This window comes from Winogradskyella eckloniae, assembly GCF_013249045.1.
GTDB classification, from domain to species: Bacteria; Bacteroidota; Bacteroidia; order Flavobacteriales; family Flavobacteriaceae; genus Winogradskyella; species Winogradskyella eckloniae.
Window position 1 is genome coordinate 288,358 of the sequence record NZ_JABRWP010000001.1, and the last position, 115,343, is coordinate 403,700.

A 115,343-nucleotide genomic window follows, 5' to 3' on the forward strand; every position below is an offset into this window, starting at 1 on the left:
AATGGGTGACAAGGCAAATGCAAAAGCTACAATGAAAGCGGCAGGTGTTCCTTGTGTTCCGGGCAGTGATGGCGTAATAGAAACTTTTGAAGACTGTGTGAAAATTGCAAAGGAAACAGGTTACCCTGTTATGCTTAAAGCATCTGCTGGTGGTGGTGGAAAAGGAATGCGCGCAGTTTGGAAACCAGAAGATTTACAGAATGCATGGGAATCTGCAAGATCAGAGTCAAAAGCTGCATTTGGTAACGATGATATGTATATGGAAAAGCTCATAGAAGAGCCTAGACATATAGAAATACAGATTGTAGGTGATTCAAGTGGTAAAGCTTGTCATTTATCTGAGCGAGATTGTTCTATACAAAGACGTCATCAAAAACTAACAGAAGAAGTACCATCTCCGTTTATGACGGATAAGTTGAGAAGTAAAATGGGTAAAGCCGCTGTGAAAGCTGCTGAATTTATTAAATATGAAGGTGCAGGTACCGTTGAGTTTTTGGTAGACAAGCATAGAAATTTCTATTTTATGGAAATGAATACGCGTATCCAAGTAGAGCACCCTATTACCGAGCAAGTCATTGATTTTGATTTAATACGCGAACAAATACTTGTTGCCGCTGGTGTGCCAATTTCTGGAAAAAATTATTTACCACAATTACATTCTATTGAGTGTAGAATAAACGCAGAAGATCCGTTTAATGATTTTAGGCCTTCGCCAGGTAGAATTACTACTTTACATGCACCTGGTGGACATGGTGTAAGATTAGATACGCATGTCTATGCTGGTTATAGTATTCCGCCAAATTATGATTCTATGATTGCTAAGTTAATTACTACAGCTCAAACTAGAGAAGAAGCTATTAACAAAATGAAGCGTGCATTAGATGAATTTGTAATAGAAGGAATAAAAACCACTATTCCTTTTCATAGACAATTAATGGATCATCCAGATTATTTAGCAGGTAATTATACCACTAAATTTATGGAAGACTTTAAGCTGAAAGTTGCGGCTGAAGATTAATATAAATAACCCAAACTTAGTAGTTTGGGTTTTTTTATATCTCATTTTAGAGGGTTTGTAGATTTTTGTCTTAAAATGAAAGTAACGCAATTTTTGATAATCGAATAAATACAACTAACTTTAAGGATTGTAAAAAAAATGTAATTATGAAAAAAATTTACTTCATTAAAACGGCAATTATATTTGTTTTGTTTCTTTCAATGGCAGCTAGCGCTCAGAGTTCAGATGGCTTATGGTCTAAGGTTAGCGACACTAAAGCGCAACAAGCCGAAAAAGTATTTAGAAAAATTTCGTTAAAAAATGAGGTGTTTTTTAAACTTAGTTTAGAAGACCTAACGAACACTCTCCAAAACGTTGGTAATAGAGAAAATCCAGGGAATACAATTGTTTCTTTTCCAAATTCAGAAGGGGAATTAAATAATTTTAGAGTTTTTGAAGCAAGCATGATGGAACCTGCACTTCAAGCTGAATATCCTAACTTAAGGACATATGCAGGACAAGGGATAGACAACCCTTCAGAGATTATTAGATTTAGCATAACTCAAAAAGGGTTACATGCAATGGTAATAAATACAGCAAAAGGGACTCAGTTTATCGATCCTTTTTCCGTTGATGGTACCATATATACAGTATATTCTAGAAGTAATTTAAATGTTTTAGATGTTGATTTTGAATGTGGTGTTATTGATGACCCTAATTTAGATCGTATGTATAGCGACGCGACTTCATTAGCTAAAAACGCAAATGATGGCATGCTTAGGAATTATAGATTAGCTGTGGCTTGTACAGGTGAATATGCAACCTTCCATGGCGGAACTGTTACTGGAGCAATGTCTGCTATTGTTGCTACAATTAACAGAGTCAATGGAGTTTATGAAAGGGACTTATCTATAACGTTAACACTTGTTGCTAATAATTCAAGTTTAGTCTATACAGACGATGCTACGGATCCTTTTGATAACGATAGTACAAATTTATTAATTAATCAAAGTCAAAGTGTTATTAATAGTACAATTGGTTCGGCAAATTATGATATAGGTCATACCTTTAGTACTGGCGCTGGTGGGCTAGCTGGTTTAGGTGTAACCTGTAGCAACAATAATAAAGCCAGAGGAGTAACGGGAATTTCACAACCTACAGGAGATGCTTTTGATATCGATTATGTCGCTCATGAGTTAGGCCATCAATTTGGTGCACCTCATACGTTTAATGGATCAGTTGGTAGTTGTTCTGGAGGTAACAGATCAGCATCAAATGCTTATGAGCCAGGAAGTGGTTCTACAATTATGGCATATGCTGGTATTTGTGGATCTCATAATGTACAAATTGGTAGTGATGATTATTTTCATCGAAATAGTATTTTTAGAATCTGGAACCATGTCACGAGTACAGGTGCTTGCCCTGTAAATAGAACGGCAACTGGAAATTCAGAACCTATAGCAAATGCAGGATCAAATTACACAATTCCACAAGGAACACCTTATAAATTAGACGGAAGTGCCTCAACAGATGTTGATGGAACAGCATCTTTAACCTATACGTGGGAACAATATGATTTAGGAACAGCAGGTATACCAACGGAAACTACAACTACAGGACCACTGGTTAGAAGTTATGCTGGAACCTCAAATCCTATTCGTTATATACCAAGGCTTTCAAATATTATTGAAACTGGAGGAGTTTCAACGGATTGGGAAAAATTAGCAATGGTTAATAGAGCCTTAAACTTTACGTTAACCGTTAGAGATAATGACGCGGTTGGTGGCCAAACAGATTCTGATAATATGACAGCAACAGTTACAACATCAGCAGGTCCTTTTACCGTAACATCACAAAATTCTAGTGGAATTTCTTGGGATGTTGGAACGTCACAGACCGTAACTTGGGATGTTGCCGGAACAACGGCTAACGGAGTTAATGAAGCTAATGTAAATATTTTACTATCTACAGATGGTGGATTAAATTTTGACACGGTTTTAGCTAGTAATACACCAAACGATGGCTCTCAAAGTATAACAGTGCCTAATGTAGCATCTTCCAATTGTAGAATTATGGTAGAAGCTGCTAATGGAATATTTTTTAATGTAAACAGTAATAGCATTGCAATTGGTGTAGATGTCGTTTGTACAACCTATGATTCCGGAGCATTAACTTTGTCTATTCCAGATGGTGCAGGAGCCAATTCAGCAGGTACAGCCGTTGGTAATACAATCAATGTATCTGACACTGGTACCATTTCAGATTTAAGAGTGTCTGTAGATATTACGCACTCTTATATAGGAGATTTATTATTGCAATTACAACATCCAGACGGCGTAAATTTTGTTAATATTTGGAATAGAAATTGTAATACAACGGGTTATGAAGGTATTGATATAACATTTAAAGATGGCGAGGCTGCAATTGTGTGTGCAACGCCTACAGTTGGTTTAGCCGCTCCTGAAAATGCTTTGAGTACATTTAATGGTTTAGAAATGAGTGGAGACTGGACTCTTGTTTTGGTGGATTTCTATACTGGAGACACAGGGACTTTAAACAATTGGTCATTAGAGTTTTGTCAAGATGTGCTAAGTGTTTCTGAAAATGAATTAGATAATTTAAGTGTATATCCTAATCCAAATAATGGAGAATTTAATATTGGCTTTAATCCAACATCTGGCGACGCCATTTCAATAGATGTTTATGATATAAGAGGCCGTTCAATTTACAATAAGATTTATAGTAATACAGGTCGTTTTGATGAAACCATTCAGCTTAATAACGCGCAAGCAGGTGTTTATATGCTTATGATTTCTGATGGTTCACACAAAGTGACTAAGAAAATTATAGTAGAATAAAATTATTATGTATATTTTAAAAGCTCCTTATTATAGGAGCTTTTTTTATGGAATAAAATGGCATTATGAATTTATCGTATTGGGAAACAAAAACATGGTTAACACACATTGATTTTACAATTGTAGGTAGTGGCATTGTAGGTCTAAATTGTGCTTTACAATTAAAGCGACGTTTTCCAAATGCAAAGATTTTAATTCTTGAAAAAGGCATTCTGCCACAAGGGGCAAGCACCAAAAATGCTGGTTTTGCTTGTTTTGGTAGTATAAGTGAGATTATTGATGATTTACAAACGCATTCTAAAGAACAGGTTATTCAACTGATTAAAAAACGAATTGAAGGCTTACAAATTCTTCGAGACAACTTAGGAGATAAGACTATTGGTTACCAGAATTTAGGAGGTTATGAATTGTTTTTAGAATCTGATAATACACTTTATGACACATGTAAAAGTCAACTGAAAGAAATTAATGAATTGTTGTTTCCCATTTTTAATGCGAATGTGTTTTCGTTTAAAGACAATGATTTTGGCTTTAAAAATGTAAAATCAGACTATTGTTTTAATCCATTTGAAGGGCAGATTGATACCGGAAAAATGATGAGTGCTTTATTAAATAAGGTGCAGTCTTTGGGCATAAAAATTCTGAATAACATAACGTTGGAATCCTATTCTGAAGATATAAACGCAGTAACACTCAAAACCAACCAATTTGAATTCAAAAGCAAGAATTTATGTATTGCAACCAATGGATTTGCAAAGCACCTTAATATAGAAAAAGTGCAACCAGCAAGAGCACAAATACTAATAACAAAATCTATTGATAATTTACATATTAAAGGCACCTTTCATTTAGATGAAGGCTATTATTACTTTAGAAACATTGATAATAGAATATTACTTGGTGGTGGACGACACCTTGATTTTAAAACAGAAGAAACCACAGCATTTGCGCAAACAGAAATTATACAAAATAAGCTTGAAGACTTATTAAAAACAACGATTCTGCCAACCACAAATTTTGAAATTGACCATCGTTGGTCTGGAATTATGGGTGTTGGAAAACACAAAAACCCAATTGTTCAACAACTATCTAACCACGTGTTTTGTGGCGTACGATTAGGAGGTATGGGCATTGCTGTTGGAAGTATAATAGGAAAAGAAATAGCAGATTTAATCGAATAGATATGTTATGCCTGCATGGACATACATCTACTTTTTAAACCACCATGAATATAAAACAACAATTACATAGCCAATGCCAAGACTTCTTAAACAACCGTTTAGAAGTGATACAAAATACCATTTCAGATATTCAAGTATCTCTAACGTCCGAAACCAAAAGTAGTGCTGGTGATAAGCATGAAACCGGAAGAGCCATGCTGCAATTAGAACGCGAAAAAGCAGGCCATCAATTAGCAGAAATTGAAAAGCAAAAACAAATCCTTCAAAAAATAAATGTCGAAGCTAAACACCAAAAAGTGGCATTAGGTTCTGTGATAAAAACAACACAAGCCAATTATTTTATTGCTGTAAGTGCTGGTAAATTAGTTGTGGATAATACAAGGTTTTTTGCCATTTCTGCGGCAACACCAATTGCACAATTGTTATTGTCTAAAGGTGATGATGATACCATTATTTTTAGAGGGAATGAATTTAAGATAGTTGAGGTTTTTTAAAATAAAAAAGCAGACCAACCGAAGTCAGCCCACTTTTTCCCTTTCTAAGGTTAAATTTTAGACCTAGACCTAGCAGGTTTTTAAAACCTAGCAGGTCTTATTTAAAAATTAATTTCTATTTCTCTTTTTAGAGTTTCTACGTTTCTCTCGTCTAATCTTCCAAGGTGCATTTTTCTGCCAATCGCCAGCCATAATACAACCATAAGGCATGACTTCGTCAATGACTTTACCTAGATTAAACTCATCCATTTGTTGTCTAACCGCTTTGGCGTTTTTGTAAGCCGATGGCAACTCAGTAATATCAATTTCTTTTGAAAAAAACCGAATATCTAATCCACGCGTTTCTTCTTTAAAGATTTGCATAGTTGTACCTGTTTTGCTTTTTCTATGTTGTGTTCTACTCACATTTCTACCTGCGCCATGCGGTGCAAAACCTAAATTAGTGCTTGTGGTAGGTCCTTCAACAATTAATACAGGTTCAGACATGTTTAAAGGAATCAATCTTGGTCCTGTAATATCTGGCATAAACTTAGCATCTAATGGTGTGGCACCTTTAGCATGATAAAATAAATCGCCATCTTTAAAGACAAAGTTATGTTCGTTCCAGTATCTGTTTTCAATTTTAATTTCTAAAGTTTCAGCTATTGAATTATGCAATACTTCATGATTGGTTTTTGTCCAATTTCTTATAATCTGCAAGGCATCCCAATAGGCTTGTCCTTCTTCAGTTTCAAACGGAATCCAAGCATTTTGTTTCTTCGTGTCTGGCGATAATTCTTTTCTGAAACGTTCCGCTATTTTCATGCCTTTTGTGTACAAACGTGCTCCAGGGCCTCTTGAACCATGATGTGTAACCAACATGGTATTTCCTGTTTTTTTAGAGGTTCCAACAAACAAGAAATGGTTACCATCGCCTTGGGTTCCTAAATGAGACCTTGCGATTTGAATCATATTACCATCGTTTAACAAATAATTAGATTCAAAAGCGTCTAAAAGTGCCTTAGGAAATCTAAACTGTGAATCTCTATCGCGACCACCAGGTCCGAAATGAGTAATGGTATGTGCTGCATCTAAAATATCTTTTGGTGCTACTTTACCAAAATCGGTTAGCATTACAGAACAACAAATATCTGCGCTATGCATGCCAGGATGAATGGCGTTTTTGGCCACTGCAACACCTCCAACCGGAATGGTTCCATCTGGACCAGCAGGACAAGCATCTGGCATAATAGCACCATCTACTAATGTTGGTGTTTTCATTAAGGTTTGCATGGAGTTAATGACGTGATCAACATTGACTTTTTCTAAGTCGTTTTCTGCTTTAATGTTAATTGAAAATTCAATAGGTGTTTTATGTAATGCTATTGGGTCTGGCGATTTAAATTGCTCTAAATATGTGTTTAAGGCGTCGCCTTTTAATTCATTTTTGTTGATATAAGTTAAGGCGTCTTTCATCCATTTGCCTTGTTTGTAACCTAAGGCTAATAAATCGTGACCAGTTAATTTTGTATTTGTTTTCATATTCATTTCCCGTGAAAGTGGGATTTTTTTTAATTAATAGTTTTTTATAGATTCCGCATTAAGTGCGGAATGACAATAAATTGTCAATAACACTACAAATATTATAGTGTGTTACGCATTGTTTTTGCGTAGTTGGTTTTTTATCCTGCAAGGCATGTGCTGAACTTGATTCAGTATCTATTCTTGTAGGTATTATTGTTTTTTACCTTTCGTTCATTTTTTTCTTTACGTTCATTTTGTCTTGATACAAACTGCGAAGCACATCACGAGTTCCATAAAATGAAAATTCACGAGTAAACGAACCAAAAAATCACGGTCAAGCCAAGGAATTTTCAGTTTTTCAAACTGAAACCGATTTGAAAACTTCGCGTCGAACTGCGTTCTCCTGATTTCGAAGCTTTTCTTCATCTATTATGCGCCTTGACGTTCAATTCTATGAATTGATATGGGACTTGAATATTTACTTATTTAAGTTTTTAAATCCTTCTTTTTGTTCTTTTACTTGTGTTTATATATTTCCTTGCTCTGCTTTAGCGATTACTCAAGCATCCTTTTTTATTTTTTATCCTGCAAGGTCTTTTTTGACCTTGTAGGTATGAATTGTAATTTGAAAATAAACCTACAAGGTTTTTGAAACCTTGCAGGATTTAGAATTTACTTATTCACAGAGAAAATGTCCTTTAATTGTTCAATAACGTTTCCGTTTCCGGCTACTGTGATTTCGCCAATTTTGTCGGCAATTTTCTCAACATATTCCATCTCTTTTAACTTGAACAACATGCTGTTGTCTTCCATTAATTTCGCGGTATTTAACAAGCTTCTTGTAGAGGCTGTTTCTTCTCGTCTTGTGACCACATTAGCCTGCGCTTTTTTGTGAGCAATCAATACTTGATTCATAATCTCTTTCATGTCGCCTGGTAAAATAACGTCTCGTAAACCAGCATGCAACACATTTACACCTAACTTGTTGGCCTGTGTTTTTACATCTTCTAAAACGGCTTTGGCAATCGTTTCCTTTTGCTCTAACAATTCGTCTAAAGTGTAAGCACCAACAAAGGCGCGCAATGCTAATTGCAAAATAATGTACAATTGCTTTTCGTAATCTTTGCTATGCATTAACGCAGTTTCTACATTGGTTACTTTGTATTGTGCATAGAAGTTAATACGAACGGTTGCTTTGTCTTTAGTCAATAATTCCTGACCTGCAACTTCTAATTGCAACTGACGCATATCTGCTTTAGAGATTTTAATGGTTTGTTCGTTTCTCCAGAAATGATATGTACCATGTTCTAAGGTTTTAACAAACGCGTCGTTAACAATCATAATGGCGCGTTCATATGCAGCAACTTCAAAGGTTCTAATGTATGGACGCAATTGCATAGTGCTAAACAAGACGTTTTTAATGTCTTCTGTGATTTCGATTTTACTTAAATCTGCTGTGACAAATTTGTAGTTTATTAAACCCTTCCAGAAGGTGTAACGACCAGCTTTTAATACGCATTTAAAGTTGTTGTTTTCGTAAAGCAAGACAATTTCGTTATCCTTTACTTCTACAACGTGCAACATGTTGGCTAAAGCCTCATCTTTAAGCAAGATTTCTAATGCTTTTGGTGCACTGAAAGCTTGTGATAAGTCGTATTTTAAGACTTGCTCTCTAAAATTTATCCAATGTTTTCCTGCTGTAATAACGCGAGCGTAATTACCGTTTTTAAACACTAAACCTACTGTACCTGCATGAATTCTTACTCTATACATGATTTCTAATTTTTTGTTCTGAAGTTTTTATTTTTTATTTCAGAACGGTTAAACATTTATAATAGAATTCTCTTTGTGAGAATGACTATTCAATAAAATCCCGCTTTTCAGCGGGATTAGTTCAACCATCAATTTTGAATTCGTCCAAAGACTTTTCAAAAATGGGTTTCACTAACAAAGTGAAAGAAAACCATCTTTCTAACTACGGAAATACTTGCGATTTAAAGGGTTTTTAAGCTTTGTTCTTCAGACGATTTATCAATTTTGAAGCAACCATTGTTGAGTCGTTTATTGAAAAATGAATCTTTAAAAGAAAACCTAAAACAACTTTTAATACATCAGTATTTCAAGGTGTTTCTAGACTGCATTTGCAACGTATTGCACTCGCGAGTTTTAGTTCACTTTGTTTTGCCATTTAAAGTGTGGCACACTTGGTGGTTAGTTTTGTGAGATAACCAGCTCTGCGATATGGATTAAAAGTCCATTTTAAACTGTAACCGAAATACAGCGCGTCTACCAATTCCGCCACAAACCGAAACTCGGTTTGGTAGGATTCGAACCTACATGTTGAATCTACTGCTATAACCGCTTTAGCTACTTCCCGTTAGAGAAGACAGGATTCGAACCTGTGTACATAGATGGTGGTTATTATTTACCAAATAACCCGTTGGTATCAAGTCAAGTTGAATATAAAAACCTCATACCATTTGGTAAGGATTTATACAATAGTGCTATACTGAAACACTTAACAAGACTTGCTTGATGTGGAAGCAGTAGGGCTCGAACCTACAAGCTTAATAAAAGACCTGATTTACAGTCAGGCGAGCCAACCAATTGCTCAATGCTTCCTAATAATTTTAAAGAACTTTTATGAAGCTCTGCCAGATGCCTCGTTCTGGCAGAGCACTACTTTAAAGTCTGATTCCAAAAAGACTTTTTATTAATTACTCTGCAAATATTGTACACTGTTGCGCAATGTTTTTGCGTAGTAAAATATTTTTTAAATTTTATTGCGTTCATACATTTTATCTCTACTATCTATTACGCCTAAGGGACTTCCTTTGAAGGTTAAAATGTTTGTAAACCCATTGCTTTCAGTGATTAAAGAGTCTTGTTCTTTTACAGCTCCAATAGTTTTGTTTCCATAATCTCCAGTGAGTTTATTTGTTGCTGGGTCAACGTCTCCCCAAAGTTTATCTGGTTTTCCGTTGTCTATGGGTTCTATAAAATAGGTAATACCTGTAATTTTTGAACTTACTATAAAGCGTCCTGTTTTGTCTGTTCCTGTTAGGAATCGTTTTAGTAATTCTTGTCGTTTCATAATTCTAATTTTTTAATTGTGGATGCCTGCCTGCGCAGTAATGACAATCAATTGTTTTTCTTTTTTTTCTTCTTTTTGTTTTCAGACTTTTTAGTCTTTTTCGGTTTCATTTTGTTTTTGATTCTTTTAATTTCAGAATCGATGAAACTGGTAAAATTGTTATTGTACACGTGCTTTTTTGATAGCTTTAAAGCTTTTAATGCTTTCTTATATTTTTGATGAATCTCATAAAGTTGCCCTTGAAACAAGTAAACTTCGCCTTTGTTTAATCCTTTTACGGTTAATGCATAGTCAATTAGTTTTTGAGCTTCTTGGTAATCTTCGTTCCACATTAACACCAGAATGTATTTTGAATACACCTTGTGAAAATCTAGTTTATTAGCCAAAGCTTCTGCATAATACTGCTTGGCTTTTTCATAATCGCCAAATTGTTCGGCTTGTAAACGACCCATTAAATACAAAGCATAAGCATTATCGGCTTCGTAGGATAAGGCGTAGTTTAGATTTTCTACAGTTTCTTCTAGTTCGTATGGATAAGCATCTATAGCTTTTAGCACGTAATTGTTTAATAAATTAGTGTCCATGGTTTTAATTATTTAATTGATTACGCAATTCGTTTTTTAGTGCGTATCGTTGTTTTTTAAAATCTTTTACAACTACATTTCTTTTAAAATCTGAACCTTTAAAAACCTGAATAGGATTTCCTCTTTCTATTGATAAGTGGTTTTTCCATTGGTTTTTTATGCCTGATTTTAAAGCGTCTAATTGTAGTTCTGTTACTTTTTCTTGCAAGCGTGTTTTTGCTATTTTTCTGTTTTGATGTTGAGAGCGACTATCCATAACCAGCACTTGTGTTTTGGTTGGTTGATGAATGGCTCTAATAGCAGAACTCACTTTGTTTACATGTTGTCCGCCTGGTCCAGAACTTTTAGTGGCTTGATAGGTAATATCTTTTTCAAGAATTTCAAATTGTTCGCTTTTGCTTACTTCGTACAAACCAACAAACCAGTTTTTACGTTTGTGATTTGGTCTAAATTTTGAAATTCCAATCCATTGAATTGTGCCTATCCATTGACTTAAAAATGCATTTAGGCTTTTGCCCTTGAGCTGAATTGTAACAGATTGCAACGTCATGTTTTCAATGCCTTTTTCGCGTTGTAATATTTTGTAATCAATGCCATTGTCTTTTACAGCTTCTAAAAATTGTTTTAGAATCTGAGCGACAACCCAACAGCATTCTGCTGGACCTCGACCAGAGGTTATTTGTATTATTTTAGTTTTTGTTAATGGTTTTCCCATGATATGTTTTCTCTAGTAATAGCTTTAAGTGTCTAATTATAGACCTTTTAAGATATTTTGATTAGTGACAACATGAAGTAATAATTGAAAATTTTGACTGTAATAAATACAGAAAACATCAATGTAACATGTGTCTTGTTTTTGTAATAACTGTTTGTGGAAATGTGCTTAGCAGGTTTGCTAATGACTGAAAACAAAAAATCCGAAACAGTTTTTAATTGGCTTCGGATTTTTCATTTATAAATTTGAAAAGTTTATCTAACGATAATCACGAAGCATCACAAAAGGCGGTATTCCTTCTGGACAGTTTTGATATGTTATAAATAAACTCATAGTTTCTAATTTTTAATTCAACTTATGTTTTGGTTGAAATGCGATGCAAATATTTAGCTTTTTTTTCGACTTTACAAAATTTAATTTTTCAGTTTCAGAAAATTCATGCCCTTAATACGAAGTATTAACTTTTTTTGAAAAAAGCAAATAATTTTTTTGACAGCGCTTTTTTTTTAGATTTAGGTTCATTTATTTCGACGTTTTGAATTGTTTTAGATACTGTTTTTCCAGATTTTAAAATTGCCTTTTTCTGATTCATATTTTGGCAAGTTTTTAATAAAGAATATGTTTCTAAAGCTAATTGTTTTACATCTGAATAGTAAGTGCTTTCTGAGTAGTGTTGCAGCTTAATTAAGTCGAATTGATCCCACAAACTAAAGAAATTCCACATAGTTTTAGTTTCTGATTCATAATCAAAATGCATCATTATTTTACTTAGACTAGTGTATATTTTATCATAGTTTTCAGTGTGGATTATACGGTTACATTCTTTTTCAATAATTAGTACAATTAATTCATCTTTATCGAATTTTGAGAATGTGAGTTCTTCAAGTTGAATACGCCATTTTTCACTTTTATAATTAATAGTTATTATCTGGTAAATAAAAGTGTTCGTTTTAATTTTTGAAATTATTTCTTCAGAATGATATAACCATGTTTCAAATTCTTCAATGCTTATATCATTAACTAATACTTCGAATATTTTCAGCTTTAAAGTTTCCATTTTATTAATTTTAATCAAATGTCTTTAGATGTTGCGCAATCTTTTTGCGTAGTATGTTTTTTGTTTTAAATTAGACCAGGCGTTATAATAAAATATAAGTTGTTTTACTCAGGCATTAAAGTTGTGGTGTGTTTAGTGATTTAAGTTTTAAACCCTCTCAATCTTATGAAATACATTTTATGTTTTAGCCTTTTATTTTTATGTAGTTTTCAATGTGTAAATGCACAATTAAAAGCTTCAGATAAAGAAAAATTATCAGAACTTTTAACGGAAAAAATTAATGTATTAAGAAAGGCAAAAGGGAAACATCCACTTAAAAGACATCCTGATTTAGTCAAAGCAGCACAATTGCATACGGATTATATGGTTAGTCGTAATTCGCTTAATCATGTAGAGTATAATACTGATTTTCCCAATCCAAAAGAGCGCGTTTTTCATTACAATAAGTCATTTACTAATATTGGAGAGAACATTCTGTATACAAGACCTAAAAAACTACCATTAAGTAAATCTGAATTAGAAAGATTGGCTTACGAGATGTTTAAGTCTTGGCGTAATTCGCCAGGTCATTATGCCAATATGATTTCGGATTCATTTTATTATGCCGATTTTGGATTTGGTTACCATACAACAACCAAACGTGTTTTTGCAACACATGTTTTTGGTAAAAAAGGTCATATAATTGATGGTCAACTTTCTGATAACGCATTTGCTGTTCAGTCTTCGGATGCCACTTGCGACGACCTTGTAGGACCTAATAGTAATATTATTATAAACATTGGTAATGGATTAACAATTATTGATAATGAAGTGATATTGGGTTATCATAGTGTTGAAAATCTTCATGAAATTATTGAAAATAAAAATGATGGATTTGCTATAGATTTAATAGATAGAAATCAATTAATGTGTGGCCAGGAAAATAGACTAGATGCTTCTGATATTTACGAAGGTGTAATGCTAAAACCCGTTTTTAGAGATGAATTATTTGCCTATAATACGGCAGAAAACCCTAAAAGGATAATTGTATCTCTAGGAGAAATTCCGGAACAGCTTAGAGGTAAAAAACTAAGTGCAAATATCATTTTAATTAAAGACGGAAAAAAATGTAGTTACAACGTTCCTTGTTATATACCAAGCCGAAGGTATGCGTTAAGAGATATTAAACCTGAAATTTATACACCAAAAATTGTTTTAAAAACGAAGGGTGTAAATGGTATTTATGAAGTGAGTTTTGATTTTAAAAGCGGAAAAAGCATTCCGGTTACAAATCCAATGCTTGAGGTTGAACCTGAGCAAATTCATTCCATAGACATAAAAAGTTATACCTCTGTAGATGGTAATTCAAAAACGAACAAAATGCTTCACAGTAAACGTGCAGATTATATAAAGAATTATTTAAAAGACCAACTAAATATTAAACCTGAAGCCTTTAAGATTGATGCCAAAGAAAATTGGGAATTATGCTATTACCAAACCGAATTATTGGGATTAGAAAATACTTTAGGTAACAATAAACCTAAGATAAAACGATATTTAGCGGATAATAAAAATGAATTCTGGAAAGAAGCACTCAGCTTACAACGACGTTCTAAGGCAATTATTTACCTCAATGGAAATTGGAAATTAGACGACCCATTAGTACTACATTATAACTTAGTAGACGCCATATTAAATGAAAACTATGATTTAGTAAATAAAGTTTTGGCAGAGATGTATTTAAAAGAGGAAAGCAATCTTTTTTTGTATGAAGAATTTGTGTTAGATTATTTATTTGATGAACCAGAATTGGTGCAAAATGTATCTGCATTACTACTAAAGAACGTTTCCTTTTATTCCTTAGATAACATTGTATTTTTTGTTAGAAATTGGTTATCTAAACCTGAGTTACTGTCCGAAGCTGCTCAAAAAAACCTACTTAATCTTTACGCAATTACCTCAAGACGATTACTAAGTGATTGGGATACAAGTTTAGATGATTTTTCTAAAGTTATGCATCCTGAAAAAGTAGAACCTTTATTTGAAAGTTATAAAAATGAAGATAAAGTAAATCCGTTGTTTTTAAACTACCATATGGCTAGTATTCAGTATTATGCTCAAATAAACTTCAGTTCTAAAATTGACGAATCCTTTGATTTTATAGCAGATTATTTTAAGAGTCAGTCACAAAGTATACAAGATGATACAGATTTAAGTTTATTTTTTAACCGTTGGAGTATGTATCACATGACCATTGAAAAGCTTTATGGGCGTTACGAGTATGATGAATTAGATGAAAATGCTGCATTTGTCTTATTACAAACCTTTGTGCCTTACAGTAAAGAAGGTCAAGAAAGTATATTGTTAGATTTTCATCATTTGGCTATAAAATTCAATAAAGAAAGATGGTGCAAATGGATAGATAAAGATTTTCAGAATTTAAGACAAGATGGTGTGAAAAATCTGTTTTGTAACACATGTAATCAATAATTATGGCAGTAAATAAAAACGCATTAATAAGATATAAAACCATTGATAAATGTCTTCAAAATCAGTTTAGACAATGGACACTGAATGATTTAATAGAAGCCGTTTCTGATGCACTTTATGAATACGAAGGCAAAGATGTTGATGTAAGCAAACGTACTGTGCAATTAGATTTACAAATGATGCGTAGCGATAAGTTAGGTTACAATGCACCAATTGTAGTTTACGACCGAAAGTTTTACAAATACGATGATGCAGATTATAGCATTACAAACAGTCCAATATCTAATCAAGATTTAACCAAACTATCAGAGGCTGTTTCGTTTTTAAAACAATTTCAAGGATTTTCTCATTTTTCGGAATTAGGAAGTATGGTTCAAAAATTAGAAGACCATGTTTACACACAAAAAACACATGAAAAATCGCTAATAGATTTTGAAAAGAACGATAATTTAAAAGGCTTAGAATTTTTAGATGCGCTTTACCAATTTATATTAAAAAAAGAAACGATAGAAATAACTTACCAATCGTTTAAAGCAAGGAAAGAGAACACTTTTTTATTTCATGCTTATCTATTAAAAGAGTACAGAAATCGCTGGTTTTTAATTGGTAAACGCAATAAAAATGAAGGCATTATGAATTTGGCTTTAGATAGAATTATTGCCATTAAAAAAAGTGATAAGCCCTATGTAATTGACCATAATTTTGATATTGAAAACTATTATAACAATGCTATTGGTGTTTCTGTGAGTCCTAATTTAGAGCCAGAACACGTTTTACTTTATGTGACACACAAACAAGCACCATATGTACTAACAAAGCCGTTTCATCACTCGCAAAAAGAAGTGAGTAGAGATTATTATGGTGTAACCATTTCTTTAGATGTGCAGTTAAATTTTGAATTAGAAAAAGAGATTTTAGGTTTAGGCGAAGGCATCAAAGTAATTGCGCCAGAGCGTTTAAAACGAAACATTAAAGAACGTTTATATGATGCTATTGATGCTTATGAAACAGAAATTAATGATAAAAGCTTAAGAACAATTGCAAAACGACTAGAACACAAAGGTTTTGGAATACTTAACCACGTGTACACAAAACGCGATATTAGAAAATTAAAAACTAGGTTCGACGCTTATTTTAGAGAACACAACGAGCCCACTTTTTGTATGCGAGAAGTGTTAAATAAGATGCCAGAACTGAAAGAAATTTTATTCAACAAGAATTTTAAAAAACTCGTAAAATCGATTGATAGAAACGCTTTTTTAACCAAAGCCATTTATTTTGATAAATCGCCAAAAGATAATTGGTATGTAACATGGCATCAAGATGTGCCTATCAATGTATTAGAAAAAATAGAAACAGACGGGTTTACGTCTTGGACCAATAAAAAAGGTGTGATTAGCGTTCGTCCACCAGAAGCGATTTCTAAAAACACATTTTCTATGCGTATACATTTAGATGATACTACTGTAAAAAATGGTGCGCTGAAAGTGATTCCTGGTTCGCATAACAAACAGTTAAGCACTGAAGACATTAAATTAATTAGTACTAATTCTATTCCTTTTGTCAGTGAAGTTGCTTCAGGTGGTGTTCAGTTATTAAAACCATTAGTGTTGCATGCTTCCTCTGAAACAACAGTACAAAAAAGAAGACGCGTTTTGCATTTAGAATTTTCGTCTATAGAGCTTCCAAATGGTTTGAGTTATGCAGAGCGAGAAGATTTATTTGGCAATTGAAATGTAAATTTCTGTACCTGATTTTATTTCCTCAGAATGTTCAATAAAAATTGATTCTGACTTATATTCGGCTTCAATTAACCAGTTACTACCATTAAAATAAGCCGTTTTTACAATTACTTTTAAATTAGATTGTGCTACAATTTTAATTTGATTGGCATATACAATTCCAAAAGGCGCAATGACATTAAATTCTCCAAAAAACGAGGCGATTAAAGGTGTTTTTGGGTTGTTGTAAATGTGTTGTGGTGTGTCTTTTTCTATAATTTTAGAATCGTGAATAACGAGTAATTGGTCTGAAAAACCAAGGACATCATTTTTATCGTGTGTGGCAACAACGCAAGCAATATTATTGTCTTTTAAATATTTAAAAACGCTTCGTCTTAGCGATTGTTTTTTAAAATTATCAATATGACTAAAGGGTTCGTCTAGTAGAAGAATTTCGGGTTGTTTTGCTAAGGCTCTCGCGATGGCTACACGCTGCTTTTGACCTCCACTGAGTAATTTTACTTTGGTGTTGGAAAAGGCTTCTAATTCTACAACTTTTATAAGTTCTGCTGTGCGCTTTTGTTTTTCTTCAGGATAGAAACGAGACAGGTATTTACCAATATTTTCTTCGACTGTAATGAAAGGCATAAGGTCGAATTCTTGAGTCACGTATTTCATAAAATCGTAACCAATCACTAAGTTGTGTTTAGGACCTAAAATTTCTTCGTCTTTCCAGAAAATATGACCTTGTTTTAAATCGTATTCGCCATAAATTAGTTTGAGAAGTGTACTTTTTCCTGAGCCACTTTCGCCAATTATAGCAAGATTTTCTCCAGCTTCAACTTTAAAGTCAACCGCTTTTAAAACCTTAGTTTTAGAATACCCAAAAGTGACATGTTTTACTTGAAGCATAATGCAAAGATAGGTCTTTCAAAAAATTAAATTGCATAAAAAAACCGCTTGATTTCTCAAACGGCTTCTTCTGATTTTTAAAATAAGCAAGGTTATTTCTTTATAAATTTTCGTTTCATAATTTTTCCGTGAGACTCTAATCTTAGAAAGTAAACACCACTTGTTAAATTTGATACATCAACTATGGTTGAATTCAATTTAAGGTTAAGAACGCGTTTACCATTAATATCAAAAACGGTTGCTATTTTGTTGGTAATATCAGCAGTTGTTTCAATATTTAATTCGTCTTCTACAGGATTAGGATAGATAGAAAGATCTGCTAAAGTTTCATCAATAACACTTAGCGCTGAACCTTCTGTAATGTTGTGTGTTGTATTTATTGCAGGATTTTCAATATAATCTACATTTCCAGATGGCCAATATATAGTGATACTATTAATAGTTGTGTTAGTTCCTATTCCAAAATGTGTTGTTAATGAACTCATATATTCAAAACCTTCACCACTTCTTACATCTCTTATTTGAGTTCCGGTTGGGGTTTCTAATTCTACCCTTGCACCAATGCCGTTGATATTACTTGTAGTACCAATGGTGTTTATTTTAATCCAATTATTTGCGTTCGTATTATTTAAATAAATATTGCCACTACGAAAAACATCTAAAAACCCATCATTATTGGTGTCACCAATGGCACCACTTTGTGGCATGTTTTCAGAATAATTTGTAAATGTAAAATCGCCATTATTAAATAATATATCACCATTTGTTAAGATGTCTACAAAGCCATCATTATCAAAATCTGCAGGTGCATTTTCTATGCCCATTGGTGCAGTATTTACGCCAGATCCAGAAGTGACGTCTGTAAAAGTGCCGTCGCCATTGTTTTGCATTAATTTAGAGAGTCCGTTTGTACTACTACTTGCACCAACATAAACATCCATATCGCCATCATTATCAAAATCTGCCCAAGCAGAAGACCAGGTTTGTACATTGTCGCCTAAATTAGAACTGTTGTTATGACCATTTCCCGGATAATTGGTGTTATACCAACCTGTATCTGCGACATTAACAAACACACCATTGCCATCATTTCTCCATAACTCGTTTGTACTAATCGTTGTTGAGCCACCACGACACTTAGCAATAAACATGTCCATATCTCTATCGTTATCATAATCAATCCAAACCGTTCCGTAGTTACCGCCTCCAGGTGTTAATCCTAAGCCATTAGGTAAAACCCCAGGACTTTGTCCTTGATAAAAAGTTAAATTGCCAGAACCATCATTGATGTAATAGACATTTGGTTCTACATCATGGCATACAAAAGCATCTAAATGACCATCATTATTTATATCTATAAAATTAGAGCGTTGGGAAAAAACATAATCCGATCCTGAAATTTCGGTATAAGCAGTTCCTGTATTATTAGCACGCATAAAAGTTACACCACCAAAACCACCATATAATAAATCATTATATCCATTTCTATCAAAGTCACCAGCCGCTAAGCTCCAATTTGGTGCAAAATCTGCTTGTGATGTCGCAATATTTACAACATTAAATCCGCCTGAGAACAATTGATAGTGTATATTAATATTACTTGAACTAACCGATACAACATCATCTAAAAAGTCGCCATTTAAATCCACTAAAGCAATATCGTAAGATCCTGTTGTATTAATTGGGTTAGCAGTAAATATTACAGGAAAACCAGATGTGTCTACACCTGTTGTGAAACTTTGACATTCCCAACCACTATAACCTTCTACATTACAATCGGCTCTTACACAAACTATATAATCGGATTCTGGTAATAAATTTGTAATAGTATAAAGACTTGAAGCCGTTGGTACTCCAGAAGATGGAAGTGGCTCTGATGCAAGATATACTGCTACTTCCCAATTGGTTTCAGTATCTCCTGCTATCCAACTTGCATCAGCCGATGTTGCAGTGATATTATTAATGGTTAATGAATTAATACTTGGACAAGCTGGTGGTGCACTAGAAACAATATTAACAGAATTAACACAAAATCCCCAACCAAAGGATGTATTGTCATTATAAAATATTCGATATTTAAATCCGGATAATTGAGTGCTAGAAAAATTTGAAATATCTAATTCATCACTGATATAAGACGATGACGTACCGTTACAAAAATTTACAGTACTAGATGAGTTTTCTGATAATTGACTTCCCCAATTTGTCCATTCGCTGGCGTCATTATCCCAATATTGAAGGTGTAGTGTTTCTGCTTGATAAATATTTAAAACATATTGAAATGAAACAAATAATTCTGTTTCGTTAGCTGTAAAGGCAGAATTTAAATTAATTACTGGAGATTCCACTGCGACATTATTTACAGAAGAACCACCTGCAAGATTATCATCAAAAGAGAACGATTCACTTGTTCCTGTAGGATCTTCATAAAGGTAATTGGTATCATAAGAACCAGATAACGTCCATTGACTGTTTGGCCAATCTGCAGATTGCTGTATTTGCTGGGCAAAGCCAATAGTAGAAAATAAGACTAAAAGAATTGCGAATAGTAATGGTTTTTTCATATCAGATTTTTTAGTTGCAGTTAGAGTTTAAAGTGTTGATCCATTCTTCAATTAATTCTGCACCTTCTTTATGGACAATAGATCGCGCTAAAAGTGGCATTCTGTCTGAAGGTTCCACGGAATTTATTCTATAATATAATACCGAATTTCTTGCATCTCCAGATTCTACGATATGACCTAAGTCAAAACCAAGGTCTGTATCTGCTTCTACACAAACACCTAAATTGGTTGGGTTGTGTGTGTCTGAGAAATCAAATCTTAAGGGTCTGTAGGCGCAATGTGTTTCTTCAGAATGACAATGTGCACAGTTAACATCTACGTATGCTCTTACACGCAGTTCTAATGTTTCATCACTATCATTATAGTTTGGTAATTTGGCTATAGTATTAGGCAACGTGTTTTCTAAGTAACCAAGGTCTACTAATTTATTTAATTGATTTGAATAACCATCGCTATAGTTATAACTTAAATTTAAGTTTCTTGGTTTTGGACCTATAGGTTTTGGTGTTTCTAATACTTTATGACATGTGTGGCATTCTGCTCCAGAAGGAATTCTATACTGAACAGATTTTACTTCATCTTCTTGTTGCCATTGTAAATCTACAGTACTGCCATTCATATCCAAAACGGCTTCGGTTTGTTCAGTATTCCAGACATAGTTTGCAAAGGTCCATCCGTCTTGTTTTTTAATCATTAATCTAGTTTCAATGATTTGGCGAGTGTTTTCTGGTAGAACGTTGTCAAAATAAAAGTTTTTAACTAAAATAGTGCCGAGAGGAAAGTCTAAAACCTGGTCATCACTTATATATGAAGCCTTACTGTTTATTGGCATCCATAGAAAACGTTGTTTTTTAGCATAATCACTAAATAATGATGAATTTAGAGCATAAGGAATAACACTATTTGTAGGTTCTAGATCTTTAATATCATTCTCAAATAGTTGATATTCTGAAAGTAAAGGGTAAGGCATATTTGCTAAATCAAAATTAACAATTGATGCAGTATCTAATGGTGTTATACCATCATCTTTTCCGCAGGCATAGAGCAGAAAAAGAGAAAGAAGTAAGACAAAGTAATTTTTTTTCATGCACTGCTTTTACAACATTAATAAAACAGTTGAGAACAAAATAATCCTACCTTAAACGGAGACTAAATTGAATTTAAACTTAAGCTTTTTTTGTCTAACTTCAATTTATTATTAAAAATAATATAAATATGAGCGTGTTTTTAGATCTATTTAAACATATTATATTTTAAAAGAAAGAATCGATTTAATACGTTAAACCTAATATATTTATTAAATCTAAAATAGAGGTAAATGAAATACATAGGCGCAAAAAAGGCAATTAGTTTACTTTTATTATAAAGTAATGGCTTAAGTTTTACTAGGTATCTAAAATATTTTTCTGGTGTCATTATAAAACTAATGACACTTTTTATAGGACTATTTATTTTTGGAGGACTGTAAGTAATTCCTACCTTATTGTCTCCTACATTTTGATAAAAGCCATGACTCAGAGTTTCTAAAAATTTTATTTTTCTGGTTTTTTGTAATAGACCAACTTTTAAAGCCATCTTAGAAATAGCATCTTGCATGTCTTCTTGGCTATAGCATAAAGGCTCTAAAGTTGTTAAAAGCATTTTGTGTAGCTTTAACATTTCATCTTGATGTGCTTTTATGTGGTTATCATACAGCCATTTTTCTTCAGGCTTATGATACTCAAAAGAATAGTTTTCTTCATTTAAACGATAGCCTAATGCACTTCCATGATCTGCTGCTGAGAATTGCTCATACAGTTGCATGTTTGCCATTAATATACGATCATTATAATTGACGTATGGAAGCAAAGAAAAATTAAGTCCATAACGTTGCGTTTTAGGTTGAATATCATAAATTTCACCTAAACCTAAATAGTAACCCGTTACTGGAATTTTTCCTTCAAAAAACTTATAAATGGATTCTTGCATGGTGCCTCCCCAACCAATATCTACAAGTGCAATTCCATTGGTTTCAATATTAGAATTAAAGGAATGGATATAGGCTTTAAACGCATCGTGACTTTCTTGTCGATGCGCATTATAATATGATATAAATGTTTTGTTGTCTTTTAAATCTTGAAAACACGAAGATTTAAAAAATTGTTCAATTACTGTTTTGCCTTCAACCTGTATTTCACTGATAATTTTAGCGGTTAAATCTTCAGGGCAATTAATGGTAAAAAGAAAATCTTCTGGAGAAAGGTTGTAATATTTTTTTTGTAAATACCCAAAATCTTCCTGGTCGAGTTCCTTTAATGCAATTTGAAGCGATGCTTGCCTCGATATTTTTAAGTAATGTGTATTAATTTTTTTACTGTCATCTAAGGCTGTAAAGTCTTGATACGAATCGAATAGTTTTTTTAGGTATTGTCCCTCTCGCGATAAAAAGAACAAATCTTTTAAGTTTTGTTTTTTAGCAGTTTCATACATTCTTTCCACAAACGTATGATAATGCATTATATATTCTGTATAAGGTATTGACACACTGCTTTGCGCTTTTTTGTAAACTTGAGTTACAATTTTATTTAAACGCTTTTTGTCGTTACCGAAGTTGTTTCGTTTATTCTTTTTTAGATATTTTTTGTGTGGAAGTTGATAAGCATTCAATCCATTTTTTATGGCATTGGTATAATCACTTCTTAAATTATCACCAATCATCATGACCTCATTGGCATCAATAGATAATTCTGAAAGAATAGGTTGGTAAATTGAACCTTTGTGTTTACTTTTTTCTAATTCTGCTGAACTATAAACATGGTCAAACAAATCTAAAATACCATGATGTCTTAATAGCTTTTCGAATAAAGTTTTAGACCCATAAAAATCGGATACCAAAATGATTTTTCCGCCTTGAGATTTAAAATACTTTATGGTATCTAAAACATCTTGGTTTAAATATTGTACACTAGATTCTGCTCTTACATCTGCAGCCTCAAAAAGTGAAAGAAATTCATCCTTTTCGTTTATAGAAATTATGTCTGCATTGATTAAACGCTTGCAAATTTCATTTTGTAACGCATGGTAAGGAATTTCAACATCTTCAAGACTTAGTTTTTTTATTAAGTACTTTACTGAAGCTTGTCTTGTAAAATATAGCTCATCAATAGAGGCAGACAATCCCATCTCCTTAATCATAAGTTTCGCCCAAATACGCTGTGTGTAGTTTGGATGTACTTTTCTATGGAGAATAGTATCGTAATAATCCGTAAAAAGAAATTTTATTTTTTTCTCTTTGAGTTGTTTATGAAGTGGTTTAAGTGACAATGAACTTGTTTTAATTAATAGCTAGTTAATATTACCCTTTTACTTTTTCTTCTGTTTTAGACGGCAACACTTCATATCCCATATTGTAAAGTGTAAATCCATAGATATCTGCATACTGCTCAATTGTTTTGCTAACAGGTGTTCCTGCACCATGCCCAGCATCGGTTTCAATTCTTATAAGTGTTGGGTTGTTACCTGATTGTTTACTTTGTAATTCTGCAGCAAATTTAAAACTGTGTGCTGGTACTACACGATCATCATGATCTCCTGTTGTTACCATTGTTGCTGGATATTTTACACCTTCTTTTACATTATGTACTGGTGAATAGCCTTTGAGATAGTCAAACATTTCTTTGCTGTCTTCCGCAGTTCCATAATCGTAAGCCCAACCTGCTCCTGCAGTAAATGTGTGATAACGAAGCATATCTAAAACACCTACAGCTGGTAATGCCACTTTCATTAAATCTGGGCGTTGTGTCATCGTTGCACCAACTAATAAGCCTCCATTAGAGCCTCCTCTAATGGCTAAATAATCTGAAGAGGTATAATTTTCAGAAATTAAATATTCTGCAGCCGCAATAAAATCATCAAATACATTTTGTTTTTGAAGTTTAGTACCTGCATCATGCCATGCTTTTCCATATTCTCCACCACCTCGTAAGTTAGGCACTGCATAAATTCCGCCTTGCTCCATCCAAACGGCATTGGCAATGCTAAAACTTGGTGTTAAACTCACATTAAATCCACCATATCCATAAAGAATGGTTGGGTTTTTACCATTAAGTTCAAGACCTTTTTTGTGTGTTATAATCATTGGCACTTTTGTACCATCCTTAGATTTATAAAAAATTTGTTTGCTAGTATAATGATCTGGATTAAAATCGATGTCTGGTTTTCTATATAATTCAGAAGTTCCTTTCTCAATATTATATTTATAAATGCTTCCAGGTGTTACATAGTTTGTAAAAGAATAATATAGTTCTGCATCTTTTTTCTTTGCGCCAAATCCTCTAGCACTACCTACACCAGGCAATTCTATTTCTCGTACTAATTTACCATTATAATCATATTGCAATACTTTAGAAACAGCGTCAACCATATAATTTGCAAAAAAGTAACCACCACCAGTTGAAGGGGTTAAAACGTTTTCGGTTTCAGGAATAAAATCCACCCAATTTTCTGGTGTTGGGTTAGAGGCATCAACGGTAACTATTTTTTCATTTGGCGCACCTAAGTTTGTCATTATATAAAGCTTAGAACCTACATTTTCTATGATATTTGTATCTGAATCTGTGTGTCCTAAAATTTCAATCAATGGCGCACTTGGTTTGGTTAAGTCTTTTATGTAAAGTTTATTTCCAGAGGTTGAAACACGTGGAGAAATCACTAAATAATGATCATCTTCGGTAACACCACCATAGATATATCTATGTTTTTCTTCAGGTGTGCCACCAAAAATTAATTGGTCTTGTGATTGTTTAGTGCCAAGCTTGTGGTAGTACACCTTATGTTGATCTGTTTTTGCAGATAACGCACTTCCTTTTGGTTTGTCGTAACTAGAGTAGTAAAAGCCTTCGTTTTTATACCAAGACATGCCACTAAATTTTATATCTACTAAAGTATCTTCTATGATGTCTTTAGTTTCGGTATCCATTATAAGAATTTTTCTCCAATCACTTCCGCCTTCAGAAATAGAATACGCTAGTGTTTTTCCGTCTTTAGAAAAGCTCGTTCCACCTAATGAAATGGTGCCATCTTCTTTAAAGGTATTTGGGTCTAAAAATACTTCTGCTGTACTCGGATCATCTCCTGTTTTATATCTGTAAATTACATATTGGTTTTGTAAACCATCATTTTTATAGAAATAGGTGTAATCTCCTTCTTTAAAAGGCGAACCAATTTTTTCGTAATTCCAAAGTTTGGTAAGTCTTTCTTTTAATTCTTCACGATATGGAATATTATCTAAATAGCCAAAAGTGCTGATGTTCTGAGTTTTTACCCATGCTTCGGTTTCTTTGCTCTTATCATCTTCTAACCAGCGATAAGGGTCTACAACGGCCTCACCAAATAAGGTGTCTACAACATTTATCTTATTGGTTTCTGGGTAATTTACACTAATTGTTTTCAAATTTTCGGTTTCGTTTTTACAAGAAACAAAAATACATAGTGCCAAAGCAACTAGAAGTAATTTTTTCATAAATATGGTTTTTTTGAAATATAACAAATTCGTTATTTCAAAGATAATATTTTCGTCTTCTGGTCAGTACCAAAAGACGAAAATATTAAAGGTAAAAGGGGAGTGCAATATAAAAATAATTATAGCAATATAATTAATTAATTAGTTGAAACACACGAATTTATCGCTATTTTGAGTTTCGACTATATTATTAATATTTCTTATACTAAATCATTATTAACAAGGAATTCTGCTATCTGTACGGTGTTTGTTGCTGCACCTTTTCTAAGGTTGTCACTTACCACCCAAAGGTTAAGCGCATTTGGTTGTGAACCATCGCGTCTTATTCGTCCAACAAAGACATCATCTTTACCATGAGCATACATTGGCATAGGATAGGTATTGGTGTCTAAATTATCTTGAATGGTTACACCATCTGTACTGTTAAGAAGTTCTTTAACTTCAGCTATGTCGTATTCGTTTTCAAACTCTACGTTAATAGCTTCACTATGTCCACCTGCTGTTGGTATTCTTACAGCAGTAGCTGTTACTGCAATAGAACGATCACCTAATATTTTTTGAGTTTCATTAACCAATTTCATTTCTTCTTTGGTGTAGCCATTATCTTCAAAAACATCACAATGCGGAATTGCATTTTTATGAATTGGGTAAGGATAAGCCATATCACCTTCTTTACCTGCAATTTCGTTTTCTAATTGTTCTACAGCTTTTACGCCTGTTCCAGAAACGGATTGATATGTTGAAACGATGATTCGTTTAATTTTATATTTTTTGTGTAATGGCGCTAATGCCATTACCATTTGTATGGTTGAGCAGTTTGGGTTAGCAATAATTTTATCTGTTTTTGTTAACTCATTGGCATTAATTTCTGGAACAACAAGTTTTTTAGTTTGATCCATTCTCCATGCTGAAGAATTATCAATTACAGTGGTACCAGCTTCTGCAAATTTAGGAGCCCATTCTAATGAAGTAGAGCCTCCAGCAGAAAACAATGCAATGTCTGGTTTTGCCTCAATAGCAGAAGGAATACTAATTACAGCAATATCTTTCCCTTTGAATTTTATTTTTTTACCTACTGAACGCTCAGAAGCGACTAATAATAATTCATCTACATGGAAATTACGTTCTTCTAAAACGTTAAGCATTACATTTCCTACTAAACCTGTTGCGCCTACGATAGCTACTTTCATTTTTTAATTTTTTAAATAAATTCTAAGCAAAGCTACATAAAAAACCTCTTTTTTTTAATTTAACTTTGGCTTATAACAATAAAAAACAAAATGTTAACTATTTAACATTTGCATAAAAAAACCCAGACAATAATTATCTGGGTTTGGTTATTAAAATATAGTGTAGCGGTGTCGCTATACGTGTTTTATTTTTTTAAAGCATCTCTAATCTCAGTTAATAAATCAACTTCAGATGGTCCTGCTGGTGCTGGCTCTTCTGCTGGCGCTTTAGTTTTATTGTATGCTTTCACTATGATGAACATAACAAACCCAACAATTAGTAAGTTGATGATGGTATTTACCCAACTTCCCCACATTATTGCGTTTTCAGGAGTTGTAACTGCACCTGCAGCATCTACGATTGCCTCGTCTAAGACGATTTTTTTGTCTGCGAAGTCCATACCACCAGAAAAGTGACCTACAACTGGCATAACGATATTGTTAACAAATCCGGTAACAACGCCTCCAATGGCACCAGCCATGATAACAGCAACTGCAAATTCTACAACGTTGCCTGTCATGATAAAATTCTTAAATTCTTTTAACATAATTTCAATAGTTATTAGTTAGTAATTAGCTAACAAATGTAGTATAAAAAAGTTAAAAGTTAAAATTAAAAATTTATTTTGCATCAATGACGATGCGCTTAACACGTTGAGAAACAGATGTTATAATTTCGTATGAAATGGTTTTTGCAGATTGCGATAAGTTACTTGCTGTATTTTCAGAATTAAAGATGATAACTTCATCTCCTTCTTTACATTCTATATTAGTAATGTTTACCATTATCATATCCATACAAACGTTGCCAATGATCGGCGCTTTTTTGCCATTGATTATAACAAAACCATTGCCATTACCATAAATACGATTAATGCCATCTGCATGCCCAATTGGTATTGTTGCCGTTTTTTCATTGCTCGTTGCGTTATACGCTCTATTATAGCCAACGGTTTCCTCGTTTTCAATACTATGTATCTGTGATATTACAGATTTTAAACTAGCGATAGGTTTAAGATTTTTGTCTTCTTGTGCAGAATTTCCAAATCCATATAAGCCAATACCAGATCTTACCATATCTAAATGGGCTTCACGATAATTAAGTATTCCAGAGGTGTTACAAATATGAAACCATGGTTGCAACTTTAGTTTTTCTTTAAACTTTTCAGAAATAGATTTAAATTTTTTTATTTGAAGTTGAGTAAATGCGAGTTCCTTAGAATCTTCACTTGCAGCAAGATGTGAAAACACGGATTTTACAATAATTGAAGATGTGTTTTCAAGTTTTGAAACAATAGCTTCAACATCATGTTCTAAAAACCCTAACCGATTTAAACCTGTATTAAACTTAATATGTACAGGATATTTTTGTTGAGATTGCGTCTCTGCAATTTTAATAAATTCATCTAAGACATGATGGCTATAGATACTTGGTTCTAGGCAACGCTCAATAAGTGTTTTAAAATTTAATGATTGAGGATGAAGTACTAAAATGGGTGAAGTAACTCCAGCATCTCTTAAAGCAACACCTTCTTTTACATAGGCGACAGCAAAATAATCTACGTTTAAGGTTTCGAGATGTTTTGCAACAATTACAGAATCACTTCCGTACGCAAATGCCTTAACTACAGCTAAAAATTTAGTGTCTGGTTGTAGTTTTGATTTTATGTAATTGAAATTATGTGTTAGCGCACTTAAATCAATTTCAAGAACCGTTTCTAGTGCTTTAGACATTTTTATTTGGGTCTTTAGAATCTAATTCTTTAGCATCGTTTACTTTTAATTGACGGATTTTATCGCGTTGTATACTTTTGTAATAAGCAGCTCTACTGAGCGGTTCGTATTCATCGACTTCACCAAGTAAAACCAAATCATCGCTTAATGCTTTTCTGTAACTATATTGTGCTAAATTTCCTGTTTTGGTGCATACAGCGTGTACTTTAGTGACATATTCTGCAGTGGCCATTAAGTATGGCATTGGTCCAAATGGGTTGCCCTTAAAGTCCATATCTAATCCGGCTACTATGACTCTAATACCTTTATTGGCTAAATCGTTACAAATTCTAACAATTTCATCATCAAAAAACTGAGCCTCGTCAATACCTACAACATCACAACCATCCGCTAAAATGGGAATATTGGCAGCAGCAGGTACAGGTGTGGAACGGATTTCGTTAGCATCATGAGATACTACCATTTCTTCATCATAACGCACATCTACAGCTGGTTTAAAAATTTCAACCTTTTGTTTTGCAAATTGAGCACGCTTAAGTCTTCGGATTAATTCTTCGGTCTTGCCAGAGAACATCGATCCGCAGATGACTTCAATCCACCCAAATTGTTCTTTCTGATTTACTGTATTTTCGAGAAACATTTTGTAATTTTAGCACTAAATCGAAGTGTATCTTCGTTTTGTATAAAGGTCTCGCAAATTTATTAAAAATCAAAAGTAAAACTTACGAAAAGATGAAAAAGAAATTAGAATCAGAATTAGTTAGCATAGCACATAGGATTCTAAAACTAAAAGGACGAGAGGATGTTGATCTCTTGCATGCGGAAGTTTCTAAGCTTTATGAGAAATTAACGGTTTTAAAATTCGCCCAAGAAAATTTTGAAGAACGTATGCCAACTATTGGTAATGATTCCTCGTTTTTTGATATGTTAGATACAGCATTTAACAATAAAGTTAGTGATAATATTGAAGTTGAAAATAAAACATACGTCAACGTAGATGAGGTTGAAGATGATGAAATTATAGAACCTGTGATGACAAAGATTAAGGATATGTTTGAGCATATGCCACAAGAAACAAAACCCATAGATCCTGTATTAGAAAAAGCGTTATCGCAAGAGGTTGAAACGCCTGCCACAACAATTGAGTTTGAAAATATTACCTCTGGTTTTGAAGATATGCCAGAATTTGAGCCTATTGAAGACGCTAAAAAACGTGAGGCAGAATCTGCAAAGAAATCACTAAATGACAAGTTAAAAGGAAAACGCCTCAATATTGGACTAAATGATAAATTGGCATTTATAAAGCACTTATTTGATGGTAAAAATGAAGATTACGATCGTGTAATTTCTCAGATTAACACCATGCATTCTTTGGAAGATACGAAACAATTAATTTTAGAAATGGTTAAACCAGACTATAATAATTGGGTTGGAAAAGAGGAGTTTGAAACACGTTTTATGGATTTGGTAGAAGGGAAGTTTAGTTAATATATTTATTAGATGAGCAAACTCTACCTTGTCCCAACACCAATAGGAAATTTAAAAGACATTACTTTTAGAGCTGTTGAGGTTTTAAAAACCGTGGATTTAATTTTGGCCGAAGACACCAGAACTTCAGGGAAACTTTTAAAGCATTTTGAAATCACTACACAGATGCAAAGCCATCATATGCATAACGAGCATAAAACGGTTAATCAATTGGTAGAAAAATTAAAAGCCGGTTTAACCATTGCCGTCATTAGTGATGCTGGCACACCAGCTATTTCAGATCCAGGATTTTTATTAGTAAGAGCATGCGTAGAAAACCATATTGAAGTAGATTGTTTACCAGGCGCAACCGCTTTTGTGCCAGCTTTAGTAAATAGTGGTTTGCCTAATGATAAGTTTGTTTTTGAAGGTTTTTTACCTGTTAAAAAAGGACGGCAAACACGTTTTTTACTGTTAGCTGAAGAAACCAGAACCATGATTTTTTATGAAAGTCCACACAAATTAGTGAAGACCTTAGGGCATTTTTGCGAGTATTTTGGAGAAGACAGACCAGTTTCAGTTTCTCGCGAAATAACCAAACTCTACGAAGAAACCATAAGAGGTACAGCAAAAGAAGTATTAGAACACTACACCAACAAGCCACCTAAAGGCGAAATTGTAATAATCGTTGGTGGAAAAAGTAAATAAAATTATGAATTTAGAAGACTTCAAAGAAAAGCTTAAATCTAACCCAAGACAGGTTGAGTTTTTTGAAACCATGATGATCATAAAAGAGTATTATGAGTTTACGCCTACTGCTTTTACTAATGGACCAATAGAAAATATAGAAGATCAAAATTCAGGCTCTTGTAAATTATTTGCTTTTGCAATAGATCAGAATTTAAGTAAAGAAGAAACCTTGGCATGTTTTGGCAAATATTATTTTGAAGATGTGCTAGAAAATCCATCTGGTATTGGTCATTTAAACATAAGAAACTTTATAAAAACTGGTTTTGACAGCTTAAGTTTTAAAGACTTTCCACTAAAAAAGAAGTAACTTGTAATCCTGAATTTATTTCAGGATCTAATTAAAATTATTTCTTTGGAAGATTTACTTCACAGTATTAGTCAATGCACTATTTGCAAAGCACATTTACCATTAGGTCCAAGGCCAGTCGTTACAGCACATATCGATTCTAAGATAGTCATTATTGGTCAAGCACCAGGAACTAAAGTTCATAACTCAGGAATTCCTTGGGACGACCAAAGCGGGAAAAAATTAAGACAATGGCTCAATGTCACAGACGCGCAATTCTACAATACAGAAAATTTTGCCATTATACCTATGGGATTTTGCTATCCAGGAAAAGGCAAAACAGGCGATTTACCACCACGACCAGAATGTGCTCCACAATGGCACGAAGCATTATTAGATATAATGCCAAATGTGGAGTTAATTATTTTAATTGGCGCTTATGCGCAGAAGTATTATCTAAAAGATAAAAAAAACTTGACAGAAAGAGTTGGTGATTACAAGAACTATTTGCCCAACTATTTTCCTGTTCCACATCCATCGCCAACGAATCGATTTTGGCGAAGTAAAAATCCTTGGTTTGAAGAGTTAGTGGTGCTTGAGTTGCAGAAAAAAATAAAAGAGTTGTTATAAAAAACCTCACTATCACTAGCAAGGTTGTCATCTAATTTAATTAAAAGCGAAGCGCTCTCAATATATTAATTTAGATTCCTGCCTTCGCGGGAATGACAAATCTTTTTAATTTGCAATCTGTAATTCGTTCCCAGAAATCCAAGTTTTATTTTCGTCGCCATAATACAGGTAAACTGTACTTGCTGGTGCTTGGTAATGGCCAGCAATATCTGCTTTAAGATCTAGCCTAATATTTTTGGTTTCTGAGGCTCTGAATTCGCGCCAATAAAACACGATATAGTTATCAAAAACTTCGTAGTATGCTGCTTTATGTTCTTCTAATAGCTTTTTTAGTTGCCAAGGTTGTGCCGTTGTACCAGATGGAATACCAATAATAGCTGTGGTCATTGCAAGTGGTTCTGCTTTTGTGTTGGTGACTGCAATAGTGAAACTAACATTGTCGCCAACCGCATAGTCGTTTTCTAAGATGGTAGTTTCGAGCTGTAAAGGACATTGGTAAGAGCTGTTGGGTAACGTGCTATCCCAAGTTAGGTTTAAACTGTATGGAAATTGAGTTTTTGGATTGTTAAATTTAACGACTATGTTTTGCTTTCCGGTTGTTAAATAATATTCAATATTTCGGATCGTAATTTTTCCATCTGTTGTGACTTCTAGTTTTCTTTTTAATGATTTGCTATTAATCATTAAGGTAATGCTATCATTTTCATTGATCATTTTCTGATTTTGCATCTTTGTATAATTGATTAGTGTTTTTAAGGCCATTGCAGTGGCTTGTGTAGAACCAAATCGGTTATACTGTCTTTGTTTTACCAAATAATCAATACCTTTTGCAATTAAGGTTTCATCTAATGTGGCTTCTCGCATTAATGCCAATAAAGTTAGTGCTGTGGTTTCAATATTTTTTGATCTTCCATAAGATCTTGTAATAGTATTTTCTACTGGCAATTCTTCAAAACCAAACTCGTCTATATTGCTTTTAATTTTTTTCATTAAGATTTTAGCATTTTCGGTTTTGTTGAGGTTATAACTCGTCATAGCCAATAAAGCCATTTTATAAGTATCATTACTTTTAAGAGCATCATTAAAAGCTGTGGTATATTCTAAAGAGAGATCTGCTTTAATATTTGCTTCGCTTAATGCGTAAATGATATAGGCATTGGCAACATCAGATGGTGAACTCGCAAAACTATCATAACCCTTTTCACTTTTCTTAAATCCGCCTTTGCCATCTTTTCTACTGAGTAACCATTGTACAGTTCTATTAATCATGTTTTGATTTACGCCTTCATAAATTTCTTTCATTTCTGTGAATTCTAAAATGCCGTAAGCGGTTAAAGTTTCGTGAGGAGGTGTGTTACCAAACCATTCAAAACCACCTTCTGAGGTTTCAAAACTAATGAGTCGTTTGTATCCTTTTTTGATAAAATCCATTGCTTTGGCTTCAATTTCTGGGTTACTTTTTCCTGATGCTTTCAAATATTTTAAAACCATGATATTAGGATATGTAGATGAAGACGTTTGCTCAAAACAACCATGAGGCTCACGAATTAAGGCTTCAATTCCATTCATTACATCACCAATCACATCTGTATAAATATTGAATTCTGCAGAAAGTGAGTTTTCAACCACATGGTTAAGTTGAAATTCAAAACTTTGAGATTTTGAATCCGATAAAGATAATTCTGTTGGAAAGTATGGACTTATAATGGTGGCTTGCTTTTTTACCACGTCCTTATAATTTTCAGACGTTGTACGTATGAGAATCTCAACATCTTCGCCTTTTTCTATGGGAATAACTTTAATGTTTTTTGTAATAGCACTATGGCTATCAATAGTAACGCAATCTTTAAAAGGTTCTACTAACTTTAAATGTTTGGGAAGTATAATTTCTAATTGAGTATCTAGTGTTTTTTCGGTGTCATTAGAAATAGTAATTGGTAATGAAATGATGTCATTTAAAACCATATAATTAGGTGCTTTAAAACCTACATTCAACATTTTTTTGGTTGCATATAATTTATTTTGTTTACCAACAAGCCCATTGTATCCTATACCTTCCGCTATAATTTTAAAAGATGTGATAGCATCAGAATTATAGAATTCTAATTCAGCAATGCCTTCGCTGTTGGTTTGCACAACCGGATTCCAATAAATGGTTTGTCTAAAATCTGTGCGCTCTTCTGGTAGTGCTGTGCCTTCGTATTTTGGCATATAAAAGGTGTTTGGTTCATTTACATTTATGGTATTATAATTATAGAATTGATGTATGGCATAGTTATTATATTTATGGTTGTTTAATCTCTTTTTATTGCCATAACTTAGTCCGTCTTTTGTAGAAATGACGATGACTCCATAAGCGCCTCTACTACCATATAACGAAGTGGCTGCAGCATCTTTTAAAAAGGTAACGGAAGAAACTTGGTTAGAATCTAAATCTGCAAAAACGGATTCCTCATAAGGTACACCATCAATAACAATTAAAGGGTCATTGTTTCCAGAAAGTGATCCAATACCTCTCATTCTTACTATTGGCGCACTACCTGGTTGCCCATTTGCATTCACAATATTTACGCCTGCAACCTTACCAGATAATGCATTAATGACAGAATTAGTGGTGTCAAATTGTTCCGCATTAATATGTGCAATAGCACCAGATAATTGGCTCCTTTTCATTGTACCATAAGCAACGACCACAACTTCTTCTAGGCTACTATCGTCTTGTTCTAAACCAATATGAGCTATGGCATTTTGTTTAATCGGTTTCTTTAATAATTTTTCGTTTTTTATAAACGCTTTAAAACCATCCTTGTTTTCTGAATTATTATTTTCTGTCTCATTGCCATAAGTACCTTTTTGTAAGGCTGTTTTTGTTATTGTTAACCTTTCTCCATTGTCCTTATAAGCCAATAAAGTAAGGTTGCGGTTTTTATGATATTTAAAATTAAAGGAACCGTCTTTATTAGTCTTAAACACAAGAACTTTGGTGCCTTTATCATCAAAGAGCAATAATTTGGCAGTCGTTGGTTGCCCTTTTTTATTTAATACGACTCCTGATTGAATGGCACTTTGTTCTGGAAGAAATTGAGCATTGTTTAATGTTACTTTTGGCTCATCTATATAGGAGCGCCAACCATGTGTTAACATTAAAAGATCTAAGGCTATTTTGTTTTTTGCTTCTTTAGGATTGAAATAAAAATCTGGTTTATGAATCTTTCCTTTTAATTCTGAAGACAATAATAGATAAGACAAAATATGATCTTGTTTATCATCTGCAAATGAGAGTAATTTATGATCTGCTATGGCTAGAGATAAATTGGCAGGAATTGGCTTATTTTTACTGTCATAGGTTCTAATTATAAGCTTTGCCTTTTCTCTAGTTTGATATGTTTCTTTATCTAAAGTAAGATCAATATGCAATTGCTTGTGCGAATTGATGAACACCAAACGCTCAGCAAAGATGCTATTAAACTCATTTTTAATGCTAAATTTTGTAATTCCTATTGGATAATCTTCAGTGTTTAATATCACATTTTTTTGGTTAGAAATTTTCTTCTTTTGAAGGATGCCGTTGGCATTAGAAACTTCTAAAAATAAATTTGTAGAATAGGTTGAAAATAAATTAATCCGAGTCAGAAGAGAATCCGATGTTACTGAAAACCGAACACCATTATCGTGAATTTTTGGAAGCGGAATTAATGCTTCGTCAATAAAAGGTGCTGTGAGTTGAGCAAAATATGATGTTCCCTTTTTAGGATTAAAATGGAAACTTCCCATACCATCGTGATAACTTTCAAAATTTGAAACTATAACATGGTTTTCGTCTAAAATGTTTCCTTTTACATCTACGGGTTTTCCAAATTCATTAAGTGCTTTAAAAGCGACTTTGTTTAAGGTGCCAGCTATTATTTTTCCGCTTTCGGGTAAAAATTGTAAGTCTATGGTATTTAGAACAACAGGTACAGCTCTAGAAATAGACTCTGTGGTGCCTTTATAATCTACTAATACATTTAAAACAACATCTGAGGAGTCTAAATTTTCTGGTAACGTAAAGGTTGGTTTAAGTTGCCCTTTTTGGTCTGTAATTTCGGATTTAGTAATAATGATGTTTCCCTTTACACTAACTGTGTATGTAATGTTAGTATGAGCTAGAGGATTATTTTTTAAATCTTTTACTTCAAAATTAGAAATCACTTGAGACGATTTTCCGTAACCTTCTTTTTCAAATTTCAAATTCATTAAAAGATTAGGTTTTACCACTTTTTGTACTGTGATTTTCTTAGTAAAAAAAGCTTCATCGCCAAAATTATTCATCCAGTTGGTGTAACATTTAAGCGTGTAGATGCCGCCAACCCAATTTTTATCAATATCAAAATCGCCATAGGCATAGCCTTGTTTTATGCTTAGAGTTAACGATTTTACAACGGCTCCTTTAGGCGAAATAAGTTCTGCATGCATTATATCACTCAAAGTAGAAATGGTATGGTCTGTGCCAACTACATAAGATTTAAACCAGATAGTTTCACTAGGAAAGTAGAAAGGTCTATCGGTTTGTGTGTAGATTTTTTCTAATGGATTATTAATGGCTTTGTATGCTTTGAAGGATAAAAATGATAAAGCAAGGCAAACTATTACTGTTAGAATTTTGATGTGTTGTTTTATATAAGTCATCGTTATTATATTTTAAGTTTTGCTCTAAAACCAACTTCCGAAATTATTGGTGTGTTAAAGAAGTTGAGGTTATTGCCAGAGTTCGTATCAAAAAGAGTTGAAAACGGTGTTGCGCCTTTATATTTGGTTATTGTGAATAAATTTGTAGCATACAATCCGATTTCAAACTGTCTAAAAAAGGCATCATATTCTTGTGCGAAATCATAAGAAATTTCGATTGTTTTAATGTTGAAAAAACTAGCATCTTCTATCGCAGTTTCTGCAACACCATCAAATCCATATCGTACAAAACGGTTGTTTTCAATACCACTTGCTGCATTATAAAAATCTACAGATGTGGTATTTGGTGTACCTTGTTCTGTGACACCATTAAACACGTAGTTTGTGATTGATCTTTGATCTGCAGATTGTTGAGATGTTCCAAAATAGTTGAGAACATTTTGTGTGCCATTCCAAACATCGCCACCTTTTTGGTAGTTGAAGGCTAGATTTAGTTTTAGTTTTTTATAGTTAAATGTATTAGAAAATCCGAGTGTAAAATCTGGCGTAGGATCACCAATAATTTGTTGCTCAGCAGCAACAATAGGATAACCATTAGCATCAATAACAATATTGTTTTGTTGGTCTCTTTGGTATGCTGTACCTACAATGACACCTGCAGGTTGACCAACAATTAGGTTTTTTGAAACGGAATTAAAACCTGCAATAGGAACTCGAGAATCGGTATGATAAAGTTCGTCTACCTTAGTATTGTTTGTAAAAAATCGTAGTCTAGGAATCCATTTTATGTCATCGAAGTATTTATAAAACTCAAGATTGAATTCAAAACCTTTATTACTAATATCTGCTATGTTTTTAAGTGCAAAATTGTCGTTTTCTAAAATAGGAAAGACGCTACCTTCTGTTTGAGAGCCAAAATAACTGGCTTCAAAATCCCAGTTAATACCTAAAGCATAGAAGCCAATTTGCGCATTAAATGCATAATCGTGTTTGTTTTCTAAATCTATACTTTCGTTTGTAAATAGGTCTGCATTGCTCGTATACGTTAAACTTTCAGAAGGCGATATCCTTAAACTATTTTGGCTTTGATTCGTGTAGAATAAAGGTAGTCCGCCAACATCAAACGCACTACTTGCGCTTAAATTGATGTACCGAAAATCATAAATATTGATAAGATCTAATACATCTATGCTTAAAATAGATGTTGGTAAAAACCACTTATTTCCTTGTATTGATGATACATAAGAATCAATACTAATACTTAACTTAGAGCCATGAGAATACGAAAACTCTACAAATTGTTTTAGCCTCAAAATATGTTGATAAAGGGAGTTGTTTACTTCGGTTGTATTATTGGGATTTGAAAATGAAAAATCACTAAATCCTTCAGATTCTATAAATTGATACTTAAGATTTTGATGACTATAGGTTGTACCAGAATTTAGATTTAGGTTAAGTTCTCCTAAATCGGTCTCGTAATCTAGAATTAGCGTTGCATTAAAAGTATTTCTATTAATTTGCTTCTGGCTTAAATAGCCATTTTCAAATCCAACTGTATTCGCGACGGCTCCAAAACTTTGTTCGTTTTTAGTGATTTTATAGTTTATATGACTACGAATTTTGAAATCATCACTAGGCTCTATTTCATTTTGAAGACTAACCACAAATAAATCGTTGGCATCATAGTTCTTGTGATGATTAAAAAGCCATTCAGGATTGTTATAGTTTAATGGACTAAAACTTCGTTGTGTATGGTCTGGCAATAAACTGCCTTGAGAATTACTAAAGCTTTTAGGTGTGATCCAAGAATTTAAAAGCAGATTATTTGTAAAACCATTAATATTGGGTTGGTTGTTGTTACGTTTTCCGTATTTAACAAAAGTGTCCCAATTTAGTTGACCTGTTTTATACTTTGTGGTTTTAAAACTCAGCATAACCTCGTCTGTTTTGTAGCGTTCACGTCCAAAAATGTCTTCAGAATTTTTGTTTGTGTAGTTAAGGTTGGTACGCCAGTTTTCAGATTCTACATTGAGGTTAAAATTTTGAGATCTATTGATGGTAGTATTAAAAACAGAGTTGTTGTAAGATTTCGCCTTTTGTCCATTTCCATTACCTAAAGCTACTAATTGACCATTAGCATCAAAATTGTAGTCAGAACCGTCAAATTCTAGATGTGTTAATTCAGGACCATAAGAAAAATAGTTACCAGTTTCTGGTCCTAAAAAAGTTAGTTCGCCATTTTGTGCTGCACCTTGACTAAATTTTGTTTGTAAGTCTGGTAAGTTATTATCCTTTACAAATTGAAAACCTAAAGTTGAATTTAAAGCAATTTCAAAGTATATATCAGGATCAAAATAGGTTAGATTAACTGCATTAGGTTCTATAGCAATCGCCTTAATGCGCAACAAAGAATTATAGTTGTTTTTTGTATTATAACTGTATTTAGAGTCTTCAATATTGGGTATTTTAAATTCGTTCTTTTTTATACCATTTACAGCACTAGCGTAGGCATCAGTGTTTATTGGTTTAATAGGTATTCTGGTAACAAAAACAGTATTTTTTGCGCCAAACATACTTGCTGTTACTTTAATTTCTCTTGGTGTCATACCTATGTAATTAACAACTAGAACATCGCCAACTAAACATGAAATACTGTAATTTCCATCAAAGTCTGTTGTAACACCATTACTTGTTCCTTTAACAATGATTGATGCACCTGGTAATGGTAATCCATCTACTTCTGTTGTTAACACACCTGTTACGATACCTTCTTGAGCAAAACTAAAGAGCGGTATTAAAAAGAAGATAATTAAAGTTTTTAAAGCAGTATTATACATGAGTAAGCAAGTTGGTTTACTCAAATGTAAGTTTGAAGAAGATTGTTATAAATACAGAATGAGTGAACTTACCATTTCAATGAGTAAAGTACACTAAATATAAAACCTTGCTTTTCACAAAATGTGAAGAAGCAAGGTTGTAATCTAATTAATTAAAAAGGGAAGTACTTTAATCGTCTATCAATCTAGAATCCTGCTTTTGCCAGAATAACTAAGTAGACAATGCAGTTATTACCAGAAGCTAAAGACAAACGACGTCTATAAACTAATATTGCGAGCCATCATGCTTACCAACTTCAAAACCATGTTTGCCTAAATATTGGTTGCCACTTTCAACAGCACCTTCTTCAATATTAGTTCCCATAGAATCATTCCAACGATTAAGGTAACCGAAGAGTGAAATAACACCCAACATTTCTACAATTTCGCCTTCGTCCCAATGTTGGTACAAGCGCTCTTTTATTTCGGCATTTACAGCATTTGGGACTTGACTTGCTGCTAAACTAAAATCTAAAGCAGCACGTTCTGCTTCAGAAAACGCTGCGTGTGTTCTATAGTCCCAAATGTTATCTAGCTGTTCTTGCTCAGCGCCATAACGTTCGGCTGCTCTAATGGCATGTGCTTGGCAATATCTGCAACCGGTTGAATTACTACTTACCCAAGCAATCATGCGTTTTAGAGCAGACGTTACACGACCTTCGTTGGCCATGACGGCTTTATTTAAATTTATAAATGCCTTGCTAATCGCAGGTCTACGTTGCATGGTTAATACGGAATTTGGACAAAATCCAAGAGTTTCATTAAAGAATTCTGCTAATTTTTTAGTTTCTAAATCGTGTTCAGCAGACAATGGTGTTACTAATGCCATAATTGTTGTTTTTAGTAGTATTTTTGAATGAACAAGATAAGAGTTCTAATTTTTAAACGATAATAAAATGGCTGATAAAATCACAACACACTGGAAAGGCAACATGACTTTTGAATCTGATAATCCAAGATGGCCTTCAATAATGATGGACGCTTCTGAAGAGTTTGGAGGCACAGGCTCTGGTATGGCGCCAAAAGCAATGATGCTATCCTCTTTAGCAGGTTGCTCTGGATTAGATGTTGTATCTACACTGAATAAAATGAAGGTAGAAATAGATGATTTTAAGATGGAAGTGTCTGGAGAATTAACAGATGAGCATCCTAAAATTTACCATACTGTAACTGTAGATTATCATTTTTATGGTTCAGATTTAAACGAGAAAAAATGCGAACGTGCTGTTAATTTATCCGTAGAAAAATACTGTGGTGTAATGGAAATGTTTAGACAATTTGCAACTGTAAAAACGGCAATTCACTTTCATAATAAGTAATTTATATACAGATTATTTAGTATCTTAATCTTAAAAAAAGCGATGAATTTTAATAAAATATCACTAAGACCATTGCAACGTATGCTTGCGTTTGGTCTATTAGCATTCGTATTAATCGCTTGTTCTTCAGAAAATACTACAGCAGATACAGATGATGAGCAAGGCACTACTGATGACGATCCTATAATAGATGATGAGCCTTCAGATCTTGAAGAGCGTTTCGTCTTTGGAAACAATTTGGTTATAGAACATAGTTGGGATACAAGCGGTTGCGACAGTCCACCTTGTAGTACTAACCAAGATAACTTAAACGCTGTTTTTGATGATACTCTGCCCAACCAGCCGTATTTTTATATGGAAGATGATGAAGAAGAGTTGAATCTTGTTTGTCAATTAGAGAAAGGACGACGTGTAGAATTTAAGCAAATTTCTGAAGGACCATTAACGTCTTATGCTAAAATGGAATTTGAAGGCGTATATTATAATATACCAGATGGCGGCATGACCATAGCACAGGTCCATAATAGAGGCGGAAGTTCTAATAAACCGTTTTTTAGACTTGAGCTTCATGACGATAAACTAGAAACCGTAATCCGTAAAGATCCCGAAGTAAGTTCTAGTGCAACCACATTTAGCAAAATAGATTTTCCATTTGTAAATAATGGAGCGTATACACAATTTCCGCTTAATGTCACTTTAGAAAAAAATAATGGTGTTGTAAGCATTATGGTTATGCAAGACGATGTTGTTCTTATTAATGAAGATTTTGAAGCTGACCCAACGACCAATTGGGTAAATGACTCAGGAATTTCTAATGGATATTACTTAAAAGCAGGCTTATATAATGCAGCGACTACACATACAGAAAATTTAACGCTTGGATATACCACCTTTAAGTTTGAAACTGATGATCATAACTAATTAAAACCGTTAGAGTTAAAATAATGCGTTGGACACTTGAACCAAAACCAGATACTGCTCAAGTCGCAGAAATGAAAAATGCACTTGGTGTTGATGATATAGTTGCAACTCTTTTATTGCAACGTGGCATTGATACGTTTGAAGCTGCCAAAACATTTTTCAGGCCAAGTTTTAGTGATCTACATGATCCGTATTTAATGAAAGATATGGATGTGGCTGTTGCTCGAATAGAACAAGCCATAACAGCAGGAGAAAATATCATGGTTTATGGCGATTATGATGTAGATGGTACTACTTCTGTTGCTTTAATGTCGTCGTATTTAAAAACAAGAATTGATTCGGTCGCCACCTACATTCCAGATCGTTATGACGAAGGTTATGGAGTATCATATAAAGGCATTGATTTTGCAGACGATAACGATTTTACGTTAATTATAGCCTTAGATTGTGGCGTAAAAGCCATAGATAAGGTCGCTTATGCCAAAGAAAAAGGAATAGATTTTATTATCTGTGACCACCATAGACCAGGCGATAAAATTCCAGATGCAGTAGCCGTATTAGACCCAAAACGAGAGGACTGTGATTATCCTTTTAAAGAACTTTGTGGCTGTGGCGTAGGTTTTAAATTAATAACGGCTTTAGCAGCAAACCAAGGACAAGCAGCTGAAGATTTAGTAGCCTATTTAGATTTGGTGGCTACAGCAATTGGTGCAGATATTGTGCCTATTGTAGATGAAAATAGAGCATTGGCTTATCTTGGGTTACAAGTTATAAATACCAATCCAAGACCAGGAATGAAAGCTATTATTGCTGAAGTAAAAAAGGATATTCTAACCATTACAGATGTCGTTTTCATAATAGCACCACGAATAAATGCAGCCGGAAGAATGAAACATGGCAACCATGCTGTAACTCTTTTAACTGAAACTGATTTTAATTTAGCAGCTGAATATGCTGTAGATATTGACCAATTTAATACAGACAGAAGAGAAACCGATAAGCGCATTACGCAAGAAGCTTTAGTTCAAATTGAAGAAAATAACGAGCAAGAAGGCTTTACAACCGTTGTGTATGACGAAACTTGGCACAAAGGTGTCATTGGCATTGTTGCTTCGCGCTTAATAGAAACCTACTACAGACCAACGTTAGTGTTCACAAAAAGTGGCGATAAATTAGCGGCTTCGGCACGCTCAGTAAAAGGTTTTGATGTCTATAATGCCTTAGAAGCATGCTCAGAGCATATAGAACAATTTGGAGGTCATAAATATGCAGCAGGCTTAACCTTACTACCAGAAAATTACGACGCCTTTAAAGCCAAATTTGAAAGTGTGGTAAAAGCAACGATAGACCCAAAATTACTAACACCAGAACTCAAAGTAGATTTAGAAATAGAATTAGGCGAAATCAATGATAAATTGATGCGTATCTTAAAGCAATTTGCACCTTTTGGACCAGGTAATATGTCGCCAACTTTTATGTCTCAAAACCTAAAAGATACGGGTTATGGAAAATGTGTTGGCGAAGATGATAAACATATTCGGTTAACTGTTACACAATCTTTTAACGATAAGATAGTTTGTATTGGTTTTGGTTTAGGCGACAAAATAGATATTATTAAAACGAAAAGACCATTCAGTGCTGCTTATGCTATTGACGAAAATCATTGGAATGGAAACGTGAGTTTACAGTTGAAACTGAAGGATATTAAAGCCTAAGAATACCATTTAAGGTATTTAAAATCAATTAATTACAAAATATAGTTGATTATTTTTTTGATAAATCATTAAACATGAAACATTTAATCTGTACACTTTTCATATGCTATAGTCTGCTTTCAATGAGTCAAAATCTTGTTCTTAATCCTAGTTTTGAGGATTATAAAAGGTGTCCGGAAATTATTGGGCAATTCAGTAGAAATGTAACTGGTTGGTCTATTCCAAATTTAGGTTCCACAGATTTTTTTAGTACGTTTAGCAAAGCTGTTGGTTCTCATAATTATATTGGTTATCAAATGCCCAAAGACGGCAAATCTTATGCTGGTTTTTATGCCTTTTCACCAGATAACTATAGAGAATATATTCAAGGAGAGTTAAATGAATCATTACAAAAAGGCAAAACTTATACGCTGACTTTTTATATAAGTTTGGCGGAGAATTCAACAGACGCTCTAAAAGGTATTCAGGTTTTATTTAATGAGCAGAAGTTGGTATTATCTACTAAAAGTTTTAAAGCCATTTCTGAAACCTATATTAACCCTAAAAAACAAACGAATAAACGTTTTCGTTTATATTCTATAGATTCTGAATTATTTTATAATGATAGAGTTAATTGGACAAAAGTTTCCCTAGAATTTATTGCTGAAGGTTATGAAACTCATTTTTCAATAGGAAATTTTAATAATAATAGAAAGACTGAACTTCAAGAAATATTAAAAACGACTAAAGTTAAACATCAATTTTCTTATTACTACATAGATGAGGTTTCAATTGTACCTTCAGAAAAAGAAGAGATGGAAACGGAAACCACAGAAATAGTTAACATTCCAAAGCTTAAAACCAATGAAATCTACACGTTCAAAAATGTATTATTCAACATTGACAAAGCTGAATTGTTAGAAGAATCTATAGAGGAACTCAATCAATTATATTCACATTTAAAAAGCAATCCTAGTTTTAACGTAGAAATTTATGGACACACAGACAGTTTAGGTTTAGAAAATAGAAACAAAGAATTGTCCGAGGAACGTGGAAAAGCTGTGGCAGAATATTTAATTTTACAAGGTCTAAATACTTCGAGAATAGAATCTTTTGGATTAGGAAGTTCACAACCAATTGCATCTAATGATACAGAAGAAGGACGGCAACAAAATAGACGTGTAACCTTTAAAATAATTGAGTAGAAATTGGCGAAAAACGACCCTTACGCAGCATTAAGAATCAAAGAATTCAACATTTTTTTATTAGTGAGATTTGCCCTAGTTTTTGGTTGGTCTATGCAGTTTGTTGTGATTGAATGGCAAGTGTATGCCATGACTAACGACAAATTGAGTCTTGCAATAATAGGTTTATGTGAGTTTTTACCCGCTTTTTTTCTTGCACCTTTTGCTGGTCATATTGCCGATAAAAAGGAAAAACGAAATCTTTTTGCACTATGTATTGCGTTGTTTTCTTTAATAAGTTTTGGATTGTTTTGGTTGACGTCTAATCAAATTGAATCTTCTTGGTCAACGAATACTATTTTATACAGTATCTATAGTTTGGTGTTTTTTGGTGGTGTTTTACGAGCATTTTTTGGTCCAACCATTTTTTCATTAATCGGATTACTTGTCCCTAAGAAAATTTATCCCAATGCGGCAACATGGAGCAGTAGTACTTGGAAAGGTGCAAGTGTGTTTGGAGCATTATTGGGAGGGTTTTTAATCGCGTGGATTGGAGTACATTACACACTAGGTATTATATTCTCTTTGGTAATGTTATCTCTATTATTAGTGTTTGGTATTACTAAAAAGCCTATTCTAAACCAAGGAAATACGGAAACCGTAAAAGAGAGCCTTAAAGCAGGACTCAACTTTGTATTTAATGATAAAGTGGTGTTAGGAGCCCTAACCTTAGATATGATTGCGGTTTTGTTTGGTGGTGCTGTTGCTATTTTTACAGTTTTTGCAAAAGATATTTTAGATGCAGGACCAAAAGGTTTAGGTATTTTACATGCAGCATTATCATCTGGTAGTATCCTAACCATGTTGGCAACAACATATATTCCTATTGCAAAAAGCACAGGAAAAAAATTACTGATATCAATTTTTGGTTTTGGTCTTTGTATGATAGTTTTTGGTGCTTCAAAATTTATGTGGCTTAGTGTTTCGGCCTTGTTCCTTGCTGGTGTTTTTGATGGGATTTCTATGGTTGTACGTCAAACCATATTACAATTAAAAACGCCAGACCATATGAGAGGGCGTGTTGGTGCTGTTAATTCTATGTTTGTTGGGTCTTCTAACGAACTTGGTGCTGTAGAAAGTGGCATCGCAGCAAGACTATTTGGTGCGCCATTAGCCGTAGTGCTTGGTGGTACTGTAACACTTATCGTTGTTTCTGTTATAGGACTTAAGAATAAACCTTTAAGAACACTAGATTTACAACAAGATATTGAAGAGCACGAAAAAGAAAGTTAATTTATAAAAAATCACTATCTTTAATTAATTAACACCGCAGATAATGACACTAGTTGCAAAGAAAAAGGCTCTAATTCAATGGATTTCATCAGTTAAAGATCCAGATATTATTAATCAGATTTTTGAGTATAAAGCGATTAAAAACCAAAGTTTTAAAGAAGAGCTAAAAGATGCGATATCTTCTCAACAATTAAAAGAAGAAACAACAGCATATATAAAGTCTTTAGATTGGAAAAAGTAACCGTTTACTATAGACCTCAGGTAACAACATATATTAATGAATTGGTCTATACTCTTTATAAACGTCATTACTTCGGTTTTATGGAAGATGCTATCATCTACAAAGATAAATTGATAGATTTTATTGAAAACAATATTTCTAATTTTCCATATAAGAATACACCTTTAGCATTAGCGCATTTTGGAAGTAATTATATATTCTACAATAGTACGAAGAGAACAACTTGGTACATTTTCTTTGAAAGAAGTGATCGTGACTTTCTTGTAACTTACATTTCCAATAATCATCGCCCTATCTCAGAGTTTCTAAAATAGATAGTTTATTTATATTTCTTCAACTCAAAACTAGTTCCATCAAAAACACCATAGGTGTAATACTGAATCCAATCGCCAAGATTGATGTATTTAGATGTTTCGTTGAGGTCAATTTCAAGCGGTAAATGTCTATGACCAAAAATGAAGAAATCTCTATGTTTGTCTTCAAGTTTACGTTTGGCATATTGTGCTAACCACTCGTTAGCTTCACCTAAAAATTTGGCATCATCATCGCCAGATATCATTTTATTTTTAACAGACATATATTGCCCAATTCTAATACCAATATCTGGATGCATCCATTTAAACAACCACTTAAAAAAAGGATTGGTAAACACTTTTTTCATGCGTTTATAACCTTTGTCTTTTGGCCCTAAACCATCACCATGACCAATAAAAAAGGTTTTGTCGTTAAAAGAGAATTCTTGAGGTTTATGAAAAACAGGAATGTTTAATTCGGTTTTAAAATAATCCTTCATCCATAAATCATGATTTCCTACAAAGAAATAAACTGGGATTCCGGAATCTGTAAGTTCAGCTAATTTGCCCAATGTTCTTGTAAAGCCTTTTGGGACTACGGTTTTATATTCAAACCAAAAATCAAACAAATCGCCTAAAAGAAAAATGGCAGCAGCATCGTCTTTAATCTCATCTAACCAAGCCACAAATTTTTTTTCACGCGGTTTCGAGGCTTCAGGTGTTGGTGCACCCAAATGATTATCTGATGAGAAATAAATTTTCTTTCCTTCAGCAAGTGTTATGTGATGTGGTTTATTCATTATCCGAAGCGTACCATTCAGCAAATGAAGATGTAGTTTCTGAAAGTTTTAAAGCGTGTAATTTTATAGTTTCTGGTAAGCGTTTTTTAATTTTTTCTGCAAAATCAATTACCATCATTTCACTTGTTGGTTGATAATCTACTAAAAGTACATTGTGGTCTCTTGCTGCTAATTCTTTCGCTAATTCTACGTGTGGTGTATTTTTATTAAAAACAGTCGCATGGTCAAAAACATCAACAATTTCTTCTTTTACAATTTTCTTTAAATCGCCAAAATCTATGACCATACCATATTTTACATGGTTAGTATCAGAAATTGGTTGTCCAATAACAGTTACGTTTAAATGATAACTATGTCCATGAACATTTTTACACTTTCCATCGTAACCGTAAAGTGCATGTCCTGTTTCAAAAGAAAACTGTTTTGTAATACGAATTTTGCTCATTATCGTCTTTTATTTCGGTTATAGAAGTATATAATAATAAGCACTAATCCTAAGATTAGGAATAAGCCGTTTCCGCCTAAAAAGCTAAGAATATCCATAAAGTTAATTTAATTATCAAATATTAATCAAATTTAAGTCTTTTGAGCAAGAGGAATAAATGTTTTCCGAAATTTTATGATTAATGGTAGTCCTCGAGCTATCATCCACAGTGTAAATGCTATAAAAATGCCATATAGTTTGTAGTTATGAGCATCTGTCCAATAAATTACAGGAATAAAAATCACTAGAGTAGAAAATAGCAAGACGTTTCTAAGGTATTTCATTTTACCTAGTCCTTTAAAAACACCATCAAAAATAAAGGCTAAAGCACATAAGGGTTGCATAGCTAATACAATCCAAAATACGCTGTAGAATGCTGTTAAAACGTTTTTATCGTTACTGAATAGACGACCTAAAGGATAATAAAATAAAGCACCAATTAATCCTATAAATAGGCCAACGAAAATGCCATATTTTATAAGTTTATTACTCAATTCTGTAAGTGTCTTATAATCTTTTGCACCATACAGTTTACCAGATAAAATATTTCCAGCACTAGCATAACCATCAATAAGAAACGCACCAAAAAACCACAGATTTATGGCAATAGTATAAGCTGCAATGTAATTTTCGCCATATTTGGTTGCAAAGCTAGTCCCAAAATATAAAGCAGCATTTAAAGCTAGTGTTCTTACAAATAAATTAAGAATCATCAATGAAAAACGTTTCATTTCGTGATTAAATGGAAATGAAACCAATAGCGGAATATTAGTTTTTTTAAGCAAATAATAAGCCGAAAGGATCGCCATAATAATTTGAGCACTCACACTGGCATAGGCAGCACCTTCAATATGTAAAGCTGGTATTACACCTTGAATTCCATAGACCAATACAAAGTCTAAAATAATATTTGATACAGCACCAGAAATGGCAATTAGCATTGGGTAATAGGTGTTTTGAAGACCTCTAAACGTCCCAAAAACGGCAATGGTAAAAAGGGTAAAAGGGAAGCCAAAAACGCGAATTTGATAATAATCTATGCAAAAATCTAAAATGCTTCCAGATGCATTGTAAAGCTTAAAGATTTGTGATGCTAATGGAAAGGAAATAGCAATAATAATAAGGCTTAAGCTTGTAATGACAAATATAGCTTGTGCTGGTAAGTTTTTTACAGCATCTACATTACCTGCTCCTAAGTATTGAGAAATGATGGAAGAAATAGAACTGCGTGCTTGTCCTAAAACCCAAATAAGCATGGACATAAAGGTACTCACAATACCAATTGCGGCTAAAGATTCTGTGGCATTGAATTCCATATTACGAATTATAGCCAAATCGGTTAACGACAAAATGGGCTCAGAGATTCCGGCAATAATAGCAGGAATGGCTAGTTTATTAATCTGTTTTAAGGTTATACTCACAATACCAATTCGTAACAATGAAAAGGGTATTCACTTTGTTTTGGGAAGTAAATATCGCCTAATCGTTTATAGCCGCGAAGTTCGTAAAACTTTTGGTTTCTTTTGTTTTTAGAAAAGGTATCTAATCTAATAGAGGCATAACGGTTTGTAATGGCAAATTGTTTGGCATAGTTCATAAGCTGTTGTGCATAGCCTTTACCCTGAAAATCTGGATGTACAGCCAAACGATGAATATAAATATTGTTTTTATTTGAAGTTAACCATTTTATAGACTGATACTCTACATCCATCGTGGTTGAGATTACAATTGTACCGATAATGGATCCTTTAATTTCTAAGACAAAAAGTTCGCCATGCTTTAAGTCGGTTTCAAAAGCTATTTTGTTGGGGTAATGTTCGTTCCATTGGTAAATGTTATTAACTATCATAGCATTAGCACAAGCTTTTGTTAATGCTAAAATGGATTCAATATCTTTTTCTTTCGCTTTACGAATCATTTTTAATGTTTATTTTTGTTTAAAATTATTACAAGATGAAAACGATATTAGTTCCTGTTGGGTCTTCAAAAAATGCACAATCACATTTACAATACGCTGTAGATTTTGCAAAAGCTATTGGTGCAAAAGTTTATGTTGTTCAAATATATAATGTTTATACCAAAGCAGGTACTATGATAAAGATAGACCCAATTTTAGAGGCCGAATCTAAATCGTTTTTAGAGTCACATGTCGCTTCAATAGACACTAAAGGTGTTGAGGTGATTATTAGAACATTTAAAGGAAAGTTGATTGATACATTAGAAAAAGTATGTGATGTATTGCAGGTAGATTTATTAGTTTTAGAACCAAGAACTAACTCTATAAAAGAGGAGGTCTATTTAGGTAAAACTTCAGGTAAGATTATTAAGCAAACTCAAATTCCGGCTTTAATAGTACCTGAAGGGTATGTTTTTAAACCATTTTCAAAATTATTGTTGGCTGTAAAATCGGCAATTATCAAAAAGGAGAATGTATTATACCCTTTAAAATCTATTAAAGCGCAATTTGAAGCTAGTATAGCATTACTATTAGTGAAAACGCCACATCATAAAGAAGAAGATTTTGATGTTAATGAAGCGTTGCAATCCATAATTTCTGACACTAAAAGAGTAGATAGTCCTACAACTTTTATGGCATTTTTAGAACATTATAAAGAGAACAATCCAGATTTACTTTGCGTCGTAAGACGAAAGAGAGGTTTCTTTAAAAAGCTTTGGGAAAAAAACACCATTTTAAAGAAGGATTTTCATAGTACTAAAATACCTGTTTTAGTACTAAGTGGTTTAAAATAATAAGATCTATAATAGATAATAAAAGCATCTTGAGTTCATGCTTTTTAAAAGTGGTCTATTTAAAAAATAAGGACGTGCTTATCTAATTTTCAAATGCTACTCAATTTTGTTTTTGTAGAAATGCTACACAGGCATTAATTGTTTCTAACAACGCTGTTGTGAGTTGGTCTTTATCCCAAGGGTGTTTTGTATTAAAGACGTGGTCCGCGTTATTTATTATTTTTAATTCACTATTAGAATTCCATTTATGAAGTGCTTTCCCTTCTTCTAGTTTTACAGAAGTATCATTAGAACCGTGAATTATTAAATGCGGAATAGATAATCGTTTTGTTGCAGATTCTATATCTAAACGCGCTTTATGGATTATGAAATCTTGATAAAACTGATAGTAATGCGGCATTTGTTGTTTAGTTCTTCCGTTTACAATGTACGTAACACCGTTGTGTTTCCATGCTTCTAAATTGCCAATAGTTGCTGTGCGTTTAGCAAAATCACTTACACTTGCTAAAGTAATAAGATTAGTAATTCTATCATCCTCAGCAGCCTTTAGTATTGAAATACCACCTCCACGACTATGACCAATTAATGTTATATGTTTTGTATTAATTTTAGAATGCGCTTTGAAATGGTCTTTAACCCATGTGATAATATCTGCTAAGTCATCGAGTTCTTTAGTGTAATTATTATTACCGAAAGCATCTAAATCTGGAAAATCAATAGGGTTTTCCATGGTACCACCATTATGCGAAAAATTGAATTTTATAAAACAAAATCCTAATTTAGAAAAGGTTTCTGCCATAAGATTCCAACTGCCCCAATCTTTAAAACCTTTGTAACCATGGCAAAAAATTACAATGGGTTGATTATCTATTTCATTAGAATAAAACGCATCAATTAAAATTGGTTTTTTGCCATCTCTTGTTAGAATTATGTTTTTATCAATCGTCATGAGTCAAGTTCTTTTTCAATAAAATTAAGCTTAGGGTCGCAAATTTCAGTAATTAGTTTTTTAAGTTCAATTTCAAAATTATCTAAAGTCTCTTGTGTAATTAGTTGATCTGAAGATTGTGAATTTGGCCTGGTTTTTATTCCGAATTTTAAGAGACCACCTTTAAGGTTTTTAAATGAAATAATACCAGCTTCTATAGGTAACTCTAAACGATTTTGTTTTTTCATCATGTAAGCATAACATAAGATCTGAAAAGATTTACTGTACTTATCATAATCTGTAGTAAGGTCTTCCCAGTCTACAATTTCTACATGAGATTTCTGTACTTTACCTGATTTATAATCAATAACTCTAGGCATTCCATTAAACATATCTACGCGATCTACCTTTCCTTTGAGTTTAACAGGAAAGTCTAGATCTTTGATTTTTATTTCAATTTGTTCATCAGCTTCAATTGAAATTATTTTTATTTCGTTACCATTTTTAATGCTTTGTATTTCTTGATCAAGAAAATTAGAGATGTAACGTTGGGTAATTTCAAAAATAATAAGGCTTTTACCTTTAGAAAAACCATCTTTATTGTATAGCGCTTCAAAGTGCCTTGTAACCGTGTTTTTTGTTTGTTTTTTAAACGTTTTAAGATGTTCAATAGTTAATATTGACCCTTCTAAGGGTTTGTAGAAATCTTCTAATGTATTATGTATTACAGACCCTAAAGTATTGGCTGCAATGTTTTCTTCAACGTCTTCAAAAGCTGTAATGCCCAATACTTTTTCGTAATAAAAGTCTATAGGATTTCTAATATAGTTAGTTAATGATGAAGGAGAATAGCCTTTGTTAGATAGTATTTTTAATTCTTCAATTACCGTTGGTGTTTTTGTGATTTCAATGCGTTTTTGATCTATAATTGGAACTGTTGGCGAACTAACTTTGTGTTGTATGTTATGTAAGTTTTCTATTTCTAATTGTGTAATAAATCTACTTTTTTCACCACCTTTTAAGGCATCAACTTCGGTGTTATAGAGTATGTAAACATTTTTTGCACGCTGTAATAGTCTATAAAAATGATACGTATATACAGCATCTTTTTCTATATAAGTTGGTAATTTGTTTTCTATTTTTAAATCGAATGGAATAAATGAATTATTTGTTTTACCTGAGGGTAAAATCCCTTCGTTTACAGAACTAATAATTACAGTTTCAAAGTCTAAAACACGAGATTCTAACATACCCATAATTTGAAGTCCTTCTAATGGTTCACCTTTAAAGTCTAAAGTTTCTGAAGCTAATAATTCTTTGTAAATAGATTGTAAAGCATCTATAGAGTTGAGGTATCTATATTGGTTATTTAAGGCCGTGAGCTGATTAAATAAGGTGTTAAATCTATAGAGATATTCAAGTTCGAGGTTATGGTTTAGTTTGTCATTTTCAAAATTAGATTTCATTTTAAAAATGAGTTGATGACATTGTTCTAGCGCTAAATCGGGTTGATTGTTCCAAGATTTAAAAAGTAGGTCTATATGGTCTAAATGCAAATTAACAATTTGCTTAATCTCAAGGTTGTTAAGATATACGATATTATTTTTTTGAATATGAGCTATGATATCACCAGCACAATTAGTGGTGTTGGTTTCAAATAATGGATAAACAGAAGGGTGTGAAAGTATACCTATTATGTCTTTATAATAAAATTGTTTAGGGTTGTTTTTGTGTATGGTAAATAAATGATCAAAAAACGAAGCCAATGGTGCAAATTGTAAGGGCAATCCCATGGTTACGTTCAGTTTTTTTATATCCTTTGGAATAGAATTTAATACAGGTAATAAAAGTTGTTCTTCTCCAAGTACTACTGCAATATCGGATAGATTTTGCTTGCCACGTGTTAATTTTTCTAATATGTCACCAATGTATTTGGCCTGTCCTACCAGTTTTGGTACACCAACAATTTGTATGTTTTTTTGTGGTTGAGAGTAATGGTCAGTGATCCAATTGAAAGGATGTGTTTTAAAGTAATCCCATGTTGTCCTATGTTGTCTTGTAAAAGCGCCAGCGTCATGAATACTATCGTCTATAAATGTCTTGTCGATATCCCAATAGATATGAGCAGATAGTTTTGTAAGTATGCGTTGTATGATTGTAGATTCTGAGGTATTAAGTGCATTAAAACCTAGGAAGACATGAGTTTTTAAGTTTATATTTTCTATATAAGATTCAAGATTGTCAACTGCTGTTCTGTAGATTAAACCTTGATACCCTTGCTTTGTTTCAATAAGTTGTTCTGTAAAATGCTTGTAATAATATTTGAGACGTTTCCAAAATTTTAAATGATTGGCAATAAGTTCAGTTTGATTGGTTTCTAAAGACCAATGATTTAGTATTTGAATGTCGGTTAGGTAATCAAATATATGCTCTGGTGAAATGAGATAACGATCAATTTCATTAAAATCTTGTATTAAAATGGGAGCCCATTTTGTGAAGGATTCAAATGATTCTTGGTCATTTTCATCAGTGATATGTTGATATGTTTCATAAAGTCTAAATAATAGATCAGTATTGGGTAATGTCTGCAAGTCAGCTAACTGTTCTATAAACTCTTCTATACTTAGAATTTTTGGAGTAAAAATAGGGGTGTCTATTAATGTAGAAAGGTGATGTTTAAGAAAAACACCAGCACGTTTACTGGGAAGTATAAATTGTAATTCTGCTAGATTGTAATTCTTTTTTTGAAGATCTAGTAATACTGATTTTATAAAACTTATCATGTTATAAAAATAAAAAACGCTCCGAGAATCGGAGCGTTTTTGTGCAATATTTTAGAGTGTTTGTTTGTGATTAGTTTTTCAACTTCACTTCAACACGTCTGTTTTCTTTTCTACCTGCAGCTGTTTTGTTGTTAGCTATTGGAGAATCTTCTCCGAAACCAGCAGAAGTTAATCTCTCAGCGCTAATACCATTAGAAATTAAATAATCTCTAACTGCATTTGCTCTTCTTTCAGATAATGCTTGGTTACTTAATTTAGGACCTTGACTATCTGTGTGACCTTCAATTGAGAAATCAGCTTGAGGATACTCCTTTAAAATCGCTGTCATCGCTTGTAATACTTGGTCAGTAGACTTTTGGAAACTAGCTTTACCAGACTGGAATAAGATTGTTCTTGCATATTCATTTAAAGTCTTCATTACTTCTTCAGTTGGCTTAACTTCAGGACAACCGTTATTTGCAGCTGTACCAGCTTCGCTAGGACACTTATCGTCTTTATCTAAGATACCATCACCATCTGTATCAGGCCAAGGACATCCGTTGTTAGCAGCAGGACCTGCTTCATTAGCACATTTGTCATCTTTATCAGCTACACCGTCACCATCAGCATCAGGACAACCAGCTAAAGTTTTTAAACCAGCTACTTCAGGACAAGCATCATCTTTATCCATTACACCGTCACCATCAGAATCAGGACAACCGTTAAATTCTGCTAAACCAGCAGTGTTAGGACAATCATCTTTAGAATCTTGGATACCATCGTTATCAGAATCAGGACAACCGTTAAAAATTTCTAATCCAGCTTCTTCAGGACAAGCATCATCTTTGTCATAAATACCATCACCATCAGTGTCAGTACCACCAAACTTAAATGTAATACCAACTGAATGTTGGAAATGTTTGTTTGTGCTATTTTCAAAAGCGTGCTTGTACGTAGATTGTAAATTAATACCTACTTGCTCAGAAAGCCATACGTTGAAACCTAAAGTACCATTTAATGTACCAGCTCCAGAATCGTCTAACCAAGTGTAACCACCTCCAAGACCTACATAAGGGTCAATTATTTTAGAGTTAATTACTTCCATTAAACTGTATGATACTCTACCATCTAAACCGTAATAGCTTAAGTCATCTACAGAGTTAGTTGTTTCTACTCCTGTAGTTGCATCACTAAAAGAACCAATTTTGTCAATTTTATTTAAAGAACCTGTAGCTGTGAACGTGAATCCATCACTTAGGTATCTTGAAACAGAAATTGTAGAAAGTGATGGGAATACATTCCAGTGATCCTCTACATTAAAGTACTCGTCAAAATAATCTCCTTGTGGAGCATCTTCTCCAACTGGATAAAAGTCAACAGCGTTAGCTCCAACTGTTATAGCCCATGGATTGTTTTTGTCTTGAGCATTAGAAGTGCTAAAACTTGCAATAAGCACGGCAACAAAAAATAATCTGCTAAGATTTTTCATATTCTAATTAATTTAAATTTTAAGTGTTAATTAAACGCAAAAGTAAGTTGTTAAATGTTATTAACAAAACAAAATATATAAAATTATTGCTATTATACCTTAATATTTCATGTTTGCATCTGTTTTAAATTACTTTCAATGACTTTCCTACTTTTATAAAGGCTGCTATAGCTTGGTCTAGTTGTTCTTTATTATGTGCGGCTGATAATTGTACTCTAATTCTTGCTTTTTCTTTTGGTACTACTGGGTAAAAGAAGCCAATGACATAAATGCCTTCTTCTAGGAGCATATTTGCCATATTTTGAGATAGTTTGGCGTCATAGAGCATTACTGGTACAATGGCAGAGTCTCCATCGACAATATCAAAACCAGCATCTTTCATACCTTTTTTGAAATATTTGGTATTCCATTCTACTTTATCTCTTAAAGAGGTGTCATTTTTTAACATATCAAACACTTTTATGGATGCACCTACAATCGCTGGTGCTAAAGAGTTTGAAAATAAATAAGGACGCGACCGTTGACGTAAGAGTTCTATAATTTCTTTTTTAGCGGTAGTATATCCACCCATTGCGCCACCCATTGCTTTTCCTAAGGTTCCGGTAATGATATCTATTCTGCCTAAAACACCCTTCTCTTCTAATGTTCCGATTCCTGTTGCTCCAATAAAACCAGTGGCGTGACATTCATCTATCATGACCATAGCATCATATTTATCTGCGAGATCACAAATTTCATCTAATGGAGCTACTAAACCATCCATAGAAAACACACCATCCGTTACAATAATTTTGAAACGTGCACCATTGGCATTGGCCGCAATTAATTGTGTTTCTAAATCTGCCATATCATTATTTTGGTAACGATATCTTGCTGCTTTACATAATCTTACACCATCAATAATTGAAGCATGGTTTAAAGAATCTGAAATTATAGCATCTTCCTTAGTTAAAAGCGGTTCAAAAACACCACCATTAGCATCAAAAGCTGCTGCGTATAAGATAGTGTCTTCTGTGCCATAAAAATCGGCTATCTTTTGTTCTAACGTTTTATGTATATCTTGCGTGCCACAAATAAAACGGACAGAAGACATCCCAAAACCATGTGTGTCCATAGTGTCTTTTGCTGCTTGGATAACTTCGGGATGCGAAGACAATCCCAAATAATTATTAGCGCAAAAATTTAGCACGTTTTGTCCAGTATTTAAGGTGATTTCAGCACCTTGTGGAGAAGTAATAATACGCTCTTGCTTAAAAAGACCAGCTTCTTTTATAGATTCTATTTCTTCTTGTAAGTGATTTTTTATGTTTCTGTACATGGTTGTAAATTTTGATTGTTTTGCAAAGGTACTATGAATAATTAGACTTCGAGAACTTCAATTGTATCATTTATATACACTAATAATTTGTGAGTGACGTTAAAGTGCATTGCATGTAATACTGTTTCATAAGCTTGAAGTTGATTGGCATGAAACGCTTTTGCATCTCCTGTTTTATAATCTATAATAATGACGTCGTTATTGGAATTGATATTTAAGCGATCTGGCCTTAAAAGTTGGCCTGTTTGTGTTATAATATCGCGTTCATTATAGATTTTAAAACCTGTATTGTAATACTGTGCTAATTTAGGGTGATTGATAATATCTAAAACTTGATCTTTTAAAGATTCACTATGGTCTGAGGTAATATTTCCCGAAACTAGTAAATCTTTAAATGCTTTGTCCACATCTTCTTCCGTTTTAATTTTAGATAAAACAAGATGTACCAAGTTACCACGTTCAATAGCTGCTTCTTGTTGGGTATCCCAAAGCAATCCAGATTTCGTTACAATATTTAAATTATGGTCTTCTTTAGCCACTGAAATTAACTTTAGTGGACTAGATGCTGTTTCAGTTTCTGTTTGACGTGCATTGGGTTGTAACCTGCCATAACTGTAATTTAATTGGCTGTCGTTCCATTTGTTATCATTAATCAAGAAGTTTATAAAATTGCCAGCGTAGGTTTTTTTATTAAATTCACCTTTTGAATTTATATCTTTTTTTGAAATAATATACAATTGCTCAACAGCTCTAGTTAAGGTCACATACAACAAATTAAAATTGTCTAATTCTAATTGGGACCTGTGTATATTGTAAATTTCAGCGCCTTTATCCCCAAAATGTTCTACGTCTTTATATGAACTTAATAATAAGGTGTTAAAACCGTTGTAATTTTCAGGTTTAACAGGAAACCAAATTTTGGAATCTATTTCTTTGTAAAGATCAAGATCTGCATATGGAAAAATCACAACAGGAAATTCTAAACCCTTAGATTTATGAATCGTCAAAATTTGAACCGCATTCATTTTTTCTGGTGTCACCACACTTAGTTTGTCGGCTTTAGATTCGAAATAATTTATAAAGCCAGAAATGTCTGTATGTTGCTTTTGTGTAAATTCTAGAACCACATCTAAATAAAATTGAAGGTAAGCGTCTGACGTGGAATTTAAATTGAATAATCGAATCACATGTTCTACTAACTCAAATAGTGGTAATTGAAGACATTGGTTTTTATCAATGTAAATATTTAATTGTTGCAGTTGAATAAACAATTCATCTAAAGAACCTTTGATATAGGTTTTAAAAAATTCATGTTTATCTTTAGGTTGGTGCTGTTCCGCGAGAAACGAAAGCACGTCAATTTTTAAATTGTCATTTGTAGGTTGAATTAGTAACTTTAAAAATGAATTGATAAAGTTTACCTTGTCTGAATTTTTTAAAAGTAACGTATCTGAAGAGGTAATTTTTATACCATTTTCGTTTAAGTAATTTGCGATGGCCAAACCTTCTTTTCGTTTTCTAACCAAAATACAGATGTCGTATAATGGAAAGCCGTTTTCTTGACATTGCTGTATGGTCTTTAAAACCTCAGTCGCATATAATTCATAACTATCGTCTCCATTTTTAATATCTAAAAAATTAAGATTCACATAGCCTTCTGAAGCATTGTTGGTATTCTGTTTCGCTTTTTTAAAAAGGTCTGCGTAAGTCTCATTAATGAAAGCGGTTTCACTAAGGAATTCAAAAAATGAATTATTGAATTCTATTATAGCTTTTGCACTTCTGTAGTTGGTGTCTAGAGGTAAGACCTCTGCTTCTATTTGAAACGGGTTATCAACCTTATTATAAAGTTTAATAAATTGTTCGGCTTCGCCACCACGCCATCGGTATATGGCTTGCTTAGCATCACCAACCAACATTGTACTTCCGTTAGCCGAAGAAAGTGCATTGTCTAATAAAGGCACTAAGTTTTCCCACTGCATTTTGGAGGTGTCTTGAAACTCATCTATAAAGTAATGTTTAAATTTTTCACCCAAACGTTCGTAAATAAATGGTGTAGGTTGATTTTTTATTTCTTTACTTATAATGGTATTAAATTCAGAAATCAACATTTTATTTTGTTCAGATTTTAAAATGTCTAACTCGTTTTTTATGGCGTTTAAAACAGAAAGAGGAGTGATGTTTTTATATAAACCTTTTTTTAGTTTTAATTCAAAAATTGAAGCTTTTGAAGCGAGGAAATCTTTAGCCAATTGTGGTTGAATACTTTCAATAGTTGAGGCCACATCGCCAGAAACACGTTTAGGATAAATGGCAAGTCCTTCAATTAATTTATTTTGCCAAACCGTATCAAAACCAACTGTAAATACTTTACCTTTTAATTTTTCAAAATATTTAGGTAACAAACTTCTGTCAAAATCGTTGATTTGTAAACCTGATTCTTCAATTAGTGATAAGGCAGAGCTAGCTATAGTTACAATGTTGTCTTCAATTTGAAGGATTTCTTTTGATAATTGTTGTTTTAGAGTTTTAAAATCGCTTAGTGTTTTTTCTTTAAAACTATTTAGAGCTAAAAGATCATTTTCATTAACTAATAGTTTAGCAATCTTGTTGAAGTCAAAACTAATATCCCAGCTTTTGTCTTCATCTGTTTTCTCAATAGCGAAATTTATTAATACCTGAGTTAAGGTTTTGTCGTTTCCAGCTTTTGCAATAAGACTGTCTACAGCTTCATTTAGCAAGCGATCTTGGTCGAGTTCAACTTCAAAATTCACTGGTAATTTTAAATCGTGCGCAAACGTTCGTATCACTCTATGAGTAAATCCGTCTATTGTAGAAATATCAAAAGCACCATAATTATGAATAATATGCTTTAAAATATGTATGGATTTATTGTGGAGATACTCAGGCGAAATTTTTAATTCTTCGCAAATAGCAACAAACATAGGGTGAGGTTGACTCAGCGTTTTTTCTGATGAAAAAGCATGTAGCATATCAATGATGCGTTCCTTCATTTCACCAACAGCTTTGTTTGTGAATGTTATAGCTAAAATAGACTTAAACTGGTCATAACGTTTAGACTGAATTAGTATTTTAAGGTACGATTTTGCAAGTGTAAATGTTTTTCCACTTCCAGCAGATGCATTATATATTTTATAGGTCGGTTTTTGCAAGAGAAAATTTTTATAGCAAAATAGCGAATCTTAATAGTTTATTAAGAGAAAATAGCAGACAAAATTGTAAATTTGGGATTAAAGAATTAATTAACCAATATAAAACAATACAATTATGGCTTTCGAATTACCGAAATTAAAATATGCATACGACGCTTTAGAACCAAATATTGATGCACGTACTATGGAGATTCATTACTCTAAGCATCACCAAGGGTATACTAATAAATTAAATGCCGCAATAGAAGGAACAGATCTTGATGGAAAATCAATTGAAGATATTTTATCAAATTTAGATATGAGCAATTCTGGCGTTAGAAATAATGGAGGAGGTTTTTATAATCACTCATTATTTTGGGAGGTTATGAATCCAGAAGGTAAAGGACGTTTATCAGGTGATCTAAAAGATGCTATAGAAGCAGAATTTGGTTCTTTTGACGCCTTTAAAGATGCTTTTTCTAAGGCAGCAGCAACACAATTTGGTTCTGGTTGGGCATGGTTATGTGTTCATAAAGGTGGTAAGGTAGAAGTTTGCTCTACACCAAACCAAGATAATCCTTTAATGCCAGGTGTTTCTTGTGAAGGTACACCAATTTTAGGTTTAGACGTTTGGGAACACGCTTATTACTTAAACTACCAAAACAGAAGGCCAGATTATATTGAAGCATTTTTTAATGTTATTAACTGGAATGAAGTAGAAAGAAGATACGCTGAGGCGAAATAATATAGTTTTCTACAGGTATTTAATTTTGTAGATAAAAAAACCGAGTCAAAATATGGCTCGGTTTTTTTGTTTTTAATATTTGAAGTCTCTGACTATTAAACATGAAAAAGGATGAACAGTTGTTCATCCTTTTTGCCCCAAATCTACCATAAACTTAACCTACTTATGTTATGGTGGGTCAAATATAAGAGGACAATAGCTATACAATCAATTTTTTGGACAAACGACCTATAAATTAGTCTAAGCGTGGAAAGCATTCGGATTGGCTGCTGATAAGTGAAAAATAAAGGAGATGTAAAATATAGAGTTTAAAATTGGTCCATAAAAAAAGGTGAACATTGTTCACCTTTTTTTGCCCCAAATCTACCATGAACTTAACCTACTTATGTTATGGTGGTACCAATGTATATTTTATTTGTTGAAACGAACGCAAATATTGGATGAAATGCATTTTTTTTGGATAAAACAACTATTTTATCGGATAAAATGCCATTTCAGTTTGGGTTTAGTACGCGCGTTCTTTGTTTCCTTCGTAAAAATTAATAAATGCTCTGTTAACAACTCTGTTGCCTCCTGGTGTAGGATAAGTACCTGTAAAATACCAATCTCCTAAGTTTTTTGGGCACGCCTTATGTAAGTTATCAACAGATTGGAAAATTATTTTTACTTCAGCTTTTATGGTGTGATCACTTAGTAATTCTGAAATCTTATCCGAAATTTGTTCGTCCGTAAAGTTGTCATAGATTTCTTTTACATAGTTAACAACATTAACATCTTTTAGGTTGACTTGAGAAATACATTTTTTATATACATCCTCTACGATATGATATAGATCGTTGTCCTTTAATAATTCTAATGCCGCTCTAAAGGCAATCAAGGACTCTAGATTGGCCATATCAATCCCATAGCAGTCTGGATATCTAATTTGTGGCGCAGAGGACACAACAATAATCTTCTTAGGATTTAATCGGTCCATCATTTTAATGATACTCTTTTTTAATGTGGTTCCTCTTACAATACTATCATCGATTATAACTAAATTATCTGATGGTTGTATAACACCATAGGTAACGTCATAAACATGTGCCACTAAATCATCTCTACTGCTATCTTCTGTGATAAATGTTCTTAATTTAACATCTTTAATGGCGATTTTTTCAATTCTAGGAAATTCAGATAAAATCTCAGTAACCTTTTCTGCAGACAATTTTCCGCCTCCACTTAATATGGACTTCGTTTTCTTTTCGTTAAGATGATCTTCTACACTTTCTATCATACCAAAAAAAGAAGTTTCCGCTGTATTTGGTATGTATGAAAATACGGTATTCTTGGTATCATTATCAATAGCATCTAACACTTTTGGCATTAATAAGCGACCAAGCTTTTTACGCTCTTGGTAGATTTCTGCATCACTACCTCTAGAAAAATAGATGCGTTCAAAGGAACAAGCCTTACGTTCGTATGGCTCTAGTATTTTTTTAATTTTAGTGGTTCCAGATTTTTTGGTAATAATTGCATGGCCTGGTTCTAGTTCTTTTACAGACTCAAATGGAACATTAAAGACAGTTTGTATAACAGGACGTTCTGAAGCTACAACCACAATTTCATCATCTTTATAATAGTAAGCTGGTCTTATACCAGATGGATCTCTTAATACAAAAGAATCACCATGACCTAATAAACCTGCCATAGCATAACCTCCATCCCAATTTTTTGCTGCACGTTTTAGTATTTTACTAACCTTTAAGCGTTCTGCTATTAAAGGAGAACATTCGTTTTTATTATATCCTTCCTTTTTTAGGTCTCTGTATATTTTAGAAACTGCATCATCTAAAAAGTGCCCAATTTTTTCCATTACAGTAATGGTGTCTGCCTTTTCTTTTGGGTGTTGTCCTAGATCTATTAAATTATCAAAGAGCTCATTAACATTTGTCATGTTAAAATTACCAGCGACGATTAGGTTTCTGTGCATCCAATTGTTTTGCCTTAAAAAAGGGTGTACACTTTCTACACTATTTTTACCAAATGTCCCATATCGTACATGGCCTAACAGCACTTCTCCTATGTACGGAATATGTCGTTTTTGTAATTCTACATTATCTTGGTAGGCATCGTTTTTTGTTAATTCATTATTTATACGATCATTTATTTGAGCAAAAATATCTTGAATAGGTTGTTGAGCAATAGATCGTACACGACTGATATAGCGTTCTCCAGGTTTGGTATCTAATTTTATACTAGCAAAACCAGCACCATCTTGTCCACGGTTGTGCTGTTTTTCCATCATTAAATACATCTTGTTAACGCCATAAAAAGCACTTCCATACTTTTCTTTATAATATTCTAAGGGTTTTAAAAGTCTAATGAGTGCAATTCCGCATTCATGTTTTAAAGCATCGCTCATGTTGTGTTATCTCCTATTGTTAGTGTTCGTTCAAAGTAATTTTGGAATAAAAAAACGCGCTCAATTTTGAGCGCGTTTTTTTAACTTAATTCTATATCAAATTGTGTTAGACTCTTAAATTGGTCTAATCGTTTGTAAATTTCTTTATCGGTTAAATTCTGCATACGCTCTGTTCCAAATTTTTCAACACAAAACGATGCTAAAGTAGAACCGTATATAACAGCGTTTTTCATGTTTTCAAAAGAAAAGTCGCCAGTTTTAGCTAGATATCCAGCAAAGCCTCCTGCAAATGTATCACCTGCTCCTGTTGGGTCAAAAACTTCTTCTAATGGAAGTGCAGGTGCGTAGAATACATTATCATCATGAAATAATAATGCGCCATGTTCACCTTTTTTGATGACTACATATTTTGGTCCCATAGCATGGATCTTTCTGGCTGCAACTACTAAAGAGTATTCTCCTGTTAGTTGCCTTGCTTCTTCATCATTTATTGTTATTACATCTACATTCTTAATTACAGAAAGTAAATCATCAAGGGCAATATCCATCCAAAAATTCATGGTGTCTAAAATGGCTAATTTTGGTTTTTTAGTCATTTGATCAAGAACACCTTGTTGTACAAGTGGATGCAGGTTGCCTAGCATTACCACTTCTGAGTCTTTATAGTTTTCTGGTACAATTGGATTAAAATGTTCTAGCACATTAAGCTCTGTAACCAAAGTGTCACGAGAATTCATGTCATTGTGGTATTTACCACTCCAGAAAAATGTTTTTCCGTCTTTTACAATTTCTATTCCTTCTATATCAATATTTCTATTTTGTAAAAGGTCTAAATACGCTTGCGGAAAGTCACCACCAACGACAGAAACTGCAGCAGCATCGACATTAAAGTTTGAAGCTGATAAACCAATATATGTTGCTGCTCCTCCAAGGATTTTATCGGTTTTTCCAAAAGGGGTTTCAATAGCATCAAATGCCACAGTACCTACAATCACTAATTTACTCATTACCTAAGTTTGAATTAAGTTGCAAATTTACGTAAAATATATTCCTTGTGAAATACTTAATTTCATAAAGCTAAAGTGTACTATTTCCTTCCAAAATCAGCAGGAATTTCTCCCCATGCTTTGGTTTCCCATTTTACTATAGTTGTAGTATACTCATTGGCTTTTAACCATTGTTCTGCACGCTCTACCAAATCAAAAACAGGTTGGTTTTTAGTGTTTCGCTCTATTTTTGAATTACATGTTTTTTTGCGTACCCAACTCATTGCTGTTCTCGAGTCCGTATATATAATTCGATCACTTTTATGTTGTTTTAAAAATGCTAATCCGTGAACTAAAGCTAAAAATTCCCCAATATTATTGGTGCCTTCTTTAAAAGGTCCTTGAATAAATAACTGTTTTTTTGTTTTAGTATCTACACCTCTATATTCCATAATGCCAGGATTTCCACTTGAGGCGGCATCTACTGAAATGGAATTGTAATTGGGTTGACCTATTTTTTTTAAATCTGCTTCAGAAAGGTCACTTTTAAAAGATTTTGATTTTCCTATATAATCATAGTAATTCCCTTTTAAAGCAGTTTTTGCAGCTTCTAATGTAGAAAATGATTTGTATTGCGCGCCTGGAAAGTCCTTTATTTGTGCTTTACAATCTTTCCACTTTTCAAAGACGCCGGTTTTATGACCTTTCCAAACGGTGTAATATTTTTTCTTTTTAGTATTCATTTTCGCGTTTCTACCGGTTGTAGAATCTTAGTTTAATAATGTATTGACCACTATTGGAAAATGTTCCATTTCTAGCAAATGAATCTTTTCTGCGACATCTTCGGCAGAATCAGTAGGCAAAACCTTACATTTTTCTTGAAAAATTATAGCGCCTTCGTCATAATTTTCATTCACGTAATGTATGGTAATACCTGTTTCTTCTTCTTTATTTTTTACTACAGCTTCATGGACATATTTACCATACATGCCTTTTCCACCATATTTAGGTAAGAGCGCTGGGTGGATATTTATGACTTTATTTTTATATTCTTCTATTATAAATTCTGGGAATTTCCATAAAAAACCTGCAAGTATAATGAGATCTGGTTGCGTAGATTTTAGAATATTTAAGACGTCGTTAGTCTTTGAAAAAGCCATTCTGTTAAATGATAATGCACTGACATTTAGTTTTTTACAGCGATCTAATACTTTGGCATGAGGATTGTTAGTTAGTACTTGAGTAACAGACGCCTTATCGCTGTTGTGAAAAAACTTAATTAAATTTTCAGCATTAGAGCCACTTCCGGACGCAAAAATTACAATACGTTTCATTTACAGGTATATTTCTTCTATTATTCAAACAAAAAAAAGAATAATAATTAACAATTAGTAGCAAAAACCAAATACTTTATCTTTATTTTTACTAAAATTAAAAACACATTTTAACGGTAAAGATGAAAATTCAAATAAAGTTTTTTATTTTTGCCATCTAATTAAAACTTAAATTTAAAAAATTATGTCAGACATTGCATCAAGAGTAAAAGCGATTATCGTAGATAAATTAGGTGTTGATGAAAACGAGGTTGTAACTGAAGCTAGCTTCACAAACGATTTAGGAGCGGATTCATTAGACACTGTTGAATTAATAATGGAATTTGAAAAAGAATTTGATATTCAAATCCCAGATGATCAAGCTGAGAATATTGCAACAGTTGGTCAAGCTGTTTCTTACATAGAAGAAGCAAAATAATAACTTTATTTTTATGGAATTAAAGCGAGTCGTTGTTACGGGTTTAGGTGCACTTACACCAATAGGAAATACCAAAGATGAATATTGGAATGCTCTTATTAGCGGTAAAAGTGGTGCCGCACCTGTCACGCATTTTGATGCTGAGAAGTTCAAAACAAAATTCGCTTGTGAAATAAAAAACTTCGAAGTTACTGACTTTATTGATAGAAAGTTAGCACGACAAATGGATAAGTTTTCGCAATATGCAATGGTGGCTTCTGATGAAGCAATCGCAGATTCAAAACTAGATCTAGAAGCAATAAACAAATTAAGAGTCGGAGTAATTTGGGGAGCTGGTATTGGTGGTTTAGAAACATTTCAAGAAGAAGTGTTAAATTTTGCCGCTGGTGACGGATCGCCTCGATTTAATCCGCGTTTTATACCAAAAATGATTGCTGATATAGCACCTGGAAACATATCTATAAAGTATGGTTTCATGGGTCCTAATTATACTACAGTATCTGCATGTGCGTCTTCTGCAAATTCAATGATCGATGCTCTAAACACTATTCGTTTAGGGACTTGTGATGTGATTATTACAGGTGGTAGCGAAGCAGCAGTTACGATTGCAGGTATGGGAGGATTTAATGCTATGCATGCTATGAGTACTCGAAACGAAGATCCAAAAACAGCCTCAAGACCTTTTGATGCGAACCGTGACGGTTTTGTATTAGGAGAAGGGGCAGGAGCAATTGTTTTAGAAGAGTATGAACATGCAAAGGCAAGAGGAGCAAAAATCTACGCTGAGGTTGTAGGTGGAGGCTTGTCTTCTGATGCTTATCATATGACAGCGCCACATCCTGAAGGAATTGGTGTTGTTGCGGTAATGAAAAATTGTTTAGAAAATGCAGGCTTAAATCCTGAAGACGTAGATCATATCAATACGCACGGCACATCGACACCATTAGGTGATGTAGCCGAGTTAAAAGCTATATCTGAAGTATTTGGCAGTCATGCTAAAAATATAAATATTAACTCTACAAAATCTATGACAGGTCACTTGTTGGGTGCTGCTGGAGCGGTTGAAGCCATTGCTTCAATTTTAGCCATGCAGCATGGTATTGTACCTCCAACAATAAACCATGAAACGGTTGACGAAAACATAGATCCAGAATTAAATTTAACACTCAATAAACCTCAGAAACGAGATATTAAAATAGCAATGAGTAATACATTTGGATTTGGCGGTCACAACGCTTGTGTAGTATTCAAAAAATTAGACTAAGTCCCGAATGAGCTTCATTCGTAACATACTAAATTCCCGTACTCCAGAAGACGGGAATTTTTTTTTACAACTCAAAGAAATTCTTGGGTTTAAACCTAAAACCAAATCATTTTACATTAAAGCATTTACGCATCGTTCTATGAACATAAAGGACGAGTTAGGAAATGCTGTTAATTATGAAAGGTTAGAGTTTGTTGGTGATGCTATGTTGAGTGCGGTCATTGCTGCATATTTGTTTGAGAAAGTACCTCATGGCGACGAAGGCTATCTCACAAAAATGCGATCTAAAGTAGTAAGTAGAGAACATTTAAATAAGTTAGGAGAAGAGTTAAATCTTATAAGTTTAGTACAAAGTAGAATTCCTGTTTCTAATTTTGGGAATAATATTCACGGCAATTTATTTGAAGCCTTAGTTGGTGCTATTTATTTAGATAAAGGATATAACGTTTGTGAGAAGTTTATTTATAGAAGCGTTATCAATCCGCATGTAGATATAGAAACACTAGAAGGCAAGGTTATAAGCTATAAAAGTTTACTCATAGAATGGTGTCAAAAAGAAAAAAATACTTTCGAATTTCAAGTCTATGAAGATACTGGCAATGATGAGCTAAAGCATTTTTCTGTAAAACTTTCCATTAATAATAAAATAGTTTCTAAGGCAAGAGCAACGTCCAAGAAAAAAGCAGAAGAGAAAGCTTCAAAACGTGCTTTTTTTGCATTTCAAAACCAAATAACAGGACTTCATTAAATAAAATGCAGTATTAAAACTACGATAACGTTTTCGTAGATTTAATCAAATAAGATTAACCCTTTCTTAATAAAACTAAGCGTTTATTGTACTATATTTACATTATTATGCCGATTAAATATTTGAGATTTTAATTCCATAATTAGAAATTTAATTAGTATCAAAGTTATAAGCGTATGGCTTTGCACAAACTTCAGGTAGATGATTTTTATGATGATGCCTATAAATTAATAGCAATTCATTGTAGGTTGGAAGATTATCGTTTAGCTTATTTGCTCAATACACATTTAGGGCTTAAGTTAGCACGTCAAGAAAGAGATATAGACTTTAAGTATTTAGAGTCGTCTTATAGTATTTTTGAATGGGATAATAAAACGGAGTATATACAATGGAATTTAATTTCTAATGTATGTAAAAAGGAAGAAGATAGTTTATCAAGTACCGGAACATTATTTGATAATCCAGAAAGAGTATTGAAAACCTTTAATCTCATTACTGAGTTTAAAAAAGTAGATTTTTTTCTAAAAATCTCAAATGAAATAAAAAATGTAGAGGAAAAGATTATTTTAAAAAAAATGCAATCTATTCCTCAAATAATAACTAGTTATACGGTAGATCCGTTAAAAATAAAGTCTAAAGACAATTTAATTTTTTGAATCGATGTCAAATAAAAAAACAAAAATAGTAGCCACATTAGGTCCTGCAACAAGTACAAAAGAAGTGCTAAAGGCGATGTTAGATGAAGGATGTAATGTGTTTAGAATTAACTTTTCACATGCCGATTATAAGGATGTTGAGGAGCGTATAAAAATGATAAGGGAACTCAATGAAGAATACGGTTACAACGCATCTATATTAGGAGATTTACAAGGTCCAAAATTACGTGTAGGTGTAATGAAAGGCGAGGTTGTTGTTAATGAAGGAGACGAAATTATTTTTGCAACAGGAGAGCGTTTTGAAGGAACAAAAGAGCGTGTCTACATGACCTATGATAATTTTCCGCAAGATGCCAAAGCTGGTGAACGAATTTTATTAGATGACGGAAAATTAATTTTTGAAGTGGTTTCTACAGATAAAAAATCTGAAGTTAAAGCGAAAGTTATACAAGGAGGTCCTTTAAAATCAAAGAAAGGTGTGAATCTTCCTAATACTAATATTTCTCAGCCTGCGTTAACGGAAAAAGATATAGAAGATGCTATTTTTGCTATTGGGCAACGTGTAGATTGGATCGCTTTATCCTTTGTACGTCATGCAGAAGACTTAATGCAACTTGAGAATTTAATTAATGAGCATAGTGACCATAAAATTCCAATTATAGCAAAAATAGAAAAGCCAGAAGCTGTAGAAAATATTGATAAAATAGTGGCTTATTGTGATGGTTTAATGGTTGCTCGTGGAGACTTGGGTGTAGAAATACCTGCTGAAGAAGTGCCGTTAATTCAAAAACAATTAGTGTTACGTGCTAAACGTGCTAGAATTCCTGTTATTATAGCCACCCAAATGATGGAAACTATGATTACAAGTCTTACGCCTACAAGAGCCGAAGTTAATGATGTTGCCAATTCTGTTATGGATGGTGCTGATGCAGTTATGTTATCTGGTGAAACATCAGTGGGTCAATACCCTGTTCAAGTTATAAGACAGATGTCTAACATTATTCGTAGTGTTGAAGATTCACCATTAATTGAAGTGCCACAATCGCCACCTCATATACGTACTAAACGTTATGTAACTAAAGCAATCTGTTACCATGCTGCAAATATGGCTAATGAAATCAATGCAAAAGCTATTTCTACGCTTACAAATAGTGGATATACAGCGTTTCAGATTTCGGCCTGGAGACCTTCGTCTCATATTTTAGTGTTTACATCAAATAGACGTATATTAACGCAATTAAGTTTGTTATGGGGAGTTACTGCTTTTTATTACGATAAATTTGTAAGTACAGACGAAACTATAGAAGATGTGAACGCAATGGCATGTAAAAAAGGTTATTTAGATGTAGGAGATATGTTAATTAGTCTAGCAGCAATGCCAATTCAAGATAAAGGTATGGTAAATACTTTGCGTGTTTCAGAAATTGAGAGCTGTAGTTTTTAATGAAATAAACTATTAATTATAGATATTAAAACGAGCGATTTAACATAAGTTGAATCGCTCGTTTTTTATTTAGTATGCTTATAAATGGTTAGAAATAGGAAAACTAGATAAATATATAAAGTAAAAAGACAATAATTGCGATTAATATAAGAATAATATAATTTTTATAATTTGAAGTGTGGTCTGAAATAAAGTGTTTACCTCTTGTCCGTTTTACAGATTTTAAGTCATTTTTAAAACGGGTTGTAATGGGCTTAACGATGTTTTTATCGTCATAATAACTCGGATTTAAAGCTAAATTATCGACTATAGTTTTGCAATCTTTTAAACTTAAACCTGTTTTGGTCTTAATAAATTTAATGGCTTTAATTTTATTTCCTTTTTGAATAAAATATAAAATCCGTTGTTTGTCTATGATGTGATCATTGATGTAAATCATTATTTCTTTATTAAAATTCTAACTTTAATTGTACACTAACGTCTAATTTTTTTTGGTTAATAGGCGTGTTGGTGTCTGTATTGAGATTAGATAATGAAATGCCAAGCAGTCTTACAGAATTGTTTAATTTTTCTTGGTATAAAAGCGCTTTTGCGGTTTCGAAAATTATGGCTTTATCACAAATATAGTATGGTAGTGTTTTGCTTCTGGTCTGAAGAGTAAAGTCGCTGTATTTAATTTTTAAAGTTATTGTTTTTCCAGAAACTTTGCTTTTAAATAGGCGTTTAGAAACTTCCTTGGCAATGTGTTCTAATTTTTCTAGCATAAAAATTTCTGATGATAAATTTTTACTAAATGTACGTTCTGCTGCTAAAGATTTTCTAATTCTATTTGGTTTTACTTCACTCATATGAATACCACGTACAACCTTATAATAATGTTGACCAGATTTACCAAAGTGTTCTTCTAAATATTCTAAACTTTTGGATTTTAAATCTCTACCCGTAAAAATTCCTTTTTGATACATTTTTTCTGCTGTTACTTTTCCTACACCATAGAATTTACGGATATCTAAGTCTTCTAAAAATTGTAAAACGTCTTCTGGGTTAACTGTTTTTTGTCCATTCGGTTTGTTATAATCACTAGCAACTTTAGCGATAAATTTATTGATAGAGATGCCAGCTGAAGCGGTTAAACCTACTTCGTTATATATTCTAGTTCTTATAAGCTTAGCTAATAAGGTAGCACTTGGTAAGCCTAACTTATTTTCTGTAACATCTAAATACGCTTCGTCTAATGACAATGGTTCAACTAAATCTGTATAGTCATAAAAGATTTTTCTAATGTGTTTTGAGATTTCAGTATATCTAGCAAAATCTGTTTTAACAAAAATAAGATCTGGACATAATTTTATTGCTAAACGACCAGACATTGCACTTTTTACACCGTACTTTCTGGCCTCATAACTTGCTGCACTAATTACTCCACGCGTTTCTCCACCGCCAACGGCAATTGGTTTACCTTGAAGTTTAGGATTATCCATTTGAGCTACTGAAGCATAAAATGCGTCCATATCTACATGAATTATCTTTCTAATAGGTAAATCGCTAAGCATAATGTAAATTTAGACATTAATTAGCTTATTTGAGATAATAATTGGTAGAACACATGATAGAAATTGAACGTAAATTTTTAGTAAAAACACAACATTTTAAAACCCAAGCGTCTACAAGTTATGCGATTAAACAGGGCTTTTTAAATAGTCATGAGGACAGAACTGTTAGGGTGCGTTTAAAGAAAGACAGTGGTTTTATTACAGTGAAAGGAAAATCATCTTCTAATGGTTTATCTCGTTTTGAATGGGAAAAGGAAATTACAATTCAAGAGGCTGAATCCTTGCTATTACTTTGTGAAGATGGCATTATAGATAAAACGCGATATGAAGTTATTTATGGTACTCATATATTCGAAGTTGATGAATTCTATGGAGAAAATGATGGTCTTATTATTGCAGAAGTAGAATTAAGATCAGAGGAAGAAAACTTTGAAAAACCAAATTGGTTGGGGAAGGAGGTAACTGGGCAAATTGCTTATTATAATTCTCAATTAAGTCAACATCCTTTTAAAAAATGGTAATAAAAAAACCTATTCGTTTTAAGGAATAGGTTTTTTATTTGGTTATTTAAATAATTATTCTGAAGCAGTAGTTTCAGAGATAATTAAAAACTCAGATCTTCTATTTTCACCATGTTGTTCTTTAGTACAACCGTTAGAACAATCTATCTTTGGTTCAGATTCACCTTTACCTTCTCCAGATATTCTAGATTCGTCAATACCTTTAGATATAACGTATTGTACAGTGGTTTTAGCTCTTCGATCAGATAGACGTGCGTTATAAGCTTCAGGTCCTCTTTCATCTGTATGCGATGTTGCTTTAATAACCATATCAGGATATTTATTCATAATTTGAACTAATTTATCTAATTCAAAAGCACCTTGCGCAGTAATGTTAGACTTATCAAATTCAAAATAAATTGGTGCTAAAACAACTTGCTCTGCAACTACAATTTTTTCAATAGGATCTAAAGAAATCTGAACATTATTTTCTTCTTCGTTAGTACCTTTTACTGGGACTTTTTTGCTTTCAAAATCTTCCATGATTACTTCAAGCTCAGTATCCTTATCACATTCTACAATGAATTCTGCAATACCTTGTTCGTTAGTGGTTTTTGTCACCACTTTATTACCTTCATCATCATATAATGAAACAGAAGCTCCGCTGATAGGTTCGCGTGTTTTGTCATCTAAAACGGTTGCTGAGATTAATACATCACATAAAGGTTGTAATTTTTTAATTTCATAGATATCATCACTTCCTTTTCCACCTTCTCTGTTAGAAGATACAAAACCTTCGCCTGTTTCTTCATCTATTACAAATGCAAAGTCGTCTGCATTACTATTAATTGGTATTCCGACATTTCTAATAGGAGCCATTTTACCATCAATTTCCTTTGTGTAGAAGACGTCTAATCCTCCAAGACCTAAATGACCGTTAGAAGAGAAGTATAAAGTGTTGGTACTACTGATATAAGGAAACATTTCTTGTCCTTCCGTATTTACTTTTTGACCTAAGTTTACAGGTTCTCCAAGGGTACCATCTTCGTTTATTGATGCTTTGTAAATATCAAAATCTCCGTATCCTCCTGGTTTATTTGATGCAAAATATATTGTTTTACCATCAGGACTTACCGTTGGGTTTTTAACAGAATAGTTTTGACTATTAACAGATAAACTCTCAACAGTATCCCAATCATCTCCAAGTTTGGTTGCTTTAAATAAATAAAGTTGACTAAATCGTGTTGTACTTAAAGAGTCTTTTTCGTATGCTTTTTCAAAATAACTTTCTCTTGAAAAGTACATTGTATTTCCATCAGGTGAAAACGTTACAAGCCCTTCATGAAATCTTGTGTTTATTTTACTGTTGGCTAAAACTGCTTCTTGATATGTACCATCTGTATTTTTGTTGATAGTGTATATATCTAAAAAAGGTTGATCATTCCAACCGTAAGTCTTACGACTATCGTTACGACCAGACGTTATGTATAATGTAGACCCTTGTAATGTTCCACCAAAATCAGATTGAGTTGAATTAAAATCAGAATTCTGAACGTTAAATTTTTTACCTTGTTCTAATATTTTAGGAAGGTAATCAGGGTTTTTTCTATATGCAGTGGCTCTATCGTCTGAAGGACGCATCGTAGCAAATTTATCCATCTGTACGTTAGATTCTTGATATTTACCATTAGCCTTAAGCATTTGTGCATATTTATAAACCATCTCTGGTTGATCTGATGTTTCTAATGCTTTTGCATAATAACGTTCTGCTGCTTCTGTATTAAAAATGTTATAATAACTTTCTGCAAGTTGGCTATATACATAAGTATCTGCTTTACCATCTTCTACTAATTGATTATAGCTCTCTGCCGCTTTTACAAATTCAAATCTTGCAAAGTGTTTGTCTGCTTTTTTGGTACTAGCGTTTTGAGCAGTTAAGCAAAAGCTACTCATCAACGTAATAAATAATAATGTTTTAAAGTTTTTCATAATTGTTTAGCTTAACTGATTAAAAGTATCTTGGTGAACGAGAAACACGTTTTGGGAAATTAAGGTCAAATAATAAAAAGACCTCGTGAGATGCTGGCGCATATGCTTTAATATCTGACGAAATAAAGTCGTAAGCATAACCAATTCTTAAGGATGGTGTTAATGCAAAGTTTATAAGACCTGAAAAAGAGTCATCTAATCTGTAAGATGCTCCGATTTCAAACTTCTTATAGAATCTAGCGTTGACGTTAACATCAAAAGAAGTTGGTGCATCAAATGCTGATTTAATCATTACAGAAGGTTTAAGCTCTGTGTTTTCTGATAGATCAAACACATAACCACCGGTTAAGAAGTAATGTTGTGTTTCAGAACCTATTTTAAGTCCGCTGTCATCTAAATGAACGGATGATAATAAATTAGGTACAGATAAGGACACATAGTATTTGTCAGTGTAATAAAAGAATCCAGCTCCTATATTAGGTGTAGTTTCATTAATATCCTGATTTAGGAAAGGATCATTTTCATCAATAATGTCAATACCAGCTAAACCGATGTCATGAAATGTAGCACCAGCTTTAATACCAAAAGCTAATCTATGTTCTCCACCTAATTGTAATGTGTAAGATACATCTGCATATACGTTGGTTTCAGTAACAGGACCAATATGATCTGAAATTACCGACAGACCCAACCCAACATTTTTACCGACAGGTGAATGTCCAAAGAATGTCCCTGTTTCTGGTCCGCCATCTATTTTAGACCATTGATTTCTATATAATAATCCAAAAGAAAGATTTTCTTTTGAGCCTGCATAGGCAGGGTTTATTATATTCATATTATACATGTACTGCGTGTACTGAGGGTCTTGTTGCCCATACATTTGAAATGCTAAAAGCAAAACCGCTATAATAGAGAGTTTTTTCATTATAATAAGTTGATTCTGTTAGTTGATTATCTGTTAATATATACCCAAGAACTTTTTGACTTAGCACCACCTTCGTAGACTACAGTATAGAAGTATGTACCAACTGGTAACTCATTACCATCATTGGTTTGTCCATACCACTCATTGCTATAATTATTCTTAGAGTAAACTATTGTCCCGTTTCTATTGAATATTTTAAGTTCAGTAACGTTAAAGCTTCTTAAATCAAAAGTGTCATTCATACCATCATTGTTTGGAGATATTCCTTGTGGGAAAACACAAGATTCTAACTCAACAACTTCAGTTGATATGATGTTTTGACAACCACTTTCGTTAAATGTTATAGTCGCTTCGTAAGTTCCGTTTAGTACAACATTTGTTAATGTTAAGCCGTTTCCACTAAAAGCAGTACCATTACGAGTCCAGCTAACTGATACTTCATTCGCGTTAAAATTAGATGGTATAATACCTATAGTAGTTTCAGTTACTGATGGTGGTGGACAAACTTCATAATCATATTGAGGATCAAAAGATGCTAAAGGCACAATGTTAACTTCTAAGTTAAACGATGTTGTGTTGTAACATCCATTATCTGTGTTTTCAGCACGTACAAAAATTGTTTCTCCACTACTTGAGTAAGGACTTGCAACTGGGTTTGTGTCTGCATCTGCATCTGCTTGAGAGGTATGATATGTTATCTCTACATTGGCATCTGTATTAACTTCATCGTTAATAGATAATAAATCAAAAGTAGTTACGCCATCTACATTTCCATCTAAATCATCACAAATCACAAAATCTGCTGGTTGATTTACTGTTGGTTTAGGGTTTACGGTTAATTCTACTTGAGACAATTGACGGCAACCAAGGAAATCATTGGTAACGGCATCAGCATCTTCAATTCTCATTATTAATGTTTCTCCCGATGAATTATAAGGCGATGCTACAGGGTCAATTCTTTGATTAGCATTTGCTGTACTAGTATAATAAGATACGGTAAATTCAGCACCTAATCCTAAAGACGTAGTCAATGCATCTAAATCAAAATTCTCAGAGCCATCGGCTTCAGGACCATCACATACTGTTATGTTCTGAGGCGCAACCGTACCAGGATCATTATAAAGATTTATAACTACAATTTGAGAAAATGCATCAGAACCACATTGGTTGTCAAACGCTTGTACTTGGTAATTATCTGATTCAGTAACCACAAGTGATGATGAAGTTTCTCCTGGCATTACAAAACCATTTTTGTACCAAATAAATTCATCTGCAAAAGGTGAGTCTGTTAATATTGTTACAGAATCGAATCCACATACAGATACTTCATCAATTTCTGTAGGATCGTTGTCATCTGGTATAATAACCTCTTCACTGGCAATTTGAGCATCAATTTCAGCTTCAATTGTACCATTGTCAGTACTACCTGCGTTTGTTTGTTCTATTGTAATGTCACCAGCACCACCATTAAAGTTGGTAACCAATAGCATATAAATTTCTCCACTAACAGCATTATCGATAGATAAATTTTCTATTGATGCTCCAGAATAACTACAATCAACAATATTACCAAAAGGGTAGAAACCTGTATCTGGATTATTTGAGAATGGACATGTTGGACAATCTTCTAATAGGATGTCGGTACATGCTTGAGTTACCGAAGTAAATGGTCCCCAGATTACAAAATCAACATCTAAACCATTTCCGTTAGCGTCAGTCTGTTCTATTTGAATTTCAATTGGTCCAGATTGACCTACTTGAATGATATTCCATGTTGGGTTAGGAATAGATCCTAAACAAGCCACTTGACCAGTACTTGGAATTCCAATAACATTCGGCGTTGTTAATGCTCCACCAACAGAACAGAAGTTTTCTGCATTATCACAAATAATATTTGTTGGTGCAGGTCTAATACATAAATCAAACGTTGAAGTTTCAGGTTGACTACCTCCACTAAATACACGTAAATAATAAGTATTCCCTACAACCAATGCAGGTGTTACAGTCGCATCATCGTTAGTACAGTATATCTCTGTTAAAGCGCCACATGAACCTTCGTATAATGCATGATCAATATTGGTAGTACCTCCTACAATATTAATTATAGAAATAATTTGAACTTCACTTAAAGCTTCAAATGTAAACCATACATCGTCATTTGTAGAGCCTGTACAACTTCCATCTGGTACTCCAGAAGGTGTAGCCGCTAGAATTGTTCCTGATGTAACCATGTCACACGTACTCGTTGCATTTACAACTGCAGGAATTGCAGTTCCACAGTCATCGTTGGCTGGAGGACAAGCTAATACTTCGTAGGTTTCACTACTAATAACACAGTTTGTATCTTGTTCATTGGTAACAAATACCTTCACTGAACTTCCAAAAGGGAATGGACCAACTTGTTGTATTCCTGTTGCTGTAGCTTGTACAGTAGTAGCATCTAAAGTGTTAGATAATTCTAATGAAGTAGCATCACCTAAACTTGTAATGTTAACGTCTATAAAGAACTGACTATTGTCACAGTCTGGAACAACGGTATAGTCCGCTTCTGCTAACGTACAATTCAATTGTTGAATGTTTACAGTGAAATCTAAAGTTACACCCCAAGATCCATTATAACAAGGTTCAGGAGTTGATTGTCCAAAATCTGCTGAGCCAACACGCATTCTATGTTCGCCTATTGGTGCCGTAATTGGCATTACAAATGATGCATCTAATAAATGAGGCGTACTTGCACCAGAAGAAGTGCCTTGGTATACTAATTCAGTATCTTCAAAAATTAAATTGTCATCAAAATCAATCCAAACGTTAACGTCATAAGTAAAACTATGACCAAATTCTATTTCTAAGTTGGTATTAATACCTTGAAAAACATTCACTGAAGGTGTTGTATGGTTTTCATAGGTTTCATCACCAAGGCTAGTAAAGGTTTCAATTCCTAGATTTACAAAATTCACTCCTGTTCCATCATTACTTGTAGGTATTGATTCACAATATCCTGTGAAGAATGAAAATGGTCCAAAATAAGAACTTTCGTCACCAGGTCCACAAATCGCAGAAACATAAAATTCGTAGTTTGTATCTGGCGTTAAACCGGTAAGGATATATGGGTTTGTTGTAACTCCAGCTTCAATTGTACCTGTACCTAAGGCAAAACCAGATTCACCGTATTGTATATTCCAAGCCGTTGACGTACCACTTTCTGTCCATCCTACTTCTGTAGAAGTTAAACTTAAATTATTTGCAGTTAAGTCTGAAGGTTCTGGACATGTAGGAATTCCTCTTACTCTAAAATTATCTACGAATACATCATTGTCTGCGGTATCATTAACCGTACCTTCTGAAGCTAATATACCAAACTGTACAATTTGTCCACTATATGCTGTTAGGTCTACAACTGGATGTTCTCCTGTAACTGTAAATACCGAATTAGTATCGTAAGTTAATAAGTTTATCCATGTAGCTCCACCATCGTTAGTCATTAAAAGTTGAACAGTATCATCTGATCCTAACGTACCAGGAGTAGTACTACTACCAAACGTCATGACCCCAAAATCAAATTCTACTTGAAAAGGACCTCCTGTTAAATCAAATTGCGGAGAAAGTAACCAATCACTTCTTGTTGCTACCCATAAGTTTATTTTATATGCACCATCAAATCCGTTGTTTAAGAATCCATCTTGTCCCCAGCTTCCAGCTCCTAATTCCAAAGGCCCTGTAGTTGCGTCTCCATTATCTGCTTCTTCCCAACAATCTGCTGGAATGTCTGTGAAGTTTTCAATATAGTCAGGAATAAAGATGTCACAAAGTGTTTCAAAAGCAAATGGACCTGCCCAACCACTAAGTTCTGTACCACAATTAGCTTGTACGTAGAATTCGTAATTTGTTACGGCATTTAAGCCTGTTGCTGTATAAGGGTTTGTTACACCTACAGCTGTTGGTGTTCCTGTTGGCGCTGTACCTGCAGGAACTATTTCAATATTCCATAAGGCTACTGTACCATCTTGAGACCAACTTAATTCTGCACCATTAGATGTAATAGCGTTTGCCGCTAAAGTCGTAGGATTAAAACAAGAAGGCGCTTCATCAAAAGTGACATCATCAATTGCAATATCATCGTAAAAGTCTGAACTTACTGTTTCAGAAAAGATAAATCTTGCTTGTACATCACCAGTAATCGTTAACGTACTTAAATCAATTACTTTAAGTTCCCATCCTGATGTATTTGTATTATAGGTTGCCATTAAGTTCCAAGCAGCACCATCCCAAACTTCTACGTCTAGAGTACTGTTGGCATTACCTTCATTATCACTTACTTCGTAGAATGATAGTGCAGGTACCGTTAATGTACTAATATCAACCAAAGGCGTGGTTAATGTACTAGGTGCGTCGGTTCCAGAAGAATCAACGAAAGCAAAATAATTATTTGTAGCGGTAGAACCTGTTAAAGTTCCGTTATCACCAATATGATCAAATCCGGTATTATCTGCAAACTCCCAGTCTTCGCCACCATCCATTGACCAACATAATGGAATATTACCACCATTTTCAAAACCTTCTGTATAAGGTGCTGTGAATGTTACACATTCTGTATCAAAAATAAATGGACCAACCCATAAACTTAAATCTCCAGGACCACAATTGGCCTGGTAATATAAGAAGTAAGTCGTAGCAGGCGTTAAACCTGTTAATGTTGTATTAGGTGTTCCCGTAACTGAAATTGCATTTTCTTCTTCACTATTTCCTGGTGTAAAATCCGCACCACTATTGTATTCTATATTCCAATCTGTCTCAGCGTCGCCTGCTGTCCAATTTAATATAGCTGAATTAGATGTAACGTTAGAAGAACTCATGTCATAAGGATCTATACATGTAGGACTTTCAAATAAAGTTACTGCAATATTACCCCAGTCGGCATCAGAGCCACCAAAACTTTGATTTAGGGTAAGATCTATAAGGCCATCTACTGTAGGATCATATATGCCTACAAAATCACCGACAAATGTTAAAGTTGTGTTCGCATTACTGGTTAAACCACCTGTTGTTGGAGGATCAATATTAAGCGCTCCTGCAGATGTAGTCACCGTTAGATCCGCTTCAGAAGACCATGGATTTCCACCTCCTGCAACCCAATCTACAGTTACAGAAAATGAATCATAAGATCCTGTAGAGGATGCTGGTACTGCAACACCATTAGCAACATCGTTTAAGTTTATAGTAACAGGAGAACCTGCAGCCACATTTGTTGGGCCTACTATCGGAGGGAAATTATACTGGGCATTTGCTGTAAATATAAACCCTAGCATAATTAAAAATAGAGTAATCTTTTTCATTATTAATCGGTTTGTTAAAAATTATTTAACCTCTTAACAATCAGCTGATTGCAAGAGATTTTATTGGTGTTTGGTAAAATTTTGTTGTAAAATACACTGATATCGCTGGTTAGACGCATATACAATATGAAGTCGAATATATAAAAAATGGCTATTAACAAGATGTTAACAATGTTATAATAGATTAACTACCGTTATAATCGTTAAATGGTTTAGCTGATTTTTTTATCCCATCTTAAATTGGATGAAAACAGGAAAATGATCGCTAAATCCACCTTTATATTTCTTGCCGACATAGGTTCTAAATGGTTGCCCTTTATATTTGCCCTTGTATTGCGTAAGAAATTTATCGTTAAAGATGTCTGCTTTGTGAAAATTTAATGTTGTTCTGCTGATATCAAAGAAATTCGTTGAAAATAATATTTGATCAAAGAGATTCCATTGAAAATTGTGATTTAAGCTACCGTTGTTATAAGACCAAACGGTTTTAAAAGGATTATAGAGATCACTTTTTTCTTGAAGTGTTTCTATGCTTTTGCTATTGGGATTATCATTAAAGTCACCCATAACAATAACTTTTACTGAAGGATCTTCTTTTTTTAGTTTAGCGATTATTGAATTTACAACATTGGCAGCCGCAATTCTTTTATGTTCAGTTTCTTTTTCTCCTTCTCTTTTAGAAGACCAATGGTTTACAATGATATTTATGTTTTCGTTATTTAATTGCCCTTGAACTAATAAAATATCTCGTGTATAATCTTGATGGCCTAACTCATTTTGAAGGTAAACTGAAAATGTTTCAGAATGTATGACTTCAAAATGGTCACTGTTATATATCAAGGCAACGTCTATACCTCGTTCATCCATAGAATCATAATGAATGTAACTATAGTTTAGGTGACTCAAATTTTTATTGGAAATTAAATCTTTTAAAACCTTTTCGTTTTCAACTTCTGCTAAACCGATAATATCTGGCGCTTTATTAGAATTTTCATATCCAATTTTAGAAATAGCAGTGCCTAATTTTGACAGTTTATTTTGGTAACGTTTAGGTGTCCAGCGTTTGGCGGAATTTGGTAAAAAATCGTCGTCATGAGTTAAAGGGTCGTTTTCCGTATCAAATAAGTTTTCAATATTGTAAAACGCAATAGTGTAAATTTCAGAAGTATTAATCATGGCATTAAATATAGGGTTTTATAATATGACATTGAAAAGATTCAATTGTTTAACTTTGTACTTTAATAATTTTATGATAGAGAAAAAAGATATTGCCTTAGAGAAAGTTGTTCTTATAGGTATAATTACTCAAGACCAGGATGAGGAAACGTCTAAGGAGTATTTAGATGAGTTAGAGTTTTTAACATTTACAGCAGGAGGAGAAGTGGTAAAGCGCTATACTCAAAAAATGAGTATGCCTAATCCTAAAACCTTTATTGGTACTGGGAAAATGGAGGACGTCACTAAATTTGTTAAGGATAATGAAGTAGGTACCGTAATTTTTGATGATGAATTATCACCTGCGCAAGAACGCAATATAAGTAAGATATTAAATTGCAAAATATTAGATAGAACTAATTTAATCTTAGATATTTTTGCGCAACGTGCACAAACGAGTTATGCTAGAACCCAAGTAGAACTGGCGCAATGCGAATATTTATTGCCAAGACTTAAGGGTATGTGGACGCACCTTGAGCGTCAAAAAGGAGGAATTGGTATGCGTGGTCCTGGAGAAACTGAGATTGAAACAGATAGACGTATAGTCCGTGATAAAATAGCATTACTTAAGTCTAAGATTAAGACTATAGATAAGCAGATGGCAGTGCAACGTGGTAATCGTGGTAAAATGGTGCGCGTAGCATTAGTTGGTTATACTAATGTTGGGAAATCTACATTAATGAATGTCATTAGTAAAAGTGATGTTTTTGCCGAAAACAAACTGTTTGCAACTTTAGATACAACGGTAAGAAAAGTGGTTATTGGAAATCTTCCATTTTTGGTAAGTGATACAGTTGGGTTTATTAGAAAATTACCAACGCAATTGGTAGAGTCTTTTAAGAGTACCTTAGATGAAGTACGTGAGGCCGATTTATTATTACACGTTGTTGATATTTCGCACACCAACTTTGAAGAACATATAGATTCTGTAAATCAAATATTAGATGATATTAAAAGTAAGGATAAGCCAACTATAATGGTGTTTAACAAGATCGATGCTTATGAGCCAGAACCTTTTGATGACGATGATTTAATTGCAGAGCGTACTGAAGCAAATTATTCTATTGAAGAATGGAAACGTACTTGGATGAATAGAGTAGGTGATAACGCTTTATTTATTTCGGCTATTAATAAGGAAAATATGGACGAGTTTAGAAAACGCGTTTATAAAGAGGTTAGAGAAATACATGTAACACGCTTTCCGTATAACCATTTCTTATATCCAGATGTTGAGGATATAGAATAAGTACAGATAGCAGTTATACAAACAAAAAAGAGGTCTTAATTATAAGACCTCTTTTTTATAAAATATTGTGTTTAGCTTAAAACTTGTAGCTTAAACCAAATGTGTAATAAGATTGTAATTTGTTATCAAGATTGTCAAATGTAGGTTCTGCATCTGTACCAGTAGAATCCCACTCGCCTAATGCATAATTAAGCGCTTCTTGTTTGTTGCTTCTTAAGCCAAAGTCAAATCCAACACCAATCATTTTCCATAATGTATAACTAAAAGAGTTTGTCCATGTCCAGTTAGATAAGTCGCTAGACTCGTAACTTTGGAAAGTAGAGAAGTTAGTTTTAAAGTTAATAGCACCAATTTGTCTTGTATAATCTGCTACGATTTTTGCACCCATAGAAGATTCAAAAACAGAATCATTATCAGCAAATACAAAGTTGTAGTTTAATGGGTGTATAACAACAATTAAGTTTTCAATTGGTGTCCATGTAGCACCAACACCAACATCTAAATATCCTGGATCGTTAAAGTTGTCTAATATAGTTGTTCTGTATTCCATTAAACCAGAAATAGCCCAAGTTTTACTAATGTTTCTACCGTAAAGTGACGAGATATTAAAGACATCCGTTCCGTTTTTGAAGTCATCTTCATCGGTATCATCATTTTTGTCGTCAAACTTTATCCAATTTAAATTGGTTAATAAAGAGTTTCTCCAAAAATATTTGTCTTCAATTTTGTTAGCAAATGCGTTGAAAGTAATTCCGAAATTACCAGAAGATAAATCTGGAGTACCTTGTCCGTACCAGTTGCTAAAATTTGATAAGCTTCCACCAATAGTACCGAAAGCTCCTGTTCTCCAGCCTGGTAAGGCATCTATTTGTGCTTGCAATGCGTTTGCTTCTCCCTGAAACTTGTCCGCTTCTGCTTGTTTCTCAGCTTTTTGAGCTTCTAATTCTTCCTTTGTTTGGGCAAATGCAATTGTTGTAACTGCAAATAGAAGTAGGAGGGAAAAAAATAATTTTTTGTTCATAATGGATTAAAATTTAATAATTTAGGTTTGTTATTAATTTGCAAATATAAGTGATTATTAGATTTTGTTTATTGTTTTTAATTTAAATCACCATAAATTAAGACACTAACAATTCTGTTAGGTCACATATTTTAACGTTTTTTAAATAAAGGGACTGCAGAACAGGCTTCTCCAAACATAATGGATTTTGCCAATGGCTTTAATTTTTGAGTCAGTAATACTAATGCATTTGCAGGTACAGGCTTGTGTGAGCATCCTTTAATAATTACCGGAAGATCTTTATATTCGGTAAGGTCTAAATTTGAAATTATTTGAGTATATAATATGGATTCTAAGTTTTCTAAAGAACCGATTATAGCCAGCTTGGCATAGGTCTGTAGTTCTAAAGAAATTAACATATATGCCCAATCAGGTATTATAGCATCGGTTGAACAATGCAGCGCAACATAGCAATCTTGGTATTGTGACCAATTATGGTTAGATACAAAGACCCTAAATTCTTTTTCGCGAAGCACTAAACCTTCAAATAACCAATCTTTTATGTCAAAAAGGATACGGTTTCCTGTTGGGTAATAATCCTCTAAGTCAAGGACTTTTAGCTTGCTATTGGCAACTCTGTTAATTATTTCTCCTTCCATAGATTCAAATAAAAAGGGTTACTACATTTTGCGACTGCAAAAGTAAATTAGATCTGTTTAAGGTTAGGATATTTCTATAACATTCCTAGCTCTAACTTAGCCTCTTCACTCATTAAGTCTTGCGACCAAGGTGGATCGAACGTAATTTCTACTTCAGCATTTTTTACTTCATTAAGAGATTTTACTTTTTCTTCAACCTCCAAGGGAAGCGTTTCTGCAACAGGACAGTTTGGGGTTGTGAGTGTCATTAAGATTTTTACTTCAAAATCTTCGTTTACAAAAACATCGTATATTAATCCTAGTTCGTAAATATCTACTGGAATTTCAGGATCGTAAATGGTTTTTAAAACTCTTAGGATTTTTTCACCTAATATTGCCGTATCTATAGTTGTGTCGCTCATAATTCTTATTTTTTTAAGAGTAGTATTTAAATAATGTTCTGAATACTATATGCTTAAAATTTTTCTATTAACCTAATTGTGTTTGATATGCGATTGCATACAATTTTAGTTGCTTTATCATGCTCACCAAACCATTTGCGCGTGTTGGTGATAAGTGTTCTTTTAGTCCTATTTGATCAATAAAGTCCGTGTTAGCTTCAAGAATATCCTTTGGGTGTTGATTAGAAAATACTCTAATTAAAATAGCAATTATACCTTTTGTAATGATAGCATCACTGTCTGCTGTAAAGTTAACTTTATCATCTTGCATGTTAGCATGAACCCAGACTTTACTTTGACAGCCTTTAATAATGTTATCTTCGGTTTTGTATTTGTCTTCAATTAAAGGTAAGTCTTTCCCAAGGTCAATCATGTATTGGTAGCGTTCTTCCCAATCTTCAAACATAGAAAACTCGTCAATAATTTCATTTTGTACTTCTTCAATAGTCATAGTCTCATTCTTTTTAGCAAAATTACAAAATCGTTACTTTTTAATAGTGTTTTCTTTAATGGATAACACTTTATTAACTAAAGCTAATATGACTTCTGGTGGATTGCCATGATCAAAAGTTGGGGTTTTATATTCTACATCTCCAACTATGATCGCTAAGGAAGCGTGCAATGCGCCATCTAATTGATGATTTGTAGATGGTGGAATTAAATCTTGAATGGCTTCAATATCTATTTTATCAATGAGTTGATTGATTTCTTTCCAATCCTTTTGTTCTGTATGAAATTTATCTACCTCAATTAGATTTTTATCTTGAGATATGAAGACATTAGTTTTTGAAATTGAGACAAAATCGTATGTAAGTTTTGAGTTTGTTGTGTATTTCACCACTGTTTTATAATCTATATCAGTGTTTGTTTTAGCACTTTTTTGAGAACTAACTTGACTAGTTGTTGCTGTTATTAAAGTGGTTTCCTGATCTAAAAATGTTAAAATATTATCCTTAATTGAAAATGTGTTAACCGTATTTAAGGCTTTTAAAAAATGACGTTCTGATACAGATGCTGAACCTGGACATAGTTTTTTAGATGCACCTATCTGGCTAAATGTTATAGTGTTATTTTCTAACAAATAATTGCCGAAGAAACGATTACAACCTGCAAAACCTGTGACCTTGTTTGTTGTGGTATCAAAGGTTATTGTTATTTTATTACTAGATACGTCTGTGTCTCCAAGTTGTGTGATATAGTACGTGCCAGAAAGTGAGTCTTCCATTTTTTTGCTGTTTTCCATTGCTTTTTTAGATGAATCACAAGAATTCAATGTCGTTAAAAGCATAAATAAACTTAGTAAAATTTTCATCTATAAAGTGTTTATTATGGTAAGTTACACATTTAATGCCAAAGTTTAAGATAGCATCATTATTGCTTTTTTTAAGGCTGAAATAAAGCTGTCAATTTCTTCTTTGGTATTGTAAAACATAAAGGATGCTCTAACGGTTCCTGGAATGTTATAAAAATCCATAATCGGTTGTGCACAATGATGACCTGTACGTACAGCGATTCCCATTTTATCTAAGATAGTGCCAATATCATAAGGGTGAATGTTACCAACATTAAACGAAATTACAGAGGTTTTTTCTTTTGCAGTGCCGTAAATTTTTAAACCGTCTATTTTTTGTAACTGTTCAGTTCCGTATTCTAAAAGTTCATGTTCGTATTGGGCAATGTTGTCAAAACCAATGGCATTCATATAGTCAATGGCAGCGCCAAAGGCAATACCACCACAAATGTTTGGTGTACCTGCTTCAAATTTATGCGGTAAGGCTGCGTAGGTGGTTTTTTCAAAAGAAACTTCTGCAATCATTTCGCCACCTCCTTGGTAAGGTGGTAATTTGTTTAACCATTCTTCTTTTCCGTAAAGCATACCAACACCTGTTGGGCCACATAATTTATGCGCTGAACAGACGTAAAAATCAACATCTAAAGCTTGAACATCTGGTTTTATATGCGGACACGATTGGGCACCATCTACTAAAACAGCTGCGTTAACCTTATGTGCTTCGTCTATAATATATTCAATAGGATTTATGGTGCCTAGAGCATTTGAAATATGGTTAACAAAAACCAATTTGGTGTTGTCGTTTAAAAGCGCATCAAATGCTGAAAGCATTAATTCGCCATTTTCATTCATAGGAATCACTTTTAAACTCGCGCCTGTGCGTTCACAAAGCATTTGCCAAGGCACAATATTACTGTGATGTTCTAATGCTGACACAATAATTTCATCGCCTTTTTTCAATAAAGAAGAAAAGCCATTAGCGACTAAATTAATGCTATGCGTGGTGCCAGACGTGTATATGATTTCGTGAGGATGTTTAGCATTAAAATGTTTTTGAATTTTAATACGTGCTTGCTCATAAGCATCTGTAGCTTCTTGACTTAAACTATGTACACCTCTGTGAATATTGGCATTGTAATTTGTATAATAATCTACAATTACATCAATAACCTGTTGAGGTGTTTGCGAGGTGGCCGCATTATCGAAATATATGAGCGGTTTCCCATTAACCGTTCGGTTAAGGATTGGGAAATCTTTTCTTATGTTTTGTACGTCTAACATTATCTAAAATTGCTAATGACAAAGATACAACGCAATGTGCTTAAAGAAAAACGAATCGGTAAGCATTAAATTTATTAAGCATTTTATTTGTATACATTTTAATAAAATGTATATTTGCATTATGTATAGCAAAGAATTAACAAAAGGAACGTTGCAACCAATCATTTTAACCGTGATAAATAATAAGGGAAAAATGTATGGTTACGAGATTACGCAAGAAGTAAAAAAGATGACCTCAGGTAAAATAGATATTTCTGAAGGTGCTTTATATCCTATTTTACATAAACTCGAAGCGAAAAAAGTTTTAGAAACAGAAAAAGTATTTATTGGTAAGCGCGTAAGGAAATATTATAAGGTGACCAATGAAGGTAAAAAAATGGTGGACACCGTAACCGAAGAAATTAATGATTTTATAGAAACGCTACACCTCATATTTAACCCAAAACCAATTTAAGTATGCAATTAACAGAAAAACATATTACGTTCATTGAGAATAGTTTATCATTATATGGTGTAGAAAATATTGATTTAAGAGAGGATTTGCTAGACCATATTTGCACCTATATTGAAAATCAAGATTCTGATGATTTTAATGGGTTATACCAACAAGCTTTGCAAAAATTTGGTGGTTATGCCAGTTTTAAGAACTTACAATTAGAAACCAATCATCAAAAATTAGCTAAAGAAATTATTACTGTAAATAAGGTGAAATTCACTGCAGGCTTTTTAGTAATTCTGTTATTAGTAGTTAGCTTAGTTTTTCAAATGATGCAATGGCCTTATGCAAATGCTTATTTACTTGGTGCAATTGCAGTTTCTGTATTAGTGATACTGCCTGTTCATTTTTATGCAGCCTATAAAAAATCGATTCACAAATATTCTTAAATCATTTATCATGAAAAAATCATTTTATATCCTCGGATTTATTACATTTTTTATTCTCGGCATTGGTGCTATGTTTGAGTTTTTGACGTGGCCATACAGAGGTATTATTGTTTTTGTTGGATTTCTGTTTCTAAATTTCGGATTGATTCCAACCTATTTTTATCAAAAATACAAGCAATGTTAAACTTAAGAAACACCTGTTTATTGGTTTGTGGGTTACTCTTTTTAAGTGCAACAGCTCAAAACAATATACATCAAAAAATTGATGAATTATTGACATCTTATGTTTCTAACGATACGCCAGGTTTGAGCGTAAAAGTGATTAATAAAAACCAAAGTGTCTACTCTAAAGGCTTTGGACTTTCACATTTAGATTATAACATTAAGAATTCAGATTCTACCGTTTTTAGTTTAGCATCGATAGCGAAACAATTCACGGCCTCAGCAATTTGGGCTTTGGTCCAAGACCGTAAAATTAGTTTAGATGATGATATTAGAATTTATTTGCCAGAATTTCCGAAGTACAAAGACACCGTTAGAATAAAACATTTGCTCAATCACACCAGTGGTATTCGTAATTATCATACGTTAATGTATTTGGCTGGTTTTGATTATGATGCTAAATATTACGATAACAATACCGTTTTAGAATTGGCCATTAGGCAGAAAAATTTAAACCATTTAGTTGGCGAAAAAGTCAGCTATTCTAATACCAATTATAATTTACTAGCTATTATCATTGAGCGTATTTCCGGGCAAAATCTTAACGCATATTTAAAACTCAAAATATTGAATCCATTAAAAATGAATTCAACGTTTGTAAGGGTTGAACACGGTAAACCTATAAAAAATAAAGCTGTTGGTTATAAAAGAAATCAAGATGGTTATAGGTTTAATACCAATAATCAGTTGAGTTATGGCGCAGGAAGCATGGGTTCTTCCGTTAATGATATGGCTATTTGGATGCAAATGCTGAATGGCCAAATTGTAGAATTTAGATCGTTAGCGAAATTTTTAAAAACAACGGAAACTCTAATTTCAGGCAAGAAGGCAAATTACGCACGTGGATTAATGGTGGATAATTATAAAGGTTATGAAACTTTAAATCACAGCGGATTTGGATTTGGTGGACGGTCTCAACTTATTACGGTTCCTGAAAAAGATATAGGAATCATTGTTTTAACCAATGCACAAGATATTGATGCGCCAAGAATAGCATATCAAATTTTAGATGTCTTGATGGAAGATGCTAACAATATTAAAAATGAAATCCAAAAGGAAACTTCATTTCAACCTAAAAATCTTGATGAATTTATTGGCGAATACAAAGAAATCAATAGCGATATGACTATGAAAATATTTGTTGAAAACGACACGCTAAAATCCGTTGGTTCTATGGGAAGAACTGCGGCTGCTCTTGTGCAATACGACCAAAATAAGTTTCATAGAACCCAAAGCCAGAATGTAAAATATGATTTTTCGCCATCTGCATCTCACGATATGATTATCTCATTTGGTGGCACACCTTTTTATTTTAAACAGGCTAAATTTATTGATGCTAAAACCGTTGAAGTCTCAAATTTTGAAGGTAATTTTTATTCTGAAGAATTAGAAGTAACATACCATTTTTTTAAAGAAGATAATAAGCTTAAACTATCTTTTGTTGGTAATGAAGATATAAACTTACATCCAGTTCAGTTAAATGAATTTGGAAACAACGATAGAACCTTATATCGCTTTGTAAAGGATGCTAATAATGAAGTAACAGGCATGCTCTTATCTTGTGATGGGACTGTGAAAGACATTGTATTTAAAAAAGAAAAGGACCGCTAAATAGCAGTCCTTTTTCTAGTTTAATTTTTTTCGAGACTTATAAATCAAACCCAAGATTAACACCTAATTTTTTAGCAATAATCTTAGTAACTCTATTTTTCAGTTCAGGAATTTTAACCGAATCTAAAACGGTATTACTAAACGCAAACATTAATAATGCTTTGGCTTCTTTTTCTGGGATTCCTCTAGAGCGTAAATAAAACATCGCACTTTCATCTAACTGACCAATGGTACAACCATGAGAACATTTTACATCATCTGCAAAAATTTCAAGCTGTGGTTTGGTATTAATTGTGGCTTTGTCGCTTAATAAAACATTGTTGTTGGCCTGAAATGCATTGGTCTTTTGCGCTAACTTTTCCACCACAACTTTACCGTTAAAAACTCCGGTTGCGTTATCATCAAAAATACCTTTGTAATCTTGATGGCTTTCGCAATTTGGCTCAATGTGATGTACTAACGTATTGTGGTCTACATGTTGCTTATCTCCAATAATGGTAATCCCTTTCATGGTAGAATCTAAACGTTCTCCGTTTTGATAGAAATTAAGATTGTTTCTTGTTAATTTACCACCAAAAGAAAAGGTATGCACTTTAGCTAAACTTTCTTGTTTCTGATTTACGTACGTGTTGTCAATTAATGACGCACTTTGCTTATCGTTCTGAATTTTGTAATAATCGACAATAGCACGTTTATTTGTAAATATTTCAGTTACAGAATTGGTTAAAACAGGATTGTCAGTTAAACTCTGATGACGTTCTATAATCTGAACATGTGCATTTTCATTCACTACAATTAAGTTACGTGGTTGTAACATGACTGCAGCTTCATTTCCTGTTGAGAAATGAATAATTTGTATGGGTTTGTCTACAACTTTATTCTTTGGAATATTGATGTAAGCACCTTCATAAGAAAACGCCGTATTAAGAGATGATAAACCGTCTTTTGATGCAATTTTATTGAAATAATTATCAATAATTACTTTGTATTTTGGCTTAGTTAACGCTGCAGACATGAGGCAAACATCTAAACCATCATGTGTAGTTTGCGACAAATGCGAAGAATATTTACCATCGATAAAAATGATTTTGTAAGCATCAATTTCATGAATAAAATACTTCTTAATGTCTTTGAATTCTAGTGCATTTTCATTTTTTGGAAACACACTATAATCGTGTTTTAAAACAGAATTTAATGAGGTGTATTTCCAATTTTCTAATTTCTTAGTAGGAAATCCTTCTGTTTCAAACGTTTTTATAGCTTCAGTACGAATATCATGTATGGAAGAGTGCACATCTACTGTGTCTTCGAATGCCATAAATGACGATACTAATTTTTCTTTTAAACTCATTTTTTAAGTCTTCAGTTCTTAGTCTTCAGTATGCAGTTAGAAAAATCTCGCTGCAAACTTTTGTTCACTATTTATAATTATAAGAAATAACAATGCGTTTGAGTAATCAGTTTTGAGTTAGCATCTGCAAACTGCAACTGAATACTGCAACTAGCGCAAAGCGCTATGCATTTACTTCTTCTTTAATCCAATCGTAGCCTTTAGCTTCTAACTCGTGTGCTAATTCTTTGCCTCCCGATTTTACAATCTTTCCGTTGTATAAAACATGAACAAAATCAGGTACAATATGGTCTAATAAACGTTGGTAGTGTGTAATTACAATAACAGCGTTGTCTTTAGATTTCAATTTGTTGACACCGTTTGCTACAATACGAAGCGCATCAATATCTAAACCAGAATCCGTTTCATCTAAGATGGCTAATTTTGGTTCTAACATGGCCATTTGAAAAATCTCGTTACGCTTCTTTTCTCCACCAGAAAATCCTTCGTTAAGAGAGCGCGATAAAAACTTACGGTCTATTTCTAAAAGCTCAGATTTGTCTCTAATCATTTTCAACATATCCTTTGCAGGCATATCTTCTAAACCTTTAGCCTTACGTGTTTCGTTAATAGCAGTTTTCATAAAGTTAGTGACACTAACTCCAGGAATTTCTACAGGATATTGAAAGGATAAGAAAATACCTTTGTGTGCACGTTCTTCAGCTGCCAATTCTTCAATGTCTTCGTTTTCTAGTTCAATAGAACCTTCTGTAACTTCGTATTCTTCTTTACCAGCAATAACCGAAGCTAACGTACTTTTACCTGAACCATTTGGTCCCATTATAGCGTGAACTTCTCCTGGTTTTACTTCGAGATTAATACCTTTTAATATGGCTTTGTCTTCTATACTTGCGTGCAAGTTATTGATCTTTAACATAATCTTATTTTGCTAATTTTATAACGTCTTGTGAATCTGGGTTTGGTGCTTCCACCTTTAATATTTCTTTTATTTCAACTCTAAAAGGCCAACCTTCCTCGCCTTCTGGTTTTTTAAATTTTCTGACTCTAACGGTAACCGGAACCATATCTGTTGCTTCCTTTTTAAATGCGGTTACTTGTTGTTCTAATACATGTAAATTCTCATCGATAACTACACCATAAATATCATTTGCTGTTTGTAAAACCGCAGCATCTCCAAAATATACATATTCGCCTTTCATGGTAATGTAACCGTCATTTTCATCGTAAGATTTTGCTCTGTTTTCTTCTAAATCAATAGATGTGTTTTTCGTTTCATTTTTACATGAGAACAGAACTAATGTCATAAGTATAATAATGTTGATTTTTTTCATTTTAAAAATCTTTAATATTATTTATCCTACTGAACCTTCTAAGCTTATTTCTAATAGTTTTTGTGCTTCAACTGCAAATTCCATTGGTAGTTTGTTAAGCACTTCTTTACTAAAGCCATTTACAATTAATGCAATTGCTTTTTCAGTATCAATTCCGCGTTGGTTGCAATAGAAAATTTGGTCTTCTCCAATTTTACTTGTTGTTGCTTCGTGCTCAATGGTGGCACTTTTATTTTTAGCTTCTATATATGGAAACGTGTGTGCACCACATTCATTACCCATTAATAAACTATCACATTGTGAAAAATTTCGAGCATTTTCGGCACGTGGATTAATTTGTACAAGTCCTCGATATGAGTTTTGAGATTTTCCGGCCGAAATTCCTTTAGAGATAATTGTTGATTTTGTGTTTTTACCTAAGTGAATCATTTTAGTACCAGTATCGGCTTGCTGATAATTATTAGTCACAGCAATAGAATAAAATTCTCCAACTGAATTATCGCCTTTTAATACACAGCTTGGATATTTCCACGTTACGGCAGAACCTGTTTCTACTTGTGTCCAAGAAATTTTTGCATTTTTCTCGCAAAGCCCTCTCTTGGTTACAAAATTGTAAACACCACCTTTACCTTCTGCATTTCCAGGAAACCAGTTTTGAACTGTAGAGTATTTAATTTCTGCATCGTCTAATGCAATGAGTTCTACCACAGCTGCATGCAATTGATTTTCGTCTCTACTTGGTGCTGTACAACCTTCTAGGTAAGAGACATAACTGCCTTCATCTGCAATAACAAGTGTTCTTTCAAATTGACCTGTACCAGCTTGGTTAATTCTAAAGTATGTAGATAATTCCATTGGGCATTTTACACCTTTTGGAATGTAACAGAAAGAACCATCACTAAATACAGCCGAATTTAAGGCAGCATAGAAATTATCTTTTTGAGGTACAACGGTACCAAGATGTTTTCTAACCAACTCAGGATGTTCTTTTATTGCTTCAGAGATACTCATAAAAATGATCCCCTTTTCTCCTAATGTTTTTTTAAATGTTGTTGCTACAGAAACGGAATCCACCACAATATCCATAGCAATATTGTTCATCTTTTTTTGTTCATCTATAGAAATTCCAAGCTTTTTATACATGGCTAAAAGGTCGGGATCTACATCGTCTAGTGTTTTATTGGGATCTACTGCTACTGGAGCAGAATAATAGGCTATAGATTGAAAGTCTGGCTTCTGGTAATGAACGTTAGCCCATTCTGGCTCGTCCATTTCTTTCCATACTTTAAAAGCTTCTAGTCGCCATTCGGTCATCCACTCTGGTTCATCTTTCTTTTTAGAAATGGCACGAACAATATCTTCATTTAAACCAATAGGGAATGTTTCAGATTCAATATCTGTAAAAAAACCATATTCGTATTCTTTGGTTTTTAATTCTTCTCTAAGATCGTCTTCAGTATATTTTGACATAAAATTGATATAATGTTGAAACGATAAATAGTTACAAAGTTACATGAGGTACTTTATTTGTATTTATCATTTTCGATATAGCGTTTAAATTTAATTATTTAGAGTGAAAATGACTCTCCACAACCACACGTACGATTTGCATTTGGGTTGTTAAAAACGAACCCTGTTCCGTTTAATCCTCCTGAATATTCTAGCGTTGTGCCTATTAGGTAAAGAAAACTTTTTTTGTCTACAATGATTTTAATACCATTGTCTTCAAATACTTTATCTTCTTCTGCTTGTGATTTATCAAATTTTAAATCGTAAGATAAACCAGAGCAACCACCACTTTTTACACCTACTCTAACAAAGTCAGTGCTTGGGTTATAGCCATCATCGGTCATCAATTCCATGACTTTCTTTTTTGCGTGATCAGAGACTTTAATCATATTGTTTATTAGATGAGTTCTAAATAGATTGCAAATATACAATATAACAAAGGTTAAACCATAGGCACTAACATTATATTAGTATATGATTTAATAAGATTTGCCTATACTAGTGTAATGAGTAATTTAGGATTAAGAGGAAACCTTTGATTTGGTGACTCGTTTTGTAAGCCTATATAATTCTTGAAGTGTATCTTTCAGTTGCGTGTTGTTTACGGTGTTATTTTCAAAATTTCCTTGAGAATCGGTAATAACAACAGCGTCACAATGCGTACAAGTGAGTTCTATGGAGTAGTCTATGTTTGTTTTAGATCTCACATAATTGTGCCCAAAAACTGCACAGGGTAAAAGGTCTGTTGAGGTAGGTTTCATGATAATATAAAATAACTTGGGATTAGCAATTTAAAAAATGAATTTTAAAATAAGTTAAAATACTGTATTTTTCGATGAAATGCACGCTGTGGGTTCGGTTTGTTCGGAAAGCAGCAAAGAATTTATGATGAAAATAATGCATAAAGTCCAATCCATGCAACCGTTTAAGTGTGTTTTATAAAAGTGTTTGATACGTGAGTCAATTGTGAAATTGGTTTATAAATGTGGTTTGCGTTATAAATTTTGTTATTAATGCGTTAGTATTAAAAAAAAGCATAATATTTTTGCACCATGATTGAAGATAAAAACCCAAAGCGAACGCCATTAAGTGAATTAGGAGAATTTAAACTCATTGAACATTTAACGGACCATTTTAAAATAACTCAAAAATCTACTGTTAAAGCCATTGGCGATGATGCTGCAGTTTTAAATTTTGGTAAAAGTCAAATTGTGGTTTCTACAGATTTATTGGTAGAGGGTGTGCATTTTGATTTAAGTTATGCGCCGTTAAAACATTTAGGGTATAAAGCTATTGTTGTTAACTTATCAGATATATATGCGATGAATGCTGTAGCTACGCAGGTTACAGTATCTATTGCTGTTTCTAATCGTTTTCCATTAGAAGCTCTAGAGGAATTGTATGCTGGTATTACCACTGCGGCAAAAGTATATAATGTAGATGTTGTTGGTGGTGACACGACCTCTTCAACGTCTGGTTTAATAATTTCTGTAACTGCTATTGGTAAGGTTGAAAAAGGAAAAGAAGTGTTAAGATCTGGTGCACAGCCAAATGATTTGTTGGTTGTGACAGGTGATGTTGGTGGTGCTTTTATGGGATTACAAGTGTTAGAACGCGAAAAAGAGGTGTTTAAAGTTAATCCTAATAATCAACCTGATTTATCAATGTATGCCTATATCATTGAGCGACAATTAAAGCCTGAAGCACGAAAGGATATTGTTGAATTGTTAAAAGAACTAGAGGTAAAACCTACGAGTATGATAGATGTTAGTGACGGCATATCATCTGAGATAATACACTTATGTAAGCAAAGTAAAGTTGGCGCTGATGTGTATGAAAATAAAATTCCTTTAGATCCTCAAGTCATTTCAACTTGCGAAGAATTTAATGTAGATAGTACAACTATTGCCTTAAATGGTGGTGAAGATTATGAGTTGTTAATGACTGTTTCTCAAGCAGATTATCCAAAAATAAAAGGGAATCCAAACTTAACAGTTATCGGTTATATTACCGAGAAAGATCGCGGTATGCATTTAGTGACTCGAGCAGAAGAAAAAATACCTATTATTGCTAAAGGTTGGAATGCTCTTAAAAATCAATCATAAAAAGTTTACGTCCTTTTTCTAAACGCTTGTTGTGAACTCTGTGTAACACAGCATTAATTTCTTTGAATTTTGGTGTTAACGGAATAAAATGGCCATTGCCATCTATAGTCATTTCAGATTTACAATTTTTACATTTGTATTCTTTGACATGGTAAGTAACATTTTTGGAGACTTTATAGTCGTGACCAAATAATGAGCAATAAACGTGTTTCATTAATTTCTAGTTCTAGAGGGATTTATACATAATGAGGGCTAGAAATATATGAAATTAAGTTGTCAATAAGTTGTTAACATTTAATAAATCGACGAACTGATTAATTTTTGCTGTAAACGCATCATTCTATTGTTGTAAATACGTTCTAAAGCCAAATTGATCTCCTGACGCTTTGCTGTTAATTCTGTTAATTTACCATTACTACTTGTAGTAAGCTGTTTTTTGCAGCAACTGCATGTGTATTCTTTTACGTGGTTGGTTACTTTTTTGGTCAATTTATAGTTATGACCAAATAAATCGCAATATAATTTTGTAGGTTTCATAATAAATTGTTTACAAATTCTTTTTTAATTGGGATTGTAAACTTATGAAAATAGTAATGCCAAAACGTTAAAAGGAATTATTTTTCGACAAAACGCAACAAAATGTCAGATAATTCTGATTTATTTTCAATATGACTCATGTGTCCTTCGGAAAGTTCTTCACAACTAATATCGGTATTGGCAATTGTAGTTTTTATTTTTTCGACATTAATTAATGGATCTTTTCGACCTATAATGATTAGTTTTTTTGCTTTTAATGTTTTAAAGACGTGAAAATAGTTAGGCCTTATTTTCATGCCTTCAGAAGCAGCAATATAACCTTGAACCGTAGTTTTTAGCGCAATATTTAGTGCGTTTTCGTATGCGGATTGATAGTTCACTTTACTTTCTTTAGAAAACAAATTAGCAAAAGACATACTTACCAGGTTATTAAAATTGGTTTTTGCCATTTCGTTGGCTCTTGTTCTAATTGCCTTTTTGTCTTCGTCATCTGCTTCAAAAGTAGAATTCATTAAGCAAAGACCCATAAATAATTCTGGCTTCATTTTGGCCATAGCTAAGGCTACATAGCCACCCATTGAGTGACCAATAACGTGAGACTTTTTAACGTTGAGATGGTCTAAAACGGCAAATGTAGCTTCTGCCATAGCGTCCATACTATGGATATAGCCTAGGCAATTGGTTTTACCATGACCTAGTAAATCTACACAAATGACTTGGTTAGATTTAGATAATATCAGTGCCAAATCATTCCACATGTCTAGTGTTTCTAAAAATCCATGTAGTAATACTATGGTTTTTCCCTTTCCAGAAACGGTGTAGTTTATAGTGCTATTCTTGTAATTTAGTATCATTTGGCAAAGATAAATTATGCAATTGTTTTCTGTATTAAAATTGCCATATAACATTTTACTATCTTTGAAAATAATCACAATAAATGAAAAAGTCAATGGTGTTAAAACGTCTTTTAGTCGCAGTTTTATATGCTTCAACCTTATTTTTAAATGCTCAAATTGAAGAGCAGCAGTTAGATAAACTTATAGCCGAAACATTAACAACGTTTGATGTGCCTGGTATTTCCGTTGGTGTATTTAAAGATGGAAAAGTGGTGTACTCAAAAGGACATGGTGTACGTTCCTTAACCAATAAAAAGGATATGAACGATAAAACCTTAGTTGGAGTTGCATCTAACAGTAAAGGTTTTACGTGCTTTGCTTTAGCAATGTTAATTGATGAAGGAAAACTAAATTGGGATGATAAGGTTAGAAAACATATACCAGAATTTCAATTACACGATGCTTGGGTGACGGAAAATTTTACGGTTAGAGATTTGGTAACACATAGAAGCGGAATGGGTTTAGGTGCTGGCGATTTAATGTTTTTTCCGGAAGGCAGTGATTTTAAAGTTGAAGACATTATTAATAATGTAAAACACTTAGAGCCTGAAACCTCATTTAGAAGCAAATTTGCATACAATAACAATATGTTCATTATTGCAGGCGAAGTTCTTAAACGTGTAAGTGGTTTGTCTTGGGAAGAATTTATAGAGACAAAAATCATGAAACCGGTTGGGATGATAAGCAGTAAAGCATCTTACAACAGGGTTACAGATAAATCTAATATTATTGATGCGCACACTATGGCAGAAGGAAAGGTTGTACAAATTCCGCATGATTGGAGTGAAACCGCTAATGCTGCAGGTGGTATAGTAAGCAACGTGCCAGACATGTTAACTTGGGCAGAATTTTTAATGAATGACGCAGTTACCAAAAACGGAGAGCGTTTGTTAAGTGAGCAACAGTTTCATCAACTATGGCAATTACAAACACCATTAAATGTGTATCCTAACGATTCTTATAATTCTAATTTTAAAGGTTATGGACTAGGTTGGTTTTTAACTGATGTAAAAGGCGGACACAAACAAGTGTATCATACAGGTGGTTTGTTAGGTACCGTAACTCAGTTTACCATGATTCCAGATTTAGATTTAGGGATTGTAGTATTAACCAATCAAATGAATGGTTCTGCGTTTAATACCATAACAAATACAATTAAGGATGCGTATTTAGGTTATGAAAACCGAAATTGGTTGGAGAAATACGGAAAACGAAATGCAGATTATATAAAATATAATGATAGTTTAAAAGCTGATGTTTACACTAAAATAGATAAAGCGCAAAAACTTAAAACCTTACCAAAACCAGAACATATAGTTGGTACATATACAGATGATTGGTTTGGAGATGTGATAATTTCGCACGAAGCAAAAAAAGGCTATACTATAAAGAGTAAGCGTTCATCGAGATTGTTTGGCCAATTATTACCATTAAATGCGACAACTTTTGTTGCGAAATGGAACGATAGAAGTTATGATGCAGACGTGTATGTTAAGTTTACGTTCAATGAAAATGAAGAAGCTGTTTCTGCGACTATGAAATACATTGCACCAATTACAGATTTTAGCTTCGATTTTGAAGATTTAAAACTCAAGAAGACCAAATAGTGGATATAAAACGCAAAGAATTATTAGTCACTAGCTTTGGATTATTTTCCTTGTTTTTTGGTGCAGGTAATTTATTAATTCCGCCATTATTAGGTTATAAAGCTGGTAGTGATTGGTTTTTGATTATTATAGGTTTTATGATTACTGCAGTAGTTATTCCTATTTTCGGCATACTAGCACATGCCAGACTTCAAGGAACGTTGTTTGATTTCGGGAAAAAAGTATCGCCTACGTTTAGTTTAATTTATTGTATTTTAATTTATGTGATTGCTGTGGCCATTCCGTCGCCAAGAACAGCGGCTGCGACTCATGAGATTGCGGTTTTTCCGGCTTTTGGGACAAGTCCGTTGTTAACTAGTGCCATCTATTTTTCCTTAGTATTAGTATTTGTGCTTAATCGTTCTAAAATATTAAATCTTATCGGAAAATTTCTAACGCCATTTATCGTCATTATGTTAATGGCTGTTATTAGTATTGCCTTATTTTCTTCAGAATTTAATACAGGAATTTCACAATTTGAAACACCAATTGTTACTGGAATATTAGAAGGGTATCAAACCTTTGATGCTATTGGTGCAGTCGTTGTTGGTGCTGTTATCATTGTATCTTTAAATTTTGATAATATGGCTGTTGAAGCCTATGAGTTTAAACGTACACTAATTAGAAAATCTGGTATTATCGCAGGTTTAGGGCTCTTTATGATTTATGCTGGATTAATTGCTATTGGTGCTTATTACAGTTCAGATATTACGGTTAACGGAGAATTGAGTAATGATATGCAACGTGCAAACTTATTGCGCGCTATTAGTATTTCGTCTTTGGGTAAATTTGGGAATACGGTTTTAAGCATTCTTATTTCTTTGGCGTGTTTTACAACAGCTATTGGTATTGTTGCAGGTACAGCAGATTATTTTAAAGGTTTGCTTAACGACTCTAAGTTGGTGTATATTATCACTGCGATATTAGCATGTGTTTTGGGTGTTGGTGTTGGTCAATTAAATTTTAATTCTATAATTGTTGTGGCTGTACCAGTTTTGTTACTAATCTATCCTATTACTATAGTCTTAATTTTATTGAATGTGTTACCTCAAAAATTAGCAACATCTTTAGTCTTTAGAGTTGTAGTGGGCATTACATTTTTGTTTAGTATTCCAGATGTAGTCGGTTTTATGAGCCCTTCAGAAGGATTAAAATCAATAACCAGCTATATTCCTTTTGCAAACTATAGTTTAGGATGGGTTTTACCTGCTGTAATGTCGTTTTTAGCAACCGCTATTATTCAGAATAATAAATTTTTTAAAAGATAATTTGTTATATAATTAACATTTTGTGTAAAAAGCAACTATTTTTTTAATTTTTATGTTTATTACAAATGTCGACTTTACATTTGTCCTCTAAAAATTTAAAAAGTTATGTTAGTATATAAGTTTGGAGGTACTTCTGTGGGTTCGGTAGAGAACATGAATCATGTAAAAGATATCATTGGTACTAATGGCAAAAAAATTGTGGTGCTATCTGCAATGTCTGGTACGACTAATGCTTTGGTCGGAATTTCCGATTTAATAAAAGAAGGGAATACTGAGTTAGCCCAAAAACAGATTATAGAATTACACGACACCTATAAAGAAACCGTTTCTCGTTTAATACAAGATAATGGTTTACAAAAAGATGTTATTGATTATGTCAATTCTATTTTTGTGACTTTATTAGATAATGCGGCTGAGTCGCATTCCGAATTACTTCATAATTCAATCGTAGCCAATGGAGAATTGCTTTCAACCTATATGTTCAGTAAGTTGTTGCAACAACATGGTGTGAGTGCTGGGCTTTTACCTGCTTTAGAATTTATGAGAATTGATAGAGCAAATGAGCCTGATAATTTCTACATCAAACAGAATTTAGAACGTTTAATGGAAGACCAAAATGAAGCTGATGTTTATATCACACAAGGTTTTATTTGTCTAGATGTTGATGGAAATATTGCAAATTTACAACGTGGTGGCAGTGATTATACAGCAACTATTATTGGTGCTGCAGTTGAAGCTGAAGAAGTTCAAATATGGACAGATATTGATGGTTTTCATAACAATGACCCTCGTTTTGTAAATGATACTAAAGCATTGTCGCATTTATCTTATGACGAAGCCGCTGAGTTGGCATATTTTGGCGCTAAGATTCTGCATCCACAAACTGTAATGCCTGTTTGTAATTTAGATATTCCTTTGCGATTAAAAAATACAATGGCACCAAACGCACATGGTACCTTAATAACGAATCAAATTCATGGCGAAGGCATAAAAGCTATTGCAGCAAAAGACGGAATTACAGCAATAAAAATTAAGTCGGTACGTATGTTATTGGCACACGGATTTTTAAAGAAAGTTTTTGAAATTTTTGAGAAATACGAAACGTCTATAGATATGATTACCACTTCTGAAATTGCAGTGTCGTTGACTATTGATAACACAACCCATTTAGAAGCTATAACAGAAGAACTAGAGAAATTTGCAACGGTTGAAGTTGACGATTTTATGAGTATTGTCTGTTTAGTTGGAAATCATATCATTTATCATCCGGATACACCTGAACTTTTTCAAGTACTCCAAGATGTTAATGTGCGTATGATCGCGTATGGTGGAAGTAATAACAACATTTCATTGTTAGTCAATACTAGTGATAAGTTAGAAACCTTGCAGAAGTTACAACGTTACGTTTTTGAGTCTACCACAGTAGAGTTATAAATAAAAAAAAGGCGCTTTTTAAAAAGCGCCTTTTTTTGTTATTAATTCGAATTAAGCATTCATCAAATCCTCAATTTCTTCTGCTTCAATAGGAATATTTCCCATTAAATTAAATGGTTCGCCTTTTTCTTGTACAACCACATCATCTTCTAAACGAATACCAAAACCTTCATCAGGAATATAAATGCCAGGTTCTACCGTAAATACCATATTGGCTTTAATAGGCTCATGTAGTAAACCATAATCGTGTGTATCTAAACCAATATGATGACTTGTACCATGCATAAAATATTTTTTATAAGCTGGCCATTTTGGGTCTTCATTTTGTACATCTGCTTTGTCTAATAAGCCAAGGTTTAATAATTGGTCTGTCATAATCTTACCAACTTCTACGTGATATGCTTTCCACAACGTACCAGGCACTAATAATTTTGTAGCCTCTTTTTTAACATGATTTACAGCATTATAAACCGCTTTTTGTCGGTCTGTAAATTTTCCTGAAACTGGAATCGTTCGCGATAAATCACTCTTGTAATTGGCATATTCTGCAGCAATATCAAATAAGATTAAATCGCCAGCTTTACATTCTTGGTTATTTTCAATATAATGTAAAACGTTAGCGTTATTACCACTTGCAATAATTGGTGTGTATGCAAATCCTTTAGAACGATTTCTAACAAATTCATGTAATAATTCAGCTTCAATTTCATATTCCCAAACACCAGGTTTTACAAATGGTAAAATTCTTCTAAAACCTTTTTCAGTGATATTACAAGCGTGTTGCATTAAATCTATTTCAATCTGGTCTTTTACAGAACGTAAACGTTGTAAAATGGGATTGCTTTTTGCTACACTATGCGCAGGATATTTAGCCAATAACCATTTTGTAAAACGGTCTTCTCTAGTTTCAGTTTGTACATTAGCTCTGTAATGTTCGTTAGTGTTGATGTAGAATGTATCGCAATAGGTAGAAAGTTCAGCGATTGTTTTTTCTAAATCCTGTAGCCATAAAACCGTCTTAATTCCACTAGTTTTAAAAGCAGCTTCTTTAGTTAATTTTTCGCCTTCCCAAATAGCGATATGTTCATTAGTTTCTCTTACAAATAAAACTTCTTTAAAATCTTCGTTTGGGCAATCTGGAAACAACACCAAAACACTTTCCTCTTGGTCAACACCACTGAGGTAAAAAATATCTCTGTGCTGCTCAAAAGGCATGGTGCTGTCTGCACTAATGGGATAAATATCGTTAGAATTAAATACAGCTAAGCTATTAGGCTTCATTTGAGAAGCAAAGTTTTTACGGTTTTTTATAAAGAGTTTTGAGTCTATTAAATCGTATTTCATCAGAAAAATTTATTTTCAGTTCCCGAGAAATCGGGAATCTCATTGTATTTCCCAAAAATAAACAAACAAAACCGCAAGGAAAAACGCAACGCTAGAATCTGTTAAAATTTATGAGACTTTTATCAATGTTCGTTTTGAAATGCTTAATTTCATAGAATTAAAAATCCAACCACAATAATTATGTCCAAATTCCTCTCGTTTGCCTTACTTTTAAGTTCTTTTTTTGTTTTTTCTCAGCAACCTGCTACTTCTTCAGAAACCATTAAAGATGCTTTAATTGAAAAGCAAAAAATGCAAGAAACATCTTTAGTGAAAAATGTACCTTTTCAAAATATTGGACCAACAGTTATGAGTGGTCGTGTGGTAGATGTAGACGTCAATCCGGATGAACCTTCAGAATTTTATGTTGGTTATGCATCAGGTGGTGTGTGGCATACTACAAATAATGGCACAACGTTTACGCCTATTTTAGACAGTTCAGATACTCAGAATGTTGGTGATATTGCAGTAGATTGGAAAAACAGAACCATTTGGGTTGGTACAGGAGAAAATAATAGCTCAAGGTCTAGTTATGCAGGTATTGGTATTTTAAAATCATCGGATAATGGAGCAACTTGGCAACATGTTGGTTTAGAAGACTCACATCATATTGGACGCATTCTTATTAATCCTAAAAATCCTGATGAAGTAATTGTTGGTGTTACTGGTCATTTATATTCTAAAAATGAAGAACGTGGTATTTACAAAACTACAAATGGTGGACAAAACTGGACTAAAACTTTGTTTGTAGATAACATGAGTGGGATTATTGACGTGCAATATGCGCCAGATAATTTTAATATCATGTTCGCGTCTTCTTGGACAAGAGATAGAAAAGCATGGAATTTTACAGGAAACGGAAATAATTCAGCGATTTATAAAAGTACAGATGCAGGCGATACTTGGACAAAAGTTTCCACAAAAGACAGTGGGTTTCCAGCAGGAGAAGGTGTAGGTAGAATAGGTATTGCTGTTTATGACGAGAATACTATTTATACGATTCATGATAGTCAGTTTCATAGAAAAGCGCAATCTAAAAAGCGTAAATCTTCAGGATTAACAAAAGAAGATTTTAAAACTATGAGTGTTGATGCTTTTATGAATCTTGACGACAAAAAACTAAATGCCTATTTAAAAACAAATGGATTTCAAGAAAAATACAGAGCATCAAATGTAAAACAACTCGTTAGTAGCGGAAGTGTAAAGCCTATTGATTTGGCGCATTATTTAGAAGATGCTAACGCTTTGCTGTTTGATACACCAGTAATTGGTGCTGAGGTTTATAAAAGTACAGATGGTGGAAAATCTTGGAAAAAAACGCATAATGATTTTATAGATGGTTTATACTATAGTTACGGTTATTATTTTGGAGAAATCAGAGTAGATCCACAAGATGAAAATGGCATTTACATTATGGGAGTTCCTATTTTAAAATCTAAAGATGGTGGAAAATCATTTACATCCATTAGCAAAGAAAATGTACATGCAGATCATCAGGCACTTTGGGTAAATCCCAAAAAACAAGGTCATTTAATTGACGGTAATGATGGTGGACTTAACATGAGTTATGACGATGGCGAAAATTGGATTAAACTAAATTCGCCAAGCGTTGGTCAGTTTTATGCCATTAATGTAGATCATGAAAAACCCTATAATGTCTATGGTGGCCTGCAAGATAATGGTGTTTGGTTTGGTGCAAATAATGCAAAGGAAGATAAGAGTTGGCATCAAAGTGGTCAATATCCATGGGAAAGTATAATGGGAGGCGATGGTATGCAAATTCAAATTGATAACAGAGATTCTAATATTGTCTATACAGGTTACCAGTTTGGAAACTATTTTAGAATTAATCGTGAAACAGGTGAGCGCAAATATATTCAGCCGAAACATACTTTGGGAGAAACGCCTTATAGATTTAATTGGCAAACACCAATATTGTTGTCACCACATAATCAAGATATTTTATACTTAGGAGGTAATAAACTAATGCGTTCTATGAATAAAGGTGATGATTTTGAAGCTATAAGTAACGATTTAACTAATGGCGGAAAAAAGGGAAATGTAGCTTATGGTACTTTAACAACAATTAGCGAGAGTCCTTTTCAATTTGGTCTAATTTATACAGGAAGCGATGATGGTGTTATTAGTGTCACAAAAGATGCAGGCGGAAGCTGGACAACAATTTCAAATAATCTACCAAAAGATTTATGGGTCAGTCGAGTGGTTGCCTCTCAGCATAAAAAAGAACGTGTTTATGTTACATTAAATGGCTACCGTTGGGATGATTTTAGTGTGTATATTTATGTCAGTGAAGATTATGGACAAACGTGGACGCGAATAAGTAGTAATATCCCAACGTCTTCTGTGAATGTTATTAAAGAAGATTCTGAAATTGAAAACATATTATATGTAGGTACAGATAATGGTGCGTATGTTTCATTTAATAAAGGAATGGTATGGGAAGTGTTTTCAAACGGCATACCAAATGTTGCGGTTCATGACATTGTAATTCAGTCAACGGCAAAGGATTTACTTCTAGGCACACATGGACGAAGTATTTATAAAACCAATATAGAAGCGCTTCAAACATTAAATACTACGAGTACTCAAGATCAAATTACATTTATGAAAATGCCACCAATAAAATATTCTAGACGATGGGGAAGTTCTTGGAGTTCTTGGTATGATGTATTTGAGCCTAAAACTACAGTAACATTTTTTAGTGATATTACCGGAGAAAAAACATTAAAAATACTATCTCAAAACGGAGCAGTTTTAAATACAATAGATGTGGATGTCCTCAAGGGGTTTAACTATGTAGAATACAATTTAGAGTTAACAGAGAAAGGAAAGAAGGCTATGATTAAGGCAGATAGCAGTCTACACTTTAAGGAAACAGGAAATAAAAAGTACTATTTACCAAAAGGTGACTATGAGATTCAGCTCGGAAAGGCAAAAACCAAATTAAAAATTGATTAATTAGGTATCTAGATTAAATTGATTCTAAATAATTTAATTATCTGTCTGTGCAGTTGCCTAAAAGGCAATTGCACTGTATCTTTGTTAGACTAAAATAAATTAGAACTACAATGAGCGGAATTCTAAATTCTTCGATTGGAAGAAAGTTTGCCATGGCACTTTCGGCACTCTTCCTAATGATTTTCTTATTACAACATTTTGCAATTAACTTATTATCTGTATTTAGCGCAGATACTTTTAATGAAGTATCGCATTTTATGGGTACGTTTTGGGCGGTTCAATATGTGATGCAACCCGTATTAATTTTTGGAGTTATTTTCCATTTTGTAATGGGATTTGTACTAGAGCTGAAAAATAATAAAGCGAGACAAGTGAGTTATGCAAAAAATAATGGTGCTGCAAACTCGTCTTGGATGAGTAGAAACATGATCTGGAGCGGTTTAGCAATATTGGCTTTTATCGTTTTACACTTTATTGATTTTTGGATTCCAGAAATAAATACAAAATATATTGTTGGTGATATGTCGGGCTTACACAATGGTGAGTTTAGATATTTTCATGAGTTAGTAGAAAAATTTCATAGTCCACTTAGAGTAGGTGCTTATGTTATAGCATTTATCTTTCTAGCCTTGCACTTATTACATGGTTTTAATTCTGCATTTCAATCTGTAGGAGCAAATAATAAGTATACAAAAGGAATGAAAACTTTCAGTAAAGTTTATGCTATAGGAATACCGTTAGGTTTCATCTTTATTGCATTATTTCATCATTTAACAGGACACTAAAAAATTGCTTTTATGGCTTTAGATTCAAAAATACCAAAAGGTCCAATTAAAGATAAATGGACGGACTATAAAAATCATATAGACTTAGTAAACCCAGCAAACAAGCGTAATATAGATGTTATTATTGTGGGTACCGGTTTAGCAGGTGGATCTGCTGCTGCAACATTAGCAGAACTAGGTTATAATGTAAAAGCGTTTTGCTTTCAAGATTCACCAAGACGTGCACACTCTATTGCGGCACAAGGCGGAATTAACGCAGCTAAGAATTACCAAGGTGATGGCGATTCTACCTATAGATTATTTTATGATACTGTAAAAGGTGGAGATTATCGTTCTCGTGAAGCTAATGTTTATCGTTTAGCTGAGGTATCTGCAAATATTATTGACCAATGTGTGGCGCAAGGTGTTCCTTTTGCTCGTGAATATGGTGGATTATTAGACAACCGTTCTTTTGGTGGTGTACTGGTATCAAGAACGTTTTATGCTGCAGGTCAAACAGGACAACAACTATTGTTAGGCGCTTATTCTGCTATGAACCGTCAAATTGGTCGTGGTAAAATTAAAATGTACAACCGTCACGAAATGTTAGACGTTGTAAAAGTCGATGGAAAAGCGCGAGGCATTATAACACGTAACTTAATAACTGGTGAAATAGAAAGACACTCAGCTCATGCTGTTGTTTTAGGAACAGGTGGTTATGGTAATGTGTTTTTCTTATCAACTAATGCGATGGGAAGTAATGTAACCGCAGCATGGAAAGCACACAAACGTGGAGCTTACTTTGCTAACCCTTGTTACACTCAAATTCACCCTACATGTATACCAGTTTCTGGAGATCATCAGTCTAAATTAACTTTGATGTCGGAGTCATTACGTAACGATGGACGTATTTGGGTACCTAAAAAGATGGAAGACGTTGAGGCCATCAGAAATAAAACATTAAAACCAAAAGATATCGCTGAAGAGGATAGAGATTATTATCTAGAGCGTCGTTATCCTGCATTTGGTAATTTAGTACCTAGAGATGTTGCGTCTCGTGCAGCAAAAGAACGATGTGATGCAGGTTTTGGTGTAAATGCAACAGGTGAGGCTGTATTTTTAGATTTTGCTTCTGCAATAACACGATACGGAAAAGAACAAGCGCACGTAAAAGGACTAAATGAAAATGACGCTGCTTTAGTTAAGAAGTTAGGGCAAGAAGTTGTTAAAAATAAATATGGAAACTTATTCCAAATGTATGAGAAGATTGTAGATCAAGATCCATACAACACACCAATGATGATTTATCCTGCAGTACACTACACCATGGGAGGTGTTTGGGTAGATTATAACCTAATGACTACTGTGCCAGGACTGTACTGTATTGGTGAAGCTAATTTCTCAGATCATGGTGCTAACAGATTAGGAGCTTCTGCATTAATGCAAGGTTTAGCAGATGGCTATTTTGTATTGCCTTATACAATTGGTGATTATTTGTCTAATGATATACGTACTGGACCTATTTCTACAGAAACAAAAGAGTTTGAAGACGCAGAGAATGAAGTTAGAGAGAAATTAAATTTCTTTGTTACAAATGAAGGCCAACATTCTGTAGATTATTTCCATAAGAAATTAGGAAAAATAATGTGGAACAAAGTAGGTATGTCCCGTAATGTAAAAGGATTAACTGAAGCTATAGCCGAAATCAAAGAGCTAAGAGCGCAATTCTGGAAAGATGTAAAAGTACCAGGAACTAACGAGGAATACAACGAAGAGTTGGCAAAAGCTGGTAGAGTAGCAGATTTCTTAGAATTAGGAGAATTATTTGCAAAAGATGCTTTAAACAGAGAAGAATCTTGTGGTGGACACTTTAGAGAAGACTCCGTAGAATTAGACGGAGAACAAAAAGGTGAAGCTTTACGAGACGATGAAAATTTTGCTTATGTAGCAGCTTGGGAATATAAAGGTGAACCTAGCGATGCTGTTTTGCATAAAGAGCAATTAGAGTTTAAGGATATAGAATTAAAACAAAGAAGTTACAAATAAATAGTTTATGGTTGATGGTTGTTAGTAAATGGCAACAGCAACTAACAACAAACAACTAAAAACCAAAAACTAAAGAAATGAATTTAACACTTAAAATTTGGCGTCAAAAAAACGCAAGTGATAAAGGGAAAATGGTTGATTATAAAGTCAATGATATTTCGCCAGATATGTCTTTCCTTGAAATGTTAGATGTTTTAAATGAACAGTTAGTAAATAATGACGAAAGTCCGGTTGCTTTTGATCATGACTGTAGAGAAGGTATTTGCGGTATGTGTTCATTATATATAAATGGAGAAGCTCACGGACCAGATAGAGGTATTACAACGTGTCAGTTACACATGAGAATGTTCAAAGATGGTGATACAATTACTATCGAGCCATTTAGAGCTACTGCGTTTCCTGTTGTTAAAGATTTAATTGTAGATAGAAGTTCTTTTGATCGTATACAGCATGCAGGTGGTTTTATTTCTGTAAATACATCTGGTAATACAATAGATGCAAATGCTATTCCGGTAAACAAACATGATGCAGACAAAGCTTTTGAAGCGGCAACATGTATTGGATGTGGTGCTTGTGTAGCAAGTTGTAAAAACTCTAGTGCAATGTTATTTGTAGGCGCTAAAGTATCTCAGTTTGCTTTATTACCACAAGGACAAGTAGAAGCGACAGACCGTGTTTTAAATATGGTTAAGCAAATGGATGAAGAAGGTTTTGGTAATTGTACAAATACTGGAGCTTGTGAGGTAGAATGCCCTAAAGGTATTTCATTAGAAAATATAGCACGTATGAATCGTGAGTATTTAGCAGCAAGTATAAAAGGTTAAACAATTATGACCACGTAAAGCTAGCTATACGTTAAATGATATATAAATCCCAAGCTTATTAACAGCTTGGGATTTTACTTTTATTATATTTCGCAATTAATTCGGTATTATGCAAAACCCAAATACATTTTATAAAGAACAACTAGACATCAATCAAATTGAATCTAAACGCATCTTTAAGCAACTCAGTTTGTATAGTATTTTACGCCTATCCATTTTTGTTATTACAGCGACAGGAGTCTATTTTACGTTTCAAAATTGGCAGCTAGCTTTGGGCATTGGTGTTGTTGGGATGGCTACTTTTCTTTTTTTACTTTCAAGATATACAGATTTAAAATCAAAAAGAAATCTTCACAAACGACTTATTGTCATTAACGAAGATGAACTAAAGATAGCTCAAGGCGATTTTTATGATAGGTTAGATGGAAAAGAGTATCAGAACCCGAAACATGTTTTTAGTTTAGATATCGATATATTCGGAAAAGGGTCTTTTTTTCAGTTTATAAATAGAACTGCTATAAAAGAAGGCACGCAAAAGCTGACTGAAAATTTACTTGCTAATAATATTGTGAATATTGAAGCGCGTCAACAGGCTATTAAAGAATTGGCTACATTACCTAAATGGAGGCAAAACTATGCAGCCATTGCACAAGGTGTAGAGGTTGAGCATTCTGCAAAATCAATTATCGCTTGGTTAAAAGATTATAAACCCTTTTTAGGTAAAACTCAGTATTGGCTAACTATTGGATTTAGTGTTGCTTCTTTAGGTCTTATTGGACTTGGAATCGCTGAGATTATCCCAATATCATTAGCTGGTTATTGGTTGCTATTAGGTTTAGGTATTACAGGTTTGTATTTAAAGAAAATAAATAATTTGGCGCAACATACAGGAAGAGCAAAAGAAACCTTTAGACAATACGCCTTATTACTTCATGCCATTGAAACAACTACATTTAAGTCAGAATTATTACAAAAGAAACAAAAACGCATTCAGTCCGAAGGAATAAAGGCTTCCGAAATATTTTCAAAATTTTCTAAAACCCTTGATGCCTTAGATAATAGAAACAATTTAATCTCAGCGATTTTTGGAAATGGATTATTACTAATAGATATTAGAAGTAGTTACAATGTAGAAAAATGGATAACACAATATGCAGACAAGGTCGAAGATTGGTTTGATGTCGTTACCTTTTTTGATGCCTTTAATAGTTTGGGCAACTACGCATTTAACCATCAAGAGTTTACTTATCCTATTATTACAGAAGAACCCGTAACAATATGTGCAGAAGAATTAGGTCATCCCTTGTTAAATTCTGAAAAGCGCGTTAATAGTAATCTCAAACTAAAAGAAGAACAGTTTTTTATCATTACAGGTGCAAACATGGCAGGGAAAAGTACTTTTTTAAGAACAGTAGCACTACATATTGTTATGGCTAATGTCGGTTTACCAGTTTGCGCAAAACAAAGTAAATACAAGCCTATAAAACTTATTACAAGTATGCGAACAACGGATTCGTTAACCGATGATAGTTCGTACTTCTTTAGCGAGCTTACACGTTTAAAATTTGTTGTTGATACCATTGAAAAAGATAAAAATTATTTTATCATTCTCGATGAAATACTCAAAGGAACCAATAGTACTGATAAAGCTATTGGCTCTAGAAAGTTTGTAGAAAAGCTGGTGAAACTAAATGCTACAGGAATTATCGCAACACACGATTTAAGTCTCACAGAAATTGAAACTGAACTTGAAGCCGTGAAAAATTATTACTTCGATGCAGAAATTATAAACGATGAACTCTTTTTTGATTACAAACTAAAACAAGGTGTTTGCCAAAACATGAATGCTAGCTTTTTGTTGAAGAAGATGGAGATTGTTTGATTTAAAAATAGAGGCTTGTAGGTCTTAATGCGATATAATTATTCTATTATTCTTACTTGAATTATAGGAGTTTTACAAATCCTAATTGTACTAAAATTCGGATTATTAACTTTTAGATTAATATCAAAAATTACGATTTTATCATCTGGTTTCAATTTGTCAAGTTCATCATTAATTGTTTCAGGAATTGTGTTTCCATTAACTTGAATAGTTTCAATATTAGGTAATTTTAGTTTAAAACCTGTTACATCTAAATCAAGATTGAATACAAAATTATCGCCGTTTAATCCTATTTTACTGTTCTTTAATTCTTCCTTAGTAAATAGTAACTGACATTTAGAATTACTACATTGGATACTATTTAATGTTCCTTCAATATTACCTATATCTCGAATTCTCAGTGTTTTTATTTGAGTAAATTCCTTACCATTCTTGAGAGTAGATTTAATTAAAATATCGACGGTTGTGCCGCTTCCTGGATTCATTATATAATTCCCAATACTATCTTTCTTTTTTAATCCAGGCGCAGAAGCTTCAAATGATAAAGCGTGCGGTATGGCAATATAAATAGGATTTGCAACACCTCTATATACCACATTCATTTTTTTGAGTTCAATTGCGGCTTCAAATTTGATACTATCCGTTGTGTCGAGGTGCTGAATTCTTGTCTTTAACGCATTGTTTTCTGATAGGTGTTGGGTTTTAGGTTGAGACGACTTACAGTTAAAGAGAAAACTAAGGCAAATTATTATAAGGACAAAAGGTGTTTTCATTACATGATTAGGTTGGTCCTTATTAAACAAAAAGATAAAGAATGTATTGTATTAAAAAACCCTCTCTATAAATAGAAAGGGTTCTTGTAATTTGTTAAGAAATAATATTTCTTAAGCCTCAAAAGGCTCAATAGAAACGTAAGACTTGTTGTCTTTTTTCTTAGTAAATTTTACTAGACCATCAACTTTAGCGTGTAAAGTGTGATCTTTTCCTTGGTAAACGTTTTCACCTGGGTGATGTGTGTTACCACGTTGTCTTATGATAATGTTTCCAGCAATAGCAGCTTGTCCACCAAAAATCTTAACGCCTAAACGTTTCGATTCTGATTCTCTACCATTCTTCGAACTACCAACTCCTTTTTTATGAGCCATGATCTTAAGGTTTTATATTGTTATACTTAAGTGATTTAGCAATTAAGCTTTACCACCATCTAATTCGTCTTGCCATTTTTTAAGCTCATCCCACTTACCATCAGCAGCTAACTGTGCTTGTGCTGGCCATGTATCAGTAACGTGGTTACCTCTAACACCTGCAATGATTTCAGAAATTCCTTCTGGTGTAGCTTTTGCTAAATCAGAAAAAGTAGCGATACCAGCTTCTACTAATGTAGATGCTATTTTTGGACCAATACCTTCAATTTTCTTTAAATCATCTGCTTTACCAGTCGCTTTTTTAGCTTTAGGAGCAGCAGCTTTCGCTTCTACTTTAGGTTCAGCTTTTTTAGTTTCTTTTTTTGGAGCAGCTTTCTTAGCTCCAGAAGCAGTAATTCCTTCAATTAAGATTTCTGTTAAAGATTGTCTGTGTCCGTTTTTTACACGGTAACCTTTACGTCTTTTCTTTTTAAAGACTATTACTTTATCACCTTTAAGGTGCTTTAAGACTTTAGCACTTACTTGTGCTCCGTCTATAGCTGGGGCGCCTACAGTTACATTGCTACCATCACCAATTAAAAGAACGTTATCGAAATCTACTTTCTTACCTTCTTCTGTTGCTAAACGGTTAACAAAAACTTTTTGGTCTTTTTCAACTTTAAATTGATGCCCTGCTATCTCTACAATTGCGTACATAGCGTAACGTTTTTATTAAATTGTTTATTAAAATTAACTTTCTTCTCAGAAAGCGGACGCAAATATACGCCTATATTCTTAATATACAAACGTTTTTGGGCTTTTTGGATGGTTTTGAGCCTAAAAATGAATTCGGTCTAAAAAATTAATGATATTTTAAAATCAATTTAACGGCATTTCATGTTTAATTCTTACTAAATACCACAATCATTGTTTATTTTTGTGTGGCTTTTTGTAACAAAAAACATTTAGCTTAGACTTACACTTAAAACAATTTAATTTAAACAAAACTACAATGAAAAACTATTTAATGGCTTTGGCTTCTTTGCTGTTTATTAGCCAATTGGCTTTAGCGCAAAAAGTTGAATTTGAAGAATTTGATTTAGACAATGGATTGCACGTTATCATGCATAAGGATGATACAGCACCTGTTGTGATTACGTCTGTAATGTACGATGTAGGAGGAAAAGATGGTAGCCGAGAACGTACTGGTTTTGCTCATTTTTTTGAACATCTTTTATTTGAAGGTTCTGAAAATATAGAACGTGGTGAATTTATGAAGATCATTCCTGCTAATGGCGGAGTTTTTAATGCAAATACCACTAATGATAGAACGTATTACTACGAAATATTTCCATCGAATAAATTAGAGTTAGGATTATGGTTAGAATCAGAGCGTATGCTTCATCCTGTAATTGATCAGGTTGGTGTTGATACTCAGAATGAAGTCGTAAAAGAAGAGAAGAGACAAAGCATGGATAATAGACCTTATGGTGGTTTGTTGAAAGCCATTGGTGAAAATCTTTTCAGTGAGCACCCTTATAAAGATACAGTTATTGGTGAAATGGATCATTTAGATGCTGCAACTTTAGAAGAGTTTAATGCGTATTTTGAGAAGTATTATGGACCAAACAATGCCGTACTAGTTGTTGCTGGTAAAATAGATTATGAAAAGACTAAGGCAATGGTAACAGATTATTTTAGTGCAGTAAAGAAAAGACCAGAGGTGGTTCGTGATTTTAAAATGGAAGCACCAATTACGGAAACTAAAAAAGCAGTGGCTTACGATAAGAATATTCAGATTCCTGCAATTATTGCAGCTTATAGATTGCCAGGTCAGTCTACCAGAGAAGCCTATGTTTTAGATATGATTTCTACTTATTTAAGTGGTGGAAAGAGTTCTGTGTTATATAAAAAATTAATAGACGAGAAGAAAGAGGCTTTAACTGTGCAAGCGGTAAACTTAGGTCAGGTAGATTATAACATTTTTGCATTATTTGCATTGCCATTAGGAGAGGTAAGTTTAGAAACTTTATTAGCAGATATGGATGAAGAAATTGTAAAAATTCAAAATGAACTCATTAGTGAGCGTGACTATAATAAGTTATTAAATCAATTTGAAAATGATTTTGTAAACTCTAATTCTAGTATCGCTGGTATAGCAGGTTCTTTAGCAAGTTATTATTTGTTATATGGTGAT

Annotated in this window: 96 protein-coding genes and 1 tRNA gene (2 of these 97 only partly in view); 40 read left to right on the forward strand and 57 right to left on the reverse strand. The window is 33.3% G+C overall.

The genetic code is table 11. The features are described 5' to 3' along the window. The 4 genes from accC to HNV08_RS01350 all read left to right on the forward strand — a co-directional run. Positions 1 to 1,018 carry the 3' portion of an acetyl-CoA carboxylase biotin carboxylase subunit gene (gene accC / locus HNV08_RS01335; protein WP_173279308.1) on the forward strand. It extends 335 nt beyond the left edge of the window, so 1,018 of the gene's 1,353 nt are visible here — the last part of the coding sequence; its start codon lies beyond the left edge, outside the window; its stop codon occupies positions 1,016 to 1,018. A 146-nt stretch (positions 1,019 to 1,164) separates the two neighbouring features. Then, positions 1,165 to 3,855 (forward strand): zinc-dependent metalloprotease, encoded by a 2,691-nt coding sequence (locus HNV08_RS01340; protein ID WP_173279309.1) that lies wholly within the window; start codon positions 1,165 to 1,167, stop codon positions 3,853 to 3,855. Positions 3,856 to 3,920: 65 nt separating this feature from the next. Continuing rightward, positions 3,921 to 5,036 (forward strand): NAD(P)/FAD-dependent oxidoreductase, encoded by a 1,116-nt coding sequence (locus HNV08_RS01345; protein ID WP_173279310.1) that lies wholly within the window; start codon positions 3,921 to 3,923, stop codon positions 5,034 to 5,036. A gap of 44 nt (positions 5,037 to 5,080) precedes the next feature. Then, entirely contained in the window at positions 5,081 to 5,530 is a 450-nt protein-coding gene (locus tag HNV08_RS01350) for a 3-oxoacyl-ACP synthase (protein WP_173279311.1), read from the forward strand. A gap of 108 nt (positions 5,531 to 5,638) precedes the next feature. On the opposite strand, the gene HNV08_RS01355 is transcribed toward HNV08_RS01350, so the two are convergent. The 7 genes from HNV08_RS01355 to HNV08_RS01385 all read right to left on the reverse strand — a co-directional run bounded on the left by HNV08_RS01355 (position 5,639) and on the right by HNV08_RS01385 (position 12,483). Further along, positions 5,639 to 7,051 carry an RtcB family protein gene (locus tag HNV08_RS01355; RefSeq protein WP_173279312.1) on the reverse strand — a complete coding sequence of 471 codons (1,413 nt, stop codon included), beginning with the start codon at positions 7,049 to 7,051 and terminating at the stop codon, positions 5,639 to 5,641. A 654-nt stretch (positions 7,052 to 7,705) separates the two neighbouring features. Beyond that, a complete protein-coding gene (locus tag HNV08_RS01360) occupies positions 7,706 to 8,806 on the reverse strand; it encodes a slipin family protein (protein WP_173279313.1) in 1,101 nt (366 codons plus the stop codon). Positions 8,807 to 9,571: 765 nt separating this feature from the next. Then, a tRNA-Tyr gene (locus tag HNV08_RS01365) sits at positions 9,572 to 9,655 on the reverse strand. A 151-nt stretch (positions 9,656 to 9,806) separates the two neighbouring features. Then, on the reverse strand, positions 9,807 to 10,127 hold the full coding sequence (locus tag HNV08_RS01370) for a hypothetical protein (RefSeq protein WP_173279314.1): 321 nt from the start codon (positions 10,125 to 10,127) through the stop codon (positions 9,807 to 9,809). Positions 10,128 to 10,174: 47 nt separating this feature from the next. Continuing rightward, a complete protein-coding gene (locus tag HNV08_RS01375; RefSeq protein ID WP_173279315.1) occupies positions 10,175 to 10,711 on the reverse strand; it encodes a hypothetical protein in 537 nt (178 codons plus the stop codon). 4 nt (positions 10,712 to 10,715) lie between these two features. Next, on the reverse strand, positions 10,716 to 11,426 hold the full coding sequence (gene prfH, locus HNV08_RS01380) for a peptide chain release factor H (protein WP_173279316.1): 711 nt from the start codon (positions 11,424 to 11,426) through the stop codon (positions 10,716 to 10,718). Positions 11,427 to 11,883: 457 nt separating this feature from the next. Next, on the reverse strand, positions 11,884 to 12,483 hold the full coding sequence (locus HNV08_RS01385; protein WP_173279317.1) for a hypothetical protein: 600 nt from the start codon (positions 12,481 to 12,483) through the stop codon (positions 11,884 to 11,886). A gap of 165 nt (positions 12,484 to 12,648) precedes the next feature. On the opposite strand from HNV08_RS01385, the gene HNV08_RS01390 reads away from it, so the two are divergent. Together HNV08_RS01390 and HNV08_RS16405 are read left to right on the forward strand one after the other, a co-directional pair. Further along, on the forward strand, positions 12,649 to 14,952 hold the full coding sequence (locus HNV08_RS01390; protein ID WP_173279318.1) for a CAP domain-containing protein: 2,304 nt from the start codon (positions 12,649 to 12,651) through the stop codon (positions 14,950 to 14,952). A 2-nt stretch (positions 14,953 to 14,954) separates the two neighbouring features. Continuing rightward, positions 14,955 to 16,685, forward strand: a complete 1,731-nt coding sequence (locus HNV08_RS16405; protein WP_173279319.1) for a phytanoyl-CoA dioxygenase family protein — start codon at positions 14,955 to 14,957, stop codon at positions 16,683 to 16,685. Here the strand turns inward: HNV08_RS16405 and HNV08_RS01400 are convergent. The 9 genes from HNV08_RS01400 to HNV08_RS01440 all read right to left on the reverse strand — a co-directional run bounded on the left by HNV08_RS01400 (position 16,671) and on the right by HNV08_RS01440 (position 29,252). Then, positions 16,671 to 17,585: an ABC transporter ATP-binding protein gene (locus HNV08_RS01400; RefSeq protein WP_173279320.1), complete on the reverse strand. Its 915-nt coding sequence runs from the start codon at positions 17,583 to 17,585 to the stop codon at positions 16,671 to 16,673. The two genes, HNV08_RS16405 and HNV08_RS01400, sit on opposite strands and share 15 nt — an antisense overlap. A 92-nt stretch (positions 17,586 to 17,677) precedes the next feature. Next, positions 17,678 to 20,149 carry an FG-GAP-like repeat-containing protein gene (locus tag HNV08_RS01405; protein WP_173279321.1) on the reverse strand — a complete coding sequence of 824 codons (2,472 nt, stop codon included), beginning with the start codon at positions 20,147 to 20,149 and terminating at the stop codon, positions 17,678 to 17,680. A gap of 10 nt (positions 20,150 to 20,159) precedes the next feature. Beyond that, positions 20,160 to 21,236: a hypothetical protein gene (locus tag HNV08_RS01410; RefSeq protein WP_173279322.1), complete on the reverse strand. Its 1,077-nt coding sequence runs from the start codon at positions 21,234 to 21,236 to the stop codon at positions 20,160 to 20,162. Between the two features lie 146 nt (positions 21,237 to 21,382). Then, positions 21,383 to 23,452, reverse strand: a complete 2,070-nt coding sequence (locus HNV08_RS01415; protein WP_173279323.1) for an HAD family hydrolase — start codon at positions 23,450 to 23,452, stop codon at positions 21,383 to 21,385. A 31-nt stretch (positions 23,453 to 23,483) separates the two neighbouring features. Then, on the reverse strand, positions 23,484 to 25,649 hold the full coding sequence (locus HNV08_RS01420) for a prolyl oligopeptidase family serine peptidase (protein WP_173279324.1): 2,166 nt from the start codon (positions 25,647 to 25,649) through the stop codon (positions 23,484 to 23,486). A 200-nt stretch (positions 25,650 to 25,849) separates the two neighbouring features. Further along, positions 25,850 to 26,839 carry an aspartate-semialdehyde dehydrogenase gene (locus tag HNV08_RS01425; protein ID WP_173279325.1) on the reverse strand — a complete coding sequence of 330 codons (990 nt, stop codon included), beginning with the start codon at positions 26,837 to 26,839 and terminating at the stop codon, positions 25,850 to 25,852. A 185-nt stretch (positions 26,840 to 27,024) separates the two neighbouring features. Continuing rightward, positions 27,025 to 27,426: a large conductance mechanosensitive channel protein MscL gene (gene mscL, locus HNV08_RS01430; RefSeq protein WP_173279326.1), complete on the reverse strand. Its 402-nt coding sequence runs from the start codon at positions 27,424 to 27,426 to the stop codon at positions 27,025 to 27,027. A 73-nt stretch (positions 27,427 to 27,499) separates the two neighbouring features. Beyond that, entirely contained in the window at positions 27,500 to 28,612 is a 1,113-nt protein-coding gene (gene alr / locus HNV08_RS01435) for an alanine racemase (protein WP_173279327.1), read from the reverse strand. Next, entirely contained in the window at positions 28,605 to 29,252 is a 648-nt protein-coding gene (locus HNV08_RS01440; protein WP_173279328.1) for a thymidine kinase, read from the reverse strand. Before HNV08_RS01440 ends, alr begins: the two co-directional genes overlap by 8 nt. A gap of 92 nt (positions 29,253 to 29,344) precedes the next feature. On the opposite strand from HNV08_RS01440, the gene HNV08_RS01445 reads away from it, so the two are divergent. From HNV08_RS01445 to HNV08_RS01460, 4 genes are read left to right on the forward strand one after another with little or no spacing between them, the layout of a single operon-like run. After that, entirely contained in the window at positions 29,345 to 30,100 is a 756-nt protein-coding gene (locus tag HNV08_RS01445) for a hypothetical protein (RefSeq protein ID WP_173279329.1), read from the forward strand. Positions 30,101 to 30,112: 12 nt separating this feature from the next. After that, positions 30,113 to 30,787 carry a 16S rRNA (cytidine(1402)-2'-O)-methyltransferase gene (gene rsmI / locus HNV08_RS01450; protein ID WP_173279330.1) on the forward strand — a complete coding sequence of 225 codons (675 nt, stop codon included), beginning with the start codon at positions 30,113 to 30,115 and terminating at the stop codon, positions 30,785 to 30,787. A gap of 4 nt (positions 30,788 to 30,791) precedes the next feature. Beyond that, a complete protein-coding gene (locus HNV08_RS01455) occupies positions 30,792 to 31,136 on the forward strand; it encodes a HopJ type III effector protein (RefSeq protein WP_173279331.1) in 345 nt (114 codons plus the stop codon). Between the two features lie 45 nt (positions 31,137 to 31,181). Next, a complete protein-coding gene (locus HNV08_RS01460; RefSeq protein WP_173279332.1) occupies positions 31,182 to 31,745 on the forward strand; it encodes a uracil-DNA glycosylase family protein in 564 nt (187 codons plus the stop codon). Between the two features lie 105 nt (positions 31,746 to 31,850). On the opposite strand, the gene HNV08_RS01465 is transcribed toward HNV08_RS01460, so the two are convergent. The 3 genes from HNV08_RS01465 to HNV08_RS01475 all read right to left on the reverse strand — a co-directional run bounded on the left by HNV08_RS01465 (position 31,851) and on the right by HNV08_RS01475 (position 40,118). Then, positions 31,851 to 36,413, reverse strand: coding sequence for a TonB-dependent receptor plug domain-containing protein (locus HNV08_RS01465; protein ID WP_173279333.1), 4,563 nt, complete (start codon positions 36,411 to 36,413; stop codon positions 31,851 to 31,853). 5 nt (positions 36,414 to 36,418) lie between these two features. Beyond that, a complete protein-coding gene (locus HNV08_RS01470; RefSeq protein ID WP_173279334.1) occupies positions 36,419 to 39,250 on the reverse strand; it encodes a carboxypeptidase-like regulatory domain-containing protein in 2,832 nt (943 codons plus the stop codon). Between the two features lie 265 nt (positions 39,251 to 39,515). Beyond that, positions 39,516 to 40,118 (reverse strand): carboxymuconolactone decarboxylase family protein, encoded by a 603-nt coding sequence (locus HNV08_RS01475; protein WP_173279335.1) that lies wholly within the window; start codon positions 40,116 to 40,118, stop codon positions 39,516 to 39,518. Positions 40,119 to 40,185: 67 nt separating this feature from the next. Here HNV08_RS01475 and HNV08_RS01480 point away from each other — a divergent pair, with 67 nt between their 5' ends. The 7 genes from HNV08_RS01480 to HNV08_RS01510 all read left to right on the forward strand — a co-directional run bounded on the left by HNV08_RS01480 (position 40,186) and on the right by HNV08_RS01510 (position 46,255). Continuing rightward, entirely contained in the window at positions 40,186 to 40,608 is a 423-nt protein-coding gene (locus HNV08_RS01480; protein WP_173279336.1) for an OsmC family protein, read from the forward strand. A gap of 42 nt (positions 40,609 to 40,650) precedes the next feature. Beyond that, positions 40,651 to 41,529 carry a polysaccharide lyase family 7 protein gene (locus HNV08_RS01485; protein ID WP_173279337.1) on the forward strand — a complete coding sequence of 293 codons (879 nt, stop codon included), beginning with the start codon at positions 40,651 to 40,653 and terminating at the stop codon, positions 41,527 to 41,529. 23 nt (positions 41,530 to 41,552) lie between these two features. Further along, positions 41,553 to 43,244 carry a single-stranded-DNA-specific exonuclease RecJ gene (gene recJ / locus HNV08_RS01490; protein ID WP_173279338.1) on the forward strand — a complete coding sequence of 564 codons (1,692 nt, stop codon included), beginning with the start codon at positions 41,553 to 41,555 and terminating at the stop codon, positions 43,242 to 43,244. Positions 43,245 to 43,366: 122 nt separating this feature from the next. Continuing rightward, positions 43,367 to 44,428, forward strand: a complete 1,062-nt coding sequence (locus HNV08_RS01495; RefSeq protein WP_173279339.1) for an OmpA family protein — start codon at positions 43,367 to 43,369, stop codon at positions 44,426 to 44,428. A 3-nt stretch (positions 44,429 to 44,431) separates the two neighbouring features. Beyond that, the gene (locus HNV08_RS01500) at positions 44,432 to 45,700 is read left to right on the forward strand and encodes an MFS transporter (RefSeq protein WP_173279340.1); all 1,269 of its coding nucleotides are present in this window, start codon (positions 44,432 to 44,434) and stop codon (positions 45,698 to 45,700) included. Positions 45,701 to 45,743: 43 nt separating this feature from the next. Continuing rightward, positions 45,744 to 45,941 carry a hypothetical protein gene (locus HNV08_RS01505; protein ID WP_173279341.1) on the forward strand — a complete coding sequence of 66 codons (198 nt, stop codon included), beginning with the start codon at positions 45,744 to 45,746 and terminating at the stop codon, positions 45,939 to 45,941. Continuing rightward, the gene (locus tag HNV08_RS01510) at positions 45,929 to 46,255 is read left to right on the forward strand and encodes a hypothetical protein (RefSeq protein ID WP_173279342.1); all 327 of its coding nucleotides are present in this window, start codon (positions 45,929 to 45,931) and stop codon (positions 46,253 to 46,255) included. Before HNV08_RS01505 ends, HNV08_RS01510 begins: the two co-directional genes overlap by 13 nt. Before the next feature lie 5 nt (positions 46,256 to 46,260). On the opposite strand, the gene HNV08_RS01515 is transcribed toward HNV08_RS01510, so the two are convergent. From HNV08_RS01515 to HNV08_RS01530, 4 genes are all read right to left on the reverse strand, one after another. Beyond that, positions 46,261 to 47,034: a UDP-2,3-diacylglucosamine diphosphatase gene (locus HNV08_RS01515; protein WP_194241959.1), complete on the reverse strand. Its 774-nt coding sequence runs from the start codon at positions 47,032 to 47,034 to the stop codon at positions 46,261 to 46,263. Further along, positions 47,027 to 47,479: a 6-pyruvoyl trahydropterin synthase family protein gene (locus tag HNV08_RS01520; RefSeq protein ID WP_173279343.1), complete on the reverse strand. Its 453-nt coding sequence runs from the start codon at positions 47,477 to 47,479 to the stop codon at positions 47,027 to 47,029. Before HNV08_RS01520 ends, HNV08_RS01515 begins: the two co-directional genes overlap by 8 nt. 131 nt (positions 47,480 to 47,610) lie before the next feature. Continuing rightward, complete coding sequence (locus HNV08_RS01525; RefSeq protein ID WP_317170186.1) at positions 47,611 to 48,939, reverse strand: MATE family efflux transporter; 1,329 nt, start codon at positions 48,937 to 48,939, stop codon at positions 47,611 to 47,613. Further along, on the reverse strand, positions 48,936 to 49,436 hold the full coding sequence (locus HNV08_RS01530; protein ID WP_173279345.1) for a GNAT family N-acetyltransferase: 501 nt from the start codon (positions 49,434 to 49,436) through the stop codon (positions 48,936 to 48,938). Before HNV08_RS01530 ends, HNV08_RS01525 begins: the two co-directional genes overlap by 4 nt. Before the next feature lie 35 nt (positions 49,437 to 49,471). Here HNV08_RS01530 and HNV08_RS01535 point away from each other — a divergent pair, with 35 nt between their 5' ends. Next, positions 49,472 to 50,269: a universal stress protein gene (locus HNV08_RS01535; protein WP_173279346.1), complete on the forward strand. Its 798-nt coding sequence runs from the start codon at positions 49,472 to 49,474 to the stop codon at positions 50,267 to 50,269. A 100-nt stretch (positions 50,270 to 50,369) separates the two neighbouring features. Here the strand turns inward: HNV08_RS01535 and HNV08_RS01540 are convergent, their stop codons facing one another. The 5 genes from HNV08_RS01540 to HNV08_RS01560 all read right to left on the reverse strand — a co-directional run bounded on the left by HNV08_RS01540 (position 50,370) and on the right by HNV08_RS01560 (position 59,939). Beyond that, entirely contained in the window at positions 50,370 to 51,218 is an 849-nt protein-coding gene (locus HNV08_RS01540; protein WP_173279347.1) for an alpha/beta hydrolase family protein, read from the reverse strand. Then, entirely contained in the window at positions 51,215 to 53,980 is a 2,766-nt protein-coding gene (locus tag HNV08_RS01545) for a PD-(D/E)XK nuclease family protein (protein WP_173279348.1), read from the reverse strand. The genes HNV08_RS01540 and HNV08_RS01545 overlap by 4 nt, the downstream gene beginning before the upstream one ends. A gap of 70 nt (positions 53,981 to 54,050) precedes the next feature. Beyond that, complete coding sequence (locus HNV08_RS01550) at positions 54,051 to 55,448, reverse strand: OmpA family protein (RefSeq protein WP_173279349.1); 1,398 nt, start codon at positions 55,446 to 55,448, stop codon at positions 54,051 to 54,053. A 124-nt stretch (positions 55,449 to 55,572) separates the two neighbouring features. Then, positions 55,573 to 56,766, reverse strand: coding sequence for a glycine C-acetyltransferase (kbl, locus tag HNV08_RS01555; protein WP_173279350.1), 1,194 nt, complete (start codon positions 56,764 to 56,766; stop codon positions 55,573 to 55,575). Positions 56,767 to 56,807: 41 nt separating this feature from the next. Continuing rightward, positions 56,808 to 59,939 (reverse strand): UvrD-helicase domain-containing protein, encoded by a 3,132-nt coding sequence (locus tag HNV08_RS01560; RefSeq protein ID WP_173279351.1) that lies wholly within the window; start codon positions 59,937 to 59,939, stop codon positions 56,808 to 56,810. A 115-nt stretch (positions 59,940 to 60,054) separates the two neighbouring features. Between HNV08_RS01560 and HNV08_RS01565 the strand changes: the two genes are divergently transcribed. Further along, positions 60,055 to 60,663, forward strand: a complete 609-nt coding sequence (locus HNV08_RS01565; protein ID WP_173279352.1) for a superoxide dismutase — start codon at positions 60,055 to 60,057, stop codon at positions 60,661 to 60,663. Positions 60,664 to 61,168: 505 nt separating this feature from the next. On the opposite strand, the gene HNV08_RS01570 is transcribed toward HNV08_RS01565, so the two are convergent. From HNV08_RS01570 to purN, 4 genes are all read right to left on the reverse strand, one after another. Next, positions 61,169 to 63,067 carry an amidophosphoribosyltransferase gene (locus tag HNV08_RS01570; protein WP_173279353.1) on the reverse strand — a complete coding sequence of 633 codons (1,899 nt, stop codon included), beginning with the start codon at positions 63,065 to 63,067 and terminating at the stop codon, positions 61,169 to 61,171. An 80-nt stretch (positions 63,068 to 63,147) separates the two neighbouring features. Beyond that, a complete protein-coding gene (locus HNV08_RS01575) occupies positions 63,148 to 64,074 on the reverse strand; it encodes a PfkB family carbohydrate kinase (protein WP_173279354.1) in 927 nt (308 codons plus the stop codon). An 80-nt stretch (positions 64,075 to 64,154) separates the two neighbouring features. Continuing rightward, positions 64,155 to 64,796 carry a ribonuclease H1 domain-containing protein gene (locus HNV08_RS01580; protein ID WP_173279355.1) on the reverse strand — a complete coding sequence of 214 codons (642 nt, stop codon included), beginning with the start codon at positions 64,794 to 64,796 and terminating at the stop codon, positions 64,155 to 64,157. A 27-nt stretch (positions 64,797 to 64,823) separates the two neighbouring features. Beyond that, complete coding sequence (gene purN / locus HNV08_RS01585; RefSeq protein ID WP_173279356.1) at positions 64,824 to 65,387, reverse strand: phosphoribosylglycinamide formyltransferase; 564 nt, start codon at positions 65,385 to 65,387, stop codon at positions 64,824 to 64,826. 184 nt (positions 65,388 to 65,571) lie between these two features. On the opposite strand from purN, the gene HNV08_RS01590 reads away from it, so the two are divergent. The 5 genes from HNV08_RS01590 (at position 65,572) to pyk (ending at position 69,917) form a co-directional block, all read left to right on the forward strand. After that, positions 65,572 to 65,805, forward strand: coding sequence for an acyl carrier protein (locus tag HNV08_RS01590; protein WP_013750595.1), 234 nt, complete (start codon positions 65,572 to 65,574; stop codon positions 65,803 to 65,805). Between the two features lie 13 nt (positions 65,806 to 65,818). After that, positions 65,819 to 67,069, forward strand: coding sequence for a beta-ketoacyl-ACP synthase II (gene fabF / locus HNV08_RS01595; protein WP_173279357.1), 1,251 nt, complete (start codon positions 65,819 to 65,821; stop codon positions 67,067 to 67,069). Positions 67,070 to 67,076: 7 nt separating this feature from the next. Continuing rightward, the gene (gene rnc / locus HNV08_RS01600; RefSeq protein ID WP_173279358.1) at positions 67,077 to 67,817 is read left to right on the forward strand and encodes a ribonuclease III; all 741 of its coding nucleotides are present in this window, start codon (positions 67,077 to 67,079) and stop codon (positions 67,815 to 67,817) included. 176 nt (positions 67,818 to 67,993) lie between these two features. Beyond that, the gene (locus tag HNV08_RS01605) at positions 67,994 to 68,473 is read left to right on the forward strand and encodes an IPExxxVDY family protein (RefSeq protein ID WP_173279359.1); all 480 of its coding nucleotides are present in this window, start codon (positions 67,994 to 67,996) and stop codon (positions 68,471 to 68,473) included. Positions 68,474 to 68,477: 4 nt separating this feature from the next. Then, on the forward strand, positions 68,478 to 69,917 hold the full coding sequence (gene pyk, locus HNV08_RS01610; protein ID WP_173279360.1) for a pyruvate kinase: 1,440 nt from the start codon (positions 68,478 to 68,480) through the stop codon (positions 69,915 to 69,917). Between the two features lie 103 nt (positions 69,918 to 70,020). On the opposite strand, the gene HNV08_RS01615 is transcribed toward pyk, so the two are convergent. Together HNV08_RS01615 and dinB are read right to left on the reverse strand one after the other, a co-directional pair. Then, positions 70,021 to 70,356, reverse strand: a complete 336-nt coding sequence (locus HNV08_RS01615) for a hypothetical protein (protein ID WP_173279361.1) — start codon at positions 70,354 to 70,356, stop codon at positions 70,021 to 70,023. A 10-nt stretch (positions 70,357 to 70,366) separates the two neighbouring features. After that, positions 70,367 to 71,470, reverse strand: a complete 1,104-nt coding sequence (gene dinB / locus HNV08_RS01620; protein WP_173279362.1) for a DNA polymerase IV — start codon at positions 71,468 to 71,470, stop codon at positions 70,367 to 70,369. Between the two features lie 53 nt (positions 71,471 to 71,523). Here dinB and HNV08_RS01625 point away from each other — a divergent pair, with 53 nt between their 5' ends. Then, positions 71,524 to 71,991: a CYTH domain-containing protein gene (locus HNV08_RS01625; protein WP_173279363.1), complete on the forward strand. Its 468-nt coding sequence runs from the start codon at positions 71,524 to 71,526 to the stop codon at positions 71,989 to 71,991. Positions 71,992 to 72,045: 54 nt separating this feature from the next. On the opposite strand, the gene HNV08_RS01630 is transcribed toward HNV08_RS01625, so the two are convergent. The 4 genes from HNV08_RS01630 to HNV08_RS01645 all read right to left on the reverse strand — a co-directional run bounded on the left by HNV08_RS01630 (position 72,046) and on the right by HNV08_RS01645 (position 81,393). Then, on the reverse strand, positions 72,046 to 73,959 hold the full coding sequence (locus HNV08_RS01630; RefSeq protein ID WP_173279364.1) for an OmpA family protein: 1,914 nt from the start codon (positions 73,957 to 73,959) through the stop codon (positions 72,046 to 72,048). A 19-nt stretch (positions 73,960 to 73,978) separates the two neighbouring features. After that, positions 73,979 to 74,884, reverse strand: coding sequence for a PorP/SprF family type IX secretion system membrane protein (locus HNV08_RS01635; protein WP_173279365.1), 906 nt, complete (start codon positions 74,882 to 74,884; stop codon positions 73,979 to 73,981). A 26-nt stretch (positions 74,885 to 74,910) separates the two neighbouring features. Then, positions 74,911 to 80,217, reverse strand: a complete 5,307-nt coding sequence (locus HNV08_RS01640) for a fibronectin type III domain-containing protein (protein WP_173279366.1) — start codon at positions 80,215 to 80,217, stop codon at positions 74,911 to 74,913. A gap of 225 nt (positions 80,218 to 80,442) precedes the next feature. Continuing rightward, on the reverse strand, positions 80,443 to 81,393 hold the full coding sequence (locus HNV08_RS01645) for an endonuclease/exonuclease/phosphatase family protein (protein WP_173279367.1): 951 nt from the start codon (positions 81,391 to 81,393) through the stop codon (positions 80,443 to 80,445). A gap of 73 nt (positions 81,394 to 81,466) precedes the next feature. Here HNV08_RS01645 and hflX point away from each other — a divergent pair, with 73 nt between their 5' ends. Further along, positions 81,467 to 82,678 (forward strand): GTPase HflX, encoded by a 1,212-nt coding sequence (gene hflX / locus HNV08_RS01650; RefSeq protein ID WP_173279368.1) that lies wholly within the window; start codon positions 81,467 to 81,469, stop codon positions 82,676 to 82,678. Between the two features lie 76 nt (positions 82,679 to 82,754). On the opposite strand, the gene HNV08_RS01655 is transcribed toward hflX, so the two are convergent. The 6 genes from HNV08_RS01655 to HNV08_RS01680 all read right to left on the reverse strand — a co-directional run bounded on the left by HNV08_RS01655 (position 82,755) and on the right by HNV08_RS01680 (position 87,349). Further along, positions 82,755 to 83,699, reverse strand: a complete 945-nt coding sequence (locus HNV08_RS01655) for a DUF3078 domain-containing protein (protein ID WP_173279369.1) — start codon at positions 83,697 to 83,699, stop codon at positions 82,755 to 82,757. Positions 83,700 to 83,830: 131 nt separating this feature from the next. Then, positions 83,831 to 84,337, reverse strand: a complete 507-nt coding sequence (locus HNV08_RS01660) for a DUF2480 family protein (protein WP_173279370.1) — start codon at positions 84,335 to 84,337, stop codon at positions 83,831 to 83,833. Positions 84,338 to 84,411: 74 nt separating this feature from the next. Next, complete coding sequence (locus tag HNV08_RS01665; RefSeq protein WP_173279371.1) at positions 84,412 to 84,738, reverse strand: DUF59 domain-containing protein; 327 nt, start codon at positions 84,736 to 84,738, stop codon at positions 84,412 to 84,414. Positions 84,739 to 84,805: 67 nt separating this feature from the next. After that, positions 84,806 to 85,228 (reverse strand): SufE family protein, encoded by a 423-nt coding sequence (locus tag HNV08_RS01670; RefSeq protein ID WP_173279372.1) that lies wholly within the window; start codon positions 85,226 to 85,228, stop codon positions 84,806 to 84,808. A gap of 33 nt (positions 85,229 to 85,261) precedes the next feature. Beyond that, positions 85,262 to 86,089, reverse strand: coding sequence for an META domain-containing protein (locus HNV08_RS01675; RefSeq protein WP_173279373.1), 828 nt, complete (start codon positions 86,087 to 86,089; stop codon positions 85,262 to 85,264). 45 nt (positions 86,090 to 86,134) lie between these two features. Then, positions 86,135 to 87,349: an aminotransferase class V-fold PLP-dependent enzyme gene (locus tag HNV08_RS01680; protein WP_173279374.1), complete on the reverse strand. Its 1,215-nt coding sequence runs from the start codon at positions 87,347 to 87,349 to the stop codon at positions 86,135 to 86,137. 121 nt (positions 87,350 to 87,470) lie between these two features. On the opposite strand from HNV08_RS01680, the gene HNV08_RS01685 reads away from it, so the two are divergent. From HNV08_RS01685 to HNV08_RS01700, 4 genes are read left to right on the forward strand one after another with little or no spacing between them, the layout of a single operon-like run. Continuing rightward, a complete protein-coding gene (locus HNV08_RS01685; RefSeq protein WP_157364886.1) occupies positions 87,471 to 87,803 on the forward strand; it encodes a PadR family transcriptional regulator in 333 nt (110 codons plus the stop codon). A gap of 2 nt (positions 87,804 to 87,805) precedes the next feature. Next, complete coding sequence (locus HNV08_RS01690) at positions 87,806 to 88,234, forward strand: thioredoxin domain-containing protein (RefSeq protein ID WP_173279375.1); 429 nt, start codon at positions 87,806 to 87,808, stop codon at positions 88,232 to 88,234. Positions 88,235 to 88,244: 10 nt separating this feature from the next. Further along, on the forward strand, positions 88,245 to 88,418 hold the full coding sequence (locus HNV08_RS01695) for a hypothetical protein (protein WP_173279376.1): 174 nt from the start codon (positions 88,245 to 88,247) through the stop codon (positions 88,416 to 88,418). Further along, positions 88,412 to 90,067: a serine hydrolase domain-containing protein gene (locus HNV08_RS01700; RefSeq protein WP_173279377.1), complete on the forward strand. Its 1,656-nt coding sequence runs from the start codon at positions 88,412 to 88,414 to the stop codon at positions 90,065 to 90,067. The genes HNV08_RS01695 and HNV08_RS01700 overlap by 7 nt, the downstream gene beginning before the upstream one ends. A gap of 37 nt (positions 90,068 to 90,104) precedes the next feature. On the opposite strand, the gene sufD is transcribed toward HNV08_RS01700, so the two are convergent. From sufD to HNV08_RS01730, 6 genes are all read right to left on the reverse strand, one after another. After that, entirely contained in the window at positions 90,105 to 91,418 is a 1,314-nt protein-coding gene (sufD, locus tag HNV08_RS01705; RefSeq protein ID WP_173279378.1) for a Fe-S cluster assembly protein SufD, read from the reverse strand. A gap of 163 nt (positions 91,419 to 91,581) precedes the next feature. Then, positions 91,582 to 92,334, reverse strand: a complete 753-nt coding sequence (gene sufC, locus HNV08_RS01710; protein WP_173279379.1) for a Fe-S cluster assembly ATPase SufC — start codon at positions 92,332 to 92,334, stop codon at positions 91,582 to 91,584. 4 nt (positions 92,335 to 92,338) lie between these two features. Further along, entirely contained in the window at positions 92,339 to 92,749 is a 411-nt protein-coding gene (locus HNV08_RS01715; RefSeq protein ID WP_173279380.1) for a hypothetical protein, read from the reverse strand. Between the two features lie 21 nt (positions 92,750 to 92,770). Then, positions 92,771 to 94,219 (reverse strand): Fe-S cluster assembly protein SufB, encoded by a 1,449-nt coding sequence (gene sufB, locus HNV08_RS01720; RefSeq protein WP_173279381.1) that lies wholly within the window; start codon positions 94,217 to 94,219, stop codon positions 92,771 to 92,773. Positions 94,220 to 94,317: 98 nt separating this feature from the next. After that, positions 94,318 to 94,647, reverse strand: a complete 330-nt coding sequence (locus HNV08_RS01725; protein WP_173279382.1) for a HesB/IscA family protein — start codon at positions 94,645 to 94,647, stop codon at positions 94,318 to 94,320. Positions 94,648 to 94,779: 132 nt separating this feature from the next. Beyond that, the gene (locus tag HNV08_RS01730) at positions 94,780 to 95,019 is read right to left on the reverse strand and encodes a hypothetical protein (RefSeq protein ID WP_173279383.1); all 240 of its coding nucleotides are present in this window, start codon (positions 95,017 to 95,019) and stop codon (positions 94,780 to 94,782) included. A gap of 291 nt (positions 95,020 to 95,310) precedes the next feature. On the opposite strand from HNV08_RS01730, the gene thiL reads away from it, so the two are divergent. Then, entirely contained in the window at positions 95,311 to 96,363 is a 1,053-nt protein-coding gene (thiL, locus tag HNV08_RS01735) for a thiamine-phosphate kinase (protein WP_173279384.1), read from the forward strand. Here the strand turns inward: thiL and HNV08_RS01740 are convergent. The 3 genes from HNV08_RS01740 to HNV08_RS01750 all read right to left on the reverse strand — a co-directional run bounded on the left by HNV08_RS01740 (position 96,347) and on the right by HNV08_RS01750 (position 97,754). Next, positions 96,347 to 96,577 carry a CXXC motif containing zinc binding protein gene (locus HNV08_RS01740; protein WP_173279385.1) on the reverse strand — a complete coding sequence of 77 codons (231 nt, stop codon included), beginning with the start codon at positions 96,575 to 96,577 and terminating at the stop codon, positions 96,347 to 96,349. The two genes, thiL and HNV08_RS01740, sit on opposite strands and share 17 nt — an antisense overlap. An 80-nt stretch (positions 96,578 to 96,657) precedes the next feature. Next, entirely contained in the window at positions 96,658 to 96,900 is a 243-nt protein-coding gene (locus tag HNV08_RS01745) for a hypothetical protein (protein ID WP_173279386.1), read from the reverse strand. Between the two features lie 77 nt (positions 96,901 to 96,977). After that, positions 96,978 to 97,754 carry an alpha/beta fold hydrolase gene (locus HNV08_RS01750; RefSeq protein WP_173279387.1) on the reverse strand — a complete coding sequence of 259 codons (777 nt, stop codon included), beginning with the start codon at positions 97,752 to 97,754 and terminating at the stop codon, positions 96,978 to 96,980. Positions 97,755 to 97,837: 83 nt separating this feature from the next. Here HNV08_RS01750 and HNV08_RS01755 point away from each other — a divergent pair, with 83 nt between their 5' ends. The 3 genes from HNV08_RS01755 to HNV08_RS01765 all read left to right on the forward strand — a co-directional run bounded on the left by HNV08_RS01755 (position 97,838) and on the right by HNV08_RS01765 (position 102,144). Continuing rightward, a complete protein-coding gene (locus HNV08_RS01755; RefSeq protein WP_241697156.1) occupies positions 97,838 to 99,403 on the forward strand; it encodes a serine hydrolase in 1,566 nt (521 codons plus the stop codon). Beyond that, positions 99,403 to 100,710: a branched-chain amino acid transport system II carrier protein gene (locus tag HNV08_RS01760; protein WP_173279388.1), complete on the forward strand. Its 1,308-nt coding sequence runs from the start codon at positions 99,403 to 99,405 to the stop codon at positions 100,708 to 100,710. Before HNV08_RS01755 ends, HNV08_RS01760 begins: the two co-directional genes overlap by 1 nt. A 105-nt stretch (positions 100,711 to 100,815) precedes the next feature. Then, a complete protein-coding gene (locus HNV08_RS01765) occupies positions 100,816 to 102,144 on the forward strand; it encodes an aspartate kinase (RefSeq protein ID WP_173279389.1) in 1,329 nt (442 codons plus the stop codon). A gap of 51 nt (positions 102,145 to 102,195) precedes the next feature. Here HNV08_RS01765 and HNV08_RS01770 read toward each other — a convergent pair whose 3' ends face one another. After that, the gene (locus HNV08_RS01770) at positions 102,196 to 103,488 is read right to left on the reverse strand and encodes an aminopeptidase P family protein (protein ID WP_173279390.1); all 1,293 of its coding nucleotides are present in this window, start codon (positions 103,486 to 103,488) and stop codon (positions 102,196 to 102,198) included. Between the two features lie 180 nt (positions 103,489 to 103,668). Here HNV08_RS01770 and HNV08_RS01775 point away from each other — a divergent pair, with 180 nt between their 5' ends. The 5 genes from HNV08_RS01775 to HNV08_RS01795 all read left to right on the forward strand — a co-directional run bounded on the left by HNV08_RS01775 (position 103,669) and on the right by HNV08_RS01795 (position 112,022). Continuing rightward, positions 103,669 to 106,506 carry a WD40/YVTN/BNR-like repeat-containing protein gene (locus tag HNV08_RS01775; RefSeq protein ID WP_173279391.1) on the forward strand — a complete coding sequence of 946 codons (2,838 nt, stop codon included), beginning with the start codon at positions 103,669 to 103,671 and terminating at the stop codon, positions 106,504 to 106,506. A 110-nt stretch (positions 106,507 to 106,616) separates the two neighbouring features. Beyond that, positions 106,617 to 107,291, forward strand: coding sequence for a succinate dehydrogenase cytochrome b subunit (locus tag HNV08_RS01780; RefSeq protein WP_173279392.1), 675 nt, complete (start codon positions 106,617 to 106,619; stop codon positions 107,289 to 107,291). Positions 107,292 to 107,303: 12 nt separating this feature from the next. Further along, complete coding sequence (locus HNV08_RS01785) at positions 107,304 to 109,316, forward strand: fumarate reductase/succinate dehydrogenase flavoprotein subunit (protein ID WP_173279393.1); 2,013 nt, start codon at positions 107,304 to 107,306, stop codon at positions 109,314 to 109,316. 77 nt (positions 109,317 to 109,393) lie between these two features. Then, the gene (locus HNV08_RS01790) at positions 109,394 to 110,140 is read left to right on the forward strand and encodes a succinate dehydrogenase/fumarate reductase iron-sulfur subunit (protein ID WP_173279394.1); all 747 of its coding nucleotides are present in this window, start codon (positions 109,394 to 109,396) and stop codon (positions 110,138 to 110,140) included. Between the two features lie 109 nt (positions 110,141 to 110,249). Next, on the forward strand, positions 110,250 to 112,022 hold the full coding sequence (locus HNV08_RS01795) for a MutS-related protein (protein WP_173279395.1): 1,773 nt from the start codon (positions 110,250 to 110,252) through the stop codon (positions 112,020 to 112,022). A gap of 38 nt (positions 112,023 to 112,060) precedes the next feature. Here the strand turns inward: HNV08_RS01795 and HNV08_RS01800 are convergent, their stop codons facing one another. The 3 genes from HNV08_RS01800 to rplU all read right to left on the reverse strand — a co-directional run bounded on the left by HNV08_RS01800 (position 112,061) and on the right by rplU (position 113,863). Then, the gene (locus HNV08_RS01800; protein WP_173279396.1) at positions 112,061 to 112,795 is read right to left on the reverse strand and encodes a GldM family protein; all 735 of its coding nucleotides are present in this window, start codon (positions 112,793 to 112,795) and stop codon (positions 112,061 to 112,063) included. 111 nt (positions 112,796 to 112,906) lie between these two features. Next, positions 112,907 to 113,167, reverse strand: coding sequence for a 50S ribosomal protein L27 (rpmA, locus tag HNV08_RS01805; protein WP_013869859.1), 261 nt, complete (start codon positions 113,165 to 113,167; stop codon positions 112,907 to 112,909). 42 nt (positions 113,168 to 113,209) lie between these two features. After that, positions 113,210 to 113,863 carry a 50S ribosomal protein L21 gene (gene rplU / locus HNV08_RS01810; RefSeq protein ID WP_173279397.1) on the reverse strand — a complete coding sequence of 218 codons (654 nt, stop codon included), beginning with the start codon at positions 113,861 to 113,863 and terminating at the stop codon, positions 113,210 to 113,212. Positions 113,864 to 114,158: 295 nt separating this feature from the next. Here rplU and HNV08_RS01815 point away from each other — a divergent pair, with 295 nt between their 5' ends. Next, a protein-coding gene (locus tag HNV08_RS01815) for a M16 family metallopeptidase (RefSeq protein ID WP_173279398.1) crosses the window boundary here: on the forward strand, positions 114,159 to 115,343 show its 5' portion. It continues 135 nt past the right edge of the window; 1,185 of the gene's 1,320 nt are visible here — the first part of the coding sequence; its start codon is at positions 114,159 to 114,161; its stop codon lies off the right edge, out of view.

Excerpts from the sequence above, each read along its gene's own strand:
- HNV08_RS01575 (WP_173279354.1), bottom strand. The coding sequence starts at position 64,074 with ATGAGTAAATTAGTGATTGTAGGTACTGTGGCATTTGATGCTATTGAA.
- HNV08_RS01530 (WP_173279345.1), bottom strand. The coding sequence starts at position 49,436 with ATGATTCGTAAAGCGAAAGAAAAAGATATTGAATCCATTTTAGCATTA.
- HNV08_RS01775 (WP_173279391.1), top strand. The coding sequence starts at position 103,669 with ATGTCCAAATTCCTCTCGTTTGCCTTACTTTTAAGTTCTTTTTTTGTT.
- HNV08_RS01355 (WP_173279312.1), bottom strand. The coding sequence starts at position 7,051 with ATGAAAACAAATACAAAATTAACTGGTCACGATTTATTAGCCTTAGGT.
- HNV08_RS01590 (WP_013750595.1), top strand. The coding sequence starts at position 65,572 with ATGTCAGACATTGCATCAAGAGTAAAAGCGATTATCGTAGATAAATTA.
- HNV08_RS01480 (WP_173279336.1), top strand. The coding sequence starts at position 40,186 with ATGGCTGATAAAATCACAACACACTGGAAAGGCAACATGACTTTTGAA.
- HNV08_RS01645 (WP_173279367.1), bottom strand. The coding sequence starts at position 81,393 with ATGATTAATACTTCTGAAATTTACACTATTGCGTTTTACAATATTGAA.
- HNV08_RS01745 (WP_173279386.1), bottom strand. The coding sequence starts at position 96,900 with ATGAAACCTACAAAATTATATTGCGATTTATTTGGTCATAACTATAAA.
- HNV08_RS01800 (WP_173279396.1), bottom strand. The coding sequence starts at position 112,795 with ATGAAAACACCTTTTGTCCTTATAATAATTTGCCTTAGTTTTCTCTTT.
- HNV08_RS01370 (WP_173279314.1), bottom strand. The coding sequence starts at position 10,127 with ATGAAACGACAAGAATTACTAAAACGATTCCTAACAGGAACAGACAAA.
- HNV08_RS01615 (WP_173279361.1), bottom strand. The coding sequence starts at position 70,356 with ATGATTTACATCAATGATCACATCATAGACAAACAACGGATTTTATAT.
- HNV08_RS01475 (WP_173279335.1), bottom strand. The coding sequence starts at position 40,118 with ATGGCATTAGTAACACCATTGTCTGCTGAACACGATTTAGAAACTAAA.
- HNV08_RS16405 (WP_173279319.1), top strand. The coding sequence starts at position 14,955 with ATGGCAGTAAATAAAAACGCATTAATAAGATATAAAACCATTGATAAA.
- alr (WP_173279327.1), bottom strand. The coding sequence starts at position 28,612 with ATGTCTAAAGCACTAGAAACGGTTCTTGAAATTGATTTAAGTGCGCTA.
- recJ (WP_173279338.1), top strand. The coding sequence starts at position 41,553 with ATGCGTTGGACACTTGAACCAAAACCAGATACTGCTCAAGTCGCAGAA.
- HNV08_RS01700 (WP_173279377.1), top strand. The coding sequence starts at position 88,412 with ATGTTAAACTTAAGAAACACCTGTTTATTGGTTTGTGGGTTACTCTTT.
- HNV08_RS01770 (WP_173279390.1), bottom strand. The coding sequence starts at position 103,488 with ATGAAATACGATTTAATAGACTCAAAACTCTTTATAAAAAACCGTAAA.
- rpmA (WP_013869859.1), bottom strand. The coding sequence starts at position 113,167 with ATGGCTCATAAAAAAGGAGTTGGTAGTTCGAAGAATGGTAGAGAATCA.
- HNV08_RS01440 (WP_173279328.1), bottom strand. The coding sequence starts at position 29,252 with ATGTTTCTCGAAAATACAGTAAATCAGAAAGAACAATTTGGGTGGATT.
- HNV08_RS01485 (WP_173279337.1), top strand. The coding sequence starts at position 40,651 with ATGAATTTTAATAAAATATCACTAAGACCATTGCAACGTATGCTTGCG.
- HNV08_RS01465 (WP_173279333.1), bottom strand. The coding sequence starts at position 36,413 with ATGACTTATATAAAACAACACATCAAAATTCTAACAGTAATAGTTTGC.
- HNV08_RS01390 (WP_173279318.1), top strand. The coding sequence starts at position 12,649 with ATGAAATACATTTTATGTTTTAGCCTTTTATTTTTATGTAGTTTTCAA.
- HNV08_RS01785 (WP_173279393.1), top strand. The coding sequence starts at position 107,304 with ATGGCTTTAGATTCAAAAATACCAAAAGGTCCAATTAAAGATAAATGG.
- HNV08_RS01410 (WP_173279322.1), bottom strand. The coding sequence starts at position 21,236 with ATGAAAAAAAATTACTTTGTCTTACTTCTTTCTCTTTTTCTGCTCTAT.
- HNV08_RS01455 (WP_173279331.1), top strand. The coding sequence starts at position 30,792 with ATGAATTTAGAAGACTTCAAAGAAAAGCTTAAATCTAACCCAAGACAG.
- pyk (WP_173279360.1), top strand. The coding sequence starts at position 68,478 with ATGTCAAATAAAAAAACAAAAATAGTAGCCACATTAGGTCCTGCAACA.
- purN (WP_173279356.1), bottom strand. The coding sequence starts at position 65,387 with ATGAAACGTATTGTAATTTTTGCGTCCGGAAGTGGCTCTAATGCTGAA.
- HNV08_RS01695 (WP_173279376.1), top strand. The coding sequence starts at position 88,245 with ATGAAAAAATCATTTTATATCCTCGGATTTATTACATTTTTTATTCTC.
- HNV08_RS01750 (WP_173279387.1), bottom strand. The coding sequence starts at position 97,754 with ATGATACTAAATTACAAGAATAGCACTATAAACTACACCGTTTCTGGA.
- kbl (WP_173279350.1), bottom strand. The coding sequence starts at position 56,766 with ATGTACAGAAACATAAAAAATCACTTACAAGAAGAAATAGAATCTATA.
- rplU (WP_173279397.1), bottom strand. The coding sequence starts at position 113,863 with ATGTACGCAATTGTAGAGATAGCAGGGCATCAATTTAAAGTTGAAAAA.
- HNV08_RS01375 (WP_173279315.1), bottom strand. The coding sequence starts at position 10,711 with ATGGACACTAATTTATTAAACAATTACGTGCTAAAAGCTATAGATGCT.
- HNV08_RS01605 (WP_173279359.1), top strand. The coding sequence starts at position 67,994 with ATGGCTTTGCACAAACTTCAGGTAGATGATTTTTATGATGATGCCTAT.
- HNV08_RS01540 (WP_173279347.1), bottom strand. The coding sequence starts at position 51,218 with ATGACGATTGATAAAAACATAATTCTAACAAGAGATGGCAAAAAACCA.
- HNV08_RS01425 (WP_173279325.1), bottom strand. The coding sequence starts at position 26,839 with ATGAAAGTAGCTATCGTAGGCGCAACAGGTTTAGTAGGAAATGTAATG.
- HNV08_RS01520 (WP_173279343.1), bottom strand. The coding sequence starts at position 47,479 with ATGAGCAAAATTCGTATTACAAAACAGTTTTCTTTTGAAACAGGACAT.
- HNV08_RS01445 (WP_173279329.1), top strand. The coding sequence starts at position 29,345 with ATGAAAAAGAAATTAGAATCAGAATTAGTTAGCATAGCACATAGGATT.
- HNV08_RS01725 (WP_173279382.1), bottom strand. The coding sequence starts at position 94,647 with ATGATTAAAGTCTCTGATCACGCAAAAAAGAAAGTCATGGAATTGATG.
- HNV08_RS01675 (WP_173279373.1), bottom strand. The coding sequence starts at position 86,089 with ATGAAAATTTTACTAAGTTTATTTATGCTTTTAACGACATTGAATTCT.
- HNV08_RS01685 (WP_157364886.1), top strand. The coding sequence starts at position 87,471 with ATGTATAGCAAAGAATTAACAAAAGGAACGTTGCAACCAATCATTTTA.
- thiL (WP_173279384.1), top strand. The coding sequence starts at position 95,311 with ATGATTGAAGATAAAAACCCAAAGCGAACGCCATTAAGTGAATTAGGA.
- rsmI (WP_173279330.1), top strand. The coding sequence starts at position 30,113 with ATGAGCAAACTCTACCTTGTCCCAACACCAATAGGAAATTTAAAAGAC.
- HNV08_RS01755 (WP_241697156.1), top strand. The coding sequence starts at position 97,838 with ATGAAAAAGTCAATGGTGTTAAAACGTCTTTTAGTCGCAGTTTTATAT.
- HNV08_RS01400 (WP_173279320.1), bottom strand. The coding sequence starts at position 17,585 with ATGCTTCAAGTAAAACATGTCACTTTTGGGTATTCTAAAACTAAGGTT.
- HNV08_RS01790 (WP_173279394.1), top strand. The coding sequence starts at position 109,394 with ATGAATTTAACACTTAAAATTTGGCGTCAAAAAAACGCAAGTGATAAA.
- HNV08_RS01635 (WP_173279365.1), bottom strand. The coding sequence starts at position 74,884 with ATGAAAAAACTCTCTATTATAGCGGTTTTGCTTTTAGCATTTCAAATG.
- HNV08_RS01340 (WP_173279309.1), top strand. The coding sequence starts at position 1,165 with ATGAAAAAAATTTACTTCATTAAAACGGCAATTATATTTGTTTTGTTT.
- HNV08_RS01385 (WP_173279317.1), bottom strand. The coding sequence starts at position 12,483 with ATGGAAACTTTAAAGCTGAAAATATTCGAAGTATTAGTTAATGATATA.
- HNV08_RS01630 (WP_173279364.1), bottom strand. The coding sequence starts at position 73,959 with ATGAAAAACTTTAAAACATTATTATTTATTACGTTGATGAGTAGCTTT.
- rnc (WP_173279358.1), top strand. The coding sequence starts at position 67,077 with ATGAGCTTCATTCGTAACATACTAAATTCCCGTACTCCAGAAGACGGG.
- HNV08_RS01660 (WP_173279370.1), bottom strand. The coding sequence starts at position 84,337 with ATGGAAGGAGAAATAATTAACAGAGTTGCCAATAGCAAGCTAAAAGTC.
- prfH (WP_173279316.1), bottom strand. The coding sequence starts at position 11,426 with ATGGGAAAACCATTAACAAAAACTAAAATAATACAAATAACCTCTGGT.
- HNV08_RS01505 (WP_173279341.1), top strand. The coding sequence starts at position 45,744 with ATGACACTAGTTGCAAAGAAAAAGGCTCTAATTCAATGGATTTCATCA.
- HNV08_RS01655 (WP_173279369.1), bottom strand. The coding sequence starts at position 83,699 with ATGAACAAAAAATTATTTTTTTCCCTCCTACTTCTATTTGCAGTTACA.
- HNV08_RS01640 (WP_173279366.1), bottom strand. The coding sequence starts at position 80,217 with ATGAAAAAGATTACTCTATTTTTAATTATGCTAGGGTTTATATTTACA.
- HNV08_RS01625 (WP_173279363.1), top strand. The coding sequence starts at position 71,524 with ATGATAGAAATTGAACGTAAATTTTTAGTAAAAACACAACATTTTAAA.
- HNV08_RS01420 (WP_173279324.1), bottom strand. The coding sequence starts at position 25,649 with ATGAAAAAATTACTTCTAGTTGCTTTGGCACTATGTATTTTTGTTTCT.
- HNV08_RS01470 (WP_173279334.1), bottom strand. The coding sequence starts at position 39,250 with ATGTATAATACTGCTTTAAAAACTTTAATTATCTTCTTTTTAATACCG.
- HNV08_RS01550 (WP_173279349.1), bottom strand. The coding sequence starts at position 55,448 with ATGAAAAATCTTAGCAGATTATTTTTTGTTGCCGTGCTTATTGCAAGT.
- HNV08_RS01545 (WP_173279348.1), bottom strand. The coding sequence starts at position 53,980 with ATGATAAGTTTTATAAAATCAGTATTACTAGATCTTCAAAAAAAGAAT.
- HNV08_RS01680 (WP_173279374.1), bottom strand. The coding sequence starts at position 87,349 with ATGTTAGACGTACAAAACATAAGAAAAGATTTCCCAATCCTTAACCGA.
- HNV08_RS01515 (WP_194241959.1), bottom strand. The coding sequence starts at position 47,034 with ATGAATAAACCACATCACATAACACTTGCTGAAGGAAAGAAAATTTAT.
- sufB (WP_173279381.1), bottom strand. The coding sequence starts at position 94,219 with ATGTCAAAATATACTGAAGACGATCTTAGAGAAGAATTAAAAACCAAA.
- HNV08_RS01360 (WP_173279313.1), bottom strand. The coding sequence starts at position 8,806 with ATGTATAGAGTAAGAATTCATGCAGGTACAGTAGGTTTAGTGTTTAAA.
- sufD (WP_173279378.1), bottom strand. The coding sequence starts at position 91,418 with ATGAGTTTAAAAGAAAAATTAGTATCGTCATTTATGGCATTCGAAGAC.
- HNV08_RS01665 (WP_173279371.1), bottom strand. The coding sequence starts at position 84,738 with ATGAGCGACACAACTATAGATACGGCAATATTAGGTGAAAAAATCCTA.
- HNV08_RS01535 (WP_173279346.1), top strand. The coding sequence starts at position 49,472 with ATGAAAACGATATTAGTTCCTGTTGGGTCTTCAAAAAATGCACAATCA.
- HNV08_RS01580 (WP_173279355.1), bottom strand. The coding sequence starts at position 64,796 with ATGAATACTAAAAAGAAAAAATATTACACCGTTTGGAAAGGTCATAAA.
- HNV08_RS01740 (WP_173279385.1), bottom strand. The coding sequence starts at position 96,577 with ATGAAACACGTTTATTGCTCATTATTTGGTCACGACTATAAAGTCTCC.
- HNV08_RS01345 (WP_173279310.1), top strand. The coding sequence starts at position 3,921 with ATGAATTTATCGTATTGGGAAACAAAAACATGGTTAACACACATTGAT.
- HNV08_RS01495 (WP_173279339.1), top strand. The coding sequence starts at position 43,367 with ATGAGTCAAAATCTTGTTCTTAATCCTAGTTTTGAGGATTATAAAAGG.
- HNV08_RS01780 (WP_173279392.1), top strand. The coding sequence starts at position 106,617 with ATGAGCGGAATTCTAAATTCTTCGATTGGAAGAAAGTTTGCCATGGCA.
- HNV08_RS01765 (WP_173279389.1), top strand. The coding sequence starts at position 100,816 with ATGTTAGTATATAAGTTTGGAGGTACTTCTGTGGGTTCGGTAGAGAAC.
- HNV08_RS01795 (WP_173279395.1), top strand. The coding sequence starts at position 110,250 with ATGCAAAACCCAAATACATTTTATAAAGAACAACTAGACATCAATCAA.
- fabF (WP_173279357.1), top strand. The coding sequence starts at position 65,819 with ATGGAATTAAAGCGAGTCGTTGTTACGGGTTTAGGTGCACTTACACCA.
- hflX (WP_173279368.1), top strand. The coding sequence starts at position 81,467 with ATGATAGAGAAAAAAGATATTGCCTTAGAGAAAGTTGTTCTTATAGGT.
- HNV08_RS01670 (WP_173279372.1), bottom strand. The coding sequence starts at position 85,228 with ATGACTATTGAAGAAGTACAAAATGAAATTATTGACGAGTTTTCTATG.
- HNV08_RS01565 (WP_173279352.1), top strand. The coding sequence starts at position 60,055 with ATGGCTTTCGAATTACCGAAATTAAAATATGCATACGACGCTTTAGAA.
- mscL (WP_173279326.1), bottom strand. The coding sequence starts at position 27,426 with ATGTTAAAAGAATTTAAGAATTTTATCATGACAGGCAACGTTGTAGAA.
- HNV08_RS01715 (WP_173279380.1), bottom strand. The coding sequence starts at position 92,749 with ATGAAAAAAATCAACATTATTATACTTATGACATTAGTTCTGTTCTCA.
- HNV08_RS01405 (WP_173279321.1), bottom strand. The coding sequence starts at position 20,149 with ATGAAAAAACCATTACTATTCGCAATTCTTTTAGTCTTATTTTCTACT.
- HNV08_RS01570 (WP_173279353.1), bottom strand. The coding sequence starts at position 63,067 with ATGAGCGATGCTTTAAAACATGAATGCGGAATTGCACTCATTAGACTT.
- HNV08_RS01350 (WP_173279311.1), top strand. The coding sequence starts at position 5,081 with ATGAATATAAAACAACAATTACATAGCCAATGCCAAGACTTCTTAAAC.
- sufC (WP_173279379.1), bottom strand. The coding sequence starts at position 92,334 with ATGTTAAAGATCAATAACTTGCACGCAAGTATAGAAGACAAAGCCATA.
- dinB (WP_173279362.1), bottom strand. The coding sequence starts at position 71,470 with ATGCTTAGCGATTTACCTATTAGAAAGATAATTCATGTAGATATGGAC.
- HNV08_RS01730 (WP_173279383.1), bottom strand. The coding sequence starts at position 95,019 with ATGAAACCTACCTCAACAGACCTTTTACCCTGTGCAGTTTTTGGGCAC.
- HNV08_RS01690 (WP_173279375.1), top strand. The coding sequence starts at position 87,806 with ATGCAATTAACAGAAAAACATATTACGTTCATTGAGAATAGTTTATCA.